Raw genomic sequence first — 109,181 nt, forward strand, 5'->3', positions numbered from 1 at the left:
TGGGAGAGGGTGGTGGTCATGGGGGTAGTCTAGACGGCAGGGGTGCCGGTGCGGCCAGGAAAGCAGGCCGCTGGAGGACGGGCGCTCCAGGTCTCCGGGAGCAAGGGGCGCTTTCCTCCACCGCGCCCCCGCTTGCCCACCCTTGAGACAACTCTGTCAGGACACCCGGGCCTATAATCCAGGGAGGTAACCCATGACGAATGCCACGAACGCCGTGTACTCCCTGATCGTGCGCGCCCTGTCCGGCATCGTGTCCGAACGCGCCGCTGAAACCATGCTGCGCGCGGCCCTGGGCGAGCAGGGCCTGACCCCCGAGGGGGTGAATGCCCAGGACATGCAGCGGGTGCTCTCGGGCCCGCTGCTGGCCCGGGTCAGCAACGTCTTGCCGCCGGCGCGCGCCCGCAGCGAGTTGCGCGGCCTCGCGGCCCGGCTGCAGGCGCAGTACCCCAAGGCTCCCACCCTCTTTCTGGAACCCGCCGCGGCCTGGGAGGACCCGGGCGATCTCAGCGCCGACGACTTCGAGTTCGACGACCCCGAGTACACCTCTGTGCCCACCGAGCGGCGCTACGCGCTGGGCAGCCCGGACGGGCAACAGGCCCTGATTCAGGACCTGGGGCGCATCCAGGGGGTCCAGGGCATTCTGGTGTGCCGCGCCAACGGCGAGGTGTTGCGCGAGAAGGCGCTCTCGGGCGTCGGCAACCTGGGCAGCGTGATCGCCGCCACGGCCATGCTGTTTCAGAAGCGCGCCCTGACCCTGATGTCGGCCGACATGGGCCAGCAGACCGTATGCATGCGGCCCGTGGGGAGCTACTGCGTCGCCGTGGTTGCTGGCCCCGGGGTCAACATCGGGCGGCTGCTGTCTGAGCTGCAGCAGATCCGGGAGGCCGCGTGAAGCGCGTCCCGTCCGCCCTGGTCCTCACGGCGGCCCTGACCGCCAGCCTCGCCGGTGCGCAGGACCTCAGCGCCTACCGGGCCCTGTCAAGCAGCCTGGAAGCGGCTTCGCAGGCGCGCACAAAAAGTGCCGCGCAGGCGCTCACATCCCTCGATCGGGCGGAGAGCGCGTATACCAGACTCGCCCCCACCGTGCAGAACAAGCAGTTGCTGAGCGGCATGCGCGACGCGCTCGACGGGGCCCGGGCTGCCCTGGCGCGCACGCCCGCCGAGTTGCAGGCGCAGGTGCTGCTGGCGCGCGGGCTGATGCGCAAGGCGCTGTACGACCAGACGCTGGCAGAACTCGCGCAGGCCCCGGCCAACGGCCGCGCGCAGCTGGCGTTGCTGGGACAGGAGTTCGGCCTAAAGGGCGCGGCGGCGCAGGCGTTGAGCAGCGACGCGAAGGCCGGACGGCTGGAGCGTGTGGCCTGGCGACTGCAGAAGGCGGCGGCGCAGAAGGTGAGCGCGTCGCTGGGCAGCACCACTCCCAAACGCAGCGCGGCCTCCTACCTCAGCCTCGCGCAAGCCACGAGCTGGTTCACGGTGGTGCAAGACGCCAGCGGTGCGCCGCTGCGGGTGTCGCAGTTCACCAGTGCGCTGCGCCAGCTCGCCTCGGGCGATGTACCGGGGCTTACCGCGTCCCTCAAGACGCTGCGGCAGGGCGCGTCAGCGCTGCAGCGCACGCTGGCCTCGCCGCCCACTGCTGGCAAGCAGACGGGCGGCGGGCCACAGGTGCCGAACCCACGCCCCTCGGCACCCCAGGCGCAAACGCCCAAGCCGCAGCCCACGCCTTCCAGTGCCGCCCAGACCCCAACGGTGCAGACCCGGACGTCGCCCGGGGGAGCTTCGGCTGGAGCGCCCGCGGGCGCAGGCGCCGACGAGGTTTCCGGGGCGGGCAGCGTAGCGGCGGCCTACGCTGCCCTGGGCCGTGCGCTGGCCGCCACCGGGCACGGAGACAACACGGCCGCCCGCACGGAGCTGGAACGGGCCAGCGCGGCGCTGCGGCGCCCTGCAGCCTCCCTCACGGCGGCTCCCGGCTATGACCGGCTCCTGCGGGACGTCACGGCGGCTGCAGGGCGCCGGGGCCTGCGGCCGAGCGACGTACAGGCCCTGATCTCGGGACTCGGCCGGCTGGAGGCGGGCACGACGAGCACGGCCGACGCCCTCTCGGCGGGCGCGGCGCGTGGCTTCGGCGGCGGTGTGCGCGCCCTGCTGTTCTTCGCGCTGGCCCTGCTCGCGGCCCTGCCCCTGTACCTGCTCAACCTGGCCTTCGGGGGCCGCAACACCTACTGGCGCGCCATTTCAGCGGCGCTGGCGTTGCTGCTGCTCCCCACCTTCTTCGAGGGCCTGTTCGGGGGACTCGGCTGGCTGGGCGACCTGACCGGAGTGGGGGGCCTGCGCGCGCTAAGCAACTTCACGCTCTCGCAGGGGGCCTACGGCGTGCCCCTCGGCGCGCTGCTGACGGCGCTGGCCATCGGCCTGGCCACCTACGGCTTCCGGGGACTGTGCGTGCAGTTCGGCCTGCTGGGCGCAGGAACCCCGGCTGCGGCCCAGACCAGCATCCGCACCACCAAGACCAGCACCCGTCCGGGCACGAGCCGCGACTGGGACGAGGAAGTCTGATGAGCAACTCCACTGAGCGTTTCACCGTTTTGACTGCCCGGAGCCGGGGATGACCTCAGGCCCCGGAACTTCCGAACCGCTGCACCGCCTGCCGGTACGGCTGCTGGGCGATATGATCTCGCCGCGCGCGTTGGAGCGCATCCTGCAAGACGGCGCGGGTGCGCGCGGCGTCACCCTGGACACCCTGGACGCCCGGGCGCTTGAAGACATCCTGAAAAAGGAAGTCTTCAAGCGGCTGCAGCTGAGCGTGCCCGCTGCGCTGGCCAAGCGCCGCGTCTCGGACGTGATTTCCGAGCTGTTGACCGCCGCGCCCGCCGCACCTACCCCCAACGCGGGCGGTCAGCAACTCGCCCTGCTGGAAGAGGGGGCCCGGCGCTTTACCCTGTATTTTGACTGGCCCGAAACCCAGCGCCTGCGCGGCGTGCTCGGCGTGGCCCGGCAGCAGGACCAGGCCGGACAGGACATCGCCCCACTGATCCGCGAGGGGCAGGACCTGATCGCGCTGATGGAGCGCCGGCTTCAAGAAGGGCTGGTTATCCAGTCGCAAGACCTGGCCGAATTGCAGGCCGCCTTCCGGCGGGTGCAGGGCATGGGCGGCAAGGACGTGCGGCGCCTGGAGACCCTGATCTCTCAGATCGAGGACGCCCAGAAGCAGGGCATGCTGCTGCCCGCCGAGGTGGACCGCGCCCGCACCATCACCTTCAACCTGCGCCGCACGCTGGAGTCGTCGGTGGTGCAGCCCCTGACCCCCGGCGGCGAGGCCCCGGTCCTGGACCCCGACGCCCAGGCACGCGTGCTGGCGCTGGAACAGGAACATGCCGCGCGGCAACTCGCCGACGTGGGCCGCGAATTCGAGCCGCTGCTGCGCGCCCGGCCGGACCTGGACGCCCAATATCAGGCCTTGAAAGGCCAGCAGGCCGCGGGAACCCTCAAGGCTGAGGCCGTGGCAGGCTGGCGTAAGGACCTGGAACAGATTCGCACGGGGCTGGTGCAGGCGCAGCAGGGCGAACTCAATGCCCTGGAAGCGCGCCTGGCCGCACTGGGAGGCAGTCCGGCCGCTGCCGACGCCCGTGTGGAACTGGACGTCGCCCGCCTGACCCTGACGGGCGGCGGCCTCGCCACCGACGAGCTGCGCGACCTGACGAACACCCTCGCCGCGCTGGAGGCCGGACCGGCCCAGGCCGCGCGGCTGCTGGAGCGCCAGCGCGAACTGACCGAGGTGGAGCGCGCCGCCCGCGACGTGCCCGGCGCGGCGGCGGACCTCGCGCCCCAGCTTGCTGCGGCCCGCGAGGCCCTGCTGCGCGGGGACGACGTGAATGTGGACGCCCTGTGGGCCGTACTCGAACGCCGCATGGGCGAAGCGGCGCAACAGCGCGAGGACTTCGACGCCCGCGCCGATCACGTCATCAGTGAGTACGACACCGTGCGCCACCTGGCCGGCGAAACGATCCGCTCGCTGGGGCGACTTGCCGACGCGCTGCGCGCCCAGCGCCGTCTGGGGCCGATGTCCGTCGAGGCCCGCGAGCGCTACGCCCACACCCTGACCGACGCTGAGGGCCTGCTGGCCGAGGCGAGGGCCGAGTATCAGGCCGCCCAGGAGGTCACGGCCAGCTTCGGCGAGGACGCCCTGAGCGGCCTGCTGGACGTCTTCGACTTTGGGGGCGACGCGGGTGGGGCCGGTGGAGGCCTGTTCGGGGACCTGGGTGGCCCTGAGACGGCCCCCGCCGCTCCATCTGCCCCCGCGTCGCCCAGCGCCGACGTCCCCACCTTCTCCGGCACTGCTCCGGCCCTCACCCTGCCCGACGACACCTGGCTGACCCGGGGAGGCCGCATCACGGCGGGCAGCGCCACGAACATGGCCGCGCAGGAGGTGGCGGGCCTGCTTGACCTCGCCCTGAACATGGGCGTGCGGACCGTGCGGCTCGAAGACGAACGCGGGGCCTGGGCCGCCCGGCAAGACGGCCTGGGCGCGTGGCGGCTGGCCCATGGCCCCAACCTCCAGACCATCGAAGACCGGCTGGGCGGCTGGCTGACGACAGGGGAATTCGGGGGATAGGCTGCGGGGATGAGCGCCGCCTTCCCCCTCCTGCTCCACCAGTCCCGCCTGCTGCACGGTCCCGAAGAGCAGCGCGCGCTGGGCGCCGCCCTGACTGAGGTGCTGCCGCCCGGCGCGGTGCTGTTTCTGGAAGGCGAACTCGGCGCGGGCAAGACCACGCTGACGGGCGGACTGGTGGAGGCCCTGGGCTTCGCAGAACCCGTCACCAGCCCCACCTACGCCCTGATGCACCCCTACCCCACGCCAGCGGGACGCGTGCTGCACGTGGACGCCTACCGTGTGCGCGACGCGGGGGAGCTGTACGAGATGGACCTCGAAGACCTGATCGTGCAGAGCCGGCTGACCGTCATCGAGTGGGGCGAGGGGCTGTACGCGGATTACCCGGACGCGCCCATCCTGTGGCTGGAGCACGTGCCGGGCGAGCCGGACGTGCGGCGGGCAACGCGGGTACGCTGACCGACTTTAAATGTCCTCCCGTCCCCCTGGCGGGGCGCGTCAGAATGCACCCATGAAGACGCTGGTGGTGAATTGCGGATCGAGCAGCATGAAGTTCGCGCTGTTGGACCCGGCCTCAGGTGCTGTGGCCCTCTCTGGACTGGCCGAGCGGCTGGGCGGGGCGGGGGCCTCGGTACGGGTGGACCGGGAGGACGGGCGCGTCACCGTGCCCCTGCCAAACGGCAGTTATCCGGAAGCGTTTGGCGTGCTGCTCGCGGAACTCGACCGCCTGAACGCCCGCGCCGAGGTGCAGGCTGTCGGGCACCGCGTCGTCCACGGCGGGGAGCAATTCAGCGCCGCGTCCCTCCTGAGCCCTGAGGTGCTGAAAGCCATTCAGGCGTGCGTGCCCCTCGCCCCGCTGCACAATCCGGCGAACCTGGAGGGAATCGCGGCGGCGCAGGCGGCCTTCTGTGACGTGCCTCACGTCGCCGTGTTCGACACCGCCTTCCACCAGACCATGCCGGAGGTGGCCTACCGCTACGCCGTGCCCGAGGCGTGGTACAGGGAGCACGGCGTGCGGCGCTACGGCTTTCACGGCACCAGCCACGCGTACGTCGCGGGTGAGGCGGCGCGGGTGCTGGGCCAACCACTGGAGGAACTGAACCTCGTCACCGCCCACTTGGGCAATGGGTGCAGCGTGGCCGCGATAGCGGGAGGCCGCAGCGTGGACACCAGCATGGGTCTGACCCCGCTGGAGGGCCTCGTCATGGGAACCCGCAGCGGCGACGTGGACCCCGGCCTGCACGACTACCTCGCGCGGGAAGCGGGCCTGAGCCTCACCGAATTGACGGCGGCGCTGAACAGGGAAAGCGGGTTGAAAGGGCTGTCGGGCCTGACCAACGACATGCGCGAGTTGGAGGAAGCCGCCGGGCAGGGTCACGCGGGCGCACGCCTCGCGGTGCAGGTCTTTGTCTACCGTCTCGCCAAGCTGATCGCCGGTATGGCCGTGGCGCTGGGGCGGCTGGACGGCCTCGTCTTTACCGGCGGCATCGGTGAGAACAGCGCCGCCGTCCGTTCGGCCACCCTCGCGCGGCTGGCGGTGCTGGGCTTCACGGTAGACGATGGGGCGAACGCAGCGGCGGTGCGCGGGCAGAGCGGCGTGATCTCCGCATCTGGCAGCGTGTCCACACTCGTGGTGAACACGAACGAGGAATGGATGATCGCGCGGGAGACGGCGGAGCTCGTCGCGCGTGGCCTGTAGCGTGACAGGGAAAGAAGCTGGGCCCACTGCACGGCGCTCCACCGGCCACAATCCTCTGAAGGAGAACCCATGAAAACCCTCTTTGTCGCGCCCACCCGCAACGGTGTTGGCCTGTCGAGCACCGCCCTGGGCCTGCTGCGCGCGTTGGAGCGCCGGGGCCTGAAGGTGGCCTTTCTCAAGCCCATCGCCCAGACACACGAGGCGGCCCCCGACGACTCGGTGCATTTCGCCCGCACGCTGGCCCACGCCGTGACGCCCGATCCCATCCCGCTCGCGCACGCCGAGGAGCAGCTCAGCCTCGGCCAGGAAGAGGACCTGATGGAAGGCGTGATTGCCCTGGCGCGGCAGGCGGTCGGCGGCGTGACGGGCGGAGCAGACGTGCTTGTGGCCGAGGGCCTGGCCCTCAACGAGCGCAACACCTACGCGGGCACCCTGAACGCCAGCCTCGCGCGCAACCTGGAAGCGGACGTGGTGCTGGTGTCCAGCCTCGCGGGCGTGACACCCGGGGCGCTCGCCGATGAACTGGAGATTGCGGCGCAGGGCTATCGCCGCAGCGACGGCTCGGGGCTGGCCGGGTACGTGCTGAACTTCGCCCCACGCGAACTGGATTTTGGCGGTCTGCTGGCCGAGCTGCGGGGGCGCAGCCGGGTGCTGGCGAGCGGCGAGTTGCCCCTGCTGGGCGTCGTGGCGCAGACCGAAGCCCTCAGTGCCCCGCGCACCGTGGACGTGGCCCGGCACCTGGGCGCGACGCTGGTGAACGGGGGCGAGGCCACCTTTCGCCGCGTCACGAGCACCGTGATCACCGCCCGCAGCGTGCCCAAGATGGCGGACCTCTTTACCTCAGGCGCACTCGTGGTCACGCCCGGGGACCGCGAGGACGTGGTGATGGCGGCGGCCCTCTCGCACCTCAGCGGGGTGCCGCTCGCGGGGCTGATGTTCACATCGGGCAGCGCCCCCGAACCCGCCATCGAGCGGCTGTGCCGGGCGGCGCTGACCTCCTCGCTGCCCGTGCTGCGGGTGGACACCAATTCGTACAACACGGCCTCGCGCTTATCGCGCATGGACCCCCGCGTGCCGCACGACGACCTCGAACGCATGGAGCGAACGCTGGACTTTATCGCGGACCGCCTGGACACCGTGCCGCTCGGCACCCGCTTGAGCACCCCGCAGCCGGAAGGCGAGCGCCGACTGCCCCCCAGCGCCTTCCGCTACGAGCTGATTCAGCGGGCGCGGGCGGCAAACAAGCGCATCGTGCTGCCCGAGGGCGACGAGCCGCGCACGGTAAAGGCCGCCATCCGCTGTGTCGAAAAGGGCATCGCGCGGCCGCTGCTGCTCGCCCACCCGGACAAGGTGCGGCAGGTGGCCGAAGGCCAGGGCCTCACGCTGCCGCAAGGGCTGGAGGTGCTGGACCCCGAAAGCATTCGTGCCAATTACGTCGCCCCGATGGTGGAACTCCGGAGGAGCAAGGGCCTGACCGCTCCGCAGGCGGAGGCGCAACTCGAAGACACGGTGGTGCTGGGCACAATGATGCTCGCGCTCGGCGAGGTGGACGGGCTGGTGTCGGGGGCCGTCCACACGACCGCCAACACGGTGCGCCCGGCCCTGCAACTCATCAAGACCGCGCCCGGCGCTGCCCTGGTGAGTTCGGTCTTCTTTATGCTGATGCCCGAACAGGTGCTCGTGTACGGCGACGCGGCGATCAATCCCAACCCCGGCGCGGAGGAACTGGCCGACATCGCCATCCAGTCCGCGGACTCCGCGCAGGCCTTTGGGATCACACCCCGGGTGGCGATGCTGAGTTACTCGACGGGCGAGAGCGGCGCGGGCGAAGACGTGGAAAAGGTGAAGGCCGCCACCCAACTCGTCCGCGAACGCCGCCCCGACATTCAGGTGGACGGTCCCCTCCAGTACGACGCCGCGAGCGTCTTGAGCGTGGGCCGCCAGAAGGCGCCGAACAGCCCCGTGGCGGGCCGGGCCACCGTGTTTATCTTCCCGGACCTCAACACGGGCAACACCACCTACAAGGCCGTGCAGCGCGCGGCGGGTGTGGTGGCGATTGGGCCGATGCTCCAGGGACTGCGCAAGCCGGTAAACGACCTCTCGCGGGGAGCGTTGGTGGACGACATCGTGTATACGGTTGCGCTCACGGCAATTCAGGCGGGGCAGGGGCAGGGGGGAGTGTAGACGGAAGTGTTGGGTAGCCCAGCGGAAGAGCGTCCGGGCCCGGACCGGGAGGTCGGCGGTTTGACTCCGCCCCGGACGTGCGGGACGGCCGAGCGTCCAAAACCCGGTGGCCGTCCCTCTTCTGTGGCCTAGGCTTCTGGAATCTGGACGCGGCGGGCCCTGTGTCCTGAGAGCGTCCGGCCGCTCAGTGGAAGGGCCACACTGCTCCAAGGTGCCGGATCAGCGGTTCGGTTCTGCCCTGGACAGCGAGGAGTTGCCCGCCACCCATACCGGCTGGGAAACGTCCCGGCGCGTGCGGCACGCTGCTCTGCGCAATCCCTCGCTGACTGGCAAACGCCCCGAGTTCTGCACCCTGGTGGCCGGTGGCCGAGGTTAACCGGCAGGGGCGCAAGCACGCCCGGCAGCGGGACACGGCGAGGCCACCCGAACCGGGAGCGCGGGACCCCTGCTCCGCTGCGACATGTGCAAGCGGCGGTACGACGCCCCCACGCGGCGCGCCGTGCACTGTGCCGGGTGGGCGGTGCGCTGAATGCCCGTAAGCGCGGGGCCCGGGCTGACCTGCCGGGGCGGGTGACCGTGCGGACCGGCGGACGGCTCAAAATCGGCCACGCCACCCCGCTGAACCTGCCACTCGGCGGCGCCCGGGTGATCGTTACCACCCGGTTTCCAAGCGGCGCCGCGCAGCGGTACAGGGCCGAACCGGCGGTACAGGGCCGAACCGGCGGTACAGGGCCGAACCGGACGCCGGAGAGTGGCAGGGCCGCCTGCCCCTGTATGGCCTGGACCTGCGTGAACTGCGGGCGGCGCAGGCCTTCACGGACCATCTGCACGCCCCCGAGCCGTACCTCGACATCCTGATCAACAACGCGGCGCAGACCACCGCCCGGCCCGAGTTCTACGCCCACCTGCAGCACGGTAAGCGGCTGACCCTTCCCGGCGCTGCGCCCGGTCATCCCCGGAGCGAACACCCCGCCCCCTGCATCTGTTGCGCGAAGGGAGAGCGGCCCCGAATCCCCTCTTTCCTGCGGGGCAGCGCGGCGAACACGGCCAGCAACTGGGCCTGCGCCTGGACAACAGCTGGACAGCCCGGCTGGAGGACGTGGACGTGCGTGAACTGCTTGAGGGGCAGCCCGTGAATACCACGGCGCCCTTCTTGCTGTGCCTGCTTCGCCGCACCGGGAGCGCTTTACCGTCAACGTGAGCGCCGTGGAGGGGCAGTTCGCCCGGCCGGAGAAGCGCGGACACCACCCACACGCCAACATGGCGAAGGCCGCCCTGGACATGCGGATCCTGGGCTGGTCCGCGAGGGCATTTCCATGACCAGCGTGGACACCGGGTGGGCGTCGGTACAGCAGCCGCACCCCGGCGGCGAGCACCTCCATGTGCAGGGCTATCAGCTCCCTCCCGATATGACCGACGCGGCTGCCCGGGTCTATGATCCCATCGTCCGGGGCCTGGCAGGCGACGCACCCTTCGGCGTGAAGAATTACGCGCCCCAACCGTGGTGATTTCCACTTACCGGTACAAATCCGCCCGGCTGGGCGGCAGCGCCACGCTGCGGTCTACCCTCGGCTTGGCGAGGAGGCTCTGGTAGATGGACAGGTGCCCGGCGGCGAAGTAGTACGCGCAGGCCCCCAGGTAGATGCGCCACAACCGGAAACGTTCCTCGCCCAGTGCGGCGAGGGCTTCCTCCCGGTGCGCTTCCAGATTGCGGGACCAGCAGGCGGTGGTCTGCGCGTAGTGCTCGCGCAGATTTTCCACGTCGCGAACCTCGAATTTCGCCTCGGCGCCGTGTTTCAGGGTCTCCCAGATGGGCAGCAGCTCGCCGTCGGGAAAGACGTACTTGCGTGCGAAATTGCCCGATTGCAGCAGGTAGGGAACTTTCGCCTGCTCGATGCCGCCGGAAATGGCGTGGTTGAGCATCAGGCCGCCGGGCTTCAGCGCGTCGTAGGCGGCGCGGAAATAGGTGGGCATGTTGCGGCGCCCCACATGTTCGGCCATGCCGATGGACGCGATCTTGTCGAACTGCCCGTGTCCGCTGCCCAGCACGTCGCGGTAATCGCGCAGCTCCAGGGTAACGAGATGTGAGACGCCCGCCGCCTCCACCCGCTGCCGGGCCTCGTGCAGCTGCGCTTCCGAGAGGGTCACGCCCAGCACCTGCACCCCGTACTGCTGCGCGGCGTAGATGGCGAGTCCACCCCAGCCGGAGCCGATGTCCAGCAGACGCTCGCCGGGCTGAAGGCGCAGCTTGCGGCAGATGTACTCCAGCTTGGCTTCCTGGGCCTCATCCAGCGTCTCGGTGCCTGTGGGGAAGTAGGCGCAGGAATACACCATGCGGCGGTCCAGCCAGAGCTTGTAAAAGTCGTTGGACACGTCGTAGTGGTAGGTGATGGCCTGCCTGTCGCGTTCGCGGCTGTGGACCTCGCCCTCCAGGCGGGCAGTCGTGGGGGGCGGCGTCGGTCCCGCGCCCCGGCGCAGCGTCGCGACGTCTCTCAGCACGCGGGCAGTGGTGGCCGGGGTGAATTGCGCGTCGAAGGCGTCGGGAATACCCGCCACGGTTCCGATGTCGCCCTCAATCTCGAAGTCGCCCCGCAGGTACGCCTCCCCGAAGGCCAGATCGGCGGGCAGGCGCAGCATTCGGCCCAGCGCGTGTTCACTGCGCAAGACCAGCCGGGCAGTGGCCGGCTGTGCGGTGGCGGGCAGCACGGCGCCGTCCCACAGCTCCACGTCGAAGGCCCGCGCGCCGGGCAACACGGCAATCAGCAGGCGCAGGGCCGCCGCACGCAGCTCTTCCGGGGTGGGCGGCGTCTGGGCCACCTGCCGCACAGCGAGGGCGGCAGCGGCGGCTCCGGCGGTCCAGAGGGCGGCGCGAGAACGGCGGAGCGAGGAGGACATGGACCCCAGGATAAGGCGGGGCGGCAAACGGGGACCGCTCCCTTCAGTTCTGGTGATCGGGAAACCCTTCAGGCGGATTTGCTCCCCGAGGCGCGCAGCAGGGAGAAGGTCCGCTCCTGCGCCGCATCCGTTGCCCATCCCCCGAACGCCTCCACCGCCGCCTGCCGCTCCCCCTCAGAGGCCAGCACCCACCACCTGCAGGCCACAGGTAAGGCCCAACTCGCCCCACAGGCGGGCGCGGCGGGCAAAATCGGCGTCTCCACCCCCCGTCACCTCGTGCTGGGCTACGACATTGATCCCGGTCAGGCCCACGTCCCCCAGTCACCCGGCGAGATGATCGGCCACCCCGTTGTTCACGCCCGCGTCCGCCCGCCAGACCAGGGAGCGCTCCCGGAAGTGCGGCATCTCGGGTGGGGGGTTGGGGTGAGTTGGACCCTGAGGTGGTTGTGGCCCAACGGGAAGAGCCGCCCGCCCGGCTTTGGGGCCGCCACGACGCCGAACGCTGCGGTCTCGTCAAGGGCGGCGTACACGTCCCCCTGCCCAAAGGACAGCTTGAGCAGCCTCGCGCGGGTCCGGTGGGCCCCGCCGAGCAGTGCAACGTTTGTGTCCACGCCCTTCACCCCGGCGAAGGGGGCCGCTTCGGCGATTCCGGCGGAGGGCGCGCGGCTCCCCGAGAGCAGATATCAACGCGCGGACTTCTTTTTAACCGAGACCGGCGAGCGAAATGCGCGTGGGGGAGAATGGGGGGCGCCGTGAGGGCTGCCCTTCCACGCGCGGCGCCATTCGGACAACTGCTTTATAACCCTCAGCGGGCCAGACCGACGGTCAGGTTCGCCGCGTAGCCCCCAGCAGGCGTCCCCGTCACGGCGGACAGTTGCGGGGCGTAGCCATCGCGGAACACCATGTCGCGGTCCAGCGACTGTCGGCCCAGGTTGCTCAGGCTCCGACCGTACCCGTTGGTGGCGTACGCCGCCCAGCACGCGCCCTCGGGCAGGGCGAGTTGCGACGTCTGAATCTTGCCCCGCGCGGCCGTTGCCGCCGCCATGGTGGGAAACACCTCGAAGTGGATGTGCGGCCAGCGCCCGTCGTAGCAGCCTGGAAAGACGGTCTTGAAGGTCAGCGTGCCGTCCCCTGCACCCCGCGCAGGTCGTCCTCGCCCACGACGCCCGGGCTGTACATGCTGTACTGGCCGTCGGCCGTGCAGTGCCAGGCGTACACCGCGTATTCGGCGAGGGGCGCACAGCCACCGCTGACATTGACGAGCTTCATCTTCAGGGTGAGGGGTACGCCCTGCGCCCGGTTCCCGGTGCCCAGGCTGGTCCGCAGATTGGAGCGGACGATCCCCGAGCGGGTCAATACGTTCACCGACTGCCCCGAGACCGCCGGCCCGGCCGCCGGGTACGGCCCGGCCGTCTCGGAGGGAATGGCGGGAACGCAGGCGCCGGCCGTTCGGGTGGCCGCGCGAGCCAGGCCGAAGCTGCCGCCCAGCAGGGTGGCGATGCCCGCCGCACCGAGAGAAAGGACCCGGCGGCGGTCCAGCACGGCGCGCGAGAGCATGTTCAGGTCGGCATGGACGCCCAGGCCGTTGAAGTCGTCGGGGTGATCGTGGTCTTCGGCGGGATAGGGCAGGAGGATCGGGCCTTCATTCATGGGCGCACTTCCTGAGAGGTGGGGCCACGCTCCGAGAGACGTGGCCCTTTCCAGATCTGTGCAGCGTGTGCCGCGCGTGGGTTCAGAAGGCGCGAGGAAGATGTTCAGAAGCCGTGCAGGGGTAAGCCTCCACCCGCCTCACTGCCGTCCCGCCCGCCACAGCAGGGCCGCGCCCGCCAGCACAGCGATCAGATCGGGTGCGTAGGCCGCGAGCGCTCCGGGCACCGCGCCGTTCTCGCCCATGACCCGGAAGACGCTCCAGGTGGCGTAATACGCGAAGCTCAGCAGGAGCGCCCACACCAGTCCGAGGTTCTGCCCGCTGCGAAAGGCGAACACGGCCAGGCTGACGACAAAAAAGGCCAGCGCCAGCCCGGCGAGCGGCTCGGCGAATTTGCGGTGCAGGGCCGTGAAGTCGGCTGGCGAGCGCACATGCTGCTGGCGGTAGGCCGACGTGCGCGCCAGCAGGTCCCGCAGCGGCAGGTAGATCGCCTTGAGGCCCGCGTCCTTGCTGTCGAAGCTGGCCTGCACGTCCTGCACGGGCAGCGTGCCTGAAATGAAGGTCAGCACGGTGACGGGACGCCCGTCCTGAAAGGAAACGCGCCTCCCGTCGCGCAACTCCAGCACATTGGAACCGGGCGTCAGTCGGCCACTGCGGGCCGTAATAACCTCGCGCGGGGTCTGCCCGGCCTGCATGGTCACGATCCGCAGCTCGCGCAGCTCACCCCCTGGCAGGGCTGCACCGACGCTGATCGCCCGGTTGAGGGCGTCGCGCAGCACCAGGCCGCCCGACCCGTTCGCGCTGGGCTCGCCGAGGCCGATCACGCGCGGGTTGTCAAGCACGATCTCGCGCTGCACGGTCTGCACCTGCACCTTGGCACGGGTGACAAGCAGTTCGTTGAGGGCGAAGGTGCTCAGCGTGACGCCCGCCGCGAGCAGCAGCACGGGCCGGAACAGCCGGGAAGCGGGCATTCCGCTGGCGAGGGCCGCCTTAATTTCCGAATCGGCGGCCAGGCGCGAGAGCCCCAGCAGGGCCGCGAACATCAGCGCGATGGGCAACGCCTGCGCGAGCGCCTCGGGGATGTTCAGGGCGATCAGCCGCGCGATGAGCAGCGGGTTTGCTCCCTTGGCGAGCAGCGGCGCGATCACGGTTTCGAGCAGCGCCAGGAGCAGCAGCACGATCACCACCGACAGCGCTCCGGCCAGCGGCGGCAAAATCTCGCCCAGAACGTAGCGCTCGAAGCGCTTCAGGGGCAGATTCACCGCAGCCTCCATGCCAGCACGCCCGCCACCGTCAGAAAGGCCAGATTGGGCAGCCACGCCGCGAGGGCTGGGGCCAGCGCCCCCACCCGCGCCAGCGGGGGCAGGCTGATCCACAACACGTAGAAGGTGGCGATAAAGACGACGGTGGCGGCAAAGCTCACCGCGCGGTTGCGCAGCAGCAGGCCGAGTACCCCAGCGGCAAAGGCAAACACGACGGGCGTGAGGGGATCGGCAAGGCGGCGCGTGAGCTCGAAGCGGTCCGCGCGCGTCTCCTCAGGCGTGCCCCGCCCCTCGGCCAGCCGGGCGCGCAGGGCGGGGGTGCTGACGTTCTCGGCCCTGGGCGCGGGCGGCTCCAGCGTGTCGGGCTGGGGGAAGGTCAGCTCCCCGCGTGCGGGATGCGGGTCCTGTCCGGGCCGGGTAATCCAGGCTCCCTGCAGGGTCCAGGTTTTGGCGCGGGGGTCCCAGGTGCCGCTCGGGGCCGTTACCGCCTCGTCACCGCGCTGCACGAGGACACCCTGCAGCTGCGCGCCCCCGCCCCCCGCGTTGTTGATGACCCGCCCAGCGTAAAAGAGGGCTTCACCGGAGGAGAAGGTGTACTCGTCCTGGCTGGGCACCTGCGGCGCGTCCCGGAAGATGCTGTGCCAGACCGGCTCCCAGCTCGCCAGACCCGCTGGAACGACGTATCCGGCGTTCACATAGGCCAGCGCCCCCGCCAGCACGAAGGGCAACGCGAGCGGCCAGACCAGACTCAGGGGCCGCACGCCCGACGCGAAGGTGGCCTTCAGTTCGCTGTCGCCCTGCATCCGCCCCAGGGTCAGGAGAACCGCAAAGGGCACCGCCGCCACCAGGGCCCGGTTGAGCACGGTGGGGGCCTTGCTGCCGAAGACGGCGAGCGCCTGTACCGGTGTGGCGTGATAGTTGAGCAGCGCACCCACCGTGCCGCTGAGAATGTCGAAGAGCTGCAAAATCAGAAACAGGGCGAGCCCCGCCGCGTACCAGCGCAGCACCTCGCGCAGCACGGAGCGGGTCAGGGTGAGTGGCACGCGCGGCATTCTAGCGGGACCATATGAGATATGCGCAGAGGGCAAAAAGCGGAGGGCTCAGGGCGAATCAAGCCCCAGCCCTCCGCGCCTATCACGGCGTCAGCCGCTCTTCTGCCACAGCCCCCGTTCGCGGCGGGCCACGTCCTCGTGGAGCCTCAGGATGGCGGCATTGCCGAACGCGCCCTGTTCCTCGATGGCGCGGGCGGTGGCGGTGTCGAGGTAGGCCATGCGCAGCAGTTCCTCGCTGCGCAGACCGTCGCGGGTCTGCTTCACGCCCCGCTCACGCCGAATGGTGGCCGAGTCGGTGCCCAGGACCGAGCGGTTGCTGATAGAGCCGAGCTGGCCGTACACCTGACCCTCGCCACCGTGGCGGGCGACGGTGCCCATCAGGGTGCGGCGGGCGTCGGTGCTTTCCAGGCGGGCGGCCAGCCAGCGCCGGGCCTCGGGGTCCGCGCTGCGCTCGGCGATCTCGGCGGCGAGGCGCACGTCGCCGGTCAGTGCGCGGGCGAGCAGCGTCTGCGCCCGTTTGCGCCAGCGCCGGGCTTCGGCGGTATTGAGGACGAAGGCCAGCCGCGCAAACTCCGTGGGATGCAGGGTGGCCTCGGGCCCCACACCGAAGTCGCGTTCAGGGCTTGCGAGGTCATGCTCGGCGGCAAAGGCGGCCCAGTCGAAGGAAGCGCCGCCGGCAGGCAGCGGGAGGCCCAGCGCCGCGAGGGCGGTGGTGGCTTGCAGCAGCCCATCGCCACTTGCCGGCAGCCGCTGCGTTCCGAATTGAAGGGTAATAGGCGAGGTCTTCATGCGTATATCTTAGCATAATTTACGCTGAAAACATAATCGCCGGGCCGGAATCGTGGGGTTGTTCGGCGGCCGGGGAGCGCGTGAGGGGGCAGATTTTCACAGGGTTGCCCTGCCCTTTGAGACTTTGGATTGTGCGGGTCCCTCCCGGACAGAGGGTCAGCAACAGGAGTTGACCTTCTGCGATCCGCCGGTCAGACCTTCGGACGGCCATCCTTCCTCCCCTACCACCACACCTCACCCTCGGCCGGGACCCGCAGCCCATCCAGCGGATCGTAGGGCAGGCGCAGCAGCGAACCCGCTCCATTCCACCCGCTCAGGATCGAGAGGGGCACGCCGCCACCTGGAAAGACCGTGCCGCCCACCTGCGCCAGGTTGCGCGCCTGGGGCAGGCTCCAGCCAGGGCGCAGGCTGCCGAGGAGGCCGTGGGGGGCCTGGCCATAGAGGGCTCCCGCCACGCCGGTCCTCGCATAATCTGCGGGACCGAGGGGCCGCCACTCGGTCACGTCCAGCGGAAAGCGCTTTTGCAGGGCGGCGAGCAGTTCCGCGCCGTACATCTCGGGATTCTCCGGCAGCCGGGGAGCGGCGGGCGCGTTGACGAGCAGGAAGGCGCGGTTTCCATCCAGGTGCAGGTACAGGGTGGGATCGCGCGGCAGGCCACCCCGGCGGATATCCCGCCACTCGCGGGCATACTCGGCGGGCCAGAAGATGTGGTGGGCACGGCCCCGGTCTCCCGCGAGGCGCAGTTGCAGGGCAAAGCCGCTGACGCCGCGCCCAGTGCGGTCCGGCGGCAGGCCCAGCCAGCGGCGGGTCAGGGCCTGGTCCGCCCCACTGACCCAGGCGTCGGCGGCGAACGCCCCCCGGTCCGTCTGCGCGCCAATCACGCGTCCCCCGTGGACCATCAGGTGCTCCACCCGCGTGCCGAACTCGAAGCGCACGCCGAGCGTTTCGGCCCGTTCGCGCAGGCGCTCGGCGAGCCCGCCCAGGCCGCCCTCCATATGCCAGACGCCGTAACCCAGTTCCACCCAGGCCACGTTGTGCAGTACGGCGGGCGCGCGGTAGGGATCGGCCCCCAGGTACGTGGCGAAGCGCAGCCAGAAGGGCGTCAGAAAAGGGCCGCTGCGCACGTACCGCCCCAGGCTGGACAGCGGTGCCGCCCGGGCCCCCGCCCGAAGTGCGTACCGGGCGAGGTCCAGTCGTCCCGGCGGCGGACCGAACAGGAAGGTGGGCGCGGCGTCCAGGTACATCTGGCGGGCGGCGTCCAGCAGTTGCCGGTAGCGCCGGGCCTCCCACCTGGAAAGTTGCGCGAGGGTGGAATCCAGGCTGCCGGCCACGTGCAGCGCCTCTGGGGCGAAGGTCCGGCCCGAGAGCGCGTGGTAGGTGGTGGTGGGGCGCGCAGCCTCCAGCTCGGGGAGGGGCAGGTCTATACGCTCGTGCAGTGCCCGGAAAATCTGCGGCAGCGTGACGACCGTGGGGCCGCTCGAAAAGTCGCTGTACCCCAGCGCAGCTTTGCCTCCGGCCCGGTCCAGGGCGTCGAGCACCGTCACGTCCGCCCCCGCCCGGACCAGCCGCAGGGCCGCCGCGAGGCCCGCGAAGCCCGCCCCGATCACGGTCACATGCCGGGGAGAACGGCGGGAAGAAAGCCCCGTCATTGTTCGTAGGCCCGGCCCTTCCACGTCACCCGCCGCCGCATGGCGCGAAGATACACGGGGAGCGTGAGCAGAGGCGTGACCGGGCCGAGCAGTCCCTCGGCCAGATCGGTGGCCGTTCGCCTCCCGGTGAGCAGGTTGACCAGCGAGCGCTCCAGCACCGTCGCGGCCCGCCACACCCACACCCCCGGCCTTCCCCGCGCGGGCAGCAGCCAGGGCAAGGTGTAGGCAGCCAGGTGCCACGAGAACGAGGCGGCCATCAGCATGTGTGAGCGCCCATGGACCGAAAAGGCGTTCTTGCCAAAACCCTCCACCGAGTCGGTGTAACTGCGGTACATCCTCACGCCCACCACATCCCCGCCCAGCGCGAGGGCCAGCCGCCCGCCCCGCGCCTTGAGGCCCTGGGCAAAAGCCACATCCTCCAGAAGCGCCTCACGCACCAGGCTGTGCCCCCCCACCCATTCGTAGGCGGCGCGGTGAAAAGCCATGAGTTGCCCATTTGCCGCCGAGGCGCTGCGCTGCGGCAGACGCAGCAGTGGCGCGGGCAGCAGCGTGAGCAGCACCGCGTCCACCAGCGGGGTCAGCAGCCGCTCGCCGGGCCTGACGTTCTGCTGCCGGGGATAAACGCTGAGCAGGTCCGCGCCCGAGCGCTCCAGCTCGCGCAGCACCGCCCCAAGTGCGCCGGGGTGCCAGCGCACGTCCGCGTCGGTGAAGATCAAGACCTCCCCCCTCGCTGCCTCCGCCAGTTGCTGACAGGCCCAGGGTTTGCCGTGCCAGCCGGGGGGCAGGGGGCGGCCTGCTCTCACCCGCGCCCCCAGGGCGCGCGCCACCTGCGCCGTGCCGTCCGTGCTGGCGTCGTCCAGCACGATCACTTCACCTGCCCCCTGCGCGAGCAGTCCCGGCAACAGGTGGGGAAGATTGTGCGACTCGTTCCGCGCGGGCACGAGCAGGGAAACGCGGGCCGCACCAGCAGGCGTGGGCTGTGCCTCAAGGCGGGGAAACGCGAAGGCATTGACGAGCAGCGACGCCGCCTTGTATCCGAAAAAAGCGGTCAGCAACGCCGAGAGGGCCCACCTCACCTGTCCCCCGACAGCCGCACGAGGAGACGACTGGGCAGGTCCAGCCGCTCCTGATCGCTCTCGCGCCCGCGCAGGATCCGCAGGTAGCCCCCCAGTGGCCGCTCAGGATCGACCGCAGAGAGATCGGCGTCCAGCGCGGCAAGTTCGTGCGCGAGCGCCCCCCGCAGGTCCGCCTCCTCCACAGGCGGGCCGAAGCGCACATACGCCTCTGGAAACTGCCGTCCCCGCAGGACCACCCGCAGCGCGACAGGCACGAGGGGCACCCCCGACGCCCTCGCCACCCAGGCCGCGCCGGGTTGCAGCGGGGCCACGCGACCAGGCGGCTGGAGCGTACCCTCGGGAAAAATGACCACCCAGGCCCCCGCTTCTGCCGCACGCGCGGCGGGCCGGACCTCGCCCGCACCAAGCGCCCCCAAGCGCCGCAGGAAGGGAAAGCGCGAGAGTTGGCGTGCGGTCATGGTGACGCGAAAATCCGCGCCCACCACCCATGCCAGTTCGCGCAGCACGTACCCGTCCCACCACGAACCGTGGTTGGGGGCCAGGACCGCGCCGCCCGGCGGCCACGTGCCCCGCACCCACACGCCCCCCAGATGCTTCCGCAAGCTGCCGCGAATGCTGGCGCGGACGAGGGCCGCCACCGGGTCCGGGCGGCTCACGCCCGCCTCCCCACCGCGCGGGCCAGCAGGAATGCTGCGAGCATCGCCCCCAGGGTCACGGCGGCTTGCGCATACCGCCCGACGAGGACGAGGCCACCGGGTAGGAAGAACATTTCGACAGGGTACAGGGCGGCGAAGGTGAGGCGGGAGAGGTTGGGCTGAGGAGCAGATCCAATCAGAACGGCTTCTGCCCCCGGCGAGCGAACGTAGGCGGCCCGTTCCTGCACAGGAAAGTCCCACACCCGCCGCCTCAATCCAAACAGCGCCGGAGCGAGGCCCGCGAACGCCCAGCTTAACCCCGCCCCCACCGCCCACCAACCGAGGAAATTCGGCACTGGCGCACCCGCCCAGAGTGGTGCGGCGTCGCGCCACGTCCAGTAGCCCTGGGTGGTCATCAGCGGCTCGAGCCCCACATCCCACGCCACGAGGAGCAGCCCAGCCAGCCACGCCCGCCCCTGGGCCACAACGGTGGCCGCCAGCGTCAGGGCGAACCACCCCAGCGGCACGATCAAGGGAACACCGAAGACCGTTGGGGCCGGAGCCCCCTCGTAGGAATACGCTCCGAAGGGAAAGCCCGTGCGGCTGCCCAGCACCTCCACGCCCAGGCCAACGCCGAACGCGAGCGCCGCCATGACGAGCGCCCGCTGAGGTCCCGCGCCTTCCCAGAGGTAGGCGAGGGCGGACAAAAACAGCGCTCCTGTACCCAACAGCGCGAGCAGCGAAAAGCCCGCCGGCCATAGTGGAACGGGGATTTTCAGTACGGCGTACAGCACGGCCAGCCACATCCAGGGCCGCATCTGCCGAGTCAGCGTCTCCGTCCGTTCTCCCAGGGTCCGGCGAAGCCCTCCCCGCTTTGCATCGCCCGCCAACGCCAGCACGAGGGACAGGGGCAGGCCGAGGGCAATCAGCATCCAGCCGGTAGGCACGCCCCGCAACACGAGCAACGCACCCAGGAAAGCGAGGCCGAGGGCAGCGGAGGCCAGCCCGAGGCGGCGGAGGTTGGGGGGGAAGGGGGATTCTTGAGGGGCCATGCCCGTTTACCCCTCTCTCCTGCAGAGCTCCGCGAGTCCCAACCTCTGCTCCGCCGCTCTGCAGCCCCCCCACAGGCGAGGAGGAGCCAAAAGCCCGTGCTTTTCTAAATGCTGGAGCCGATGACCAGTGCCCACCCATCCACTTCGAGAACTCCCCAGACGGGCCGTTCGGGCCGCCAGGCACGAGGCCTTCCAACCGGGAGGGCCGCCGAAGCCGGAACACGGTTGAGCAGAGCAACGCCAGAAACCCCCGTAAACCTCCTTGCCCAATGAACGCGCGGAGCTGCGGAGCAGGGGAGCTGAGGGGAACGGGGCCACCAGGACGAGGGCTCCCCTCACAACGACAACCCACCCCAGCGCGTCAAGTCCCGAATCAGCACCCGCGCGGCATTCCGCCCCGACGCCCCCATGATCCCGCCCCCCGGATGCGTACTCGCCCCCGTGAGATACAAGCCCTTCACCCCCGGCCAACGGTACGAACTCGCCCCAAGCCAGGGGCGGAACGCGAACATCTGATCGAAGCTCATCTCCAGGTGCATGACGTTGCCCCTGGGCAGGCCCAAATTTGCCTCCAGCCACGCGGGCGTCTGCACCAGCTCGCCCACGATGGTGTCCCGCGTCCCCGGCGCGTAATGCTCGAAGGCACGCAGGATGTTCTCCCTCGCCTCGGCGGTCCGCGTCTCCCAGTTGCCCGAGGCCAGCTCGTAGGGGTAATACTGCGCCCACAGCCACAGCGCTTCACCGCCCGGCGGAGCGAGGCTGTCGTCCACGGCAGAGAAGCTCATGGCGATCAACGGGGGATCGGTGGTCGGTTCCCCGGCCAGATATTCGCCATACGCCTTGTGCAGCTGCCGCTCACTCTTGATCAGCAATCCCAACCCCACCCGGCTGTCCGGCTCGGTATGCTGGCGGTAACGCACTTTTCCGCTCAGCGCGAGGCGCAGCACCATGCCGAAGCCGTTGCCCACGCGCACGCTCTTTGCGCCCTCGGGGACGTATTCCTCCGGCAACGCTCCGGCGGTGGTCAGCACGTGCGTGCCCGAAACGACGGCGCGGGCGGTGTACGTCTCCCCGCTCTCCAACTCCACACCCTGTGCCCGGCCCCCCTTCACCAGAATTTGCTTGACCGGCGCGCTCACGAACACCTCGCCGCCACCGGCCTCCACGGCGCGGCGCAGGGCGCGGGTCAGGCCACCGCTGCCCCCCTTGGGCCGGGCGACGCCGCCCTCGTGATAGAGGGGGTGCCACAGCAGGAAAGGAGCGCTGAGGGGGTCCGAAGGTGGCGGTCCACTCTGCGCGGCCATCCAGGTCAGGGGCGCACGGACCCGCTCCTCGCTGAAGTATTCGCGGGCCACGTCGCCGTAGGGCCGCAGGATGCGCGGCAGCTGCGCCTGCCAGTCGCGTCCGCCCCCGCTGCGGGCCATCATCTTGCCCATCTCCAGCGGACCAGGAGCTGAGTTGAACAGGTCCGCCACCGACCGGGCAAAGGGGGTCCAGTCCTCCAGAAAACGGTGGTACGCCTCGCCCTGCCCGGGGAAGAGGGCTTCCAGCTCGCGAATAGTGCGCCCCGCGTCCCGGTGAACAAACCAGGGCGTTTCCCCATCCGAAGCGTGGAACATGGGATCCACCTCGAGGTAATGCAGGCCGTGGCGGGTCAGTTCCAGCTCACGCACCACGGGCGTCATGCGGATCAGGATGTGGGCGCTGCCGCCGTAGTCGAAGCGGTAACCAGGCACCAGTTCTTCCGTGCTGACTGCCCCGCCGACGATGTGGCGGCGCTCGAATACACCCACCTTCAGCCCCGCCTTTGCAGCGTAGGCTGCCGTCACGAGGGCGTTGTGCCCCGCGCCCATCACCAACACGTCGAAGTCCGGCATCCGGTCCGCATCCTGCCACGGTGAGGCCGGGCAAACGGTCAGCGATGGTCCAGGTTTTTCTGGAGACTTCCTATGCTTTTGAGTTTTTGTTGTAGAAGTTTACCGATTTGAAGCATAGGTACAAAGGCCCCAAAGCAGGTGTCAACGTGCGGACTTCTTTTTGACCGAGCCCGGCAAGCGAAATGCGCGTGGGGGAGAATGGGGGGCGCCGTGAGGGCTGCCCTTCCCCTCACGGCGCCATTCGGACAACTGCTCTGGGACGCCCCAGGCCTTTTTTCCGCTGTACAACCCCCTGCCGGTGCTATGGGCGGAACGGGGGTGAGCCGTCAGAACCTGGCCGCCGTGGGGACCCATGACCAGACCATCCGGTTTCTGGAACGGGGCGAGTACCATCCCAGCCTGGCGGAGCACGGCGCCGGGCCTGATCCTCGGCCATGGACTGTTCGTCCTGGCGGTGGTACAGGGGTACGCCCTCCCTGCCTCCGTTGCCGTCACCCTGCAACTGGCCGCCATCCTGCTCTCGCTCGCCAGCGTTGCGCGCCTGCTGGACGGACGGCCCGGCCTATGCCGCATGGACCTTGAGCGCGAACTGGACGAACGGGAAAGGCAGCAAGTCGCCCAAGCCCACCTCCTCGCGTACCGGATTCTCGTGTCCCGTACCCCACAACGGCGAAGGTTGGATGGACGTGCCCACCGGCGCCTTCCTGATCGGCCTCACCCTGCCCACGGCAGTCCTGGCCTGGACGCTGCCTGGGGACCCGGCATAACGCCGCCCTTTCCCCATCCCGCCTGCCTGGTTTTCCCCGGCCCCGCTGGCCACCCGCCGCACCGTGCTGGCCACCTCTGGCGGCGAGGCGCTCGTCTTGCCCGTGAACCTGCTGTTTGCCCTGGTGGGCGTGCCGGAAGGGGGGTGGGTCGGCCGGGCCGGGTATGCGGCTGATCGTGCTGGGGCCATGCCCCTGATGAAGCCCAGCCGTCTCGGCCGGCCCGAGGGCCGGAACCGCGAGATGGACGAGCGGCAGTGGCAGCAGCGCTCGCAGGCGCATCTCCGGGCACTGGGCGTGGTCTGGGCTGCCTCGACCTGCTGATGGCGAACGGGCAGCACCTGCCAGTGCCCACGCGACACTGCGCCTGGCTGACGCTCTGGCTGGGACCGGTGGCGTCTCTCCCCGCGCTGCCCACCGCGGTCCTGACCTGGACAGCGCCGAAGGCCCACAGACTGGACGACTGACGTTCGCAGAGGTGGTGGCAGACAGAGCGCCGTGACGCCCCGGGGGGGTAGGCTGGGTTCATGTTCGGACGCCGCGTGCCCCCCCATATCGTACTTGCCCTCAGTCTGCTGCTGGCCGTCGTGTGCGCCGTTCCCGCCGTCCGGTACGGCCTGGCCGGAAGCTGGCTGCCCGCCCTGCTGTGGGGTGCGGTGGCCGTGTGGTTCGCCGTGGACGCGGTGCGTGCGTACAGATGGCAGCGGAAGAAGTAGCCCTCTACACCAGGCGGCGCACCCAGAAGCGCATTACCTTGGGGGTCTCCTCCGCCTCGCCCACGTCGGCCCAGCGCAGCGTGGTGTGAAGGTCGGGTCGCTCCACGTAACCGCGGGAGCGCCAGAAGCCGTGCAGGGACCGGAAGCCAAACGGCAGATTGGGAGGAGCCTGGGGCCGCTGCACGGCGCAAAACGCGGTGAGCGACAGGCCCAGCCGGGCTGCGTGCGCCTCGCGCTCATCGAAGAAACGGTGGCCCAGCCCCTGACCCCGGTAGGCGGGTAGCAGGACGCTCTCGCCCAGATAGAGTACCCGCGCCGGATCGAACTCGGAGGCCAGGAAGGGCGCCTGAAGCTCCGCCGTCTCGGAGACCAGCGGCAGGGCCGTACTCGCGCCGACCACGTGCCCGCCGTCGTGGGCCAGCACCGCGAGTGCGCCCGGAGCCCGCAGGTAAGTGTCCAGGTAGCGTTCCTCGTACTCGGCGCTGCCCTCGTACAGGTATGGAAAGTCGCGGAACACCGCCATGCGGAGCCGGGCAATGTCTGGCAGGGCCGCACTGAGTTCGTCTCCCGTTACTGCAGCAACGCTGGGGCTCAAGCGCCCTCTTCCGGAACGTGATCCCCCCGCACCTGCCGGCTCCACTCCGCGAGGTTGTAGTAGTTGGTCACGCGGGCAATGCGGCCCTCCCGGATTTCAAAAAAGGCGCCGACGGGCAGGGCGTACCGCTGGCCATGCGCTTCGGGGAGACCGGGATCGGTGCTCAGGTACTCCCCGTGAATGGTGAATTCGGCGGCGGCGCGGGTGCTGTCCCCATTGACCATGACCGCGAGGTCCTCCACCCGCTCGCGGTAGTGCGCGTCCATCCGGGTAAGGAAGGCGCGAAAGGCCTCTACCCCCACCTCACGGCCACCCTCGTTGATGTCGTGACGCACGTCTGGGGTCAGCAGGGCGAGCATGCCTTGCGCATCGCCCGCATTGAAGGCGGCGTAATACTGCTCGACCAGGCGGAGGGCGCCGCTCTGCGAAGTGGGAAGGGTCATGTGGGCAGTCTAGAACAGGGGATGCACCGCCTCCGTCCCTGCTGATCCACCGCCCCTTTGACCTCTAGCATACAGACACAGCCTTTTTTGCTTGTAAAACGAACATGGGAAATTCTGCCTTTAAACGATAAACTTTCCCTCTTTTGTAAACAGCGGAAAAGCAGTGAATGTCCAGAGCGCCTGTCGTCTCCCCCGTTCTGCAGATGTGGAATTTATTACGCATCTCCTATTTTTCTTGCGTGCTGGCGGGCACGGCCGTCCTTACACACTCCGGAAGTCTGGTATGGTTTGGGGTGACAATCTCATTTGTCTCCCCACGTTCCGTGCTTTGAAGCGGAGCGTTCCCAATGGAGGACTCTGCCCTCATGAAACAAGTGCGCTACATCATTACCCGGCCCTGCCTGCAAGAAGGCAGCCTGAGCCTGCTGAAATACCTTGACTCGACCTTTCCCGAGAGTGGCCCAGCCACGCTGGTGGACGACCGAGGCCGCGAATACGCCGTGGAGGTGGACCGCGCTGCCCGCCGTGTGTGGGGGCTGCGCGCCCTGTACCACGAGGGCAACCTCGGCGTAAACGACGTGCTGCTGCTCACACCCCAGGGCGAGGGCCGTTACGCGGTCGAAACGGTGGTCAAGCCCCACGCGTCCCCACTGCCCGGCTCCTCCAGTGGCCTGGACCGTCAGCCGGAAGCCCGGCGGGTGGTGATCAACGCCACGCCCCACGTGCGCGAGGTGCGCATGGAGCAGGTTCGTCCCCAACCCACCCGTGAACAGCCGCACCGCGAAACACCGCCCGCTCGGGAGAATATTCCCGCCGAGCCCTCGGTCACGGTTCGGTTGGCGGCCGCTCCCGAAGCGGGGACCGAGGCGCGCACCCAGGCGCAGGCCACAGCAAATCTGGGCACCACCGCTCCGGCCCAGGCGGGTGCCTCCACGGCCCCCGTCGCCACCCGGCACGATCCCCGCCCCGCGCCCCGCGCCGCCGCGCCCCTGCCCACAGGCGTGAATGAGCAGCTCACCGAACTCGCTCGGCTGACCGGCTACCGCCTGACCACGCCCGCACCGGGGATCGTGCGGCTGGCGGCCGAACTGGGCACCCACGGCTACACCGTGCAGCTCGCCCTGTCTGCCGACGCCCTACGCGAGCCCGCATGGCGCGAGGGGGCCAACTACCGCCTGCTGGTCCTCCCCGAGTCCGAGCGGCCCCAGGGCGTACCCCGCCTGACCCGCGAGGCGCTGGGCGCACTGATCGAACATGCCCGCCTCGCGCCGCTGTCGCCGCTGGACCTGCACGGCTACTGGAAGGCTGGGAATCTGGACCTGGAATCGGCGGCCAGCATCTCCGAACTGGTTGGCGCACACCTCGCGCAGCGCGGGGCCTTTTCGTTCGTGCTGCTCACGCTGGCGGCGCACCCGGCCCACAGCGTGATCACGGTCTCGCGCCTCGCCGAGCGGCTGGGCAGTGGCGTGAACCTCGCCGAACTCCAGACCATCCTCGACACCTTGACGCGCACGCCCTTCCTGGCCCTCACGCCGCTGCCCGGTGGCCAGTACCTGCTGCGCGCCGACGTGCGTGACCTGCTGGCCGATCTGGCCGAGTACGCCGAGGGCGTGCGCCGCCGGGTACGGACCTCGGGCGAGACCGTGGGCGCGCGGGTCTGAGCCCCATCAAACGCAGCACAAGCGCCTGAGGTCTGGGAGGACCAACTTCAGGCGTCCTCGGCCAATCGTCACATCCGCTCGTCGTCTCCACCCGTGCCAAAGGTTGTGCCCGCGCTGGGACCGTCGCTCGACTGACCGGGCGGATCGGGAACGCCCGTGCCCGCCGCGCCGCCCAGGTCACCGTTTGCCACGGGCGTGTCGTTCATGCCGCTTTCCGAGTCGTCGGCGTAGCCCGAGCGCTCGGCCATGTCGTTTCCAGCGTCTTTGGGTAGGCCGCTCTGGGAAGCATTGCGGGGACCGTCTGAAGTCATAGCGCCTCCTGGCAAAAGGGGGAAAGGAACGCTGAATGCGGGAAGGCTCCCCAGGTTCAGCGCTCCGCCCTGCTGGCTTTAGCGGTTCTCGCCGCTCTGCTCGGCGGTGGTCGTCGTGGTGCTCTCCGCGTGTGGGCTGTCCACGCTGCTGCCCAGCGAGCCCGCCGGGGTGTCGCTGCTGCTGGCGTAGCCCACGCTGCCGCTGCGGTCCACCGTGCCGCCCGCACCGGGGGTGCCCGTCTGCTCGGCGCGGTTGGTCTGCGTGAAGCTGGAGGAGACGCTGCTCTGCCCCAGCTGACCCTGACCCTGACCCTGACCCTGCACGCGCAGCTGGTTGTGGACGTCGCGTACGCCGCGAATGCCTTCGAGGCAGTCTTCCGCGCGGCGCTTCTGCTGACGGTCCGTCACGGTGCCCATCAGCGTCACCTCGCCGCCCTGCACCTGCACCTCGATGTTGCTCGCGTCGAGGTAGTGGTCGTCTTCGAGCGCGTCGCTCACCATTTCCCGGACGCGATCATCGCTGCGCTGGTAGCCCTTGGGTCCCTTGCCCCGGTGGCTGCCGGTGCTGAAATCAGACTGGCCACTCTGCTGCCCGTACCCCCGCTGCCCGTAACTCTGGCCCTGGCCAAAGGAACTGCCCGTGCCGCTCATCTCGCCGAACTGGCCTTCTTGCTGCGGTGGGCCACCCTGATACTGCTGGCCCTGGTACTGGCCGTCCATCTGGCCTGCGCTGTACTGCCCCTGACCGCCACCCATGCCCTGCTTACGGACGGTATAGACCTGGGTGTTTCCCTGCTGACCGTAGGGTTGCCCGTATTGCTGGCTGTAGCTGCCCTGACCCGGTACGCTCTGCCCCGACATGTCCGGGCCCTGGCCGTAGCCCTGGCCCTGCAGCTGGAACTGTCCGCCCGAGTCGTTCTGAAAACCAGCCTGATACCCGTGGCTCTGACCCTGGTGGTTTTGCGGGTACCCCCGAACGCCCTGACCCATCTGGTCCCCGCCTGAATAGCCCTGACCCCGATAGCCCTGACTCTGGCCGTAGCCCTGGCCGCCCTGAGCGCTGCCCTGGGTCATGCGGTCCTGCCCGTAGGACTGGCCGGACTGCCCGTAAGGGGGATCTCCGTAGCGGTCATTGCCGCTAAAGCTGCTCTGACGGTCATCCTTGGGGCCGCTGTAGCCCTGCGTGCCGTAGCCTGAGCGCACGGAGCGGTCATCGCGGTCGATTCCTCCCCGGCCCATGTCTCCCCGGTCAAAAGAGCCGCGCTGCGCGTCGTCGCGGCCATATTGCCCCTCCTGCGTGCCCCGGTCGTCGTATCTGTCGTCGCGGCGGTCATCACGGTAACGGGTCATGGACTCCTCCTCGTGAATGGGGGTGGGCGTGGTCACCCGGAGCGGACCCTCCGCTCCAGTTCTGCCTCCCCACATGCGGTTGCTCCCCATTCATACCCGCCCTGCCACCCAGTTCTGATGACAGGGGTGTCAAGGTCAAGGGGCACGAACGCTCATCCAGCTGCTCATGAACGCCGGGGGAGGGGCGGCGGAACTGTGCCCCTCCCGGGAACATGGGCAGTGTGTCAGCAGACCGTCTTGGCGGCAGGAGGCGGGGGTATGCTGGAGGGCGCTATGACGCAGCAGTCACAGACCATCATGTCCGGCGGGAACGCGGCCTTTATCGAGGGGCTGTATGAGGCGTACCTGGCGGACCCCGCAAGCGTAGACCCCCAGTGGCGCGCGTACTTCGACGAGTTGCGCGGCGGGGCGCAGGAGACGCCGCACTCCGCCGTGCAGGAGGCCTTCTACCAACTTGGCACCCAGCGCCGGGGCAGCGTCACCGTTCCCGTTCCCCGGGGCGTGAGCGGCGCGCAGCAGGCCGCTGGGGCCCTGATCACTGCCTTCCGCGTGTACGGGCACATCAGCGCCCACATGAACCCACTCAAGATGCGTGGCCTGCCCGTGGTGCCCGAGCTGACGCCCGAGTATTACGGACTGTCGGCGGCGGACCTCCAGGAGTACGTGGAGGACAGCACCTTCAAGGGGCCGCTGCGCGACGTGATCGACGAACTCCAGCAGACCTACTGTGGATCCATCGGCTTCGAGTTCAACTACCTGCCCGCCGTGGAGCGCCAGTGGTTCCAGGAGCGGGTGGAGCCCACCCGGGGCCGGGGCGACTACACGCCGGAGGAACGCCGCCGCCTGATGAAGAAGCTCAACGCCGCTGAGGGCCTGGAGCGCTACCTGCACGTCAAATATGTGGGCCAGAAACGCTTCTCGCTGGAAGGCAGCGAGAGTTTTATTCCGCTCGTGGACCGAATCATTCAGCAGGCCGGAACGTACGGCGTGAAGGAAACGGTCATCGGCATGGCCCACCGCGGCCGCCTCAACGTGCTCGTCAATATCTTCGGCAAGAAGCCCAGCGACCTCTTTGCCGAGTTCGAGGGCAAGAAGAAGCTGAGCGACGACCCCGATATTGCGGGTGACGTGAAGTACCACATGGGCTACTCCAGCGACGTGCGCACGCCCGGCGGCGCGATGCACCTTGCGCTCGCCTTCAACCCCAGCCACCTCGAGATCGTGTCGCCTGTGGTTCACGGCTCGGTGCGCGCCCGTCAGGACCGCCGCGGCGACACCGAGCGTAAGCAGGTGCTCCCCATCACCGTTCACGGCGACGCCGCCGTCAGTGGGCAGGGCGTGGTCATGGAGACGCTGAACCTCTCGCGCCTGCGCGGCTTTGCCACAGGCGGGGCGGTGCGAATCGTCATCAACAACCAGATCGGCTTTACCATCTCCGACCCGCGGGACACCCGAAGCAGCCGCTACTGCACCGACGTGGCGAAGATCGCCAACGCGCCCGTGCTGCACGTCAACGGTGACGATCCCGAAGCGGTGGCCTTTGCGGGCGACCTCGCGCTGGCGTACCGTCAGACCTTCGGCAAGGACGTGTTTATCGACCTGATCTCGTTCCGCCGCCACGGCCACAACGAGGCCGACGACCCCACCATGACCCAGCCCATCATGTACCGCGAGATCAAGGCCCACCCCGGCACCCGCGCCCTGTACGCGAAGGCGCTGGAGGACGCGGGGGTGCTGCAAGCGGGCGAGGGCGACGGGCTCGTTGAGCGCTACCGCGACCTGCTGGACGCGGGCAACGCGGTGGTGGAAGAGATCGAGAACGTGGAGCAGAGCAAGCTGGCCGCCGACTGGAGCGAGTACCGCGCCACCCACTGGACCGACGACACGCCCACCGCTGTGCCCGCCGTGAGGCTCACCGAGCTGGGCCTGAAGCTTACCGAACTCCCCGAGGGCTTCCAGCCCCACCGTGGCGTAAACCGCGTGCTGGAGGCCAGACGCGCCATGAGCCGGGGGGAGCAGCCGCTGGACTGGGGCATGGGCGAGATGCTCGCCTACGCGACGCTGCTGACCGAGGGGTACAACGTGCGCCTCGACGGCCAGGACTCCGGGCGCGGCACCTTCGTCCACCGCCACGCCGTACTGCACGACCAAAGCGCGCAGGACCCCATGGACGAGGAATACCTCAGCCTCGCGCACCTTTCGCCGGAGCAAGGCCAGGTGGAGATCATCGATTCCACGCTGTCCGAGGAGGCCGTGCTGGCCTTCGAGTACGGGTACTCCACCTCGGAACCCAAGGCGCTCGTGGCCTGGGAAGCGCAGTTCGGTGACTTCGCCAACGGCGCGCAGGCGGTGGTGGACCAGTTCCTCAGCGCGGGCGAGAGCAAGTGGCAGCGTCTCTCGGGGCTGACCATGCTGCTCCCCCACGGCTATGAGGGCGCGGGGCCCGAGCACTCCTCGGCCCGCATTGAGCGCTACTTGCAATTGTGCGCGCAGAAGAACATGCAGGTGGTGGTGCCCAGCTCCGCCGCGCAGATCTTCCACCTGCTGCGCCGCCAGGTGCTGCGGCCCTACCGCAAGCCGCTGATCGTGGCGACGCCCAAGAGCCTGCTGCGCCACAAGCTCGCCATGAGCCCGCTGTCCGAGCTGGCCGAGGGCCGCTTCTGGGAGGTCATCGGCGACGACACCGTGCAGCAGGCCCGCCGCGTGGTCATCAGTTCCGGCAAGCTGCACTGGGAACTGTTCGAGGCCCGCGCCGCCGATGCCGAGGGGTACGCGGGCACGGCGCTGATTCGCCTGGAGCAGCTCTACCCCTTTCCTGGCGAGGCCCTGGCCGCGGAACTGGCCAAACACCCCGGCGCGCAGGTGGTCTGGGCGCAGGAAGAACCGGAGAACCAGGGCGCGTGGCTGATGATCTGGGAGGACCTGGAAAAGGTGCTTGCTCCCGGCCAGACCCTGATCAGCGCCTGCCGCCCCCGGTCCGCCAGCACCGCCGCCGGATACGCCAGCGTCCACGCTGCCGAGCAGGCGCGCGTGATCGCCGCCGCCCTTGGTGAGAAGGTCAGCCGCAAGGTGGTGGAGGCCGAGGTGCGCAAGACGGCGGAGACGGGGGCGCAGAGCTGAGGCCCTCATCTGCGCTTGGTGGCCCCCTCACCCAGAAGCGCAGCGCCCTTCTCCCCGCGTGGGAGAGGGGCGTTTTTCTTCCCTCGCACAGCTGCGCAGCACAGAGGGCCTGGCGAAGGCAGGGACGAGGGGGCCACCCCACGCGCGCTATTCCCTGCCAAACAACCTCCGCCCTTCCCAGAGGGGCCCCGGGCATCCTCCGGCTCCTTTTCCCATATTCCGCGCCGCCCCGCGGGACGTTGGGACGTTCCCCGGTCAGTCACACCGCGCCGGGGGTATAAAGGGAGGCGTTATGGCCGACATCAAGGTTCCCGTATTTTCCGAGTCCGTGAGTGAGGGCACGCTCCTGACCTGGCACAAGAAGCCCGGCGACGCCGTCAAGCGCGGCGAGGTGCTGGCCGAGATCGAAACCGACAAGGTGGTCCTCGAAGTCACCGCGCAGCAAGACGGCGTGCTGACCGCCATCGCCAAGAACGAGGGTGACACCGTGCTCAGCGAGGAAGTGCTGGGCACTGTGGGCGACGCGGGCAGCGCTCCTGCGGCCACGCCTGCGCCAGCGGCAGAGGAGGCGAGCGCAGCGGCGCAGCCCGCCCAGCTTCCCCAAACCTCCGCAGGCAACGAGGCCACCCGCCGCGACGACCTCTCTCCCGCTGTGCGCAAGATCGTGGCCGAGCAGGGACTGGACCCGGCGCGGATTCCCGCCAGCGGCCCGCGCGGCAACATCACCAAGGCCGACGCCGTGGCCGCCGCGCAGGGCGGCCTGACGTACCAGGGCCCGCAGGACGCGGCGGCTCCGGTTGGGGTGCAGGGGGCAGCGGGAGGCCAGCAACCAGCGGCCAGTATCCCTGCGCAGGCTCCCGCCGTGCAGGTCCCGCAGGGCGCGCGGCCCGAGCAGCGCGTGCCCATGACGCGCATCCGGCAGCGCATCTCGGAGCGGCTCAAGGAGGTGCAGAACACGGCGGCGCTGCTGACCACCTTCAACGAGGTGAACATGAAGCCCGCGATGGACCTGCGCAAGAAGTACCAGGACCAGTTCGTGGCGAAGCACGGGGTCAAGCTCGGCTTTATGAGCCTGTTTGTGCGGGCGGCCACCGAAGCGCTGAAGGCGTTCCCGGTGGTCAACGCCAGCGTCGAGGGCAAGGACATCATCTACCACGGCTACTACGACGTCGGCATTGCGGTCGCGTCGGACCGGGGCCTGGTGGTGCCCATCCTGCGCGACACGGACCAGATGAGCCTCGCGGGCATCGAGAAGGAGATCGCAGGCTTTGCCCAGAAGGCCAAGGGCGGCAAGCTGACGCTGGAGGACATGAGCGGGGGCACCTTCTCCATCACGAACGGCGGCACCTTCGGCTCCATGATGAGCACGCCCATCATCAATGCGCCGCAGAGCGCCATTCTGGGGATGCACAACATCATCGAGCGCCCCATCGCCCAAAATGGGCAGGTGGTGATTGCCCCAATGATGTATCTCGCGCTGAGCTACGACCACCGCATCATTGACGGCAAGGAAGCGGTGCAGTTTCTGGTGACCATCAAGAACCTGCTGGAAGATCCGGCGCGGATTCTCTTGGAGCTCTAAGAGCATGTGTCAACGTGCGGACTTCTTTTTGACCGGGCCCAGCGAGCGAAATGCGCATGGGGAGAATGGCGCCGTGAGGGCTGCCCTTCCACGCGAGACGCCATTCGGACACATGCGCTGAGAGCGACCGGCTTTGAGACGTCGGCGGTCCGCTTCCCTGCGGGGGGGTGGCCGCTTCTCTTTGCGTTGAGGACAGGCCCTGGCAACCTTTTGACGCCCGGTTGACGCCCCGGCTCCTCAGGTGGATACACGGCGAGGCGCCCCCGCCTGCCTTCGGCAGCGTCAAGTCAGCCAGTCACCCGGTTTGCCCTGGGCCGGGGCGGAGCCGCTTTGCCCGTTCCGGCCAGGTCAGCGCCAAGGGGCCCGCCATGAAAGAGGTGTCTTCTGTCCGCCCTCGCCTGCACCGTCCTCCTGACCCGGACCCTGCTCGGCGGGGCGCAGGCGCAGGACCGCACCATCTTTCAGATCAGCACGCGGCAGCTTCAGCAACGCCAGCTTCAGACCATCACCATTCGCGACCTGCACTTCTCGCGCCTCACGCTGGAACCGGCGCTGTTTACCCAGATGCTGAAGTCCCCCAACATCATCCCGCTCAATCTGGATGAACTGCCCGCATTCAGGCGCAGGAAGCGGCGGTGCGCGCAGGGCTGGACGTGACGGCGCGCCTGAGACAGGCCCCGGACCTGCGGGCAGACGTGGCGCGCATGACCTTGAAGCTTCCCGAAGGCTTGACCGTTCCCGCCACCATTCGCCTGCGTGATGGCCGCACGCAGGAGCTCACGCTGCTGGGCCGCCTCGCCGTACTGCGCTCCTTCGGCCTGACCGAGGCGACGGTGGTGTCGGGCCTGGGGCAGCTGGCTGCGCGCCGCTCCAGCCCCCGCGCAACCCAAGCCCTCACAGCCCGGGCAGGAACTCGGCGACGGCTTCAACAGGAACCCCGCTGATGGTGCCTGCCGCTTCACGCCCACCAACCCGCTGTTCGCGCAGATGAAAGGTGGGAACCTCGGCACCATCACGTCCATCAAGAACCAGGGGGCGCGGGGGACCTGCATGGCGTTCGGGTTTGTCTCGGCGCCCGAACGCCAGATCATGGGCGGATCAAGGCGCCCTTCAACCTCTCCGAGCAGTACGCCTACTACTGGCTGCGCGGCGACGGCGGCGTGCTGGGCGACGGCGCGGGCTGAGGCGATTACGACGACGCGATTGCGCGCAAGCGTATGATTCCCACCGAGGTCCGCTGGCGCTACAACCCCCCGTACGGGCGTCAGGCGCTGCCGGGAGGCAAGCAGCCCGTTACGCAGAAAAACTCCTGCGCGAGCGACACGAACCAGGCGTGCAGCGACACCACCGCGCAGGCGCAGCCGGTGTGCCAGGGCAGCACGAACAACTGTGCCTGGAAGCCCGAGTGGGAAATTCAGGACAACGCCGCCTTCAACTTCCGTCCCACGGCAGCCCAGGAGGTGTGGTTCGCCCCTGGGAAGGCGCCCTTCTCCACCGCGGAGGCGCAGCGGGCCTTTCGCCGCCTCACGTTGCGGGCGATGCTCAACCGGGGCGACCAGCTGATCCTGGGTTTTGGGGTGGACGCGGCTTTCGACAGCATTGGCACGGCGGGTACCCCCAACATGGGCCTGGTCGGTCAGAACTACCGGGGCGGACACGCCGTTCACCTGATCGGCCACGTGAACACCGGCAACGTGACCCTCGATGGCGTGAAATACGCGGAGCAGAATCAGGGACCGCTGACCTTATCCCACCGCCGTGTGGATCGTGAAGAACCCGTGGGGCTGCGGCTTCGGCGACGGGGGCTACGCCTACCTGCCCGACGCCTTTCTGGACCAGGAGGCGAACGGCATTTATACCCTGCCCAACGGCGCGGTGGATTCAGACATGGCAAACTTCTGAAGCCCGCGAACAGCGCGGCCCCCTTCGATGTGGCGACGTACGTCAGTCCAAGCTGGTCTCTTCCCGAAACGGGCGTCGGCAGAGACACGCCGACTGGGCATCGGCTCCAAATCACGCTCGGTCCGGCAAAGCCAAACTTCGCGGCCTGCTGGCGCACCGAACGCTCCGCTCGCCCGGCCCACGCGCGGCGCCGCGCGTGGGCCGGGGTGCGGCTCTACCCTCCCGGAAGCCCCCGTCTCCAAGGGACTGGCCCAGCATTTTGAGGCGGAGGAACGGAGCGGGCCGCCACCCTACGCGCCGATTGGGTACGATCTGGAGCCGCTGTGTCGGCGGGGCGGGCGCTGGCCGAACTGGGCGCCCCGGGCTACAGCCACGCCGACCGGTTGTTCGGCTCGGCAGCAGCCGGGCCTGCCCCGTGGGGCGGGCTACGCACTGGGGTGCGAACTGGTGCGGCGCTTTCGGCAACGGAAGGGGAGCGGCGCCCTAGAGGGTCAACGTGCGGACTTCTTTTTGACCGAGCCCAGCGAGCGAAATGCGCATGGGGGAGAATGGCGCCGTGAAGGGTGCCCTTCCACGCGCGGCGCCATTTGGACAGCTGCCCTAACCCACGCGGACGCCCTCCCTGAAGCCTTCCGCGAGGGCCAAAACGGTCAGATTTCCTGAAGTGGCCGCTCGGCCAACCACTCCGGCACCTCCTCGGGCGCGTAGGTGTCGAAGTGCAGCCGGCTCAGGGACACCAGCCGATAACCCTGCAGGGGACCCTCTTCCGCCCGCCGGTCCACGATGCAGGCGATGGCGACGCACCTGCCGCCCAGCGCTTCCACCGCGCGGACGGCCTTCAAGACGCTGCCGCCAGTGGTAAGCACGTCCTCGACGGCAACGAAGGTTTCACCGGGCGTAACGGTAAAGGCCTCGCGGACCTTCATCCCGCCCTGGCCGTCTTTCTCAGCGAAAATCGCCCGGGTGCCGTAGTGACGCGCGGCCTCGTAGGCCAGCACGACGCCGCCCATTGCGGGGCCGACGAGGGTCTGCGCCTCGATGCCCTCCCCGCGCAGCTTCTGCGCAATGGCCCGGCCGACCTGCTCAGTGAGCCGTGGGTATTGCAGCACGGTGGTGGATTGCAGGAATTTGGGTGAGTGGCGGCCCGAGGCAAGCAGAAAATGCCCCTCGTGGTACGCGCCTGCTTCCCGGTACAGCGCCAGAACGTCCATGCGGGGAGTATCGCATTCGCGCGGCGCGCGGTGCATCATGCTTTATGGACCCCGCCGATGCCCACCCCTTTCCCCCTGCCCACGCCCTGCGCTCCCGACGTCTCCTGCTCGGGATCCCCCTCACGGTCCTTGCCCAGGAAGCGGGCCTCGCGCCGCAGGTTCTGGACGCCGTGGAGCGCGGCGATTACGATCCCCGCAGCCTTCACACCCTCGCGCGCCGCGTCCTGGCCCGGGTGCTGGACCTCGATCTGTAGGCCTGCCGGCGAGGCCCGGAAGTTTTTCTGGTCGCCAGCCGCCAGCGGCCACCGGCGCTCACCGGGAGGCACGCCATGAACCAGGCCTACGTGGACGCGAGCTGGCACGAACGTCCCGACGGCTCCGGCGTGGGCGGCTGGGGCCTGGTGCTGCTGCTGCCGGGCGAGCTGCCCACGCGCTACCAGGGTCAGCTCGATGCCCCCGACAACAACGCCGCCGAGCTGCGCGCCGTGCTGGAAGCGGTGCGCCACGCCCCGGTGGGCGAGCCCCTGACCGTCTACACCGACAACGAGGCCGTGATCGCCTCGGTGGGCCGGGGCCGGGGACCGCACCTGCTGGCAGACCTCGCGCGGGAGGCGCTGGACGAGACGCAGGCGCGGGAGGTTGCCTTGCGGGTGGAGTACGTGCCCCGCACCCGGCGGCATATGCTTTCCGCCCACGAACTCGCCAACGACGCCCGGCGGGGCCTGAATACGCCAGCCACAGCGGGACCCCACGCCGACGTGCTGATCGAGCAGCGGCCCGCCGTGCCCGAGGCCCGCGTCAGCCTGCGCCGTCACGGCGAGCGCGTCACAGCCCTGGTCAACCTCGATCCCCTATCAGACGTGCCGCCGAGTGCTCAGGCCCTGCTCGCCGCCGTCACCCTGGCGCGCGCCGGCGAGGTGCTGCTCGTGCGCCGCGCGAGCAAGATCGCCCAGGCGCTGTGGCAACGGCCCGAGCGTGCCCTGCTGCCCGCCGCCCACGCCCAGTTGGCTCAGGCCCGGCAGGCGGCGGACGGACTGGGCGTACAGGTGCAATTTCAACAGACGCCGTGAGGGGAGAAGAGGGAGGGCCCGGACAGGGTGGGTTTTCCAGCGACCTCAGCCCCCAGCCCTCGCCTCCACTTCCGTTCCCTGCCCCGGTTCCAGCACGCGGATCTCCACGTCCCAGGCCTCGCCCTCACGCAAGAAATCGCTGGGGTCGCCCGTCAGGATGGGAAAGGTGCCGTAGTGCATGGGAATGGCCACCCTTGGCCGCAGGAGTTCCAGGCAGCGGGCGGCCTCCTGCGGCCCCATGGTGAAGTGATCGCCGATGGGCAGCAGGGCCACGTCCAGCTCCCGGTCCCCAATCAGACGCATGTCAGAAAAGAGGCAGGTGTCGCCCGCATGATACAGCCGCACGCCGCCCATCTCGATGACGAGGCCGGTGGGCATCCCGCCATACGTGCCGTCGGGAAAGGAGGACGAGTGCCAGGCGGGCGTAAAGGTGACGCTGCCCCACTCTGCGCGCACCGTACCGCCAATGTTCGCACCGATGGCGTTCACGGCCCCGTTCTTCGCCGCGTAGCTGCCGATTTCCACCGTACCGACGATGGGCACCCCCGCTCGCCCGAAGTCCAGCGCATTGCCCCAGTGGTCCCCGTGGGCGTGGCTCATCAGCACGGCGCTGACGTTCCACCCCAACGCCTCCTCCACCGTGGCGGCGGCCTTGGGGTTGCCCGTGAGGAAGGGGTCAATCAGGACGCGGTGCCCGCCACTTTCCAGCAAAAAGGCGCTGTGGCCCAGGAAGCGAATTTGCATAAACGCAGTGTAGGGGCGCGGACTGGGGGACGCTCCTGAGCTTTTTCTCATCCTTCTGATGGAGGTCTTCGCTGCGCCCCGGCCCGTATAGTAGGCGGGTGCCGCCCCTGAATTCTCGCGGCGGGAAGGAGTGCCGCCCCCCGTGTCTTTGCTGTCCACCCTGCTGAACGGATGGGAAGCGCGCGACGTGCTGGACGTGCTGCTCGTCGCCTTCCTGATCTATCAGGGCTACCTGTTGGTGGTGGGCACGCGGGCCGTGAACGTGCTGCGAGGCATTCTGGTGTTCGCCGGGGTATGGGCGGCGGCGGAGGTCATGAACCTCACCACCCTCAGTTACCTGCTTGGAAGGGTGGGCACGGTGGGGCTCTTCGCGCTGGTGGTGCTGTTTCAGCCCGAGTTGCGCGCAGCGCTGGAACGGGTGGGCCGCCCCCGTGGCCGGGATCTGGGGGCAAGTGGCGCGGCGCTCCAAGACCTCGCGCGCGCGATGGAGCGCCTGGCCGAGCGCAAGACGGGGGCGCTGATCGCCATCGAACGCCGTACCCCGCTGGGCGAGTACGCGGCGACGGGGGTGTCGCTCGACGCCCGGGTCAGCGCACCCTTTCTGGAGGCGCTCTTCGCCCGCAACGCGCCGCTGCACGACGGTGGCGTGATCCTGCAGGGCTCACGGGTGGTGGCCGCCGGATGCCTGTTTCCGCTGCAGCCGGGTGACGGCACCTACCGCCGCTACGGCACGCGCCACCGCGCGGCCATCGGTTTGTCGGAGCTGACCGACGCCGTGGTGCTGGTGGTCAGCGAGGAGCGGGGCAGCATGCGCATCGCGCTGGCCGGGCGACTGGGCCCAGACCTCAACGGTTCGGAACTGCGCGAGCAGCTGCGCTCCCTGGTGTATGACCACGCAGACCTTCAGCCTGCCCGCCGCGTTCCGGCTTCCCCACCCGCGGAGCCCGAGGGGCGCCCGGTTGCAGGCGCGGAACCCCCGGAAAGGGGCAGCGCGTGAGGTCCGTACCCGACGGTCTGATTCGCTGGAGCCGCCCCCGTTACGTCTGGCGGCGGCTGCTCCACAATCTGCCTGCCAAGCTGCTCGCCCTGGGAGCAGCGCTGGTGCTGTGGTCCGTGGCGACGACGGACCGGCGGGCGAAGGTGGAGCAGAGTTACGACGTGCCCGTCACCGTCAGCGACACGACAGGGGGGCGTGGGGTGGGTACGCGTGAGGTGCGCGACCTTACGCCCGCCACCGTGCGCGTGACCCTGCTGGGCGGCCCGGAGCGGCTGCGCGAGCTGCGCGGCGAGAACATTGAGGCGGTGGTGGACGTGACGGGCGTACCCGAGACGAGTTTTACCCGGCCCGTGACCGTTCAGGCCCCCACCGGCACGACGCTGCGCAGCGTCAAGCCTGAGCGGGTGCAGGGCTTTGTGGACTCGGTGCTGACGAGCAGCCTGCCCGTGGTGGTCAGCGTGGCCTCCCCCGCGGGTGACAGCCTGCCGCGTTACGAGCTCACCCCCACCGAGGCGTCGGTCCGGGGACCGGGACGTCTGGTAACGGGGGTGGCCCGGGTGGTGGCCAGTCCGGTGACGCTGGAGCCCGGTGAGGAGCGGGAAGTCCTGCTGATTCCCCTGGACGAGACGGGCCGCCCGGTGGAGGGGGTAACCCTGACGCCCTCGGCCGTCCGGGTCCGCCGCCTCGACGCGGGCACCCTGCCGGTGGCCGAGCTCCCCGTCGTCCTGACCCCCCCACCGGTAACGCTGCGGGTCACGGCGGCGCGCCTCACACCCGCGCGGGTCCGCGTCGTCGCTCCGCCGGAGGTGCTCACGCGGTTGCGGGAGGTGCGGGGCACCGCCGCTTACCATGAGGGCACCTACACTGCGCCAGTGACCCTGAGGCTCGCGGCGGGCGCCCAGGCGCTCGAGCCCGTACGGGTGGAGCTGACCGTCGTGCGGCAGGTGACCCCGGCCCCCCAGGCCCCGTGAGCGGCCCTTTCATCGCCTTGGCGCGCGTCTCCTTGGGAAGACACCGCCAGTTTCTGAAGCCCCGCTCAAGGTGCGCCGGTCAGGATGGCGCGCCTTGAGCGGGGGTATAGTAAACGTCATGGTGTGGCGCATGACCCACATAGTCCAATGATTGCCGAGCGCCCCGATCTGCGGCACCCCCTGGCCGACCTTGCCGACTGGGATGAGCGCGTGCGGCTGATGGTGCGGCCCCGCCGCTACGATCATGTGCTGCGCGTGGCAGACCTCGCGTGCCGCATCGCACGCGCGGCCGGGATCGACGAGGCCCGGGCCTACGCGGCTGGGCTGCTGCACGACATTGCCCGGGACCTGCCCGATACCGAACTGCTGCGCCTCGCGCCGCCCGAGTGCGCCATCGACCTCGCGCATCCCCTCGCCCTGCACGGGCGCGCAGCCCGCACATTGCTGGAGCGCTGGGGCTACGCGGACCCGGTCGTCCTCGAAGCTGTGGAGGACCACACCACTGGCCCGCGCGGCGGTAACCCGGTCTCGGCCTGCGTGTACGTGGCCGACGTCTCCGAGCCCGGCCGAGGCGTGAACGAGGACATCCGCGAACTTGCGCTCTGCGACCTGGAAGCGGCCCTGAGCCGCGCCATCGTCTCCAAGGTCACCTACCTGCAGGGGCGGGGCATCCGGGTACATCCCCGCACGCTGCGGTCCTACCACGCGCTGCCCTGCGTCGGGCAGGACGGCTCCGTGCCGGACGCGCCCCGGCTGCCCCAGCCCGACCGTCACCCCGCGCCATGACCCGCCCCCCTGCGCCTCCCCGACTCGATTTCTCCTTTCCTTCGCCGCGCCCACGCTCGCGGCTCAGGGCCCTGCAGGCGTTTGGCCTGAGCCTGGCCGCCCTCACGCTGGGCGGCTTCGCCGTTATGAGTTCGCCAGGGAGCGCAGCGGCCTCGGGCCTGAGTGCCGACGGCCTACCCCGCTTCACGCTGCTGCTCGCCGGGCGCGACATCGTGTACTGCTACTACCGCACGCCCTGCCGCGATCAGGACCAGCGCACGGGGCTGCTGCAAACGCCCAACACCGACACCCTGATGGTGGTGAAGGTGGACGGCACCCGGGTCAGCGTCCTGAATATTCCGCGCGACACCAACGTCGGTCCCTACGACCCGCGCCAGACCAAGGCCTCGCAGAAGGTCAACAGCCGGTACTGGTCTCAGGGTCCCGAGGGCCTGGCGGACGCGGTGGAAACGATCACGGGCGAGCACGTGGACGCCTACGTGATCGTGCGGACCGACTACGTGGAGCGGGTGATCGACGCGCTTGGCGGGTTGGACGTGACCGTGCCGGAGGGCGGGATCGAGTGGGTGGACCGGGCAGCGGGGGTGAACCTCAAGTTGAACCCAGGGCCGCACCACCTCGCGGGCAAGGAGGCCGTGCTGTTTTTGCGCGTGCGCAAGGGCTTTGGGGACGACTACGGACGCATCGACCACCAGAAGCAGGCGCTGACGCAGCTCGCGGGGCGGCTCAAATCCGCGCAGGGTCTGGCGGCCCTGCCCACCATCCTGGGCGGCGTAGGCAACGGCGTCGAGACGAACCTGGACCCGAATCTCTTGACCACCCTCGCGCCGCAGCTGGGCAAGCTCCGGCTCAGCTTCGCCACCCTGCCGACCACCACCATTCCGGGCACCTTCAACCTCGCCGCAGATAGAGACGCCCTCGCGCGCCTCTGGGGCCCTCCTGGGGGAGCTTCTGCCGGTGGCGCGCGGCCACCGGCAGAAGTCCCCGATGAGAATCCCACGCGTGTGAAGGTCAAGATCGTGGACGCGAGCGGCGCGAATCTGGGGCAGGCCCTGGCCCGCGCCCTGGCGGTGTTGGGCTATGCTCACGTGCGCGTTGAGGCCGTGCCCGCCAGCGCCGAGGCCAGCCAGGTGCTGACTGGAGAGGACGCGGGGGCAGCCACAGCGCTGGCCGACGTGCTGGGCCTGCCCCGCCTGCAAGGTGAACGTTTCCCGGTGGAGGCGGGCGAGGTGGGTATTCTGCTGGGCATGGACGCCCGGCAGAGCCTGGCTGCCCTGGCCCCTGCTGCCGCCGCCCCTTCCACCCGAACGGAGACCCCATGACCCAGAGTAACGATCCCCACTTTCCCCAGATTCAGCAGCAACTGCGCGCCATCGTGGACGCGGCCCGCGAGCGCCGCGCCGAGGACGTGGTGGTGCTCGACCTCACCGACGTCTCCTCCACCCTCGAATACTTCGTGATCTGCACCGCCACCGCCGGCCTGCAGCTCAACGCCGTGCAGGAAAACATCCGCGAGAAAGCCCAGGAGGCCGGGCTCCCCCGCCCAAGCGTCGAGGGCCCCAGCGAACGCTGGCTGCTGCTGGCGTTTGGCGGCAGCGTCGTGGTCCACATCATGACCAAAGACGCCCGCGAGTACTACGACCTTGAAGGCCTGTGGAGCGACGCCCGCGTGCTGAGCTTTCCCGACACCCACTCCACCCAGACGGCGGACAGAACAGTGTGAGGCGGCTTTCAGCCACCCACTTTTTCTGCCGACGTCTGAAAGCGCACCGCTTCCCCTGACACTCGCCTGACGTGTGGGCCGACAATAAAACGTGATGAGCCATGTCGTCGTGATCGAGGATGAGGGCACCGTCCGGGAGGTGGTGCGCTTTCACCTGGAGCGGGCTGGGCTGCGGGTCAGTGCGTTCGAGACGGCCCACGCCGCCAGCGAAGCGGTGGGCCGGGCCGACGCCCTGGTGCTGGACTGGATGCTGCCGGGCGAGAGTGGCCTCGGGTACCTGCGCCGACTGCGCGCGGACCCCGAGCTGCGCCGCCTGCCGGTGCTGATGTTGACCGCCCGCGCCGCCGAGGCCGAACGGGTGGAGGGCCTGGAAAGCGGGGCGGACGATTACCTGACCAAACCCTTCAGCGCCGCTGAACTCGTGGCGCGGGTGCGCGCGCTGCTGCGCCGCTCTCTGCCCGACGCGCCGCAGCACCTCGGAAACGGGCCGCTGAACATCGACCTCAGCGCGGCCGACGCGCGGCTCTCGGGCGCGAGGCTCAACCTCACCCGGCGTGAATTTGATCTGCTGGCCTTTCTGACGCAGAACGTGGGCCGGGTCTATTCGCGTACAGAGCTGCTCGACCGGGTATGGGGCGCGGACTTCCTGGGCGGCGAGCGCACGGTGGACCAGCACGTCACGCAGCTGCGGGCGCATCTGGACGACGACCCTGCGCGCCCCCGTTTTCTGGAGACGGTGCGCGGCAAAGGCTACCGGATGCGTCCCTGGGCGGAGGCAGGATGATGGAGGCCCTGCCCCTGACGCAGCCCTTGTCCGACGCCTGGATGGACGCCCTGCCTCAGGCGGTCTTGCTGTTTCGCGGCGGCGCGGGCCGCACGGAGGCCCCCACCGTCACGCGGGTCAACGCGGCGGCCGTGCGCCTGTGGGGCGTTACGCAAGACCGCGCCGCCGGACGTCCCCTGCTGGAAGTGGTGCGGCGGCACACCCTGGAAGCCCTGACCGAGCGCGGCGGCGAGCTGGAGCTGGAGGTGGGTGGGCGAACCCTGCGCTGCACCGCCACCCGCGCCGAACCCGGTCCCTCCGGTTCGGAGGCCGAGGGCGCGCTGATCGTGGAGGACATCACCGAGCACCGCCGCCGGGAAGCCGAACTGCGGGAGGCCACGGCGGTGCTCTCGCACGAGTTCCGCACACCCGTGACTGGCCTGCGCGGTGTGCTGGAGGCACTGGAATACGACATGCCCCCGGACCTCGCGCAGAATTTCGTGCGGCAGGGGCTGCAGGAAGTCGAGCGCCTCGCCCGGCTTGTGGAAGACCTCGCCGTGGGATTTCGGCCCACCCGCGCCCGCACGCTGGCCCTGGCCGAGGCCTTTGCCCGCGCCGAGCGCCTGCTGCGCCCCGAACTGAGTGCGCGCCAGACCACCCTGACCTTCGGCGCGGACCACCTCGTGCGGGCAGACCCCGACAAGTTGCTGCAGGTGCTGCTCAACCTCGTGGAAAACGCCCTAAAATACGGCCCGCCCGGCCACAGCGTCGAGGTCCAGACCAGCGTGCGCGGCACCTGGGTGGAGGTGGCTGTGCTGGACGAGGGCCCACCCCTGGAAGACGCGGGCAGCCTCTTCCGGGCCCACACGCGGGGACAGGGTGCGACGGGTCAGGGCAGCGGCATGGGCCTGTATATCGTCCGCAGCATCGTGCAGGGCTGGGGCGGTCAGGCCTGGGCCGAGCGCCAGGGCGAGCGCAATGCCTTTTGCTTCACGTTACCGGGCGGTGTGGGCATCGGCTGAGTCGTACCGGCAGAAAACCGACACACGGCGCGCCGCCCCGGATGTTTTCCTGGGGCGGCGCGCCGTGTGTCGGTTCTGCGCGGGCGTTTAGCGGCGGGGGCCGTCGGTGGGGCCGCCGAGGTGAACTTCGGTGCGCGGCTCGGGAGCGCGGCGACCCGTCAGGCCCAGCAGGCCCAGCAGACCCAGCAGGCCCCAGGGAAAGCCCTGGCGCTCGTTGCCGGGGACGCCGTCACTCTCGCTGGGCGTGGTAACCGCGTCGTTTGCCGTCGTGCCGCTGGTCGTATCGGTGGTCGTCGTGGTGTCGGTGGTCGCAGCGTCGGTGGTGCCAGCGTCGGTGGTTCCCGCCGCGTCCGTCGTGCTCGTGTCCGTGGTGCTCGTGGACGTGGAGGTGTCGTCAGTCTGGGCGGTGGCCGTCACGGGCGCGGCCACGAGGGCCAGGGCGAGCAGCAGTTTCTTGGCGTGGGTCATGGGGGTTCTCCTGAAGCGTCGGGGGAGGTACGCGCCGCCCTGGGGCGGCGCGTACCCGGGGCGTTACTTGTCGTTGCGGCGCAGCTCGTCGTCCGTGAGGGCGGCGTCGCCCGTCACGCGGACTTCGCCGGTCTGGTTCACGTCCAGCACCTCGCGGCCCACCGTCTCGGTGACGGTCTGCTGCTCGGTCACGGCGCGCTTGCCGATCTCGACCTCCTCGGTCACGAAGGCCTGCTTCTGCACGTCCACGCGCTCGGCCTCCAGCTCCACCCGTACCGTCTCGCTGCCGCTGCTCAGGGACACGTCGCCGTCCACCGGGCGGGCGTCGGTGACGGCGTGGCGCTCGATGACGATCTCTTCACGCTGCACGGGCACATTCACGGTCTCGGTGTGGGTCTCCACGTGCTTGCCGATCTGCACCTGGCCGGCGAGGTAACGCTCCTTGTTCACCGAAAGGCGCTCTTCAAGCAGACGCAGGCGCTCGGGCGTCTTGAACATGCGGTCAGCGGTGTCCTCGTCGCGGTAGTCGTAGCGCGCCTGGGTACCGGTATCCGCCACCGTACTCGCGGTGCCCACGCCGGTTCCCTGCAACACGCGCTCGCCATCCCCAGCAGACGCCTCACCGCGCAGGACGCGCTCGTCGCTGCTCTGGACGTCAAAGGTGTAGTCCTCGTCGTGGCTGTAGCGGTGCAGGCCTGCGAGCTGACCGCTCGTCAGCTCGTCGAAATAAACGCTGTCGTCCTCCAGGCGTACCAGGCCGATGGGCACGATGTAGGCCCCCTCGGTGCTGCCGCCATCCGTGTCGACAAGCAGGTAGCGGATCTTGCCCTGATCGTCGTCGACGAGGACGTCGCGCACCGTGCCAATACGCTGGCCACCCCCAATGTATGCCGTGGACCCCACAGGGTTGTAGGTCCCCTGGAAGTCGTCGGTGTGCCTGCTGGAAATCTCGGACAGTCTATGTAGGTGTGACATATGCGCTCCTTTGGTCCGCGGGTCGCGGCTTTTGTTTCGTCCGCCATTGTGATCTTTTGTTGCTGTCTTCCCCTAAGAACTCTGCCAACTTTTGATAAAGCCAAACTCGGCACAATATGAACTAAAGATTGAATAAATGTCACAGCAGAAGTTGATTGGAGGCAAGGTCGAGCGGCAACCTGCACGTGAGCTGACGTTCCCCTGACCCTCATCCCCAGCGGAGATGCTACGTTCGTCCCTGGAGACCCCATGCGCGAAGCCCTCGAAACCGATCTGCGTGCCGTTCTGAACGGTGCCCTGAATATGCTGGGCACAGTGGAGCAGATGCTCCCCATTGCGGGCGACGTCCTGCTGCACGGACGCGCCGAGCGTTTGCCGGAGATCCGGGCGATGGACCGCGAGGTGGACGCGCAGGAAGCCCAAATCGAGGCCGAGTGCCTGCGGATCATCGCGCTGCATCAGCCCGTCGCGCGGGACCTGCGCTTGATTGCGTTGATTCTCAAGAGCCTCAGCGACATTGAGCGCATGGGCGACTACGCTGTGCACGTGGCCGAAGACGGCTCTGAACTCGCGCAGCAACCCGCTCTGAAGCGCTACGTCAGCCTGACCCGGATGCTGGAACGCCTGGGCGAGATGAGTCAGAACCTGCGCACCGCCATTGCCGACCGCGACGTGACCCGCGCCGAGGCCACCTTGCAGATGGACGATGAGGTGGACGACCTGTACGAGCAGATTCAGCGCGAGCTGGTCACCTACATGCTCGAAGACCCGCGCAACATCTCCAAGGCCCTGATGCTGATGCGGGTGGGCCGCAGCCTGGAGCGCATCGGCGACCACATGGAAAACGTTGCCGAGCGCGTACGCTACTGGGTCACCGGCCAGCGCGAGGGGTAGGCCCAGCTCCCTCCACAGCGGCTTATGCTGCGGGGCAAGGAGGCCCACGTCCATGTCCCGAATTCCCTTTCTGCTCCCCACGGCCTTGGCCCTTACGGGAACGCTGGCCCTGTCTGGCCTGATGGGCCTCGCCTCGGCCCGGCAGGACAAGGCCCCGCCCATCAAGACCACCGCCCACACCTGCGGCAAATACACCGTGAAGCTCTCCGAAAACGGCTTCGACGATCCGCCGGACAAGATCAGCCTGGTCCAGGGAGGCCGCGCGGCGATCACGTTGACCGACACCTCGGTGGAGTTCCAGGGTTGCCGTGACCTGACGGGCGACGGCGTGCCCGAAGTGATCCTCGCGCAGTTCAGTGGCGGTGCGCACTGCTGCTTTGTCCATTCCGTGTATTCGCTGACCGCGCCGCCCCGCCTGCTGCTGCGGGCCAACAGCGCCCATACCGAGGAACTCGGAACCGCGCAGCTGGACGCCCGGGGACCACTGGAGCTGATCGGCAACGACTGGAGATTTGCCTACGCCTACGGCCTGAGCTTTGCGGAAAGCCCGGCGCTACCCCTGGTGTACGCCTACCGGGGCGGGCGCTATGTGGACGACACCCTGCGTTTTCCCCAATTCGTGCTGGGCAGCACCACGCGCGGCGGGGAGGAGGACGAACCCTCGGGCGGCACGTACCTGGCGGAATACGGCACGCTGCTGCTGCTGGGCAAGGCGGCCGAGGCAGACCGCTACCTGCGCTCCATTCCGGCCGAGTACCGCCGCTGGTTGGAAAACTACGCGCCTGATATCCGGCAGGACCTGAGCAGTGCGGGAATGGAAGACTGGGCGCTCCGCGCGGCAGTTCCCGAAAACGGCGCCGCCTACGGGATCGGCGGGGCCTTCAGCGCGCCGGGGCAGCGGGAGTACCTCACGCTCGTGCGCGAGGGGAGCACCGGGGCCGCCCTGCGCCTCTTCCGCTCCCAGGGCGAGAAGATCGTGGGCAGCGCCGCGCTTGCCACCTTTGCTGGAGCGTTTCCCCCCCAGAGTGCAGACGGCTGGAACTGGAACGTATTGCCCCGCTTTACCGTGCGCCGGGCCAGTGGCCGTGACGACGCCGTGCTGGAGGACCGTTCGTCCGGGAGCACCCGCTACCTCACCTACCGGATGGGGCAGGGCCGTGCGGCTCGGCTGGACAACGACCCCCTCGCCGTGGCGGCTGGCCTGTTGGGGGACCTGAGCACCGTGGCGGGGCGCGTGGCGGCCCAGTACAAGAAGGTGCCCCGCAACGCCGAGCAGCGCGCCGAGGGGGTGCGCCGCATCGACGCCGCCGTCGCCCGCGCCCAGCCCTGGATGAAACTCAGCGCCGCGCCCCCGAACCTGCGCAAGCTGGGCAATTTCAGTGTGTACGCGGTGGAGGTCAGCCGCGAGGACGCGAACACGGCCCTGGTCGCCGGAACGGTGGACCTGGGCCTGACCACCGCGAAGCAGGCGTACGAATACATCGACGCCACCCGACAGACCTTTGCCATCTTTCTCGAAAAGCGTGGGGGGCGCTGGACAGTGACGAAGTGGCAGCTCACGCCCCGCCAGGGCGAGGTGCCAAACGGCTGGAAGGAGTGAAGGGCCAGGCTTCCGGTCCCCGTTGCGCAGGACACAGCGCAGCCCCTCGACCTCCGCTGCCAGCGCCACCTCTTCACTCCCCCTCCACCGCGTCCTCGGCCCACAGCGCCCGCATCTCCTCGCTCGTCTCGAGCAACTTGCCCAGCGTCCCCTCGCCCGTCACACGCCCGTCCTCGAGCAGGATGATTCGGTCTGCGCGGGTGAGGGCGGCGCGGCGGTGCGACACCACGAGGCAGGTGGCGTCGGTCTCGGTAAAGAGGCCGTCCCACAGCAGGGCTTCCGTGCGGGCGTCCAGGGCGCTGGAGACGTCGTCGAACACCAGCAGATCGGCGTCGCGCGCCAGCATCCGCGCCACCGCCGTACGTTGGACCTGTCCCCCGGAGAGCTTGACCCCGCGTGCGCCCACCGGCGTGTCCAGCCCGTTCGAGAGCTGCGCGAGGTCTGGCTCCAGCACCGCGAGGCGCACGGCGCGCGCGAGGCGATCTGGCTCGCTGCCGCTCAGCACGTTCTCGCGCAGGGAGTCGGAAAAGAGGTTGGGCAGCTGGGCGGTGTACGCGGCGCGCGGCGGCACCAGGAAGGTGGCGGGGTCCGCGACCTCCTCGCCGTTCCAGAAGGTGCGGCCCCCGTGCCCTCCCTCGCCCTCTGCGGGCATCAGGCCCAGCAGGGCGCGCAGCAGGGTGGTCTTGCCGCTGCCGATGCGCCCGGTCACCACCACGAACTCGCCCCGGCGCAGGGCGAAGCTCACGTCGGTCACGCCCGCACCACCGGGATGGTGGGCGGTCAGGCCCTCCACGCGCAGCTCTTCCAGGGGCCGGGGATCCGGGGCCGACGAGTTCGCAGGCGGCTCCCCGTGCAGGTAGATGGGATGGTGGGCCACGGCGGTGCCCGCCGGGGCGTCTTGCAGCAACCGCTCCATGCGGTCATAGCTCACGCCGGTGCGGCGGTGTCGGGCGATGGCGTCACCGAAAAAACCCATCGAGCCGGTCAGGCGGGGCAGCAGGCCGATAAACAGCACGAAGTCGGCCACGTCCATTGACCCGCCGCGCACCTTGTTCGCGCCCAGCAGCAAGACCAGGCCCACAGCGAGGTTCACCATGTTGGTGTTCACGCCCCGAATCAGTTCGGTGAGCAGCACGTCGCGCAGGGCAGCGTGACGGCGCGTCTCGCCCAGGGCCTTCAGGTGCGCCACCATCTGCCCCTCGCGTGCGGCGAGCTTGACCGCGCTGACGGCCCCGAATGTCTCGCCGATAAAGTCGGTCACGCGGGCGGTGGCCTCGCGCATGCGGCGGCGGTAGCTGCGGATGGTGGGCGAGAGCCGGCGCACAAACACCACCATCAGCAGCAGTGGCGCGCACACCAGCCCTGTGATGAGGGGGTCCACCCGGGCCATCATCGCCACAGCCAGCAGGCAGTACAGCAGGAAGCCTGCCCCGTCCACCCAGACCTCGGTGTAGCCGGCCACATCCTCCACATCGTCGCGGAAGCGGCTGACCGCCTCGGCGGGCGTGTCAGGCAACCGGCGCGAGCCAGCCGCGGTAAGCAGGTAGCCCAGCAGGTTGCGCCTCACCAGCGCGTCCAGGGTGTACCACAGCTCAATCCAGGCGCGGAACGCTCCGTAGAAGATGCCGAAACGGCTGATCCGCACGAAGGCGAACCAGCCCACCGACACCCACGCGGCAGCGATCAGCGGGTCGACGGGCTGGCCCAGCGTCCGCAGCCCGTCCGCGTCCTCCAACCGCCGGAACACGCCGCTGACCGCCAGGGTAAGCAGGGCGGGTGAGGCGTGGACCATCCCCCACATCAGCAGGTTGAAGGCAAACAGCCCTGGGTTGTAGACGAAGAGCCGCTTCGAGAGGGCGAAGGTCCGCTCCTGCGGGGGAGGAGCGGCGTCGGTGAGGGCTGGGGTGGTCATGGGTGGCTCCGCATGGGCAAAGGGGAAAACGGACGGTGGGCAGACAAGAACGCGCTCAAGCCAGCACTTCCTCGGCATACTTCTCGCCCGCGCGCAGCAGTTCGGCATAGTGGCTGCGTGCGTCGCGCGCGAGCGCGGCGCGCGGGCCGTCTTCGAGGACCTGGCCGTCTCCCAGCACCAGGATGCGGTCCGCACGGGCCACCGTATCGAGGCGGTGGGCGATCACGATGGCGGTGCGTCCAGTCAGCAGGCGGGTCATCGCCTGGGTGAGCTGGGCCTCGGTCGCGGGGTCCAGGCGACTGCTGGGTTCGTCGAGAATCACCACGGCGGGGTCCCTCAGCAGCACGCGGGCAAAGGCGAGCAGCTGTGCCTGCCCCGCGCTCAGGCTCCCGGCGAGCAGCGGTGTCCGCACCCCGCCTTCGAGGCGCGAGAGCCACAGCCCCAGGCCGACTTCCTCCAGCGCGGCCTCCACCTGGGCGTCGCTGACCGATTCGTCGAAAAAGGAGAGGTTGTCGCGTACGCTGGCCTGAAACAGCTGCACGTCCTGGGTCACCACCGCCACGCGGGCGCGCAGGCTCTCCAGCCGCACCTCGCGGATGTCCACACCGCCCAGCGTGACCCTTCCGCCAGTCACGTCGTACAAACGGGACACCAGCCGCGTCAGCGTGGTCTTGCCGCTGCCGGTGCGGCCCAGTAGGCCGAGCGTCTGCCCGGCGGGCAGGTGAAAGGACACGCCGTGCAGCACGCTCCGCACCGTGGGGTCCTGGGGCGCGTAGCTGAAATCCACTCCCTCGAAGCGCAGGTCCAGCGGTCCGCCGGGCAGGGGGCGCGTTCCTTCCCGCAGGTCCGTTTGCAGCGTCAGCAGGTCACCGATGCGGCCCAGGCTGGCCCCGGCCTTCTGCAACTCCTGCAGCTGCTGGGTCAACTGATCGATGGGTTCTTCCACCATGTTCATGTACTGGTACAGCAAGAAGGCGGTGCCCAGCGTGATGGTGCCTGCCGCATACAGCCCCACCGCCGCGCCCAGAATACCCACGTACCCGGCGGCGAACAGGGCCATCGAGAGCTGCCACACCACGCTTCTGCGCCGCCAGGAAAAGGTGGCCCGGTTAAAAAAAGCGCGCTGCACCCGCAAGAAGCCGCGCAGGTGATGCTCTCCGGCCCCCAGCGAGCGCACGTCGTCCAGACCCGCGAGGCGCTCCTCGATGTACCCGAACATCTGCGCGCTGCTCTCGCGCTCCAGCCGGGTGGGCTCAACGCCGCCCTTGCGAACGCGGTTCATGGCGTACAGGGTCACGGCCACGAACAGGGTGATGCCCACGCCCACGCGCCAGTCGGTCAGGTAGAACATGACCACCGCGCCCGTCAACAAAAGGGCCGCCCCAAACACCCGAACGGCGAACTGCGAGAAGAAGTTGCTGAGGGCCGTGACGTCGCCGTCAATGCGCTCGATCATCTCGCCGGGCGTGCGCTCCTTGTGTTCGCGCATGTCCAGCGAGAGCATGTGTTCCATCAGGTCCGCGCGCAGCCGGTTGGTGGCGGTCCAGCCCACCCGCGCGCCCACGTAGGTGGCTCCGGCCGTCATCAGCTGCACCAGCAGCGCGAGGCCGATATACAGCACGGCCAACTGCGCGAGCAGCCCCACGTCGGCCCCGCCGCCCAGCTTGGCCTGGTCCACGAAACGCCGCAGCAGTTGCGGCAGCACCAGGTTCAGGCCCGTGCCGCCCAGCAGCAGCGCGGCGAGGGTCAGCACCTGCCATTTCAGCGGACCGAGGTAGGTCCGCAGCACGGCCACCGATCTAGAACGCGGCGGGGACGCGGGGAAGGGAGGAGGGGAAGAGGCCTGCGGCATCCTTTCAAGTTAGGCGAAGGGGGGCCAGCGCCGCATCGGCCGAGTGGCGCAGTGGAAGGGGAAAGCGGAATGGCGGCCGCCTCATCTGATGCCGACCCTTACGCGCAGCCCGTCTCTGTCCCCTCCCCACCGGTTTTCCCGCCGATCCGCCACGCCCTCCTTCGCCGGCCTGCTGCGCAGACTGCTGGCAGGAGCGGGCTTCACGCTGATCGGCACGGGGATGTGGCATCTGGTGTGGGCGGCGGCCACGCTGCTGGTCTGGGAACTGGCCCTGCCCGTCGCGGCTGGGCCGGTGGGGCTGCTCGCGCCTCTGCCCGCCACCGCGGGCGTGGTGTGGCGTTTCGCCGCCGTCTACCGCCAGCAGGAAGCTCAGCGCTTCCTGCCGCCGCGCGATACGGCGGTCAAGGTCACCGTGTGGGTGGGGCACTTCTTCCTGGTTTTTTTCGTGGGTATCCTGGCGGCGGTGCTGATTCCCAACCTGCTGGGGACGCGAAACCGGGCGCTGCGGATCCCGGAACAGTCCATCAGCCGCAACACGGTGACGCCGAGGGTGGAGGGCGTGGAAGCACCTTGAAGAGCGGTTCATGCTCGGCGGCAGTGATGTCCCTGGCGAAAGGCGGCAGGACCCGGCTCAAGTCCTGCGGCGTGGACCGCACCGATTCCGAGTCCCCCTGCGTGATCCTCACCTCCGGGCATATGGTCACCCTGCCCGGAGGCCCCCGCTCCAGAAGGGCCGTCAGCGCCAGAAGTTCATCGCCATCTGGTACAGATTGAACTGCCGCTCGGGCGCCCGCTGAATAAGGAGGTGGGCCACTTCGAGGGTGTGCCTGCGCCCGAACCCATCGGTGAAAAACGCTTCGCCTTCCACCTGTTGAAACGTCCAGCCCGCTCTACCGTGGGGCCCCGCGTGTTCCCGCCGAGCACCAGTCGGCGGACATCCCTGAAGGTCACGCTCCACCCCGAGCGCCCAGACTCCGCCAGCTGCGGCGCGGCCTCCCTGCCACAGGCGGGGCAACGCCGCCGCATTCCCAGGCGGCGACGGCTCCCCAAAGCGCGCGCCACAGTGCGGGTGCGCCACGGTACCGGGCTGGGCATGGGATTCGGTCAAGGCCGCGTGTTTTGCCCTGCTGGGCGCTGCAGGACCGCGCGAATCTGCTTGTCACCTCATCCAGCACGCTTCGGGGCGGGTTTGTCCACTTGCATCTTCAGGCGGTCATCGTTGCGCCTGAGAAACGCGTGCAGGTGGGGGTAAAGCGCGTCCTGCCCGGCCACTTCACCGTTTGCCGTCCACCGGTTGAAACCTTCGGAAGCGGGCCCGCTGGCCCAAAGCATTTGTCCGAATTCCGCCGTGAGTGGAAGGGCGCCCCTCACGGCTCCATTCTCATTCAAGTTCGCTCGCCCTGCTCGCTCAAAAAGAAGTCCCCGTCTTTGACACATGCTCTAAAGCGCCTGGGCCACCCGCTGCCCCAGCTGTGCGGGTGTGCCCGCCTCCTGGAGCGCGCGACGCTTCGGAATCACCAGGGCGTGCCCAGGGTGACAGGGGTCAATGGTGAGAAAGGCGGGGCACAGCTCCGTTTCCGCGATTTGGCTGCCCTCCACATCCCCTGCGGCAATGGCGCAGAAGGTGCACGCCTTCATCCCAGCTCCGCGAGCTTGCCCAACACCGCCCCTGGCCTCACCGTGTAGTCGCCCGTCTTGGCCTCGGTGTGCTCGAAGCGCACCACGCCCGCCTTGTCAATCAGGAACACGGCCCGCCCGCTGATCCCCCGGTCATCGATGGCAACGCCGTACTGCCGGGCCACGTTCAGATTCATGTCGGCCAGCAGCGGCACCTCGATGCCGTACTCGGCGGCCCAGGCCTTGTGGGTATAGAGGCTGTCGCGGTTAACGCCCAGCACCACGGCCCCGGCCTCGGCGAAATCGTCCTGCCGCCCGGAATACTCGGGCAGTTGCATGGAGCACACCGGGCTGAAATCCAGCGGATAAAAGACGAGCACCACGTGGTTGTGCCCCCGGTAACTGCTCAGCGTCACGGGATCGCCGCCCGTCGAAGGCAGGGTGAAGTCGGGCGCGGGCTGACCGAGCAGGCTCATGGCCCTGAGTTTAGCGGCTCAAGCAGTCCCAGTCGGAACGGCGGAATAGACCCCACAGCCGGCCCTCTGCGCTGGGGAAGGAGGAGCCAGGAAAAGGCGTACCTGCGTACAGGCGCGACCGGAACGGCGTGGGAAGCTGGCCCAGCGAAAACTGTGGGCTTTCATAGCTTTACACCGCGTCCCAATTCACCCGTTCGTCGGGGGGGCGGCACTAGGCTGAAGGCCTATCGTCCCCACCGTCTGTACCCCCTCAGGACGACGAAGGAGAGAACCCCCCATGGCCGACATTTTGCCCCCCAATATGCTCAACGAGCGCCCGCAGACCCCCGCCGGGCTGCTCAGCAACCGCGAAAAAGACCGTCTGATCGAAAGGGGCTTTCTGGGCCTGTACCGCTGGTACACCGCACGCAGCCAGGAAACCCGCAACTGGAACCCGGACCGCAGCTTCGACTGGCGCAGCCTGAGCAAGGATCTGCCGTCCGAGATCGTCACGGTGCTGCAGGGCTTTTTTGCCGTCGAGCAGTACGCGCCGGACTTCACGAGCAGCCTGATCACCCTCGTGCGCCGTTCGCACGGCCGAAGCCATTTCCAGATGCGCTGGGGAAGCGAGGAGGAAAAGCACGCCGACGCCTGGGAAAACGCGGTGCTGTTCAGCGAGCAGCGCAGCCCGGAGTGGATCGCCGAGTACAAGGAGCGCCTCAAGTCCCAGACCTGGGAACTGCCCTTTCCCGACGCCATCCACAACCTCGTGTACACCGTGTTTCAGGAGCGCGCCACCCAGCTCAACTACCTGAACATGATGAAAATTGCCCAGGGCAAGAGCGAGAAGCCGCACCTCCAGGGCTTTTCTGACCCTGTGCTGGCGAAGGTGGCCCAGACCATCGCTGTGGACGAAGCCGCCCACTACAACTTCTTCCTCGAAGGCGTGCGGATGTACCTGTACTACTACCCCGAGCGCACCTTGAACGCGATCAAGAACGTGATCGGACAGTTCTCCATGCCCGCGTCCATGCTTGTGCCCGACTGGGACCAGTTCTTCGAGGTGGTCTACCGCGCCGGCATCTATGGTCCGCGCGAATTCCAACGCGACGTGCTGCAGGTGGCCTTCCGCAACATGGGCATTGAGAGCCGCAAGGCGCTGGAAGAAGGCATCAAGAAGACCCGCGAGGTGCCAGACTTCGAGGGCGGCAACTTCAAGACCACCGCCATCTTCGAGACCTTTGACTACGGCCAGATCGAGGGCGACGTGCGGCGCCTGCACACCAAGATTCAAGACTACGAACGTGAAATTGGCTTTGACATGGTGGATCCCACCGAGTTTATCGAGAACCCGGAAGTGCCCAAGACGGACGGGCAAGCGGCGGACGATTGAGGGAAAGCGCCTGGCCGCCAGACTTGAACTTTTGGAAAGGGGAAGCCTTTACGGGGGCTTCCTTCTTCTTACCCACGGCTGACCGTCCTCCCCTACCCTGACCTCCGGTGCCCGCCCTGGAGGTCTTTCTTCGCCTGAGCCGTTTCGGCGGTCCAGCGGCGCACCTGGGGACTTCGGGCCGAGTTGGTAGAGCGGCGCAGGCGGCTGGCTCAGGCCGCTTACGCCGATCCAGTGGCTCCCACACCGTTTCTGCCCCGCCTGCCTGCTCGCCAGGCGGGGCGCGGCCTGGAGCTGTTGCGCGCTGGCCGGGCTTCACGCTGCCCAGTACGGGCATCATGGCCGCCTTCGCGCTGGGTGTGACGCGCCTTTGCGAAATGAACGGCAGTGGCGGGCGGGGGTGCAGGTGGCGGCGCTGACCCGGTGTGCCCTGATCGGCAGGCGGTTTCTGCACCTGGAGACCGGGGGTGCGCAACAGCCGCCTGCCGTTCCCCCGCCGCGCCCGGCGGGGGCCGCCCTGCTGCTGGGCAGTGACGGGGCCCTTCTGGAAGTCACCTTCCGGGCCGGGGCGCGGGTCTTCGGCGGTGGACACGTGGTGCTGCCCCTGCTGGAAACGGGATCTGCGACGCGCTTCCTGACGCGCGAGACGTTTGCGGCAGGGTACGGAGCGGCCAACGCCGTGCCGGGGCCACTGTTGACCTTCTCCACCCAGCTGGGGACGGCACAACCGGCCTTGCCCGCCTGCCAGGCCGCCGCATCACCCTGGGCGTGTCTCTGCCCGGTGCGCCCGCTGATGGTGGGGCGCTGCCCTTCGGGACGGGTCTGTCCGCGCGTCCCACCTTTCGCTCGGCGCTCGCGGGGCTGAATGCGGGCGTGGTGGGGTTGCTGCCGGCCACGCTGTACGGTCTCCGTTTGCTTCAGGCATTCGCGGCGCTGACGGCAGGGCGACTTCCGGCTTGGGCCGTGGTGGCGGGATGTGCGGTGGCGGGTGGCCTGATGCGTTGGCTCCCGGAAGGCCAGAGGCTAACCGCCAACAGCCGGAGACTCTGCTCCCTCCAGCCCGTAAATCTCCAGAAACCGCCGTGCCCGGGCCTCCAGCGTCGGCAACGGCGCAACCTCACCGCACACCCAGTCAGGCTGGTAACTGCGGCATACACCAGGGCGGGCGGCGTAGACGGTGCACAGGCAACCGTCGCCGAGATGGACGCAGGGCACCCCCAGGGGCTTTTGCAGGGCGTGGATGTCGGGCGCCGTACAGCACGCGCCGCACGCCGTACACGCACGCACCAGCGGCGAGCGGGGCGCGAAGTCGGGGGGCGCGGCGAAAAGGTCCACGGTCCTACAGGCTAGCGCTCCCGCGCTTTCCGGAGTGCTCGCGCTTTCCCTACCGAAACGCCCGCGCCGCCTCAATAAAGGCGTCGTTCTCGGCGGGGCTGCCCACCGCCACGCGCAGGCAGCCTCCGAGCATCGGCAACTTGTCCTGACGGCGGACCACAATCCCACATGAGCGCAGGTGCCGGTAAGCGGCGTCGGCGTCGGGCGTACGCAGCAGGTAGAAGTTGGCCTGACTGGGCAGCGCGGTCCAGACCGGGTGCCCTTGCAAGGCGGCGTAGACGCGTTCACGTTCCCGGCGCACCTCCGCCGCGCGCTCGGCCACGTAACCGGGATGTTCCAGCGCGACTTCCAGCGCGACTTGGGCCAGCACACCGACGTTAAAGGCCGACACCAGTTTGCGCAGGTGGGCGGCCAGTCGGGGGCTGCTCAGCGCGTAGCCCAGCCGCACGCCCGCCAGGCCCCACGCCTTGGAGAAGGTCCGCAGGCTCAGGCGGTTCTCGCCCGCGCGCACGAGGTCGCGGTAATCCGTGCCGCTGTACTGGTGGTACGCCTCGTCCAGCACCACCACCCAGCCGTCGGCAGCCTCCACAACTTCACGTACGGCGGCTTCGGCGTCCAGAAAGCCCGTTGGCGCGTGGGGCTGGGTGATGTACAGCACGCCGGGGGGGTTGGCGCGCAGCGCCGCCTTCAGTCCTTCTACGGGCAGCGAGAAGTCTGTATTCAGGGGCACCTCCACCAGGTTCGCGCCCAGCAATTGCGCCTCCAGGGTATAGACGCTGAAGGTGGGCCGCACGGTCAGGACCGTCTGCCCGATGCCGCCCAACTCGGTCAGAATCTTGATCAGCACATTGCTGCCCGGCGTGATCACCACGCCCGCCTCGTCCCAGTCCTCGAAGGCCGCCACCCGCGCCCGCAATCCCTCCGCGTGCAGGTCTGGATAGCGGTTCCAGAGCTGGCCAACCATGCGGTCTGCCGCCAGGGCTTTCAGCTCCGCCGGGAAATCGTAGGCGCTCTCGTTCTGATCGAGCTTGATGGGCGCGTCGATGGGCGTGAACGGGTAGGCGGGCACGGCCTGAACGGCGGGCCGCACGCCGGGCAGGTCCGGGATGGCCGGAGAGGCAGAAGCGGGCTGGGAGGTCATGGTCTCCGTTCTACCGCACGGCCCCCTCCCTTTGTGTAGGCCCTTTGCTCGCGTCGTCCACTCCAGACAAACGGCCAGGCAAATGCCACGAAATGCACCCAGCCTAACGGGCGTTCGCTCGGGGGCGTGCTACGCTGCCTTCACGCCCCACCATGACGGACTCCACGCCCCCCGCCTCCCCCACCCCCGAGCCCGCCGCCCGTACCCGGCGCGATCAGATCCGGGACGTGGCGGGCCGCCTGTTTTCCGAACGCGGCTACCACGCCACCAGCATGCGGGACCTGGCCGGAGAGCTCGGGATGCAGGGCGGCAGCCTCTATGCGCACATCAGCAGCAAGGAAGACCTGCTCGTGGAGATCGTGCAGACGGCGGCGGGGCAGTTCGACGCGGCCCTGCTGACCCTCCGGGCCGATCCCCTGCCCGCCGACCAGAAGCTGCGTGAAGCGATGGAGCGCCATATCCGCGTGGTGGCGGACAACATGGAGAGCGCCACCGTCTTCTTCCACGAGTGGAAGCACCTCTCGCCCGCCGCCTACGCCCGCGTGACCGACTGGCGCGACACCATCGATGCCTTTTACCGGGACCTCGTACGGCAGGGGATCGAGGAAGGCACCTTTCGCCCGGATCTCGACGTGAAGATGAGCGCCAACTTGATCCTGTCGGCCGTCAACTGGGCTTACACGTGGTACCGCCCCGGCGGCCGCCTGACCCCCCGGGATGTGGCAGAGCGCTATGCCCAGATGCTGCTCGCCGGGATGCGCACCCCCGCGCAGGAGGCGTCGTGAGCCACCCCACCGTCACCGTTCGTATCCGCGACGCGCTGCGCTACGCCCAGGGCCGCGCCGAGAAACTGGGCCGCACCCAGCAGCTCGAACTGGGCGAGAACCTGTTTCTCCGCATCGGGCCGGGGGGGCGCAAGTTTTTGCTGTTTTGCCTAGACGGCGAACCCGAGCCCAGCGCCGCCCGCGCGGTGGCCGAGGCGTTGGGCCTGCGTGAACCCCAGTACGGCTGGCACCAGGGCGAGACGCTGCGTTCGCTGACGGTGGTGGAGGCGGGGGCTGAGGGTGAAGTCCCAGCACTTCCCCCCACACCTGATCAACCTTGAATCTTCCTTGAGCTTGCGCTGAACCGCACGGGCCGCGGGGCAGGTACGGTGACGCGTGTGAAAAAAGCTCTCCCTCTGCTGGCCGCGCCCCTTGCCCTCGCCGCCTGCTCGACGCTCGGCCTGCCCAACGGAGACGTGACGGGCAGCATCTCCGGCACCGCACCCGCAGGCGGCGACGTGCGCCTGGCCCTGCTGGGCCGCACGGGCGGCGGCTTCGAGAACAACGCGGTGGATCAGGTGGATGTGGGCACCTTCAACCCGCAAAAGCGCGTGTACGCGATCTCGCTGCCCGCGGCTCCGCGCGCGGGTGCCTACGAGGTCACCGCTTATGTGGACAGCAACGGCAACAAGGCCTACGACGCCGGTGAACCCCGAACCACGTATCAAAACCGCTTCCTGATCTACTCGAACAGCGACCTGGGCCTGTTCGGCTTTAACGTCAAGCAGGGGTGGAACCGCGTGGAGGGCAGCGCAGTAAGCCAGGGACGGCCCTTTAGCGGCTTTGACCTGAGGTGGTAGGCACCCAGGCAAAGGGGAGCGGCCCACCCGGAGCCGCTCCCCTTTGCGCTACTGAACATTATGCGACGGGATTTGCACCCTCGAAGGTGGTTTTGAAGTTCTGAAGATCGTCGGCGATCTGCTGGCTGGGCTCCTCGCCGAACAGCTTGGCGACGGCCGCGCCGAGCGCTCCGGCGGGGGGACGGTACGACAGCGCCACGTGAATGCGGGTGCCGCCACCCGGCAGACTCTCGAACTGCACGCTGCCCGCGTTGTCCACCGTCGCGCCGGGAAGGGAGTGCCAGCCGATGCGTTCGCCGGGCTTGTCGTTCACTATCTCGGCTTCCCACTCCACGTGGGTGCCCAGCGGGGCCTTCGCCACCCAGCGGCTGCGGCGCTCGTCCAGCACGGTTACGCTCTCGAGGTGACTCATGATGCGGGGCAGGTTTTCAAGTTGACGCCAGTAGGCGTACACCTGCTGCGCCGGGCGGTCGATCACGATGCTGTGCTCGACAAAGATGGGCTTGGCCGCGTTCGCCGTGCCGTTCAGGCCCGCCGCTGCCATCACCGGGTCGTTGCCCGTGGCCGCGCGGTAGGCGAGGTACCCGCCGACAGCGGCCATGCTCAGGCCCAGGAAGCCGCGGCGGCGCAGGCCCAGCAGCAGCAGGGCACCGCCCGCCGCGCCGCCAATCATGCGGCTCTGGTCCATGCTCTTGCCCTCTTCCTTGCTGTTCTCGATGTTCATATTCGGTCCCATGGTCGTTCCTCCGTTGCGGGCAGTGTAGGGGCGGGGCCAAAGAGGCCACGTGAATCCTTCCCCAACCTACATTTAAAGAGGCGGCCAGGAAAAGGGCGTCGCGCGAAGGATGGAGGAAGCGTTAGCTCCCCGTGCGGTCGCCGTTGCGGTCGTTGCCGCTCGCGCCGATGATGTCGGCGTCTTCTGTATCGCCCGTGGGGCGGACCATGCCGCTGTTGTCGCTCTGGCGCGCGGGGTCCGGCATTGCGCCCGTCTCGGTGCCCTGACCGTGGATGGTCTGCATGGCGGCCCGGTCCACTGCCGTCTGCGGCCCCGTTGCCAGGTTGGAATCGAGATTCGTGTTGGCATCGGGAGATTCGGGCGTCGCGCCCATATAGCTCGCTCCACCCGCTGGGGTTTTGCCGGACGGGTTGTCTCTGGAATCGTCGTTCATGGAGAAACCTCCTGTACTGGGTGGCGCTGGACCGGATACAAACTTCGGTGTCTTCCATCCTTCCCCGCTCCGCTGACCGCGCGGATGTGTCGCCCTTGATGCCCTCCTTATGGAGGGGCAGGCGCTAGGCTGATACCCATGGCTCCGGTTGCCCTCTTCCACGCCCTTCTCCGGCAGGCCCCATGACTTCCCAGGCTCCCCAGGTGGGTCGCCTCGATCCCCTCTCGCTGGGAGCAATTCTCGTGACCATCGTGTTCTGGGCATCGGCCTTTGCGGGCATCCGGGCGGGGCTGGACGCCTTCTCGCCGGGACACCTCACGCTGTACCGCTTTCTGGTGGCGGCGGTGGCGCTGGGAATCTACGCGCTGGTGGCGCGAATTCCACTGCCCTCTGGAGCGGACCTGGGCCGCATCGGGCTCCTCAGTTTTTCCGGCATCACGCTCTACCACCTCTTCCTGAACTACGGCGAGGTCAGCGTGCCTGCCGGAACAGCCAGCCTGATCATCGCGGCCGGCCCCGTCATTACAGCGCTGCTCGCCACGCGCTTCGGCGGCGAGCGGCTCAATGCGCTGGGATGGCTGGGCACGCTCGTCAGCCTGGGGGGCGTCGCCCTGATTGTGCTGGGGCGGGGTGAGAGCGTGGACTTCACGCGCGGAGCGCTGCTGATCCTGGCCGCCGCGCTGTTTACCAGCCTGTACTTCGTGTTTCAGCGGCCCTTGCTGGGGAGGATGAACCCGCTGCACTTTACGGTGTGGAGCTTGATGCTGGGCACGGTACCCATGCTGGCCTTTCTGCCCGGCTTCGGCAGTGAACTGGCGCGCGCACCCCTGTCTGCGCACCTCGCCGTGATCTACATCGGGCTGTTTCCGGCAGCGCTGGCATACCTGACCTGGACCTTCGCCCTGGCGCGCGTGGGCGCGGGCACAGCCACGTCCTTTCTGTACGTCTCGCCGGTGTTCGCCATCCTGATCGCCTGGGGCTGGCTGCACGAGCTGCCCACGGCCCTCTCGGTCATCGGGGGGGCGATTGCGATTGCGGGGGTGGTGCTGGTCAACACCCGCGGAAGGCCCAAGGGATGAGCCAGGCAGCGCTGAGAGAGGACGTGCAGGAGGTGCGGGTGGACGTGGCCGTGCGCCTCTCCGGCGTCACGGTGCGCCTGGGACGTCAGACTGTGCTGAAGGACCTGAACCTCACCGTGCCGCACGGCGAATTCCTGGCAGTGATCGGCCCCTCGGGCGAAGGCAAGAGCACGCTTCTGCGGGTGCTGGCCGGACTGCTGCGCCCCGCAGAAGGAACGGTGGCGGTGGCCTCGCCCCCAGCGCTGATGTTTCAAGATGACCGGCTGCTGCCCTGGCGCACGGCGCTGAGAAACGTGGAGTTGCCGCGTGACCTGGGGACCGGGGGCACGCTCGCTCCCCGCGAGGCGCTGCACCTGGTGGGCATGGACGCCTACTGCGGCTATTTCCCCGCGCAGCTCTCGGGGGGGATGCGGGCGAGGGTGGCGCTGGCCCGCGCGCTGGCGCAGAGCAACGACGTGCTGCTGCTGGACGAACCCTTCGCGGCGCTCGACGCCCTGGTGCGCGAGCGCTTCAACGCCGAGCTACGCCACCTGCACGAGAAGACGGGCCGCACCACCATCCTCGTCACCCACTCCATCCGGGAGGCCGCAACGCTGGCCGACCGGGTGGCCGTGCTACGCGGGGGGCGAATTCTGGCCGTGCTCGATACCCGCGAGAAGACCCAAGCGCCCCCCGCCAGCCCCATCGAAACGCAGCTCCGCTCACTGCTGGGCGCGGGGGACAGCACCCGGATCCAGGTGGACCCGCCCGCCCAACCCTCGCGCGGCTGGCTCGCGCCCACGGCCGCCCTGCTCGCCGGGCTGCTGTTGTGGGAAGTTGTGGCGCGGGCGCTTCATCAGCCGTTCATCCTGCCCAGCCCGACGCAGGTGTGGGCGGCCTTGCTCAAGACGCCCAGCGAGTTCGCGGGCTTCGCGCGCGTCACGGTGGCTGTCACGCTGCTCGGCGGGCTGCTCGGCTCTCTGGCGGGGGTGCTGATCGGCTATCCGCTGGGCAAATCGCGGCCCCTGGAGCGCTTTCTGAGCCCCTTCGTGGTGGCGTCGCAGAGTACGCCCATCGTGGTGCTGGTGCCCATCCTGACCGCATGGTTCGGCTTCGGGGCGCTGCCCGCCGTGCTGGTCAGCGCCCTGAGTGCGCTGTACCCGCTGATGGTGTCCACCATTGTCGGGGTACGCGAGGTGCGGGCCACCGATCACGAACTGTTTTCCACCCTGCACGCCACCCCCTGGCAGCGCCTGACCCGGCTGGAACTGCCCTCGGCCCTCCCCGTCATGCTGGGTGGGCTGCGGCTGTCGCTATCGCTGGCGCTGATCGGCGCAGTGGTGTGGGAAACGGTGACCAACCAGACCAAGGGGCTCGGTTACGCGCTCAACCAGGCCCGCACCTACTACGACATGCCCCGCCAGTTCGCAGCCATCGTGCTGCTGGTGCTCCTGGGGGTGGCGCTGTACCTGATCGTGACCACGCTGGAACGACGGGCATTACGGAGGCGGGGAAGGTAGGAGGGGTTTGTCGCTTTCCCTGCGGACAGCGCCCCCACACCACTTACCCTGATGGTCATGAATAGACCCGTCGTATGTGTGGGCGCACTCGTGTGGGGACCGGACGGCCGGGTGCTGCTCGTCCGAACGACGAAGTGGCGCGGGTTGTGGGGGGTGCCCGGCGGCAAGGTGGACTGGGGTGAAACCCTGGAGCAGGCGGCGGTCCGCGAATTCCGTGAGGAAACGGGCCTGAGGTTGCGAGACGTCAGGTACGCCCAGACGCAGGAAGCGGTGCTGAGCGAGGAGTTCCACAAGCCCGCCCACATGCTGCTGGTGGACTTCTTCGCGCGGACCGACGACACGGCCATCACGCCCAACGGGGAGATCGAGACGTGGGCCTGGAGTTCGCTGGAAGAAACGGAAGCTTACCCGCTGAACACCTATACCAAGACCTTGGTGGACCTGGCCCGGAGACGCGGATGAGCGGGAATCAGAGGGGCACGGCCCTCGTCACCGGGGCAGCCCGCGGCATTGGGCGGGCGCTGGCCGTCGCCCTGGCGGGTGAGGGGTACGCGGTGGCCGTTCATTACCGGGGCAGCGAGGAGGACGCGCGGGAAACGGCGAGGCAATGCCAGGCCCACGGCGTCCTCGCCACCACCTTACAGGCCGACGTAACGGAGCCCGGGCAGGCCCGGCAACTCGTCCACACCGCCCACACCGCCTTTCCTGACCTTCCCCTCGCCGTGCTGCTCAACAACGTGGGCAACTACGTCCACAAGCCCCTGCTCGAAACCACTGACGCCGAGTGGACGGAGATGCTGTCGAGCAACCTCACCGCCACCTTCGCCACCTGTCAGGAGGCCGCGCCCCTGATGCGGGAGGCGGGCTTCGGGCGCATCGTGAATCTGGGATACGCGGGCGCAAGGCACCAGGTGGCCCGCCCTGGCATCGTGCCCTACGCGATTGCCAAGGCAGGCGTGCTGCACCTCACGCACGCGTTGGGCAAAGTGCTATCGGGCACGGGCGTCAGCGTGAACGTCGTCTCGCCCGGCGTGATCGAAACGTCAGTCAGCCAGCCCCTGCGCGAAATCCCTGCTGGACGCGTCGGCACCGTGGCCGAACTCGTGGACGCTGCCCTGTATTTCGTGCGGGCCAGCGACTACGTAACCGGGCAGGAGCTGGAAGTGGCGGGAGGCTGGAACTTATAGGTCGCCAGTGGCCAGTCGGCAGCAAGGGGGCTTGATCCTGGTCGCTGGCTGCCGGCGACTTCCCTACCTGACCGCCTTTACCTGCAAGTCCAGCACCGCCCGCGCCGCGCGGGGCAGTTCGTGCGTCTGGTCCGTGATGTAGAGCAGGCGGCCATTGGAGTCGGTCACGCGGGCCATGACCGCGTAGGTCCGCCTGGCGCTGATACGCGAGGGGCTGAACTGGATCTGGTAGGGCGTGGAGAGGCGCGAGGCGGGGAAACTTACGGTCAGCAGGGCCTTGCTGGGCGCGTCCATCACGGTCACGTCCTCCAGGGTGAGGATGACCTTGCTGCCCGCAGGCAGGCGCACGTCGCGGGGCGCGCGGATCCGACCGGCCACCACGCGCCAGCCTTTCGGCGCATCCATCATGGTGCTGCTCGTCGCCGAAGTCGTCGTGGTGGTGGTGACCGTCCCCGAGGACATGCTGCTCCCCATCTGGGAACTGGGCTTGGTGATGCGGATGCCCTGGGCGAGTGCCGGAGTTGCCAGCAGGGTGACCGTGAGCAGCAGCGTGAGTCGTTTCATACGGTTCACGCTAGGGGTCCGGGCGGGTCAGGTACGAGGGGCGACGGTGAGGACTTCCTTTACCTTCAGCCGTCTGCGTTCAGCCATATACAGAAGGCGTGCCCATTTTTTCGGACTCGACCATGCTCTAATCGGACCATGCCTGCCGCCTCTCCTCTTCCCCCTCTCGCCGATCATGCCGAGGGCCTCGCATGGCTGAGCCGTGATCCTGCGCTGGGAGCCATGCTCGCTCCGCTTCCGGCCCTGCCCGTACTGACGCCGGCGCCAGACCCCTTTGGGACGCTGGTGCGGAGCGTGGTGGGACAGCAGCTCTCGGTGAAGGCGGCGGCGAGCATCCATACCCGGCTCTGCACAGCGCTGGGAGGCGTCTCCGCCGAAACGCTGCGCGGAGCAGTCCCCGAGAACCTGCGCGCCCAGGGCCTGTCGTGGGCCAAGGTCCGCACCGTGCAGGCCCTCGCGGACGCGGCACTCTCGGGAGCGGTGGACTTCGAACAGCTGTCGGCCCTGCCTGACGAGGAAGTCATTGCGGCCCTCACGCCGCTCCCCGGCATCGGGCGCTGGACGGTGGAGATGTTCCTGCTGTTCGGCCTCGCGCGGCCAGACGTGTTCAGCTTCGGGGATCTGGTGCTCCGGCAGGGGGTGGAGCGGCTCTACCCGGAGGCCACCACCCGCGCGGCGCAGGAGGCTGTGGTGGCAGCATGGTCCCCGTACCGTTCGCTGGCTTCCCGCGCCTTCTGGTTCGAGGTGGCGCTGCGGCGGGCGGCAGCGAAGGGAGGCGGAGAAGTGTCGCCGCTGGAGCCGGTGTAGGACAGGAAGTGTCGCCGCCCACGCGCCCTCCACCCCGGCTTCGCCAGGCCCCCTCCCTTGTGAGAGAGGCCCACAACGTCTTCACCCCCTTCCCCTTACAGGACGCGTAGGGGTGCCGAGCAGTGGGAGGATGGATACACCCCGAGGGGACCGGAACGGCCCGAAGAGGGCGCGGCTCCCGGTGGCGGAAGACCCACCGGGTCCAGATCAAATCCCAGCGATCAGACGCTAAACCATTCGGCGGTTTTTACTCCTCCAGATACCGCTTGAGCACGTCCAGCCGCACCACGATGGGCGTGCGGGCGCGGGTGATTGCGCCTTCCTGCTTGAGCTTGCCCAGCGAGTGGCTGACCGTCTCGCGGGTGGCCCCCACCATGCGGGCGATGTCTTCCTGGCTGAGCTTGAGGGCCAGTTCCACCCCCTGGGCATGGGGCCGCCCAAACTCACGGGCGAGGCGGTAGAGCAAACTTGCCACACGCTCGGGGGCGCTGTAGGCGCTGACCGTGGCGGTCCACGACTGCGCCTCGAACAACCGGGCGGCCATCAGGCGAATCAGCTTCATGGCGAGGTGCGGCTTGGTGTTCAGCAGTTTTTGGAGTTCGTTGCGGGGCAGCACGATCAGGGTGGTGCGTTCCAGCGCCTCGGCCTGTGTGGGGCGGCGCTCCTCGGGTTGCAACAGCAGTTCGCCAAAGGTGTCGTGCTGGCCCACCACCCCCAGGATGGCTTCCTTGCCGTTGGGAAAGAGCTTGCTGATCTTGACCAGGCCGCTGCGAACGAAGTACAGGGCGTCCGCCGGATCGTCCATGCGGTAGATCACCTCGCCCGGCGCGTAGGAACGGTAGGGCGTGGTGGCGGCCACCTGTTCCAGCTCGGCCAGTTCAAGGTCCGCGAACAGCTCGGTACGCTTGAGGTGCCAGACCAGGCTCGGATAATTCATGGTTGTGCCCAGAATACCCGCAACTCGCCCCGCCTCCAAACAGCCCCCTTCCGCACGGCCCCACGAGGGTGAGACAGCCCACGTGACATTCGCGGGAAAAAGTTTTAGACTCAGTACAACCAAACGTGCTGGGGTGCCTTGCTGTGCCGAGTGACGGTTCGAGAAGAAAGCCCCCGCCCCCCCAGGAGGAGAAGGTCTATGCCCCAGTACAAAGCCCCGCTGCGCGACATCAAATTCCTTATGCACGAGCTGCTTCAGGCTCCACAGCAGCTCGCTGCCATGCCCTTTTACGCCGAGAACGAGACAGGCGACGCCGAGCTGATGAACCAGGTGCTCGACGAGGCTGCCCGCTTCGTGGAGGGCGAACTCGTGCCCCTCAACCGCGTGGGTGACGAGGAGGGCTGCACCCGCCATGAAGACGGCAGCGTGACCACCCCCACCGGCTTCAAGGCCGCGTACAAGAAGTACCGTGACGCCGGGTGGCCCGCGTTGGACGCTGATCCCGCGTATGGCGGCCAGGGGATGCCCCACCTCGTGAGCAACGTCCTCGTGGAGATGATGTGTTCGGCCAACGTGGCGTGGTCCATGTACCCGGGTCTGTCGCACGGCGCGTACTCGGCGCTCCATGCAGTGGGCAGCCAGGAGCTGAAAGACACCTACCTGCCCAGACTCGTCAGCGGGGAGTGGACCGGCACCATGTGCCTCACCGAGCCGCACGCGGGCACGGACCTCGGCATCATCCGGACCAAGGCTGCGGACAACGGCGACGGCACCTACGCGATTACCGGCAACAAGATTTTCATCAGCGCCGGTGAGCACGACATGGCCGACAATATCCTGCACCTCGTCCTCGCCCGGCTGGAGGGCAGCCCCCAGGGAACGAAGGGGATTTCACTGTTCCTGGTGCCCAAGTTCCTGGTGAACCCCGACGGCTCGCTGGGCGAGCGCAACGGTGTGGTGTGCGGCTCCATCGAGCACAAGATGGGCATTCACGGCAACGCCACCGCCGTGCTGAACTTCGATTCGGCCAAGGGCTACCTCGTCGGCGAGATCAACAAGGGCATGAACCACATGTTCATCATGATGAACGCCGCGCGTCTGGGCACCGGCCTCCAGGGCCTCGGCCTCGGGGAAGTGGCGTACCAGAACGCACTCGCCTACGCGAAAGACCGCCTGCAGATGCGCCACGAGCCCCGCGTGAGCCCCACCGAAGTGGCCGATCCCATCATCGTCCACCCCGACGTGCGCCGCATGCTGCTGACGGGCAAGGCGTACACCGAGGCGGGCCGCGCGATGGCGATGTGGCTGGCGCTGAGCATCGACGCCGAGCACCACCACCCCGACGAGGCCAAGCGCAAGGAGGCCGCCGATCTGGTGGCGCTGCTCACGCCGATCGCCAAGGCGTTCATGACCGACAACGGCTTTAACACGGCGGTATTGGGGCAGCAGGTCTTTGGCGGGCACGGCTACATCCGCGAGTGGGGCATGGAGCAGTTCGTGCGCGACGCCCGTATCGGCCAGATCTACGAGGGCACCAACGGCATCCAGGCGCTGGACCTGCTGGGCCGCAAGGTGCTGATGGACGGTGGCAAAAAGCTCCAGAAGCTGGCCTCAACGCTTCAGGAGTTCGTGGAGGAGAACGCCGAGAACGAAGACATTGCCCCCTACCTCGACCAGCTCGGCAAGGCCGCCAACCAACTCGGCACGCTGACGATGGTGATCGGTCAGAAGGCCATGCAGGGCGCGGAAGGCGCGGACGAGGTGAACGCTGCCGCCGTGGACTACCTGCGCTACTTCGGCCACGTGGTCTACGGTTACCTGTGGGCGCGAATGGCAAAGATCGCGCACGAGAAGATCAGCGCCGGGCAGGACCGCGACGGCTTCTACCTGGGCAAGGTGCAGACCGCGAAGTTCTACTTCACCAAGCTGTTCCCCGAGACCAAGATGCTCGCCGCCACCATCAAGGCGGGCAACGAGCCGGTGGCCGTGGATGACCGCGCGGTGTTCGGGCTAGAAGGGCAACTCGTCGGCGCGTAAGCCAGAGACTTCTCCAGAAGAGCGCTTCCCAGAACGGGAAGCGCTCTTCTCGTTGCTCTCGCCCAACCGTTTCCCCGTCTGCACGGCCACGCTCAGCAACGTCACCCCGCGCAGGACGGCGTTGTTCATCCGGTTGCGGGCCTCCCGCTGGCCGACGTTGGGGCGGGGGGGGAGGTTGCCGCGTCCAGCGTCCATTGGCATGGACTTGAACCGGATGGAGGTGATGGGGGCTGGCACGGTCCCGCTCCCCACCCCAACGTGAAAGGTGCCTCCTGTCTTGGAGGCGCGGCTGCGGCGCGCGTCTACTTGTACAGCGGCCAGCCATTCCCCTTGAAATCCGCCTCACGCCATTTGGGGTGGTTGCCTTCGGTTTCCTGCAGCGCGGTGAGCAAGGTCACCGCGCACCCCTGGTGTTTCAGGAGTTGCTGGCACTTTTCGGGCAACGTGACCGGGGCGCCAGGATGCGCTGCGCGGCGGAGGTGTCTGCCGCCCGGCCAAACTGCGGGTAGACCAGCCGTGTGGGGCGGTACAAGGCGTTCATCCGGTTTGCCGCAACGTTCAGGGGCAACAGCGCGAGCTTCCTGGGAACCCAGCGTCTTCAGTCGGCGGGTTGGCCAATCACGGCGAGCGCCGAATCGGGCCCGGAAAAGGGCAGGACCTCGGCGTTCACGGCCGCCTTGGCCCTCAGCGTCTGAGCGGTGACGATACTGCGCTCCCAGGGCGCTCACCGCCCAACTCGGTAAAGGCGCGGACACCCTTCGTCTTGCCCAGGAGCGTCTTCTGGGGCACCCGCGCCACGGCGTGAATCCCGTTGAAATTCAGCGGCAACAGGGCCCGCACGTTCTCGACGCGGGGGTCCCGGTTAATCCGCTGCCGCCCCCTGAACACGCCGAGTTGCACGAAGGCCAGCGACACTTGGTTGTTCAGCAGTTCCAGGCGCTCGGTGCTGCCCGAAGTCTGACGCTGCAGCCATGGGGACGGGGTGCAGGCCCAGCCCAGGTCCACCGCGGAGGCGGTGGAGCCGTTCGGACCCGCCGCCACCTTTATGCGGCCGGGGGCGGCGGAGAGAAGCGGTCAGAAGCGCGCAAGGGCGGTGAAATGGACTTTTCTGCCGAATTGCCCGTTCGTGCCGGCTCCCTCGCGCCGTTTCCGTGGGGGTGCCTGGAATCAACGGAGGAGGCGGGTGTCAGCCGTTTGTCTGCCCGTGGCCCAAATTGGACCGCCCTGATCAGGAGAAGGCCAGCATTACTCCTCACGGCCCAGCAAGGAGTTGACGCGCCGCCCGATGCCCCGGAAGTCTCCTCCACCTCTCCCCCGGGCACGCCTTGGAAAGCGGGCAGGGCGGCAGTGCAGGGTTGGCCGTCTTCGCGGCTGCCCTCGCTGGCGGCCCCGGTCACAGCGCCGAGAGGGCGCGCACGGGCCGGGCATACCGCTCCGGTCCCAGGCGCAGGGCCGCGGCTCCGAGGTGGGTGGGCCAGCACCCACCGGGTATCGGCCAGGCGCGACAGGCTTCTGAGCGGTTCCAAAGCTGTGCGCGTCTTCCTCGCCTGCGGGCATGCGGCTCCACGAACGTCCGTAGGCGTGCAGGAAGGCCGCCGGCAGGTCCCGCATGTCCGCTGGTGCCGTTCCCCCCGCTGTCGCCGGGCGGCAACAGGTCCGAGGGCACCCGAAACTGCCGTGCGGCAAGCTGGTCGAACGCTTTGTCCCCTCGCGCCCAGACTCAAACAGCAGGCGTCCAGCGCGGTCAACTTGCGGGCGCGGTGATACGCACGGGGTTGGGAACCGTGCCCAGCCACGGGGACGCGCGTGTGGGCGAGCGCGGCGTGAGAAGCTGGCCGAGAAAGCCGTGGTGTCGCCGCAGGGCGCGGGCCTGATCAGCGGCGGTGATTCGGAGGGCGTCCTGCTGGGTCGGGGCCAGGCCCCCAGCGTGGCACAGCCCATTCCAGCGGCATAGGCTGAGGCCTGAAACCGCCGCCTTACGCGTTCCTGGCTGGGCACCTGGCAACCCCATGACGTTCGGAGGCGTATAAGGAGATATGAGCAAACCCGTGCGTCAGGAAACGGTGTTGGACACCCGCCCCGCTGCCGCGCCCATCACGCCCGCGCGGGTGGCGCTGTACACCGGGGGAGCTGTGGTGGCGCTCGCTGCGCTGGCGGGCGCAGCGGTGGCCGTGGCGGGCGTGGCCTTTACCACCGTGACCATTGCGGCGCTGATTGTGGCCGTGATGGCCGTGATCTTCCTGATGCCCGCCCTGCTGCTGGCCCTGAACGCGGCCCGGGTTCGGGGCAAGGAGGCGGTGGCCCGCGCCATGCCCCTCGAAACCCTGATTGTGCAGCGCGGCCAGTTCGAAAACCTCATCGCCGCCAAGGGCCGCCAGCTGGCCGAGGCAAACGGGCACCTCGCGGACTTTGCGCGGTTGATCGACACCAACCGCGCCGAGATGGACGCCGCCGACACCGCCCGCTGGGAGAACGACCTGCAGGTTAGCCGCGACGCCTTCGCCCGCGCGCAGACGCACCTCGACGATCTGCGCGCAGACCTGAAGGAGTTTGACCGCCAGATTAAGAAGGCCCGCATCGATACCCAGCTTGCGCAGGCCAAGGGCAACGTCGCCTCGGCGCTGCAGCAGGCCAACCTCAGCGCCGAAGACCGTCACGTGACCGAGAGTGCCCTGTCCGAGATCGCCCGCCGGGCGGGACGCAATGCCGAACTGCTCGATCAGGCCCTCGCGTCCGGTGAGCGCTCGTCCAGACCGGGTGGCAGTGGCGGCATGGGAGGCGGCCTGTGACCCGCGCCCGCCTGCTGGGGGGACTGCTGGCCCTGATCTTGCTGGTGTGCGGCGCCGTGATCTTCCTCGATCAGCGGGGGGCATTCGGTGACCGGGACGCGGCCAGCGTCAGCACGCCGGCCCTGCAGGGCGATCCTCCGCCCGCATCCACCTCCTCGGTCGACGGCTACGGTGACCTGAAATAACCCCCCTCCCCCTTTCCTTCCCGGAGGCTCCATGAAGCGCATTCTGACCACGGCTCTCCTCCTGCTTCCCGGCGCGGCGCAGGCCGCGAACGCCAGCCTCAACGTCGCCACGGGCAGCCCCACGGGCACCTACAGCGCCATGTTCAAGAACATCGGTGCGGTCTGTACCCAGAGCGCGTACCTGCGCGAACGCGGCACGAGTGGCTCCCTGGAAAACATCGACCTGCTGCTCGACAACCAGGTATCGCTGGCCTTCGTGCAGAGCGACGTCCTCAAGGCCCGCCAGCAGATCGACAAGGACCCACGCGTGGAGAACATCCGCGCGCTGCTGCCCCTGCACAGCGAGGAACTGCACCTCTTCGCCCGCCCACCCGTGGTCAAGAAGAACATCCTGGGCAAGACCACCGTGACAGGCGTGCAGAATTTTGCGGACCTGAAGGGCAAGCGGGTGGGCGCGTGGGGCGGCAGCCTGATCACGGCGCGGGTGGTCGGCGCGATGACGGGCGTGCCGTACAGGATCGTGAATTTCAAGGACCAGCCCTCGGCCTTAAACGCGCTGATGGGCGGACAGGTGGACGCCGTACTGGCCGTGGTGGGGCAACCCGCCGCCTGGGTCAAGAACCTGGGCAACGGGGTCAATCTCGTCCCCGTGCCCATGAATGACCGACTGGCCGCCATCTACTCTCCGGCAAAGCTCTTTTACCCCAACCTCAGTGCCCAGAGCGTGCCCACCATCGCCGTGCAGAGCGTCCTCGCCACCCGCGACTTCAAGACTCCGGACAAGAAAAAGCTGCTGCTGGACTACCAGAAATGCGCCATGAGCAAACTCGTCAACCTGCAGGAAGACGAGGGCATGCACCCCAAATGGCAGGACGTGACGTTCAGGACGTGGCCCTGGCCCCAGTACAAGTAGGGCCTGCCCAACCGCCGGAGGGGCAAACCTGTTGCTCTCCTGGTCGCTGTCCAGATGAGGGGGAGGGCCGCTCTGCCTGCAGAGTCCCACTTTTCCCACTCGAAAGGGGCCTTTAGCGTTTCTCCACCCGGTGACAATTGGCGTACCCCCCGTTTCGCGCCCCCTGCTAGATTGACAGCCGGAGAAGACCAGCCATGCCCACCTACGTGTACAAGAACCTTCAGACCGGCGAAACGTACGAGATCAAGCAGAGCATGCGTGACGAACCCCTCACGCAGCATCCCGAGACGGGCGCGGCCATCAAGCGCGTTCTCTCGCAACCCGGCATCGCCTTTCGCGGCAGCGGCTTTTATGTGACCGATTCGCGCCCCAGGGAGAAGAGCGGCGGCAGCGAGGGCGGGGGCGGGGGCGGCGGGGAGTGATCTCGGGGGCGCGCGTTCTGGGCGCTGGCCTGCTGACCGCGGGGGCGCTGACCGGCGCGTACATCACCGGGCGGGTCACGGCGGGGCGCGCGCTCGTCACGCCCGACGAGGTGAACACGGTGGAGGTGGCGCAAAAGGTGCTGCCCGCCGTGGTGCGGGTGGACGTGCGGCTGCGCAAGGAAGCGCTGAATCCCGGCGACGAGCCGGTGGACACGGGCAGCGGTTTCTTTTACAAGAAGAACCTGATCGTCACGAACTACCACGTCATTCAGGACCAGGAATCCATCAGCGTGACCCTGTACAACGGGCGGCGCGTGACGGCCCAGATCGAGGGCGCGGACCCAGGCATCGACATCGCGGTGCTCAAGGTGACGGGCGTGACGGCCCCGCGCACGCTGGCCTTTGGGCGAAGCAGCACCCTGCTGCCGGGGCAGAAACTGCTGACGGTGGGCACGCCGCTAAAAATTCAGAACTTCGTGAACACGGGGGTGTTCGGCGTGGCCGCCAGCCCACGCGATATTCCCCGCACAGACGGTTTGGGGCAGGAGATCGGGCAGTACATCGCCACGAGCGTCAACATTCAGCAGGGCAACAGCGGCGGCCCGGTCCTGGACTCGCGCGGGGCCGTGGTTGGCGTGGCGGACGCCAATGCGGCCCCCAACAGCTTCGTGCCCGGCGTGATCGGGCTGGCCGTGCCGGGGGACCTGGTGCGCCAGAGCCTCGACGACCTGGAAAAGATCGGCGTGCCCCAGCGCGGCACCCTGGGCGTGACGCTGGTGGACCTCGAAACGCTGGACCCCGCCCTGCGCCAGCTCGCGGGCCTGAGCAGCTCCGAGGGCGTGCTCGTGGACGAGGTGGCTGCGGGATCGGCGGGCGAGCGCGCGGGCCTGCGCGGTTCGCTGCGCAACAGTCGGGGCCAGCTTCTCGCGCCGCTGGGTGACATCATCGTGGCTGTGGACGGCGTACGCGTCCGAAACGCCTTCGACGTGACCCGCATCGTAGCGGCCAAACGCTCGGGCCAGAAGGTGGCCCTGCGGCTGTGGCGGGGCAAGAAGGCCGTGGACCTGAAGGTGACGCTGCCTCAGCGCCGGTTGTAGTGGGTCGCCAGCAGGACGCGAAAAGCGGGAGCGCCCGCCGAAGCGCCCTACTTTTGCTGCTCACTGGCAGCTGGCCGCTGGCCGCCCTATCATCTCAGGCGCTATGTACCTCGTCGTCGAAGGCCCCATCGGGGTGGGAAAAACGAGCCTCGCCCGGCGGCTGGCCACGCGCTCAGGAGCCGAGCTGAATCTCGAAGTGGTGGAGGAAAATCCCTTCCTGGCGCACTTTTACGCAGCACCCGAGACGTATGCCTTTCAGGTGCAGGTGTTCTTCCTGCTCTCGCGTTTCAAGCAGCTCTCCGCGCTCGCGCAGCCGGGGCTGTGGAGCGGGCACGTGGTCAGCGATTACCTCTTCGACAAGGACTTCATCTTCGCGGCGATGAATCTCAAGGACGCCGAATTCGCGCTGTACGAAGACCTGTACGCCCACCTCTCGCCCCGGCTGCCCACGCCGGATCTGGTGGTGTACCTGCGCGCGGATACCGATTTGCTGCTCTCCCGCATCGAAAAGCGGGGCCGCCCCTTCGAGCAGGATATGCAGGGCGCCTACCTGCAGGAACTGACGCACCGCTACGACGAATACTTCCGCACCTACCCGGGCCGCCTCCTCACCGTGGACGCCAGCCACTACGACTTCGTGGAGAGCGAGACCGACGAGCAGGCGCTGCTGGACCGGATCTATGGGGAGTTGCAGGCGCAAGGGGCAGCGGTATGAGGGCGGGCTTCGGGCGGGTGGCGGTCGGGGCTCAGCGGCGGCCTCCGCTCACCTTCCCAGGGGAAGCGGGGCGCTGATGTACCTCGCCGTCTCCGGCAACATCGGCAGTGGGAAGAGCACGCTGACGCGGATGCTCTCGGACCGGTATGGACTGCGGCCTGTGTACGAGCCCTACGCCGACAACCCGTACCTGGAAGACTTTTACCGGGACATGCGGCGGTATTCCTTTCACTCGCAGGTGTACTTCCTGTCGCGGCGGCTGGAGCAGCACCTCAACCTGGTGACGGGCGCTCGGTACGTCATTCAGGACCGTACAGTCTTCGAGGACGCGAACATCTTCGCGCGCAACCTGTTCGAGAGCGGGCAGATGGAGACGCGCGACTGGGAGACGTACCGGGGGTTGTATGAGGGCGTGCTTCCAGCCCTGCGGGTGCCGGACCTGCTGCTGCACATCGACGCCTCGCTGCCCACCTTGAGGGGGCGCATCGCCCAGCGGGGCCGCGCCTACGAGCAGGACATTCCCGAAGCGTACCTCGGTGGGCTAAACCGGCTGTACGACGCCTGGATCGGAGCCTTTGATGCATGCCCCGTGGTGCGCGTGCCCGGCGACGCGCTGGACTTCGTGCAGGACCCGGGGGCCTTTCAGTGGGTGTGTGACCGGGTGCAGGCCTACGGGTTCGGGCTGCCGCTGCTGCGGTAGGGTTTGGAGGGTGGGCGTAGACATCGCCCTCACTGTGGAGCGCCGCTGTCAAGGCGGGACGTGAGAACGGAAGAGTGGGTGCCGAACACCCCGGATAATCACCTTCGGTTCGGTGAGCGGAGATTGCCCACGGCCCCTTCAACAGCCTTCTGTCCACAGCCGGTGGCCAACGCGCGACGCCGGAAACCCGATCACACGTGAGCATGAAAAAAGCGGCCACCCCACCGGCAGCCGCCCCATCTATAATCCTGCTTTTTTACGCGTTGAGCGCTTCGACGTTGATCTGCTGGGCCACCTGGGTCAGCTTCTCGTCGGTCAGCTTCTCTTCCTCGAGGGTCTGCTCCAGCAGTTGCACGGCGTCCTGGTCACCCAGCAGCTGCGCGTAGGTGCGTGCGGTGCCGTAGCCCGCGATTTCGTAGTGCTCGATGGCCTGCTGGGCCGCGATCAGGCCAGCCTCCAGCACCTCGGGGGAGGCGTTTTCCTGCAACAGCTTCTGGGCTTCTTCCACAAGGCCCTTCATGCCCTCGCAGGTCACGCCGCCGGGCTGCTCACCCAGCTTCTGGAAAATCTGCTCCAGGCGCTCAATCTGCCCCTCGGTCTGCTGAATGTGCAGCGTGATGCCCTGCTTGAGCTCAGGCGTCTGAACCGCCGTGACGCTCTGTTGCATGGCCTGGAGGGCCTGCTGCTCGGCGCTGTAGATGTCCTTGAGCTTGTGGATGTACAGGTCTTGCAGATCTTGCATTTGCATCGGCATATTCATTTCACCTCGCCCGGCATTCTGACTGTGGACTGACCATGACTTCTGGCAACAGACCCAAGAAGATGAAGGCGCGACTTTGAGTGTGGCTTTGGCCAGACGCCATCCAACCCTCCGCCTGCCCGGGGGGTCAGGAAGAAAGCGGCTGCTAGTCTCGGGCCATGCGACTGCCCGCCCTCGCTGCTGCCCTTCACGTGCCCGCCCCCGCCCTGCCCGAGGTGGAGGTGAGCGGCGTAACCCACAACGCCGCCTGGGTGGAACCCGGCTCCGTCTTCGTGGCGATTCGTGGGGCGCGGTTCGACGGGCACACCTTTCTGCCGGAGGTGGCAGCGAAGGGAGCCGTGGCCGCGCTGGGCGAGGGTCTGCCGGAGGGCACGGCTTCTCCACTGCCCTATCTGACGGTGCCGAACGCGCGCGCAGCCCTGGCCGACGCGTCGGCCGAGCTGGAAGGCCATCCCAGCCGGGCCCTGAAGGTGGTGGGCGTGACGGGCACGGACGGCAAGACGACGACAAGCTGGCTGACGCGGCACCTGCTCCGCGAGTCGGGCCTCCAGACCGGGCTGCTGAGCACCGTGGGCTACGAGTTACCGGACGGCGAGTTGCGGCACTTTCCCGCCCACTTCACCACACCCGAGGCCCCGCAGGTTCAGCAGACCCTCCGCGCGATGGTGGAAGCGGGCGGGCAGGCCGTGGTGCTGGAGGCGAGCAGCCACGCGCTGGCGCTGGAACGGGTGCGTGGGGTGGCGTGGGACGTGGCGGTGTGGACGCACCTCACGCGCGAACACCTGGATTTTCACGGCACGGTGGAGAACTACTTCGCGGAAAAGCGCAAACTGGTGGAGCGAGCGCCTTTCGCTGTGCTCAACGCCGATGACCCATGGGCCGAACGCCTGACGGGCATCGCTGCCGAGGAAACCACCTACTCCATCGACGGCCACGCCGCCGACTGGCAGGCAGGTGCAATTGAGGAACGGGCGACAGGCCTGCACTTCCGCGTTTTCTCGCCCCTGGGCGACTTTGCGGCACACCTGCCCATGATTGGACGCTTCAACGTGGCGAACGCACTCGCAGCGATGGCGGCGGCGGCGCGACTGGGAGCTGCGGCGCAGGCGCTGGTGGGTGGCCTGGCCTCTTTCCGGGGCGTGCCGGGGCGGATGGAACTGGTGCCCGGTGACGAAAAGGACCCGCGTGTGATCGTGGACTTCGCGCACACGCCGCCGAGCTTGGAAAAGGCGCTCGCCACCCTGCGGACCACCACTGCCGGACGCCTGTGGGTGCTGATCGGTTCTGCGGGCGGCCTGCGGGATCCGGGCAAGCGCGCGCCGCTGGGCGAGGTGGCGACGCGGCTGGCAGACCACGCGGTCTTTACGGAGGAAGACCACCGCGACACACCGCTGGACGACATCCTGCGCGAGATGGAGCGGAGCGTGCGGGAGGCGGGGCGCGGCAACTTCACGCGCCTCGGAGACCGGCGGGAAGCGATTCGGTACGTGATTGGAGCCGCCCAACCCGGTGACACGGTGCTGCTGGCGGGCAAGGGCGCGGAAGACACCCTCGAACGCGGCGCCGAGGTCCTGCCCTGGAACGAGGTGGAGGAAGCGCGGGCGGCGCTGGCGGCAAGGACGTGAGTCGGGCGGCAGCTCACCCCGCCCGCCAGCCCGAAGGTCCGCGGGCGGGGTGAGCTGCTGCTCGGAGAGGCCGGGCCCCTGCACCGTGAGGGAGAGACCTTTCACGCCTGGGTGCAGGGCCCGCCGCCACACGCCCCACCGCGTCACCGTGGACCTGAAGGCGGGGCGCGTCTGCTGTTTTTGTCCAGACGAACACAACGCCATTTGCAAGCACGCCTGGGCCACGCTGCTCCCCATAGGGTGGAACTCCGCGCCTTCTTTGCGGATGCTCCGCCTCCACGCCGCCGCCCACCGCTGAAGGACTGGGCCGAAGGCGACGGGAAGCGTCTGCTTGACTGCCCGGAACAGCTGCACCCGGAAGAGGTGGAGGAATGGGCGCAGACGCGAATCGGCGCGAAGGCCGGGAGCAGAAGCAAAAAGGCGTTTGATCGTCGGGCCCCCCAGGGTGACATCCCCCACACTTTCAGTGTGTAATGCCTCTATGTCCCTACGCCTCCCGGCCCTGACCCTGCTGCTGACCCTGGCGAGTTCTGCGGGCGCGGCTTCCACCTACCGCCTCCCCGTCAACCTCACGACGGTAAAAAATCCGGGGATGCTGAAGGGCGACAAGGACGCGGAGTTGCCCGCCCTGAACCCCTCGCAACGCGCGGCGCTGTCCCGGCAGGGCTTTGTGATCGCTCCAGCCGACTGGCGGCAGTTCGACGCAGTGTACGAGGCCACCCGCTACGCCGAACAGCCCGTGTTCGTGACCACGGATTCGGTGCTGCACATCTACCACCTGGTGTTTGACAAACTGCTGCGTGATCTGGAGCGCGAGTCGCTGGCTCCGGCGGCGCGGCGGATGACCACGCTGCTTGTGGCCGATGCCCGCAAGCAGTTCCAATCTCTGAAGGGCACGCCCCTGGAGGCCGACGCCCGCCGCGCCCTGGCCTACCTCGCCGCAGCGCAGAAGCTGGCCGATCCTGCCGCCACCGTGCCCACCGAAGTCGCGCCGCTGGTCAACGCCGAGTTGAAGCTGATTGACGCGCACAGTGGGCTGAGCGCTTCGCCCATCTTCGCGGACAGCAAGATGATCGAGGATTATTCCCAGTACGTGCCGCGCGGGCACTACACCCGTTCGGAGGCCTTGAAGCGCTACTTCCGCTCCATGATGTGGCTGGGCCACATGAACCTGCGGGTGCAGGAGCCTGCGGAAGCGCGGACGGCGGCCCTCGTGACCCGGGTGCTGACGGGCAATGCCGAGGCGCAAAAACTCTGGGCCCGGGTGTATGACCCCACGGTGCTGCTCGTGGGCGCGAGCGACGACCTGAATTACCGGCAGTTCGCGTCGGTGCTCAAGAGCGTCACGGGGGGCGATATCCGCAAACTGGGGCAGGCGGCGACGCTGAACGCCTTTCAGGGCGCGCTCGCCAAGCTGCCGCCGCCCCACGTGAACAGCGTTTTCACGGTAGCGAAGCCTGGCGAGGGCGTGGACGCGCGCCAGCGCGAGACGCTGGGCTTCCGGTTGATGGGGCAGCGCTTCACGTTGGACGGGGCGGCCTTTCAGCAACTGATCTACCGCGAGGTGGGCGCCGAGCAGTCCCCCCGCACCCTGCCCCGTGGTCTGGACCTCTTCGCGGCGATGGGCAGCGGCGCGGCCCTCTCCGAATTGCGAAAGCTGGGCGAGGCGAGATACGCGAACTACGAGGCGCAGATGAAAAAGACGCGCGGTCAGTTCACGGCCCTGAAGCCCACCGACTGGAACGCCAACCTCTACAGCGGCTGGCTGTACGTCCTGCAAGCCTTTGCCCAGCCCGAAGCGCGCGACGCCCGCTACCCGGCCTTTATGCGCACACCCGCCTGGACCCGCAAGGAGTTGCTGACCGGCCTGGGCTCCTGGACCGAACTGCGGCACGACACCATCTTGTACGCCAAGCAGGTCATGGCGGAGATGGGCGCGGGCGAGGAACCGGAACACCCGCGCGGCTACGTGGAACCGAACACGCAGGTGTGGTCCCGCCTGCTCACGCTGGAGGCCCTGACGCGCAAGGTGCTGAAAGACCAGAAGATTCTGTCCGGGCGCACGGCGAACAACCTGGACGAACTGCGCGACATGCTGACCTTCCTGCAGTCAGCCACAGGGCGAGAACTGGCGGGCAAGGCGCTGACGCGCGACGAGTATGACCGCCTTCACTTCTACGGCGGCTGGCTGGAGCAGATGAAGCTTGCCAGCACCGATCCGCAGGACACGGAGGACGGAGGCACGCCCACCTTCGACGAGCCGCCCTACGCGGGCGTGGTGGCCGACGTGGCGACGGACGGCGGCGGGGGCCGCGTGCTGGAGGAGGGCACGGGCACGATTCACGAGCTGTACGCCGTCGTACCCGACGGCAGAGGCGGCATCCAGATCGCCCGCGGCGGTGTGTACTCGCAGTACGAATTCACCGTGTCCCTCTCCGGCCGCCTGACCGACGAGGTGTGGCGCACGCGGCTGAAGGCGGGGCAGCTGCCCCCCATGCATCCGTGGCTGCGCGGCATCGTCGTGAAGTGAGGGCGGGGCCGGCCGTCTTCCTCGCGCTGGTCCTCACGTCCGGTGGGCGGGAGCCTGGAACGCTGACCCTCGCCTTCGCCGGCGACGTAAGCGTGGCGCGGGGCGTGGCAAGTCAAAACGCCGGACACTGGGAAACGGCCCTGTCCGGCGTGAGCGACGCCCTGCGCGCAGACGTGACCTACGGCAATCTCGAATCTCCACTGACCGTCGCGCCGTACCGAGCGAAGGGGATCGACCTCCGGGCTTCCCCCTCTGGCGTGGCGGCGCTGGCCCCCTTTGCATTGATGGGGGTGGAGAACAACCATGCCCAAGACGGTGGGGAGGCGGGACGGGTGGAAACGCGGGGGACGTTGCGGCGGGCGGGCATTCTCCCCGTGACGCGAGCATTGACCGTGACCCAGGTGAAGGGCATTTCCGTCGCGTGGATCGCTTTTTTTAACGATGGGCATACCCCACCGCCCCTCGCGGCCATCCGTGAAGGAGCGCGGCGGGCCCGCGTCGTCGTGGGCGTTCACTGGGGCGCGGAGTATGGGCCGGTCACGGACCGGCAGCGCCTGCTCGCCCGGCAACTCGCAGCGGCAGGCGCAACGCTCATCGTGGGCAGTGGGCCGCACGTGCTTCAGGGCACGGAGCGAATCGGCACCACGCTGGTGCTCTACAGCTTGGGCAACCTGCTGCTGGACCAGCCGTATCCCCTGGCCCGTCTGGGCGCGGTGGTCCGGGTGACGGTGGAGGAAGACGGAATTCACGCCTGCGCCGTCCCCACGCGCTACCGGGCCGGACGGGTGACCCCCGCTCCGGGGAAGGAACGGGCCAAAGCCCTCGCCCGGCTCGGTTTGCCCGCCTGCACGGAGGCGAGATGAGGCGGGTCTACCTCGCCCTCCTGCTTGCCGGAGTCGCCCTTGCGGGAGGTGCGGAAGGCGGATGGCGCAGTGTCGAGCCGGGAGGCACCCTCACGCCCACCGGAGCCCTGCGTCCACCCCTGGCGTGTCCACGCCTGCAGCTGCCCGCGACCTGGGCTGTGCGCTCCTCGGTCTATGCCGACGTGACGGGCGACGGTCAGCCCGAGTGCGTGCTGGCGCTGTGGCGGCCCTGGCGCGACTGGCCCATCCGGCGGTGGTCCGCCGCCAAGTCCCCCATCACTGCCAACCACGACGTGGGTGGGGACAGCGCCCATGTGGCTGTCCTCAAACCGGGGCCGGGCGGGATGTACCGGAAAGTGTGGATCGGCAGCGCCCTCTTTCGGCCCGTGACCGCCCTGACGGTGCTTCCAGACCATCGCCTCGTGGCGCTGGAAGGCACGTACCGGGCCGGACGCTTCGCTCCTGCCGCCGCCCTGAGCGAATGGACGTGGACAGGCTTCGGGTTTCGGTTGGAACGCCGCGTGACCCTGAAAGCACGGGAAGTGACCGTGGACTCCGCCGGAAGGCCTGCCGTGCGCTGACCCTGCGTGCGCCACCTGGCCGATGCCCCGGCGCCCCTTCAAGCGCGAGAGTCGGGAAAAGAAGGCAAAGGGAGGGCGAGAGGCGGCATTCGGCAGATCCCGAAGGTGACCGGCAAGACACGAAACGTGAATTCTCAGTTTGGGGGAATGCCCCCGGCTGAACACCGCGCCACATGGGGCGCAGGCAGGCTAAAGACATGAACGGAAAACAGATCACGAAGCTGGGCTTCGAGAAGAAGGCAATCGCCCTGGCCCTGACGGCGGCGACGGCACGCGAACGTGCGGGGCTGGGCCGTGACGACATTTTGAGCGAGCTGTACGCCGTCAAGGACAATCCGGAGGCGTACCTCTCGGGCGGAGTCTACGCGGACCTCGCGCGGGAACTGGCCGCGCAGAACGCCAAGAACCGCGCGCGCCAGGGTGAGGCCCTGCGCCCCACCCCCCTGCCCTACCGCATCTGGGGAGAGGACCTGATCGAACCCGGGGCCACAGCGCAAATGGACGTGGCGATGCGCCTCCCCATCAGCCGCACAGGCGCGCTGATGCCCGACGCACACGTCGGTTACGGCCTGCCCATCGGCGGCGTGCTGGCGACGGAAGACGCCGTGATTCCCTACGGCGTGGGCGTGGACATCGGCTGCTCGATGATGCTCAGCGTGCTGCCCCTCGCGGCGAACGGGCTGAGCACCGACGAGGCCCGCGCCCTGCTGCTCAAGCACACGCGCTTCGGCGCGGGCGTGAGCTTCGAGAAGAACGTACGCGGCGACCACGAGGTGCTGCACGAGGAAACCTGGCGCGAACAGTCCATCCTGCGCCACCTCTATGACAAGGCCGCCGAGCAGATCGGCACGTCGGGCAGTGGCAACCACTTTGTCGAGTTCGGAACCTTCTCGCTGGGGCAGGCCGACCTGGACCTGGAAGCGGGCGAATACCTGGCGGTGCTGTCGCACAGCGGCTCGCGCGGCTTCGGGGCGCAGGTGGCGAACCACTACACCAAAACGGCGCAGGACCTGCATCCCAACCTCGATCCTGCTGCGCGCAAGCTCGCCTGGCTGCCCCTGGACACCGAGGCCGGGCAAGGCTACTGGCAAGCGATGAACTTGGCGGGCCGCTACGCGCTGGCGAACCACGACCTGATCCACGCCCGGCTGGCCCGTGCGCTGGGCGTCAAGCCGCTGGTGCAGGTCAGCAACAGCCACAACCTCGCCTGGAAACAGCTGGTGGGCGGTGAGGAGCGCATCGTTCACCGCAAGGGAGCCACCCCCGCCGAGGCCGGGCAACTCGGCCTGATTCCGGGCAGCATGGCGGACCCCGGCTTCGTGGTGCGGGGGCGGGGCAATGCCGAAGCCTTGGCGAGCGCGAGCCACGGCGCGGGTCGACAGCTGGGGCGCAAGGCGGCGGCCAACACCCTCGCCAAGCGCGACGTGCAGGCGTACCTGAGGGAGCGTGGGATTACCCTGATCGGCGGCGGGATCGACGAGGCCCCGCAGGCGTACAAGCGCATCGAGCAGGTTATCGCCCGCCAGAGCGACCTCGTGGACGTGGTGGGGCAGTTCACGCCGCGCGTGGTGCGGATGGACACGGGCAGCGAGGACGTGTAGCAGCGGTCCACCGCCAGCAAAGGAACGTCCGGCCTGGGGAGACCTGGGGCGGACCCCTTCCGTTTGGGCTACGGGGCTCCCTCCAAAGGCGGACGACGCGCCCACAACCTCCCCGGTACGGTGCTGCCATGACCGAACGAGACTCCGCCGCTCCCGCACAGGTCACGCCCCCCGTTGTTCCCGCACCGCGGCCGCCCAGCCTTCCGCGCCCGCCGCTGGCCGCCACGCCGCTGCTGGTGGCCGCCGGGCTGGCCCTCGCGGCACACGGGCTGACGGTGGGCACCGGGGGCAGGTTCGGACTGAACGTGACCCTGTGGGTGGGACTGTTTGTCGGCGCGGCGCTGACGCTGGCGGGGCGCAAGGGCGCGGTGGTGTCGCGGGAGGGGGCGACGCTGCTGGCCCTGGCGCTGGCCTTTGCCCTGACGTTTGCCCTCTGGGACCTGCCGCCACTGTTTCTGTTGATCAACGTGCTGGCGCTGCTGCTCGCGCTGGTGCTGGGAGCGGCGGGCCTGCGCTTTCCGGGGATGGGCACGGCCAGCGTGGGCAGACTCATCGGCGTGGCCTCCACGGGTGGGTTGCGCTTCGGGTACGGCCCACTCGCGCTGCTGGAACGCTTTCCGTGGGCGAGGCTGAAGGTTCGGGAAGGCAGGGGCGCGGGCCGCGCCGGCGTGGGCCTGCTGCTGACCGCGCCCGTGCTGCTGGTGTTCGGCGGGCTGCTGGCGGGAGCGGACGCTGGATTTGCCCGGCTGGCGTCACACCTGTTCGACTGGCGGCTGGACGGTTTCGCCGAGACGGTCTTCAAGCTGCTGGGCTGGGGAACCTTTGCGGGCGGCCTGGTATACCCGGCCCTGATGGCGCTGCGGCCCACGCTCTTTCCCGCCCAGACCCAGGCTTCGTGGCAGCGGCTGGGGCTGATCGAGGTGGGGGTGCCGCTGGGGTCGCTCGGGGTGCTGTTCGTGGTCTTTCTGGGCACGCAGCTTCCGTATTTCCTGAGCGGAACCTCGCTGCCGGAGGGCTTGACCTTCGCCGATTATGTGCGCCGGGGCTTTACAGAACTGCTGAACGTGGCCCTCCTGACGCTCGCGCTGCTGCTGGGCGCGCACGGGGTCACGCGCGAGGCCGAGCGCACCCGGTCCGGCTACCGCGCGCTCAACCTCGCGGTGCTGGGACCGCTGGCCCTGATTCTGCTGAGCGCAGCCAACCGCTGGCGGCTGTATACCCTGGCCTACGGCCTGAGTGAAATCCGCGTGCTGGGCGCGGCCTTTCTGATCTGGCTGGTGCTGGCGCTGGGGTGGCTGGCGTGGGGGCTGTGGCGCGGAGACCTGCAGCGCTTCGCGTATCCGGCGCTGGTGGCGGGATTTACGGTCTTGCTGGCAACCACGGCGCTGAGTCCCGGTGCCGTGATCGCCCGCGTCAACGTGAACCGACAGACCGCCGCCGTGACCAACGACCTGCGCCGCACGCCCCAGCAGGCAAACGTGGACGAGTTGCTGCGTCTGGGCGCAGACGCCGTACCCGTGGTGCTGGGCCATCTGGAGACGTTGACGCGCGGGTGTGGTTTTGCCGAGCACTGCGGGAATGACCGGGAGACGGTCCTGCGCCGCCTGGAGGATGCGTATCGGGGCGCGCGCGACCTGCGGGTGTGGAACGCGAGCTATGCGCGGGCGCGGACGATGACGCGGACGCTTTCCCGCTGAATCCGCTGCCCGCGCCGTATCCTGCCCCCATGACCTCCTCCTCCCCCATTCAGAAGATGCGCGGAGCCCTCCAGGCCACCTCGCTTGATGGCTGGCTGATGTACGACTTTCAGGGCCTCAATCCCCACGCCCGCACCGTGCTGGCGCTGCCCGCCGGAGCGCACCTCACCCGGAGGTTCTTCGTGTGGGTGCCGCGTGAAGGCGGGGCCGCGCTGCTTCACAACCACATTGAGGGCGGCACCTGGGCCACCTTGACGGCGGGCTGGGACGTGGAGCGCCGGCCCTTCGGTTCCCATGCCGAGCTGGACGCCGCGCTGCGCGAGGTGGTGGCGGGCAAGACGGTGGCGATGGAGTACAGCCCCCAGGGTGCCGTGCCCTACATCAGCCGGGTGGATGCTGGAACGCTGGAGCGGGTGCGGGCGGCGGGTGCGGCAGACGTGGTGAGCAGCGCGGATCTCCTCCAGTCCTTCCTCGCGTGGACAGACGAGGACCTGGCCGCCCACCGCCGGGCCGCCGACGTGCTGATGCGCGCCAAGGACGGCGCGTTCCGCCTGATCCACGAACGGCTGAAAACTGGGGAAGCCGTCACCGAGTTGGACGCACAGGCCGTGATCGAGCGGGCCATCCAGGAGGCGGGCATGACGAGCGGCCACCCCGTCAACGTGAGCTTCGGGGCGAATGCCGCCGATCCCCACTACCAGCCGGAGGGCGAGAAGAACGCGGCGCTCCGCCCCGGTGAGTGCGTGCTGATCGACCTGTGGGCGCAGGAGGAGGGCCGCCCCTTCGCAGACGTGACCTGGGTAGGCCACGCGGGCCAGCCTTCCGCCGAGTACCTGGAGGCGTGGGAGGCGGTGCGCGGAGCGAGAGACGCCGCCTTGGTGCGCCTTCAGGAGCGGCACGCCGCCGAGGGCTGGGGCCACCTGCAAGGCTGGGAACTCGACCGCGCTGCCCGGGACGCGATGGGACCGGACTGGGGAGCTTTTTTCGTCCACCGGACGGGGCACGATCTCGGCGTGCAGATACACGGTTCGGGCGCAAACCTCGACGACTACGAGACGCGCGACACCCGTACCCTCACGCCGGGGCTGGCCGTGACTGTAGAGCCCGGCACCTACCCGCGAGAGAAGGGCTTCGGCATCCGCACCGAGGTGGACGTGTTTCTGTCTCCCGGGGGTCCGCAGGTCACCACCGACGTGCAGCGCAGGCCCTTCATTCTGGGCGAGGGCAAGTGGGAAGACGTGCGGGCAGCGGCGCTGGACTGATGGCCGCCAGCTGAAAGCTCCCATTAAGATTGCCTGAAGTCCACACCCCGCTAATCTGTGGGCATGGCGAACCTCGGCTCCTCCACCATCATGTTGACCGGAGCGGGCGGCGCGCTCGCCACCGCCATTGCCCAGGAACTGGAGGACGCCGGCGCGCAGCTCGTCCTTGTCGGACGAGGCGAGGCGCTGGCAAAGGCCGCCTACCGCGGCCCCGCTGCGGAGGTGCTGGACCTTGACCTCAGCGACCCCTCCAGCGTGGACGCGCTGCGCAAAGTGAAGGTGGACGCCCTCGTCCACACGGCGGGCGGCTTTGCGATGGGCGACGCCCACAAGGCGACCACCGACGACTTGCGCGCGATGTTCGACACGAACATGCTGACCCTCTTTCACGCCGTACAGGGCGTCTTGCCCCACATGCTGCGGCAAAAGGACGGCATGATCATCGGCGTGAGCGCCGGTCAGGCCGCCCGCATGAGTGGGCCGAAAGCGGCGCTCTACACCGCCAGCAAGGCTGCCGTCGCCGCCTACGTCCTCAGCCTGCACGACGAACTCAAGGGCCGGGGCGTGCGCGGTTGCGTGCTGTACCCGATGGGGGCCATCGACACGCCCAAAAACCGCGAGGCGGGCATGGACTGGGACGACCTGATCGATCCGCGCGGCCTTGCCAAGAGCGTCGGCCACGCCCTGACCCGGCCGGACCGGGCGCACGTGACGGAACTCAAAATCTATCCGGACAGCTGAGGGCAGCGGGCAAAGGGCCTTTAGCCTTCTGCCGCGCGCAGCAGCGCCCCCAGTCCGCCTGCGTACCCGTCGTCCAGTCGTGGCCACGTGGGCGGAAAGGGCTGCGTACGCGTCACATCGTTGGGCACCACCACCACGCGCATTCCGGCAGCCACCGCAGCTGTGGCTCCGTTCAGGCTGTCTTCCACGGCCACACATTCCCCCGTCCCGAGACCCAGGCGCTCGGCGGCCAGCACATACAGTTCGGGATCGGGCTTGACCCGGCGCACGTCGTCCCGCGTCACCATCACCTCGAACAGTTCGGCCAGGCCGTGCTGCTCCATCCAGCGCGTGACCCAGGCGCGGTCACTGCTCGTGGCAAGGGCAAGGCGCAGTCCAGCGCGGCGCACAGCTTCCAGCACCTCCCGCACCCCGGGGCGCAGGTCCTGCCCGGCTATGTCGGAAACGATGCGTTCGTGTAGCGCAGACCTGACCGCCTCCCGGTCTGCCCGCACGTGGTCCGGCAAGCCCGCCCAGGGATCGAAGGCGTCCCAGGTGCCGATTCCGCGCTGCCAGTCAGCGAGGCCCAGTTCGCGGCCATGCTCACGGTAAAGCTGCTGCCAGTGGTGAAACTCACGGGTCTCGGTGTCGAGAATTGTGCCGTCGAAGTCGAAGACCACGGCGCGCAGGGGCCGTGCATCGGGCATTGGAGGGCGGGCGACCATGCTGGCAGTCTAGGGGGCCAGGTGTGGGGCGGGCGTCAGGCAGATGTTCACGTGTACTTTCGGTGGACGTTTCGCCCCCAGCTTTGCCGCTAGGCTGCCTCCATGGCCGACTGGATACAGCACCTGATGAACAGCATGGGGTACCTGGGCATCGTGCTGCTGATGGTCCTGGAAAACCTCTTTCCACCCATTCCCAGCGAGTTGATTATGCCGTCGGCGGGCTTCGCGGCGTCGCGGGGCAAGCTCAACCTCGCCCTGGTGATCGCCTCGGGCACCCTGGGCAGCGTGCTCGGTACCCTGCCCCTGTATTACATCGGGCGCGCCTTCGGGGAAAAACGGGTGATCGGCTGGGCCGACAAGTACGGCAAGTGGCTGACCCTGAGCGGCAAGGACGTGAAGTACGCCGACGACTGGTTCGACGAGCACGGCAGTAAGGCCGTGTTGTTCGGCCGCCTGATCCCGGGCGTCCGCAGCCTGCTCAGCCTCCCCGCGGGCATGAGCGAGATGCCCCTGCCCAAGTTCCTGCTCTACAGCGCGCTGGGCTCGGGCCTCTGGACGGCGGCCCTGGCTGGAGCGGGCTACCTGCTGGGCGAGCACTACGACCGGGTGGAGCAGTACCTCGGCCCCATCTCCAAGGTCGTCCTCGTGGGACTGGTCGCGGCCGCCGTGTGGTTCTTCCTCAAGCGCAAGCGGGGGCACACGGAGAGCTAGGGTTCCCGGTACGCTCTGCGTAACACCGCCGAATCTGCGCTGCAGCCGGAGCACAGGCAGGCGCACAATGGCGCAATGCCGGACCTGTCCGCGTCCCCCCTGGAGGCCGAAACCTCCGAACCTGATTCAGCCCCACGCCGCGGGTTGACGACGGAAGAGGCCCGAGTTCTGGAAGCCGTTCAGGAGAAGGGTTCGCCGCCAGGAGGGACAATGCGGTCTCTTTTCAAGGACCTTTGCGGCCGCCAGCTGCTTGCGGGCCGCCCGGGAACCGCCCTCTGGCCCTTTTTGGGTCAGTACGAATTGACGTTGGAAGGCGTGATCGCGCTCAACACGTGGCGAGAACAGCACCGTGGCGCAACGCAGGCAACGCGTGTCAAGAAGAGTGCGGGGAATTCCCCGCACTCAATACACGGTCCAGGAGCGCCGCGAATCTTCATCTTCGTCTGCACCGCCCTTCTCCTGCTGATCTGGCAAGGCTGGCCCGTTCTGGTTGGCCTGGCCCTGCTCGCCGTCATCATCTCGCTTCAACCTAAGCGGCCTTTCGGGCCGGCCAGCTCCACTCCTCCAGCTACGCCTCCAACCAGGGCCGTCCCGGTTCCTGCCCCGCTCCCCCCCCAACTCATCTCCCTCCTCGCCCAAATCGACGCCATCTCCCTTCCTGAGGAAGCCATTGCGTCACGGCAGGGTTACGGGTTGCGGCAACTGCCCCACCGGGCGCGGGAAGCCGTGGAGATGCTGGGCACCATTCCCCCCGGCACCCGCCCGCACACCGAGGCGCAGGGCGAGGTAGAAACCCAGCTGCGTCTTATCCTGGCCCGGCTGAGTGAAGCCCAGGAGGAACAGGCGAGGCAGTCCCTGGACCGCTTGCGCGAACTGCGCCGCGTGCTGGAGGAAGAGGAGGGGAGAACGCACCACTGACGTGGCGCTGACCTCGCCCAGACGGGCGGTGGCCCGGCCTGTTCGGGTACGCTAGCCTGATTCCATGAGCGACGCGCCCCTCAACCCCGAGCATCCCAACTGGGTAAGCCTCGCGCCGGGTGGGGCGCAGCCCTGGAAGACCCTCTCGTCGCGCGTCCTCGTGGACGGCTTCCGGGTGGTGCTCGAAGACCGGGTGCAGACGCCCTCCGGCGGGGAAGCGGTGTACCAGTACCGGCCGCGCGGTCCTCGCGCCGTCTTCGTGCTGCCGGTCACGGTGGCGGGCGAGGCCGTGCTGATCCGCCAGTACCGATACCCCCTGCGGGCCACGGTTTGGGAAGTGGTGGCGGGCGGCGTGGAGCGGGGCGAGGACCTGCACGCCGCCGCCACCCGCGAACTGGCCGAGGAGGTGGGCGGCGTGGCCGCCGAGTGGCTGCCCCTGCCCGGTTTCTACCCGCAGCCGAGCATCAGCGGGGTGGTGTTTTACCCCCTGCTCGCCCTTGGCGTGACCCTGGGCGACACGGCCCACGAGGACAGCGAGGTCATTGAGCGGGTGGTGCTGCCCCTGCGCGAGGCCTACCGGATGCTGGAGACGGGCGAGATCGCCGACGGCGCGAGCAGCCTGACGCTGTGGCACGCCCGGCGCTTTCTCGTGGAGCGCGGCCTGCTGTGACTCCGCCTGCCGGTCTTCCCGCTCCTTTCACCACCCTCGCGGCCCCGCACCGCTTTAACGCCGTGGTGGAGGACAGCGAGTTTCTGGCCTTTGCCGAGCGCGCCGACTCTCCCGAGGAGGCGCTGACCGTGCTCTCGGCCCTGCGCGAACGCTACCCGGACGCCACCCACCACTGCTGGGCGTACCGCATCGGGGCCGCTTACCGTTTCAGCGATGACGGCGAACCGGGGGGCACGGCGGGGGCACCTATCCTGCGGGCCACCGATGGGCAGGGCGTGGATCACGTCACGGTGGTGGTGGTGCGCTACTACGGCGGCGTGAAGCTGGGTACAGGGGGGTTGGTGCGGGCGTATGGGGGCACGGCAGCGGAATGCCTCCGCACCGCGCCGCGCCTGGAGGTGCGGCCCCGGCAGACCCTCACCGTCGCTGTGCCCTTCGAGCACCTCAGCGCCCTGTATCACCTGCTGGCGACCTTCGGAGCGGAACGGGGCGGAGAGGAATACACGGCCCTGGGCGTCAAGTTGCCCGTGGAGCTTTACCCGGAGGACGTGGAAGGGTTTTCGGAAGCGCTGAGGAATGCGACGCGCGGAGCGGCAGAGGTAGAGGTAGAGGGCGGAGCTTCCGCCCACAGCGCCTAAACTTCTCTCCATGACCTCTCCTCTCCCCTACCGAGTTGGCTACGGCGAGGACGCGCACCGTTTGGGTGAGGGCCGTGCCCTGATTCTCGGCGGTGTGCCCATTCCCCACGCCGAGCGCGGCGCGGTGGCCCACAGCGACGGTGACGCCGTGCTCCACGCGGTGGCCGACGCGCTGCTCTCGGGCCTTGCCCTGGGTGATATCGGGCAGTATTTCCCCGACACCGCCGCTGAGAACGCGGGGCTGGACTCGGCCCGGATTCTGGCCCACACCCTCGGGCTGGTCCGCGAGTGGCAGTACGCGCCCGTGAACGTCGCCCTGGTGGTCACGCTGGACCGGCCCAAGCTTGGGGCGCTGCGCAGCGACATCGCCCGCAGCCTGTCTGCCCTCCTGAATCTCCCCGAGACGGAGGTGGGTTTGAGCTTCAAGACCTCTGAGGGCCTCGCGCCCGATCACGTACAGGTACGGGCCACTGTACTGCTCGCACGGGTGGAAGGGTGAGCGGACCTTTCCCCCTGCTGCACGTCGTGCTGTTCGAGCCGGAGAAGGCAGGCAACGTGGGCAACGTCGCGCGCACCTGCTCGGTACTGGGGGCCGAGCTGCACCTGATTCGCCCCTTCGGCTTCCACCTGCATGACCGCGAGTTTCGCCGCGCGGTCATGGACTACATGGAGGGCGTGCGGCTTCACGAGCACGTCAGCTGGACGGCCTTTCAGGAGGGCCTGCCCGGAGAAGCGCGCGTCTGGGCCTTTTCCACCCACGCCACCAAGGTCCATACCCGCGCGGGCTTCCGGCGAGGTGATTACCTGCTGTTCGGGCCCGAGTCGCGCGGCCTCCCCGTCTGGCTGCGTGAGGGCCTGCCCACGCTCAAGTTGCCCCAGCCTGGCGGGGGCCGCAGCCTGAATCTGGCAGTGGCGGCGGGTATTGCAACCTTCGAGGCGGGGCGGCAGATCGAGGGGTGGTGAGGGGAGGTGCTCAGCGCTCAAGGGTAGGCCATCTGCTTCACTCCGATATTTCTCAAATCAGCTTATAGAGGATTTGTCCGAATGGCGCCGTACGTGGAGGGGCACCCTCACGGCGCCATTCTTCCCCATGCGAATTTAAGTCCGCTCGCCGGACTCGGTCAAAAAGAGGACTTCTTTTTGACAACTGCTCCTATCGGAGAGATATCGGAATGAAAACAGGGCCGACCCTACCGCTCCAGACCCGGACGAACCAGCGGGCTGCTGGAGTCTGATACGGAGTAATAATGATTCTCACCCATATGGTTATGAGAGTCATATCTATTTATGTCTTCCCAGACGTGATCTATATCCCCACCATATATAGTCATATATAGGAATCAATTTGGTTTCGTATGATACGGGCTCCGCCTGTCTGGTGAACAGACCGGGGGACCGCCGGTTTGCCAACTCCACACCCGCAACCCGTTTCTCTCCTTCCCGCTCTGCTCGGATTGAATTACCCCGCGAACGATTCAATCCAGGCCGGTATGAACAGCCTGCTCACGAACGTCGGGCGGGACCTGCGGCTGGCACACGGAGCGAATGATGAGGATTCCGGTTCAGCAGTGATGAAATACAAGCGGAGCGAGCAGGAAAAACGGTGGCGAAGAGGCGTGGAAGCACCGGAGCGGAGGAAATGTAATAGCTTATCCGGAAACTGTATGACAGGGGGGCAGCCGCCCAGGCGAGCGCCCGGCTGGCAACGCTGCGGGCGGCACTGGAAATTTACGCGGCCAGCCGCTTCCTCGCCCGCAACCAGCGGGCCTGGCCTCAGGAGACGCGGCCATGCGTGCAGACCTGAATGCCCGCGCTGCCGTCTTCCGCGCCCTGCTGCATTCGGCGCGGCCGACACTGTTGCGGCTGATCTGGACGGCGCCGCCGCCCGGGGAAGCGCTGGCGCGGCTACTAAACATCGCGCCCGCCGCGGTCCTCACCTCGCGCCGCTCACCGAGGCGGGGATGACCACCGTGCGGGCAGCGGGGCATCCCCGCCTGGGGCCGTGACCCTGGCGGAGCGCGCCACGCTGTTCGGGCCGGGCCCACGCCGAGCGCGAGGTCAACGGGGCGCTGGCCGAGACGGGGACTGCTCCACCCTGCGCCGCGAACTGCCGGGCCTGCTGGCGCGCGAGGGGGCGCGTACTGGCGCGTGACCGAACCCGAAACGGGACCACCCACCCTAGAGTGAGGGCCATGACCACCACGACAACGCAGACGTTTGAAGACCGGCTCGCCCGCTACGCCGAACTGCTCGTCCGCACGGGCGTCAACCTGCCGCAGGGGGGCAAGGTACACATCAATGCACCGCTGGAGGCCGCGCCCCTCGTGCGGCTGGTGGCGCGGGCCGCCTACCGGGCGGGAGCGCTCGACGTACGCGCGAATTACAGTGATCCCCACCTCAACCTGGCCCTGTACGAGGACGGTGCGGACAACGCCGTGGATTTTCTCCCCGAGTGGTTCGCGGAGGAAAGCGAACACCTGTTGGAGGACGGCTACGCCTTTATCGCCATCGTGGGTGAGGACCCATCGCTGCTGGCGGGCGTCAACCCAGACCGGGTGGCCCAACGCTCGAAGCTCACCTCTCAGGCGATGCGGAAGGTCAACGAGGCCATTGGCGGCATGCACGTCAACTGGACCGTCGCCGCCATGAGCACCCCTGCGTGGGCACGCCGGGTCTATCCAGAACTGCCCGAGGAAGAAGCCGTCGCGCGGCTGTGGAACGATATTTTTGCCGTCACGCGCGCCGACACGCCCGATCCAGTGGCGGCGTGGACCGAACATCTGGACCGCCTGGAACGCCTGACCGCCTTTTTGAACGGGCGGCAGTACGCGGCCATTCACCTCAGGAGCGAACTGGGGACAGACCTGACCGTGGGCCTGGCCGACGGTCACATCTGGCTGGGCGGCGCAGAGACGGCGAAGAACGGCATTCGCGGTGTGCCCAACCTGCCTACCGACGAGGTGTTCACTGCGCCTCACCGCGGGCGCGTGAATGGGGTGGCCGTCGCCAGCAAGCCGCTGAGTGCGCGCGGGCAACTCATCACCGGTATCCGCGTGCGCTTTGAGAACGGCCGGGCGGTGGAGATCAACGCCGAGGGAGGCGAGGCCACGCTGCGGCAACTGATCGGCACCGACGAGGGCGCGGCCCACCTCGGTGAGATCGCCCTCGTGCCCGCCTCCGCCCCGGTGGCGCAGACCGGAACCCTCTTCCTGAACACCCTGTTCGACGAGAACGCCGCCTCGCACATCGCCTTGGGCCGCTGCTACCCCACCAACGTGGAGGGCGGCGAGGACGAGCAGGGGCTGAAGGCAGCGGGCGGCAACGACAGCCTGATCCACGTGGACTGGATGATTGGCACGCCACAGACAGACGTGGACGGCATCCGCGCAGACGGCACGTGCGAGCCGCTGATGCGGGCGGGGGCGTGGGTGGTGGAGTAAAAGCGCCAGGGCCAGCCGTCAGAAAAACAGAAGGGTATCTCCGCATCCTGGCGACTGGACGCTGGCGAGTGGTGACTCGTTACAATGCCCCCATGACCACCGACCAGTACAACGCCGAAGGCTTCACCCCCTCCCCCGAACTCGCCAGCGAGCGCAAGACCGCCTTCGCGCAGGAGCCCGAACTCGGCGAGGGCATCGATCCCGGCAAGAGCTACCGCGCTGTGCTGGAGACGAGCAAGGGCCGCATCGTCGTTGAGCTGTTCGCCGACGCGGCCCCCGTGACCGTGAACTCGTTCGCGTACCTGCTGCGTCACCACTACTACGACGGCATCAAGTTCCACCGCGTCATCGACGGCTTCATGGCCCAAACGGGCGATCCCAGCGGCACCGGCGCGGGGGGCCCCGGCTACACCTTCGAGGACGAGTTCGTGGACAACCCCCACCGCCACAGCGGCAAGGGCGTGCTGAGCATGGCCAACCGCGGCCCCGCCACCAACGGCTCGCAGTTTTTCATCACCTTCACCGCCACCCCCCACCTCGACGGACGGCACACCGTGTTCGGCCGCGTGGTGGAGGGCCTGGACGTGCTGGACCGCCTGACCCGCATCCAGCCGGGCATGCCCGGCACGCCCGACGTGATCGAGCGGGGGTACCTCGTGGAAAAAGCAGAAGGCTAAAGGTAGAGCGCAGAGGGTGACAGAAGGCGGAGCCGCAAGCCTCCGCCTTTTTCTTTTGGCTCTCTGCACTCTGCTTACTCTGTGGGAATGCCGTGAGAACAGCGCGCTAGACTGCGGGGTATGGACAACCGCACGAACCTCGACGACTACCTGGCGGGGCTGGGCATTTCGGGCGCGGATGATGTGGAGACACCGCCGCCCGCGCCCGAGGTTGCGGCCTTTCCAGCCTCTGTTGCCGAAGCCGTGCCCGAGGAGCCGAGCGCGGTCCTCGAACGCTTCTTGCAGGGCCTGATCACCCGCATCGACCCCACGCTGACCGTGCAGGTGCGCGAGGGTGAGGACGCCCTGGAAGCCGAGATCGGCGGCGAGAACGCTTCTCGCCTCGCGGGACGCGACGGGCGCACGCTGGGGGCCATCGAAGTGCTGGCCTACACCGTCCTTGCCAAGCAGGCGGGGCGCAGCGACCTGCGGGTGCGGGTGGACGTGGGCGGCTTCCGCAGGCGGCAGGCCGATACCCTCACCCGGCTGGCCGAGCGGCTGGCCCTGCAGGTCGCCAAGAGCGGTGAGGCGCACGAACTCCAGCCCATGCCCCCCGCCGAGCGGCGCGTGCTGCACATTGCCCTGAAGGAGCATCCCGACGTGACCACCGAGTCGGTGGGCGAGGGCGCGGCCCGGCGCTTGATTATCAAGCCGCGCCACGCCTAACCTCGCGTCTTGCCAGCGTCCCGAACCGTTCGCGCGTGGCTGCAGGAGGCCACGCGCCTTTTGCGTGGGGCGGGCCTCCCCTCGCCCGAGGCCGACGCGCGGGCGCTGGTGGAGCATGCCCTGAACCTCAGCCGCTCCGCCCTGCTGACCCGCGCGGGCGACGTGGTGCCCGGCGCCGACGCCGCCCGCCTCGCCGAACTTCTGCACCGCCGGGCCGGACGCGAACCCCTCCAGCATCTGCTCGGCGAGGTGGAATGGGGCGGCGTGCGCCTGAGAAGCGACCCGCGCGCCCTGGTGCCCCGCCCGGAGACGGAATGGCTGCTCCACCTCGCGCTGGAGGGCCTGCAGGAGGTGGTGGCCCCCCGCGTGCTGGACGTGGGAACGGGAACAGGAGCCCTGGCGCTCGGCCTCACGCACGCTCGCCCAGATGCCACCATCAGCGCCACGGATCTCAGCCCCGAGGCGCTGAGCCTCGCCCGGGAGAATGCCGAGCGGAACGGCCTGGACGTGACCTTCGTGGAGGGCCACCTGCTCGCGGGCCTGTCTGGGCCCTTTGACCTCATCGTCAGCAATCCACCCTATCTTCCAGACGCAGACCGTGAAGCGGCCGATCCCGAGGTGCGCTTTGACCCGGACCTTGCCCTCTACGCCGGGCCGGACGGACTGGACGTGGCACGCCCCCTGGCGGCGGAAGCGGCGGGCGCCCTCGCACTGGGCGGTCTGCTGCTGCTGGAACTCGACCCACGCAACGCGTCCACGTTTGCCGCCGAACTCCGGATAAGCGGCTGGGAGACCGAAGTGCGGCGGGACCTGACTGGGCGCGAACGCTTTGTGTGGGCACGGCGGGGAGCCTGAAAGCCCTGGTGTGCCTACTCCGGTAACAACAGTTGGTGCGGGCAACGTTTGGAGCACTTTTACACTGAGGTTCATGACTCCCCTCGCCGCGTCTCTCCGGGGTGTGTACCGGGCCTACCCGCAACCCTTCTGGGTGCTGTGGGTGGGCACGCTGATCAACCGGATCGGCGAGTTTGTGGTGCCACTGCTGGGCTTTTACCTCACGTCCGAGCGACATATGGGAATTTCCGAGGTCAGCCTGATCCTGAGCATGCTCGGCGTGGGCCGCTTTGTGGCCGAGGCGCTCAGCGGGCCGGTGAGTGACCGTCTGGGCAGCACCCCCACCATGATGCTCGCGCTGGGCGGGGGCGCGGCAGTGTTGCTGGCGCTGCCCGCCGCGCCTGGCTTCGGGGGCCTCCTGCTGGGCGCACTCGCCTTTTCGCTGCTGACAGCGATGTACAAGCCTGCCGCGAGCAGCGCGGTGGCGGCGATGACCACGGGAGGGCAACGCACCCGCGCCTACAACCTGCTGTACTGGGCAGTCAATGTGGGAACGTCCGTCGCGCCCGCGCTCGGCGGCTGGCTGTCGGGCTTCTCGTTCCGGCTGCTGTTCTGGCTCGACGCCGCCACGATGGCCGCCTACGCCCTGCTGCTCGGCCTGTTTGGAGCGCGGAATGTTCGGCCTGGGCGTAAGTCGGGAAGGGGGCCTTCCCTGCTGCCCCGGGACGCCTTGCTGTGGCGATTCTGCCTCGCGTCGTTGCTGTTCGCGCTGACATACCACAGTTACCGGATGCTGGCGCTCGTGTTCGTTCAGCAGGGCTTGACCGCCGTGCAATACGGGCAGGCCCTCTCGGTCAACGGGCTGCTGGTGGTGGGACTGGGCCTGCCACTGGGGCACGTCACCTCACGCAGCGACCATCCCCGCTGGCAGGTCTGGGGCGCGGCGCTGCTGGGCGCAGGCTTCCTGATCCACGCCTTTGCGCATACCTTCGCCCTGCACGTCCTGGCCGTTTGCATTTGGTCCCTGGGCGAGATCGTCAGCTACAGCATCGGCAAGAGCATCACGGCCGAACTGGCCTGCCCGGAACTGCGCGCCACCTACATCGGGCTGGTCGGCAGCATGTCGGGACTGGCGACGCTGCTCGCGCCCCTGCTGGGAGGCTTTCTGCTCGCCCGGTACGGCAACGCCCCCCTGTGGCTGACCGTGGCGGGGCTGGCCTTCGCGGCGGCGCTGGTGTTCTGGCGCCTGGAGGGGGCGCTTGAACAGCGGCGGGGGGAGAACGAGCAGCGCGCTGCTCTCAGCGCGCCGAGGACCTGATCAGGATTCGGGTTCACCAGTTATTCCATCACTGATGAACCCCAGCGGAGCGAGCAGGAAAAACGGTGACACAGCGGTGCGGAACCACCGAAGCGGAGGGGATGGAACGGATGATCCGGAAACGGTATGCGCGGCTGGCCGCTGGAAACCCGCCGCTCCCCTACCGCGTCTTCGGTACCAGCACCAGCGCCTGCACTTCCTTGACCAGGGCCAGTTCGCGCAGCCGCTCGGCATCCAGGTCGCCCGACTTCGCCAGGGCCTCGGCCTTCTTGCGGTCCACGGACGCCACTTCCAGCGCCGCCGCGTCGCCGAACACGTCCCGGAAGCGGTCCAGGGGGTACTCCACCCGGCGCGAGACCTTCAGCTCGGCGCGGTAGAGCTCCGTTTCGGGCCGCGCCCCGGTCTGAAGGGCGGCCTTGATCTGGGCGGCCAGCTCGTCGCGTTCCAGCTCCAGGCCCTGCAACGTGTCGCGCAGGGTGGCGTAGCGCTCCAGCAGTTCCTCCAGGGTGGGGTCTGTCATAGACCGACGATACCGACTTCCCGCCGGGGGCGGGTAGCATGGAGGGCGTGAGTCAGCCCCCTTTTGATCCCGCCGAACTGGAGCAGCGCATTCTGGACGCCATCCGCCGGGGCGCGAGCATGGAGGACATTGCCGGACTGCGTCCCGCGCGCATGGCCTCGCCGGAAGACGCGATTGGGGCCCTCAAGGAGGGCAACACCCGCTTCTTCTCGGGCCGCGCCACCCGCCCCGAGGCCGACGCCAACCAGCGCCGCGCCCAGATCATGACCCAGACGCCCTTTGCCGCCGTGCTGGCGTGCAGCGACAGCCGCGTGCCCGTGGAGATCGTGTTTGATCAGGGCCTGGGGGACCTCTTCGTGGTGCGGGTGGCGGGCAACGTCGTCGGCGAGTCGGGCCTGGGCACCCTGGAATACGCCACTGAACACCTCAACGTGCGGCTGATCGTGGTGATGGGCCACGAGGGCTGCGGAGCGGTGGCCGCCGCCCTGATGAGCGAGGCCGAGGTGGGCCGCGAGCCCGAGAACCTGCGCCGCCTGATCGCCCGTATCCAGCCCAGCGTGCGGGACCTGCCTCCCATCCGTGACAAGAAGGCCCGGATGCGCGAGGCGGTACTGAATAACGTGCGCCACCAGGTGGCCCTCCTGCGCGAGCAGCCCGTTATCCAGGCGGCCGAGGCCCGGGGCCAGATCCGCGTGATCGGCGCCTACTACGAGATCGGCTCAGGCGCGGTGGACTTCCTGACCGAGGAGGAAGACCTGCGTCCCTGAGCTCCAGGACGCGCCGGAGCGGGTACAGTGGCCGCCATGACGCCACCTCCCATCCCGGTCCTGCGGGGCGAGCGCGTGATGCTCGCGCGGCTGCGCCGCGAGGACATTCCGGAACTCGCCCGCCTCTTCCAGAACCTGGAGCTGACCACGTACCTGAGCGGCCACGGAGCCTCCTACAGCCTGGAAGACGAGCAGGCGTATTTCGAGGCCGTCAGCCGCAACTCACCCACCCAGATCACTTTCGGCATCTACGAGCGCGAGGCCGGGCGGTTGATTGGAGGCATAGACCTGCGCGACATCAACCACCGCCACGGCACGGCGGAACTCGGCGTCTCGATCCACGATCCCGAATGCTGGAGCGGCGGCCTCGGCAAGGAGGCCGTCCGGCTGATGGTGACCTACGGCGTGTTTCACCTGGGCCTGCACAACATTTTCCTGAAGGTCTTCGCCTTCAACACCCGGGGCATCCGCGCCTACGAGAAGGTGGGCTTCTCCGAGATCGGGCGGCGCACGGGCGCGGTTCGGCTGGGGTCCGAGCGCTTCGACACGGTGCTGATGGAGATCACGGCGGACCGGGTGGACACGTCCGGGCTGCGGGCGCAGATCCGCCTCCTGGGGACGGCCCAGTAGGCGGCCCACGCTAGAATGCCTTCCATCACGCGCTCCCGGCCAGAGGGCCGCAGTGGGCGCGTCCGCCCACGTCCGTCAGAACGGGGCCAAAGTACACCGAAGGAGACACTGAAAATGGCCGGTCACAGCAAATGGTCCCAGATCAAGCGCAAGAAGGGTGCCAACGACAAAAAGAGAAGCGCGATGTACTCCAAGCATATTCGCGCCATTCAGGCCGCTGTGCGCTCCGGCGGCAGTGGGGACCCCGCGGGGAATCTGGGCCTGAAAAACGCCATCGCGGCGGCCAAGGCCGATACGGTGCCGGTGGACAACATCGACAACGCCATCAAGCGCGCGGTGGGCGCGGCGGAGGGGGCGGCCGAGTACAAGGAAGTCACCTACGAGGGCTACGGCCCCGGCGGCACCGCCATCTTTATCGAGACGCTGACCGACAACGTGAACCGCACGGTGGCCGATATCCGCGCCGTGTTCAACAAGCGCGGTGGCTCGCTGGGCACCAACGGCAGCGTGGCCTGGCAGTTCGAGAAAAAAGGCGTGATCCTGCTGCCTGACGCCTCTGAAGCCGCACAGGAAGCGGCCATCGAACACGGCGCCGAGGACTTTCAAGAATCGGAGGACGGCCTGGAAATCAGCACCGCTCCCAATGACCTGTACGCCGTGCAAGACGGCCTCTCGGCGGCGGGCTTCAAGGCCGAGAGCGGGCAGATCACCATGATTCCCACCAACACGGTGGCGGTGAGCGGCGACGACGTTCGCAAACTGCTGACGCTGATCGACGCGCTGGAAGACCTGGACGATGTGCAGAACGTCTACTCCAACGCGGAGTTGCCGGAGGACGTGGAGGCCTGACGGCGCCGAGGGCAGAGCGCAGAAGGCCGGGACACGCGCCCGGTCTTTTTTGTCGCCTGTTGAGACGGTCCGGCAGATTCCCGCAAGATCCCGGGACGTATGCTGGCGGTGTTTCCCCGACCTTTCCACCCTTCTCCACAGGAGCCACCATGTACAGGACTGCCCTCGCCCCACGGCTGCTGGCCCTGCTCGTCACCTGTTCGTCTTCGGGGTCCGGTCCGCGCCCAGGCGGCCGCAGGGCGGAGGTTCCGGGAGAAGCAGCGGTGGGGCGTCCTCCTCCCGCCCGCCCTTTCCCGGTGCGGAGGGCTTCGGTGCGGCGGCTACGGACCGGGAAGGCGCGCGATCTACGTGACCAACCTGAACGCTTCCGGCCCCGGTTCGTTGCAAGACGCCTTGGATCAGACTGGGCCGCGCAGGACTTTGTTCAAGGTGAGCGGCGCCACCGCTGGAACCCCCTCCCTCTCTCGGCCGGACGTGACCATCGCCGGGCGGCGTGATCCTGCGCGGGCTCAACACCGAGGGTGACAACGTCTGCGGGGATGAGGGCTGCCCGCCGGAGCCACCGACGACGGTCTGCGCCTGCGCTGGGCGAGGGTTGGCCCCACCGACCACGTGTCGGTGGGCAACGCCGAGGACGAGGCGATTCAGATTTCCTTTTCCAGCGACGTCACCGCGCAGCGCTTCATGCTGGCCGAGACCCCGTGCGCGCCCGGTTACACCAACCTGGAGGTCCATCTTCAGAACTTTTCGGAGGCGCGGGTCGCCGGGAGGTTGGCCCTCTGCCGCCGAGCTTTGGCAGGTTGCGGCGGCTCCAGCGCCCTACAGTACCAGCGCCCGCGCGTTGCCGCCCAGCCGGTCCCACAGCGTAAAGGCCGCGCGGGCACCAGGGCGGATGACGCCCTCGTCGTCCCATCCGGCGGCGAGGGCGGGGCCCCGGGTATGGGCGTGCAGCACGTCCATCTCCGTGAGGGCTTCAGCCGCGGCAACGCGCTCGCCCGCGTCGTCCACCCGCGTCATGGCCGCCGCGAAGTTGGCGCGGTACTCGGGCGGCGCGACGGGCGCGTCGGACCCGAAGGCGAGGACGGCCCCCGCCGCCTTCAGCGAGCGGAAGGCGTAACTCGTGGTGGTGAGGTGGGGCATCAACTCCCGGATCATGGGACCGTCGGCCTGGAGGTGGATGGGCTGCACACTGGCGGTCAGGCCGCGAAAGCGGGGAAGGTCCTGGGGGCGCAGGTGCTGGGCATGTTCCACGCGCAGGCGCACGCCTTTCTCCTTGGCAAGGGGGCGCAGGGCATCGTACACATCCAGTACCTCCGTATTGGCCCGGTCCCCGATGGCGTGGGTAACGGGCGTGAGGCCGAGACGCAGGGCCTGCTCACCGCGCTCGCGGATGAGTTCGGGCGGGTCCAGCGGAATGCCCGTGCCGCTGCCGTCGGCAAAGCCCGGGGCGTGGAGCCAGGCAGTGCGGCTGCCCAGCGCTCCATCGGCGAAGAACTTCACGCCACCCCACTGAAAGAGGCCGCCTGGATTGAGGCTCAGGCCCAGTTCACGGGCGTGGCCCAGGCGCCCGTGGGGCAAGGTGGCCCAGACGCGCAGCGGCAACTCGCCCTGGGCCGCCAGCGTTTGCAGGGCGCGGGGCGCTTCCGGAGACTCGAAGGCCATCGTGTGGGCGCTGACGTAGCCCCGCGCGGCGAGGTCATTGGCGCCTGCGCGTGCCGCCGCGAGGTACTCGGCCTCGGTGGGCACGGGCAGGGCGCGGGCCAGGAGGTCCGTGGCATTTTCCAGCAGGGTGCCCAGGGGCCGCACGACGCGGCCGCCCTCGGGGTCCGGGGTGGTGCCGCTCACCCCAGCCAGTCGCAGCGCGAGTGAGTTGGCCCAGCTCATGTGGAGGTCCCGAGAGTAGAGCAAAACGGGGTGGTGTGGGCTGACCTCATCCAGTAGGGCGGCGGTGGGGTAGTCCGTCAGGCCCAGTTCGGACAGCAGGAAGCCGCCGCCGCGAATCCACGTTCCGCGCGGCGTGTTCAGCGCCCGCTGGCCCACCCGCGCCTGCACCTCCGACACGCTGCGCGCCCCGTGCAGGTTCAGCTGAGACAGCGAGAAGCCGTAGGAGACGAGGTGAATGTGCGCCTCGCTGAGCCCCGGTGTGAGCAGCAGATCGCGGTGATCTTGCACCTCGGCGCGGGGAGCGAGGGCGGCCACCTCTTCCCGCGTGCCCACGGCCAGCACCCGTCCACCGCCCACCAGCACAGCCTCAGCTTGGGGACGTGCATCGTCGAGCGTCAGGGTCCGGGCGTAAATGACCGTGGGGGGAACAGGTGGGGAAAACGTCATGCCTCCCAGGGTAAAGGAGTGGGGAGAACGTGGGTTGCGCCCGCCTCCTTCTCAACGGCCTGTTAGAATTCAGTCATGCCGCGCATCCTGGTGGTGGATGACGACGCCGCCATCCTCAAACTGATCAGCGTGATCCTCACCCGGGCCGGGCACGAGGTTCGCACCAGCAGCCATCCCGTTGAGGCGCTGGACCTCCTCAAGGTCTTCACGCCCGATCTGGTCATCAGCGACGTGGTGATGCCCTACATGACGGGCCTCGAATTTCTGGAACAGGTCCGCGCCCACGACAAGCTGGGGGCCATGCCCTTCGTGCTGCTCTCCAGCCACGCCGAGCGCACCGATGTGCGGCGCGGCATGAACCTGGGGGCCGACGACTACCTGCCCAAACCCTTCACGCCGCAAGACCTGCGGGAAGTGATCGATGCCCGACTGCGCCGCGCGGGCCTGACCCTGCAAAGCGAGAGCGGCATGTCCGCCCGTGGCCTGGGCACCGCGCAGGTGGTGTGGCAGGGCGTGCCGGTGTCTTGGGTGTCGCGCAAGGCGCTGGAGCTGTTTTTCTATCTGCTGGAGCACAACGAGGTCACGTCCTGGGAAGCTGCCGAGGCGCTGTGGCCCGAGAAAGACGAGGCCCGCGCGAGCAGCCTCTTTCACACCACCCTGCACCGTCTGCGCCGCAGCCTGAGCAACGAGGCCGTGGTCAGCACCAACCGGCGCTACGCCCTCGCGGAGAACCTGCGTCCCGAGTACGACGTGCAGCGCTTTGAACTGCTGGCAGCCCAGGCCGAACAGGGCGCGCTGGGCCTGGAAGAACTGCGCGAGCTGACCGGCATGTACGGCCACTTTCTGCCTGGCGTGGACAGTCCCTGGGTGGACGACGTGCGCGCCCGCCTGGAGCAAAAGCAGCTCAGCGTACTGGGCCTCGCCGCCCAGGCGGCCACTGCCGCGGGCCGTCCCAAAGACGCCTCCCAGTTTCACCAGCGCGCCCTGGTCATCGACCCCATGAGCGAGACCGACTGGAGGGGCCTGACCAGCGCCCTGGAGACGCTGGGAGACGCGAGGGCGAAGCTGGCGGCGCAGCGCGAAGCGTGGTGGGCAACAGATTTGAATTAACAGGGAGCATTTCCCCTCTCCCCCGGAGGAACCCATAGCGCTGCGAAGCAGCGAGGAGGTGAGTGGTCCAGCCCGTGGGGAAACGCCCCCACCTCCTCCTCCGCGAAATTCACCAGCGCCCGCTGACACATCAAGCGCGCAGTGCCCGAGCCAGCTTGCCCCATGTTCACCGCTCCGCTCGCCTCGAAGGCGGCCTCGACGGGTGGAAGGTTCCGTCGTCGAGTTCGTCAAGCGTGATCCACTGGCGCTCGCCGCTCATGGGGATGGGTGCGGCCTGGGAAACCGTGCCCCGCTTTCCGGCCCGCACTTCCGCGAGGTGCAGGCTGGTGTTCTTCTCGTTGCCCAGCAGCACCCGGGCGTCCAGTCCGTACAGGTGGGCCAGGGGTGGGCCTTCAGCGAGAAGGGGAGTTCATGGTTCGCCGTTCCCTGCGGCGCGCGCGTTTGCCCCACGCCGCGAAGGGCGAATGCGGGTGACCGCTCCGGAGCACGTCCGGCCCGGTGCGAAAGGCCCCGGGCACCGCACCCACTTCCCCGCGTGGGCGTGCGGGCGGTGCGGGCGGGATCGAAGGCGGGCGTGGCAGATGGTGGGCTGCGAGCCCGCCGGGGCCGTGAGGCCCGTGCTATGGACGGGCGTGACTTCTGGCGTCAACACGTCTTCTGTACGCTTGAATCACGGCCACCGCTCCCCCATTCACCCGCCCCAGGGCGCGGAAATCAGCGGCGTGGCTTTCCCGGGTGCGCGGCGTGGGCGTGCGGGCGGTAGTCTCGGGCTTCGGGCTTCCCTTCTCAGGGTAGGGGCCCAACCCCACAGCCGCATGCGCCAAGTGGCACACATCCAAGCGTGGAAAGGGCAGATTCTCGCCCCTGGCCGCGCTGATAGACTCATCCGCATGACCGGGCCGCTGACCACCGCCGATATCAGGGAAAAGTACCTGTCGTTCTTTGAGAGTAAGGGGCACCTGCGCCTGCCCAGCCACTCGCTGATCGCCCCCGATCCCACCACGCTGTTTACCGTGGCGGGCATGCAGCCCTTCAAGGCGCAATTTATGGGTGCGCCCGCCCGGTTCTCCGGCCACGGTGAGAACAAGCGCGTCACCACCGCGCAAAAGTGCCTCCGCGTGGGCGATATCGAGAACGTGGGCCGCACCCTGCGCCACTGCTCACTGCTGGAGATGCTGGGCAACTTCTCCTTCGGGGACTACTTCAAGCGCGAGGCGCTGACCTGGGCCTGGGAATTTCTGACCGGTCCGGAATGGATGGGCCTGGACCCCTCCAAGCTCTACGCCACCATCTACGAGGATGACGAGGAAGCCTTCACGATCTGGACCAAGGAAATCGGGCTGCCCGAGAGCCACATCCTGCGTTTCGGTGCCGACGAGAACTTCTGGCCCGCTGATGCGCCCGCCAAGGGCCCCAACGGTCCGTGCGGTCCCTGCTCCGAGATTTTCTATGACCGGGGCCCCAAGTACGGCCTGGATACCTGGGCCGACTACGCCGAGACGCGCGAATCGGCGCGCTTCCTCGAAATCTGGAACAACGTCTTTCCCCAGTACGACCGTCAGGATCCGCAGCCTGATGGAACGCCCGTCCTGGCCGATCTGCCCTTCAAGAACATCGACACCGGCATGGGGCTGGAGCGCATCGCCACCGTTGTGCAGGACGTGTACGACTTTTACTCCAACGACGTGTTCGCACCCATCATCGCCCGCATCGCGGAACTGAGCGGCAAGCCCTACGAGGGCGTACAGAGCCTGTCGCACCGGGTGGTGGCCGAGCATATCCGCAGCGTTTCAATGACGCTGACGGACGGGGTGGCGTTCAGTCCAAATGGACGCGGCTCGGTCCTGCGAAAGATCATGCGCCGCGCCTCCCGCCACGCCTACCTGCTGGGCCTGCGCGAGCCGACGCTTTATAAACTCGTGCCCCTCGTCGTGGAGCGCATGGGCGGGGCGTATCCCGAACTGGCGCAGGAAGAGGCGCGCGTCACGGCGGCCATCCGGACGGAGGAAGAAGGCTTTCTCAGAACGCTGGAAAGCGGCATCCAACGCATCGGCAACATGCTCAACGGTCTGGAACGCGGCGCGGTCCTCTCCGGACAGAACGCTTTTCTCCTCTACGACACCTACGGCTTTCCCCTGGACCTGACCAAAGAAATTGCCGAGGAATACGGCGTCAGCGTGGACGAGGCCGCGTACGCCGAGAGCCTGGAAAAGGCGCAGGAAATCGCCCGCGCGGGCAGCAAATACGGCAAATCCGAACTGTTCGGCGGCAACCAGGAAGCGCTCGAAGGGCTGCCCGCCACGCAGTTTGTCGGTTATGACGAGCTGATCGCCGAGGGCGAGGTGCTGGCCCTCATCGGCGCGGGCGAACGGCTGGCGCATCTGCCGGCTGGCAGCGAGGCCACCGTGGTCTTGTCACGCACGCCCTTCTACGCAGAGGGGGGCGGCGAGGTGGGCGACACGGGCGCACTGGAATGGGACAGCGCCAATGGAGAGAGGGGACGCGGCCAGGTGCGCGACACCCGCAAGACCCCGGTGGGTGTGTTCCTGCACGACGTGCAGGTAGAGGAAGGCGAACTGAAGCCCGGCGACACGGTGCGCAGCGTCGTCTCGCGCGAGCGGCAGGCCATCCAGCGCCACCACACGGCCACCCACCTCCTGCACGCGGCCCTGCGCGCGGTGCTGGGGGCCGGGGTGCGGCAGGCGGGATCCCTGGTTGCCGCCGAGAGATTGCGCTTCGACTTCTCGCACGGCGCGGCGATGACGCTGGACGAGATTGCCCAGGTGGAGCGTCTGGTAAACCGCTGGGTGACCGCCAACTTCCCCGTGACCTGGCGCGAAATGCCCATTGAGGAGGCGAAGGCGGCCGGAGCCACTGCCCTCTTCGGTGAGAAGTACGGCGATACCGTGCGCGTGGTACGCGTGGAAGGCAGCGTGCCCTTCGGTGATACCACCGTCGCGAGCATGGAGCTTTGCGGGGGAACGCACGTTCGCCACACCGGTGACATCGGCGCGTTCGTGATCGTGGCCGACGAGAACGTGGCCGCCGGAGTGCGCCGCATTGAGGCCCTGGCGGGCGAGGCGGCGACGGCCTGGGTGCGCGAGCGTCTGCAAAGTGCAGCGCGCGTGGCGGGCCTACTCAACACCAGCGCCGAGGGCCTGGAAGCGCGGGTGTCCGGCCTCCAAGCCCAGCTCAGGGCGGCTCAGCAAGAAACCGCCCAGGTCCGCCGTCAGCTGGCCGAGGCGCAGATGGGCGGCGGGGGCAGCGCGCAGCAAGTCCGCGAACTGGGCGGGTTCAGGGTGGCGGCGCTCAAACTCTCGGGCATCGAGGGCAACGAGCTGCGCGGCGCAGCCGACAAGCTGCTGGATCAGTCGGGCGCGGACCTCGCCGTGATCGCCTCGGACAAGGGCCTCGTGGTCAAGGCCACCAAAGACGCCGTGGGCCGGGGCGCGCACGCGGGACAGCTTGCGGGCAAGCTCGCGGCGGCGGCGGGCGGCAAGGGCGGCGGCAGACCCGATATGGCGCAGGCGGGGATTCAGAATCCGGAAGCGGCGCTGGGGGCGCTGGATACAGCGTTCTGATCTCAGGACGAGGGGAAGGCTGGGGGCGAACGCCCCCAGCCTTCCCTTTATTCCACCCCCAACGCCGCCCGTTGCGCCTTTGTCAGCCCCTTCACGACGAGGGTGTGGCTCTCCCGAAGCAGTTCGGTAGCCAGCCCCTTCGGCAATGTGCCGTCCAGCCGCAGCGTGACCCAGTGACGCTTGTTGAGGTGGTGGCCGGGGGTAATGGCTCCGTGGGCCGCACGCAACTCCTCGCCGTACTCGGGGCGGACCTTCACGCTGAGGGCCACGGGATCGCCCTGCAGGTCCGTCAGGGCATACATCTTGCCGCCCACCTTGAACACGAGGGTGGCGGCGCCGAAGGGAAAGGTTTCCTGCGAGCCGGTCAGTTCGGCGCAGAGGGCCCGCACGTCGGCGATGAAGCGCATGCGCGCAGTATGGCGCGGGTCAGGAACCGGTGGGAGCGCGGCCCTGTACGGCGGCGAGGTCCCCGTTGGCCTGCACCGCCGCACTGTCCTGGCCGTGCGCCGAGAGCATGGCCTCCACCTGTCCGGCCCCCAGACCCTGACCCGAAGGCAACGGCGTGGGTGGAATCTCCCGCTCGGCGAAGTCGGTGGGGGCTGGGCCCTGGGCGGCGGACATGGTATCCGGAGCGAATTCCCGAGTTCGTACATTCGGGATGGGATTGATGGGCAGGGCGCCGCCTTTGGGATCGGTGGGCATACCCCAGCGTGCTCCCGAGCTGTCATGAAAGTCTGACGGTCCCCTCAAGGCTTCGTGATGAACTGACGCGTATGCGCGCCCTCCTGCCCCTGCTGCTGCCGCCTCTGCTGCTCGGCGCGGCCCCCACCACAGACGAGACGCTGAGGGTGGCGGTGCTGAGCGACTTCAACGGTTCCTACGGCAACACCACCTATCCGGCGGCCCTGAGCCACAGCGTGGGCCAGATCGTGGAAGACTGGAAGCCCGACGCCGTGCTGTCGGCGGGGGACCTGATTGCCGGGCAGAAGGCCCGCTTGACGGACGCGCAGGTGCAGGCGATGTGGGCGGCCTTTGACCGGGAGGTCCACGCGCCGCTGCGAAGGGCTGGACTGCCTTTCGGCTTCACCCTGGGGAACCACGACGCCTCACTGGCGCGGGACCGCCGGGAGGCGGCGGCCTACTGGAGGGCCCACCCGCCCGCCCTCACCTTTCTGGACCGCTCCGCCTTTCCCTTCCGCTTCAGCTTCCTGCTCAGGGCGTCGGGCCGGAGCCTCTTTGTGGCCTCGCTGGACGCGAGCAGCCCGGATCTGAGCGCAGATCAGCGCGGGTGGCTGGCCGCCCAGCTCGCTGCGCCCCAGGCGAAAGCGGCAGGCGCACGCATCGTCCTCGGCCACCTTCCTCTCGCCGGGATCAGCCGCGAGAAGAACAGACCCGGCGAAGTGATTCGCGGCGCTGTCCCCCTGCGCGAGGTAATGGAGCGGGGGCGAGTGCTGGCATACATCAGCGGCCACCAGGCGGCCTACTACCCGGGGCGACTGGGCCGGCTGAACGTCTTTGCCTCCGGAGGCATCGGCGGGCGTGATTACGTGGGATACCCAGGGACAGCCCGCTCCACCCTCAGCCTACTGACCTTCGATCT

120 protein-coding genes (2 of these 120 running past the window's edge) are annotated in these 109,181 nt (G+C 68.5%); 77 read left to right on the forward strand and 43 right to left on the reverse strand.

What is annotated here, in order from left to right; all coding sequences use genetic code 11:
• Nucleotides 1-20, reverse strand: partial view of a glycine C-acetyltransferase gene (locus B9A95_RS27690; RefSeq protein ID WP_084050460.1) — the beginning only. 1,171 nt of this gene lie to the left of the window's left edge; the window shows 20 of its 1,191 coding nt (coding positions 1-20); the start codon lies at nt 18-20; its stop codon lies off the left edge, out of view.
• A gap of 173 nt (nt 21-193) precedes the next feature.
• Here B9A95_RS27690 and B9A95_RS27695 point away from each other — a divergent pair, with 173 nt between their 5' ends.
• From B9A95_RS27695 to B9A95_RS27730, 10 genes are all read left to right on the forward strand, one after another.
• Complete coding sequence (locus B9A95_RS27695) at nt 194-892, forward strand: roadblock/LC7 domain-containing protein (protein WP_084050463.1); 699 nt, start codon at nt 194-196, stop codon at nt 890-892.
• Nucleotides 889-2,553, forward strand: coding sequence for a hypothetical protein (locus B9A95_RS27700; RefSeq protein WP_084050464.1), 1,665 nt, complete (start codon nt 889-891; stop codon nt 2,551-2,553). The genes B9A95_RS27695 and B9A95_RS27700 overlap by 4 nt, the downstream gene beginning before the upstream one ends.
• Before the next feature lie 49 nt (nt 2,554-2,602).
• The gene (locus B9A95_RS27705) at nt 2,603-4,609 is read left to right on the forward strand and encodes a coiled-coil domain-containing protein (RefSeq protein ID WP_084050466.1); all 2,007 of its coding nucleotides are present in this window, start codon (nt 2,603-2,605) and stop codon (nt 4,607-4,609) included.
• Nucleotides 4,610-4,618: 9 nt separating this feature from the next.
• A complete protein-coding gene (gene tsaE, locus B9A95_RS27710) occupies nt 4,619-5,065 on the forward strand; it encodes a tRNA (adenosine(37)-N6)-threonylcarbamoyltransferase complex ATPase subunit type 1 TsaE (RefSeq protein ID WP_084050468.1) in 447 nt (148 codons plus the stop codon).
• Nucleotides 5,066-5,117: 52 nt separating this feature from the next.
• Complete coding sequence (locus B9A95_RS27715) at nt 5,118-6,305, forward strand: acetate kinase (RefSeq protein ID WP_084050470.1); 1,188 nt, start codon at nt 5,118-5,120, stop codon at nt 6,303-6,305.
• Between the two features lie 69 nt (nt 6,306-6,374).
• Nucleotides 6,375-8,489, forward strand: coding sequence for a phosphate acetyltransferase (gene pta, locus B9A95_RS27720; RefSeq protein WP_084050472.1), 2,115 nt, complete (start codon nt 6,375-6,377; stop codon nt 8,487-8,489).
• A gap of 211 nt (nt 8,490-8,700) precedes the next feature.
• Nucleotides 8,701-8,865, forward strand: coding sequence for a hypothetical protein (locus tag B9A95_RS34240; protein WP_170928789.1), 165 nt, complete (start codon nt 8,701-8,703; stop codon nt 8,863-8,865).
• Nucleotides 8,866-9,474: 609 nt separating this feature from the next.
• A complete protein-coding gene (locus tag B9A95_RS27725) occupies nt 9,475-9,690 on the forward strand; it encodes a hypothetical protein (RefSeq protein ID WP_084050474.1) in 216 nt (71 codons plus the stop codon).
• Entirely contained in the window at nt 9,687-9,809 is a 123-nt protein-coding gene (locus B9A95_RS36440; RefSeq protein ID WP_281255898.1) for a hypothetical protein, read from the forward strand. Before B9A95_RS27725 ends, B9A95_RS36440 begins: the two co-directional genes overlap by 4 nt.
• A complete protein-coding gene (locus B9A95_RS27730; protein ID WP_084050475.1) occupies nt 9,806-9,997 on the forward strand; it encodes a hypothetical protein in 192 nt (63 codons plus the stop codon). The genes B9A95_RS36440 and B9A95_RS27730 overlap by 4 nt, the downstream gene beginning before the upstream one ends.
• A gap of 7 nt (nt 9,998-10,004) precedes the next feature.
• Here the strand turns inward: B9A95_RS27730 and B9A95_RS27735 are convergent, their stop codons facing one another.
• On the reverse strand, nt 10,005-11,384 hold the full coding sequence (locus B9A95_RS27735) for an SAM-dependent methyltransferase (RefSeq protein WP_084050477.1): 1,380 nt from the start codon (nt 11,382-11,384) through the stop codon (nt 10,005-10,007).
• A 78-nt stretch (nt 11,385-11,462) separates the two neighbouring features.
• Between B9A95_RS27735 and B9A95_RS32765 the strand changes: the two genes are divergently transcribed.
• Nucleotides 11,463-12,140: a hypothetical protein gene (locus B9A95_RS32765; protein WP_139807007.1), complete on the forward strand. Its 678-nt coding sequence runs from the start codon at nt 11,463-11,465 to the stop codon at nt 12,138-12,140.
• Nucleotides 12,141-12,189: 49 nt separating this feature from the next.
• Here B9A95_RS32765 and B9A95_RS35835 read toward each other — a convergent pair whose 3' ends face one another.
• The 10 genes from B9A95_RS35835 to B9A95_RS27785 form a co-directional block, all read right to left on the reverse strand.
• Nucleotides 12,190-12,441, reverse strand: coding sequence for a peptidase associated/transthyretin-like domain-containing protein (locus B9A95_RS35835; protein ID WP_245808522.1), 252 nt, complete (start codon nt 12,439-12,441; stop codon nt 12,190-12,192).
• Nucleotides 12,442-12,500: 59 nt separating this feature from the next.
• On the reverse strand, nt 12,501-13,034 hold the full coding sequence (locus B9A95_RS35840) for a peptidase associated/transthyretin-like domain-containing protein (protein ID WP_245808523.1): 534 nt from the start codon (nt 13,032-13,034) through the stop codon (nt 12,501-12,503).
• A gap of 138 nt (nt 13,035-13,172) precedes the next feature.
• Complete coding sequence (locus B9A95_RS27750) at nt 13,173-14,282, reverse strand: LptF/LptG family permease (protein WP_084051023.1); 1,110 nt, start codon at nt 14,280-14,282, stop codon at nt 13,173-13,175.
• A gap of 8 nt (nt 14,283-14,290) precedes the next feature.
• Complete coding sequence (locus tag B9A95_RS27755; protein ID WP_084050481.1) at nt 14,291-15,346, reverse strand: LptF/LptG family permease; 1,056 nt, start codon at nt 15,344-15,346, stop codon at nt 14,291-14,293.
• Between the two features lie 90 nt (nt 15,347-15,436).
• A complete protein-coding gene (gene ddrC / locus B9A95_RS27760; protein WP_084050483.1) occupies nt 15,437-16,135 on the reverse strand; it encodes a DNA damage response protein DdrC in 699 nt (232 codons plus the stop codon).
• Between the two features lie 221 nt (nt 16,136-16,356).
• Entirely contained in the window at nt 16,357-17,784 is a 1,428-nt protein-coding gene (locus tag B9A95_RS27765) for a phytoene desaturase family protein (RefSeq protein WP_084050485.1), read from the reverse strand.
• Complete coding sequence (locus B9A95_RS27770; RefSeq protein WP_084050486.1) at nt 17,781-18,860, reverse strand: glycosyltransferase family 2 protein; 1,080 nt, start codon at nt 18,858-18,860, stop codon at nt 17,781-17,783. Before B9A95_RS27770 ends, B9A95_RS27765 begins: the two co-directional genes overlap by 4 nt.
• Entirely contained in the window at nt 18,857-19,516 is a 660-nt protein-coding gene (locus B9A95_RS27775; protein WP_084050488.1) for a lysophospholipid acyltransferase family protein, read from the reverse strand. Before B9A95_RS27775 ends, B9A95_RS27770 begins: the two co-directional genes overlap by 4 nt.
• Complete coding sequence (locus tag B9A95_RS27780; RefSeq protein ID WP_084050490.1) at nt 19,513-20,547, reverse strand: carotenoid biosynthesis protein; 1,035 nt, start codon at nt 20,545-20,547, stop codon at nt 19,513-19,515. Before B9A95_RS27780 ends, B9A95_RS27775 begins: the two co-directional genes overlap by 4 nt.
• Before the next feature lie 335 nt (nt 20,548-20,882).
• Nucleotides 20,883-22,424, reverse strand: a complete 1,542-nt coding sequence (locus tag B9A95_RS27785) for a phytoene desaturase family protein (RefSeq protein ID WP_084050492.1) — start codon at nt 22,422-22,424, stop codon at nt 20,883-20,885.
• A 578-nt stretch (nt 22,425-23,002) separates the two neighbouring features.
• Between B9A95_RS27785 and B9A95_RS32775 the strand changes: the two genes are divergently transcribed.
• The 3 genes from B9A95_RS32775 (at nt 23,003) to B9A95_RS27795 (ending at nt 23,904) form a co-directional block, all read left to right on the forward strand.
• Nucleotides 23,003-23,191, forward strand: a complete 189-nt coding sequence (locus B9A95_RS32775; RefSeq protein ID WP_139807009.1) for a hypothetical protein — start codon at nt 23,003-23,005, stop codon at nt 23,189-23,191.
• A 63-nt stretch (nt 23,192-23,254) separates the two neighbouring features.
• Entirely contained in the window at nt 23,255-23,512 is a 258-nt protein-coding gene (locus B9A95_RS27790) for a hypothetical protein (protein ID WP_084050494.1), read from the forward strand.
• A gap of 203 nt (nt 23,513-23,715) precedes the next feature.
• On the forward strand, nt 23,716-23,904 hold the full coding sequence (locus B9A95_RS27795) for a hypothetical protein (RefSeq protein WP_084050496.1): 189 nt from the start codon (nt 23,716-23,718) through the stop codon (nt 23,902-23,904).
• Nucleotides 23,905-23,908: 4 nt separating this feature from the next.
• Here B9A95_RS27795 and B9A95_RS27800 read toward each other — a convergent pair whose 3' ends face one another.
• Together B9A95_RS27800 and B9A95_RS27805 are read right to left on the reverse strand one after the other, a co-directional pair.
• A complete protein-coding gene (locus B9A95_RS27800; RefSeq protein WP_084050497.1) occupies nt 23,909-24,499 on the reverse strand; it encodes a GNAT family N-acetyltransferase in 591 nt (196 codons plus the stop codon).
• The gene (locus B9A95_RS27805; RefSeq protein WP_084050499.1) at nt 24,496-24,942 is read right to left on the reverse strand and encodes a ketosteroid isomerase-related protein; all 447 of its coding nucleotides are present in this window, start codon (nt 24,940-24,942) and stop codon (nt 24,496-24,498) included. The genes B9A95_RS27800 and B9A95_RS27805 overlap by 4 nt, the downstream gene beginning before the upstream one ends.
• 365 nt (nt 24,943-25,307) lie before the next feature.
• Here B9A95_RS27805 and B9A95_RS27810 point away from each other — a divergent pair, with 365 nt between their 5' ends.
• Complete coding sequence (locus B9A95_RS27810) at nt 25,308-26,603, forward strand: hypothetical protein (protein ID WP_245808524.1); 1,296 nt, start codon at nt 25,308-25,310, stop codon at nt 26,601-26,603.
• Nucleotides 26,604-26,671: 68 nt separating this feature from the next.
• On the opposite strand, the gene B9A95_RS27815 is transcribed toward B9A95_RS27810, so the two are convergent.
• Both B9A95_RS27815 and B9A95_RS32780 read right to left on the reverse strand, forming a co-directional pair.
• A complete protein-coding gene (locus B9A95_RS27815) occupies nt 26,672-26,914 on the reverse strand; it encodes a hypothetical protein (RefSeq protein ID WP_084050503.1) in 243 nt (80 codons plus the stop codon).
• Between the two features lie 78 nt (nt 26,915-26,992).
• Nucleotides 26,993-28,264, reverse strand: a complete 1,272-nt coding sequence (locus B9A95_RS32780) for a BON domain-containing protein (protein WP_245808525.1) — start codon at nt 28,262-28,264, stop codon at nt 26,993-26,995.
• A 258-nt stretch (nt 28,265-28,522) separates the two neighbouring features.
• Here B9A95_RS32780 and B9A95_RS27825 point away from each other — a divergent pair, with 258 nt between their 5' ends.
• The 4 genes from B9A95_RS27825 to B9A95_RS27840 all read left to right on the forward strand — a co-directional run bounded on the left by B9A95_RS27825 (nt 28,523) and on the right by B9A95_RS27840 (nt 35,131).
• Nucleotides 28,523-31,384 (forward strand): 2-oxoglutarate dehydrogenase E1 component, encoded by a 2,862-nt coding sequence (locus tag B9A95_RS27825; RefSeq protein ID WP_425429971.1) that lies wholly within the window; start codon nt 28,523-28,525, stop codon nt 31,382-31,384.
• A gap of 292 nt (nt 31,385-31,676) precedes the next feature.
• A complete protein-coding gene (odhB, locus tag B9A95_RS27830) occupies nt 31,677-32,966 on the forward strand; it encodes a 2-oxoglutarate dehydrogenase complex dihydrolipoyllysine-residue succinyltransferase (protein WP_084050505.1) in 1,290 nt (429 codons plus the stop codon).
• Between the two features lie 635 nt (nt 32,967-33,601).
• Nucleotides 33,602-33,910: a hypothetical protein gene (locus B9A95_RS27835; protein WP_084050507.1), complete on the forward strand. Its 309-nt coding sequence runs from the start codon at nt 33,602-33,604 to the stop codon at nt 33,908-33,910.
• A 273-nt stretch (nt 33,911-34,183) separates the two neighbouring features.
• A complete protein-coding gene (locus B9A95_RS27840; protein WP_084050509.1) occupies nt 34,184-35,131 on the forward strand; it encodes a hypothetical protein in 948 nt (315 codons plus the stop codon).
• A gap of 387 nt (nt 35,132-35,518) precedes the next feature.
• Here the strand turns inward: B9A95_RS27840 and pyrE are convergent, their stop codons facing one another.
• Nucleotides 35,519-36,079 carry an orotate phosphoribosyltransferase gene (gene pyrE / locus B9A95_RS27845; protein WP_084050511.1) on the reverse strand — a complete coding sequence of 187 codons (561 nt, stop codon included), beginning with the start codon at nt 36,077-36,079 and terminating at the stop codon, nt 35,519-35,521.
• A 44-nt stretch (nt 36,080-36,123) separates the two neighbouring features.
• Between pyrE and B9A95_RS27850 the strand changes: the two genes are divergently transcribed.
• On the forward strand, nt 36,124-36,333 hold the full coding sequence (locus tag B9A95_RS27850; RefSeq protein WP_084050513.1) for a helix-turn-helix domain-containing protein: 210 nt from the start codon (nt 36,124-36,126) through the stop codon (nt 36,331-36,333).
• A gap of 75 nt (nt 36,334-36,408) precedes the next feature.
• Nucleotides 36,409-37,149, forward strand: coding sequence for a ribonuclease HI (locus B9A95_RS27855; RefSeq protein WP_084050515.1), 741 nt, complete (start codon nt 36,409-36,411; stop codon nt 37,147-37,149).
• Between the two features lie 45 nt (nt 37,150-37,194).
• On the opposite strand, the gene B9A95_RS27860 is transcribed toward B9A95_RS27855, so the two are convergent.
• Nucleotides 37,195-37,893: a metal-dependent hydrolase gene (locus tag B9A95_RS27860; protein ID WP_084050517.1), complete on the reverse strand. Its 699-nt coding sequence runs from the start codon at nt 37,891-37,893 to the stop codon at nt 37,195-37,197.
• A gap of 151 nt (nt 37,894-38,044) precedes the next feature.
• On the opposite strand from B9A95_RS27860, the gene cdaA reads away from it, so the two are divergent.
• From cdaA to B9A95_RS27895, 7 genes are all read left to right on the forward strand, one after another.
• A complete protein-coding gene (gene cdaA, locus B9A95_RS27865) occupies nt 38,045-38,890 on the forward strand; it encodes a diadenylate cyclase CdaA (RefSeq protein WP_245808562.1) in 846 nt (281 codons plus the stop codon).
• Nucleotides 38,887-39,861, forward strand: a complete 975-nt coding sequence (locus B9A95_RS27870; protein ID WP_139807011.1) for a CdaR family protein — start codon at nt 38,887-38,889, stop codon at nt 39,859-39,861. Before cdaA ends, B9A95_RS27870 begins: the two co-directional genes overlap by 4 nt.
• A gap of 147 nt (nt 39,862-40,008) precedes the next feature.
• Nucleotides 40,009-40,647, forward strand: coding sequence for a bis(5'-nucleosyl)-tetraphosphatase (symmetrical) YqeK (yqeK, locus tag B9A95_RS27875; protein ID WP_084050519.1), 639 nt, complete (start codon nt 40,009-40,011; stop codon nt 40,645-40,647).
• Complete coding sequence (locus B9A95_RS27880; protein WP_084050521.1) at nt 40,644-41,969, forward strand: LCP family protein; 1,326 nt, start codon at nt 40,644-40,646, stop codon at nt 41,967-41,969. Before yqeK ends, B9A95_RS27880 begins: the two co-directional genes overlap by 4 nt.
• The gene (rsfS, locus tag B9A95_RS27885; RefSeq protein WP_084050523.1) at nt 41,966-42,370 is read left to right on the forward strand and encodes a ribosome silencing factor; all 405 of its coding nucleotides are present in this window, start codon (nt 41,966-41,968) and stop codon (nt 42,368-42,370) included. Before B9A95_RS27880 ends, rsfS begins: the two co-directional genes overlap by 4 nt.
• Nucleotides 42,371-42,464: 94 nt before the next feature.
• Complete coding sequence (locus tag B9A95_RS27890) at nt 42,465-43,154, forward strand: winged helix-turn-helix domain-containing protein (protein ID WP_084050525.1); 690 nt, start codon at nt 42,465-42,467, stop codon at nt 43,152-43,154.
• Nucleotides 43,151-44,155, forward strand: coding sequence for a PAS domain-containing sensor histidine kinase (locus B9A95_RS27895; protein ID WP_139807012.1), 1,005 nt, complete (start codon nt 43,151-43,153; stop codon nt 44,153-44,155). Before B9A95_RS27890 ends, B9A95_RS27895 begins: the two co-directional genes overlap by 4 nt.
• Nucleotides 44,156-44,242: 87 nt before the next feature.
• Here B9A95_RS27895 and B9A95_RS27900 read toward each other — a convergent pair whose 3' ends face one another.
• Both B9A95_RS27900 and B9A95_RS27905 read right to left on the reverse strand, forming a co-directional pair.
• Complete coding sequence (locus tag B9A95_RS27900; RefSeq protein ID WP_084050529.1) at nt 44,243-44,623, reverse strand: hypothetical protein; 381 nt, start codon at nt 44,621-44,623, stop codon at nt 44,243-44,245.
• Between the two features lie 63 nt (nt 44,624-44,686).
• On the reverse strand, nt 44,687-45,598 hold the full coding sequence (locus tag B9A95_RS27905) for a PRC and DUF2382 domain-containing protein (RefSeq protein ID WP_084050531.1): 912 nt from the start codon (nt 45,596-45,598) through the stop codon (nt 44,687-44,689).
• 249 nt (nt 45,599-45,847) lie between these two features.
• Here B9A95_RS27905 and phoU point away from each other — a divergent pair, with 249 nt between their 5' ends.
• Together phoU and B9A95_RS27915 are read left to right on the forward strand one after the other, a co-directional pair.
• On the forward strand, nt 45,848-46,492 hold the full coding sequence (gene phoU / locus B9A95_RS27910; protein ID WP_084050533.1) for a phosphate signaling complex protein PhoU: 645 nt from the start codon (nt 45,848-45,850) through the stop codon (nt 46,490-46,492).
• 52 nt (nt 46,493-46,544) lie between these two features.
• Complete coding sequence (locus tag B9A95_RS27915; RefSeq protein ID WP_084050535.1) at nt 46,545-48,092, forward strand: hypothetical protein; 1,548 nt, start codon at nt 46,545-46,547, stop codon at nt 48,090-48,092.
• Nucleotides 48,093-48,165: 73 nt separating this feature from the next.
• On the opposite strand, the gene B9A95_RS27920 is transcribed toward B9A95_RS27915, so the two are convergent.
• Together B9A95_RS27920 and B9A95_RS27925 are read right to left on the reverse strand one after the other, a co-directional pair.
• Nucleotides 48,166-50,004 carry an ATP-binding cassette domain-containing protein gene (locus B9A95_RS27920; protein WP_084050537.1) on the reverse strand — a complete coding sequence of 613 codons (1,839 nt, stop codon included), beginning with the start codon at nt 50,002-50,004 and terminating at the stop codon, nt 48,166-48,168.
• Nucleotides 50,005-50,059: 55 nt separating this feature from the next.
• The gene (locus tag B9A95_RS27925) at nt 50,060-51,856 is read right to left on the reverse strand and encodes an ABC transporter ATP-binding protein (protein ID WP_084050539.1); all 1,797 of its coding nucleotides are present in this window, start codon (nt 51,854-51,856) and stop codon (nt 50,060-50,062) included.
• An 88-nt stretch (nt 51,857-51,944) separates the two neighbouring features.
• Between B9A95_RS27925 and B9A95_RS27930 the strand changes: the two genes are divergently transcribed.
• On the forward strand, nt 51,945-52,430 hold the full coding sequence (locus tag B9A95_RS27930) for a hypothetical protein (protein WP_084050541.1): 486 nt from the start codon (nt 51,945-51,947) through the stop codon (nt 52,428-52,430).
• Between the two features lie 162 nt (nt 52,431-52,592).
• On the opposite strand, the gene B9A95_RS32785 is transcribed toward B9A95_RS27930, so the two are convergent.
• The 3 genes from B9A95_RS32785 to B9A95_RS27945 form a co-directional block, all read right to left on the reverse strand.
• A complete protein-coding gene (locus B9A95_RS32785; RefSeq protein WP_139807013.1) occupies nt 52,593-52,964 on the reverse strand; it encodes a hypothetical protein in 372 nt (123 codons plus the stop codon).
• A 332-nt stretch (nt 52,965-53,296) separates the two neighbouring features.
• Nucleotides 53,297-53,494, reverse strand: a complete 198-nt coding sequence (locus B9A95_RS27940; RefSeq protein ID WP_084050545.1) for an HIT family protein — start codon at nt 53,492-53,494, stop codon at nt 53,297-53,299.
• Entirely contained in the window at nt 53,491-53,949 is a 459-nt protein-coding gene (locus tag B9A95_RS27945; RefSeq protein ID WP_084050547.1) for a peroxiredoxin, read from the reverse strand. The genes B9A95_RS27940 and B9A95_RS27945 overlap by 4 nt, the downstream gene beginning before the upstream one ends.
• 277 nt (nt 53,950-54,226) lie before the next feature.
• Between B9A95_RS27945 and B9A95_RS27950 the strand changes: the two genes are divergently transcribed.
• Together B9A95_RS27950 and B9A95_RS35845 are read left to right on the forward strand one after the other, a co-directional pair.
• The gene (locus B9A95_RS27950) at nt 54,227-55,321 is read left to right on the forward strand and encodes an acyl-ACP desaturase (RefSeq protein WP_084050549.1); all 1,095 of its coding nucleotides are present in this window, start codon (nt 54,227-54,229) and stop codon (nt 55,319-55,321) included.
• Nucleotides 55,322-55,688: 367 nt separating this feature from the next.
• Entirely contained in the window at nt 55,689-56,183 is a 495-nt protein-coding gene (locus B9A95_RS35845) for a chromate transporter (RefSeq protein WP_245808526.1), read from the forward strand.
• A 158-nt stretch (nt 56,184-56,341) separates the two neighbouring features.
• On the opposite strand, the gene B9A95_RS27960 is transcribed toward B9A95_RS35845, so the two are convergent.
• Both B9A95_RS27960 and B9A95_RS27965 read right to left on the reverse strand, forming a co-directional pair.
• Nucleotides 56,342-56,653, reverse strand: a complete 312-nt coding sequence (locus B9A95_RS27960) for a YkgJ family cysteine cluster protein (protein ID WP_084050553.1) — start codon at nt 56,651-56,653, stop codon at nt 56,342-56,344.
• Nucleotides 56,654-56,702: 49 nt separating this feature from the next.
• Entirely contained in the window at nt 56,703-57,794 is a 1,092-nt protein-coding gene (locus tag B9A95_RS27965; protein WP_084050555.1) for a pyridoxal phosphate-dependent aminotransferase, read from the reverse strand.
• 152 nt (nt 57,795-57,946) lie between these two features.
• On the opposite strand from B9A95_RS27965, the gene B9A95_RS27970 reads away from it, so the two are divergent.
• From B9A95_RS27970 to B9A95_RS27980, 3 genes are read left to right on the forward strand one after another with little or no spacing between them, the layout of a single operon-like run.
• Nucleotides 57,947-58,579 carry a TetR/AcrR family transcriptional regulator gene (locus tag B9A95_RS27970; protein ID WP_084050557.1) on the forward strand — a complete coding sequence of 211 codons (633 nt, stop codon included), beginning with the start codon at nt 57,947-57,949 and terminating at the stop codon, nt 58,577-58,579.
• The gene (locus tag B9A95_RS27975) at nt 58,576-58,899 is read left to right on the forward strand and encodes a hypothetical protein (RefSeq protein ID WP_084050559.1); all 324 of its coding nucleotides are present in this window, start codon (nt 58,576-58,578) and stop codon (nt 58,897-58,899) included. The genes B9A95_RS27970 and B9A95_RS27975 overlap by 4 nt, the downstream gene beginning before the upstream one ends.
• Before the next feature lie 57 nt (nt 58,900-58,956).
• On the forward strand, nt 58,957-59,418 hold the full coding sequence (locus B9A95_RS27980; RefSeq protein ID WP_084051028.1) for a hypothetical protein: 462 nt from the start codon (nt 58,957-58,959) through the stop codon (nt 59,416-59,418).
• A 58-nt stretch (nt 59,419-59,476) separates the two neighbouring features.
• On the opposite strand, the gene B9A95_RS27985 is transcribed toward B9A95_RS27980, so the two are convergent.
• Entirely contained in the window at nt 59,477-60,154 is a 678-nt protein-coding gene (locus B9A95_RS27985; protein WP_084050561.1) for an SRPBCC family protein, read from the reverse strand.
• Between the two features lie 121 nt (nt 60,155-60,275).
• A complete protein-coding gene (locus tag B9A95_RS27990) occupies nt 60,276-60,587 on the reverse strand; it encodes a hypothetical protein (protein ID WP_084050563.1) in 312 nt (103 codons plus the stop codon).
• 182 nt (nt 60,588-60,769) lie between these two features.
• Here B9A95_RS27990 and B9A95_RS27995 point away from each other — a divergent pair, with 182 nt between their 5' ends.
• The 4 genes from B9A95_RS27995 to tmpR are packed head-to-tail and all read left to right on the forward strand — an operon-like array spanning nt 60,770 to nt 64,352.
• Entirely contained in the window at nt 60,770-61,666 is an 897-nt protein-coding gene (locus B9A95_RS27995; protein WP_084050565.1) for a DMT family transporter, read from the forward strand.
• Complete coding sequence (locus tag B9A95_RS28000) at nt 61,663-63,165, forward strand: ABC transporter permease subunit (protein WP_084050567.1); 1,503 nt, start codon at nt 61,663-61,665, stop codon at nt 63,163-63,165. The genes B9A95_RS27995 and B9A95_RS28000 overlap by 4 nt, the downstream gene beginning before the upstream one ends.
• A gap of 57 nt (nt 63,166-63,222) precedes the next feature.
• The gene (locus B9A95_RS28005; protein ID WP_139807014.1) at nt 63,223-63,627 is read left to right on the forward strand and encodes an NUDIX domain-containing protein; all 405 of its coding nucleotides are present in this window, start codon (nt 63,223-63,225) and stop codon (nt 63,625-63,627) included.
• On the forward strand, nt 63,624-64,352 hold the full coding sequence (tmpR, locus tag B9A95_RS28010; protein ID WP_084050571.1) for a bifunctional dihydropteridine reductase/dihydrofolate reductase TmpR: 729 nt from the start codon (nt 63,624-63,626) through the stop codon (nt 64,350-64,352). Before B9A95_RS28005 ends, tmpR begins: the two co-directional genes overlap by 4 nt.
• A 63-nt stretch (nt 64,353-64,415) precedes the next feature.
• On the opposite strand, the gene B9A95_RS28015 is transcribed toward tmpR, so the two are convergent.
• Nucleotides 64,416-64,916: a YbaY family lipoprotein gene (locus tag B9A95_RS28015; protein ID WP_084050573.1), complete on the reverse strand. Its 501-nt coding sequence runs from the start codon at nt 64,914-64,916 to the stop codon at nt 64,416-64,418.
• A 138-nt stretch (nt 64,917-65,054) separates the two neighbouring features.
• Here B9A95_RS28015 and B9A95_RS28020 point away from each other — a divergent pair, with 138 nt between their 5' ends.
• The gene (locus tag B9A95_RS28020; RefSeq protein WP_084050575.1) at nt 65,055-65,723 is read left to right on the forward strand and encodes a DNA-3-methyladenine glycosylase family protein; all 669 of its coding nucleotides are present in this window, start codon (nt 65,055-65,057) and stop codon (nt 65,721-65,723) included.
• Between the two features lie 247 nt (nt 65,724-65,970).
• Here the strand turns inward: B9A95_RS28020 and B9A95_RS28025 are convergent, their stop codons facing one another.
• Nucleotides 65,971-66,660, reverse strand: a complete 690-nt coding sequence (locus B9A95_RS28025; RefSeq protein ID WP_084050577.1) for a Crp/Fnr family transcriptional regulator — start codon at nt 66,658-66,660, stop codon at nt 65,971-65,973.
• Between the two features lie 198 nt (nt 66,661-66,858).
• On the opposite strand from B9A95_RS28025, the gene B9A95_RS28030 reads away from it, so the two are divergent.
• A complete protein-coding gene (locus B9A95_RS28030; RefSeq protein WP_084050579.1) occupies nt 66,859-68,697 on the forward strand; it encodes an acyl-CoA dehydrogenase C-terminal domain-containing protein in 1,839 nt (612 codons plus the stop codon).
• Here the strand turns inward: B9A95_RS28030 and B9A95_RS28035 are convergent.
• From B9A95_RS28035 to B9A95_RS32795, 4 genes are all read right to left on the reverse strand, one after another.
• Nucleotides 68,671-68,934, reverse strand: a complete 264-nt coding sequence (locus B9A95_RS28035; protein WP_084050581.1) for a hypothetical protein — start codon at nt 68,932-68,934, stop codon at nt 68,671-68,673. The two genes, B9A95_RS28030 and B9A95_RS28035, sit on opposite strands and share 27 nt — an antisense overlap.
• Before the next feature lie 178 nt (nt 68,935-69,112).
• Nucleotides 69,113-69,265, reverse strand: a complete 153-nt coding sequence (locus tag B9A95_RS34245; RefSeq protein WP_170928790.1) for a hypothetical protein — start codon at nt 69,263-69,265, stop codon at nt 69,113-69,115.
• 116 nt (nt 69,266-69,381) lie between these two features.
• A complete protein-coding gene (locus B9A95_RS28040) occupies nt 69,382-69,738 on the reverse strand; it encodes a TAXI family TRAP transporter solute-binding subunit (RefSeq protein WP_084050583.1) in 357 nt (118 codons plus the stop codon).
• 703 nt (nt 69,739-70,441) lie between these two features.
• A complete protein-coding gene (locus B9A95_RS32795; RefSeq protein WP_139807015.1) occupies nt 70,442-70,708 on the reverse strand; it encodes a hypothetical protein in 267 nt (88 codons plus the stop codon).
• A gap of 25 nt (nt 70,709-70,733) precedes the next feature.
• Here B9A95_RS32795 and B9A95_RS28045 point away from each other — a divergent pair, with 25 nt between their 5' ends.
• The 7 genes from B9A95_RS28045 to B9A95_RS28075 all read left to right on the forward strand — a co-directional run bounded on the left by B9A95_RS28045 (nt 70,734) and on the right by B9A95_RS28075 (nt 75,518).
• The gene (locus B9A95_RS28045) at nt 70,734-71,486 is read left to right on the forward strand and encodes a hypothetical protein (protein WP_084050585.1); all 753 of its coding nucleotides are present in this window, start codon (nt 70,734-70,736) and stop codon (nt 71,484-71,486) included.
• Nucleotides 71,483-71,671, forward strand: coding sequence for a hypothetical protein (locus B9A95_RS28050; protein WP_084050587.1), 189 nt, complete (start codon nt 71,483-71,485; stop codon nt 71,669-71,671). Before B9A95_RS28045 ends, B9A95_RS28050 begins: the two co-directional genes overlap by 4 nt.
• Nucleotides 71,672-71,702: 31 nt before the next feature.
• Nucleotides 71,703-72,584, forward strand: a complete 882-nt coding sequence (locus B9A95_RS28055; RefSeq protein ID WP_084050589.1) for a TAXI family TRAP transporter solute-binding subunit — start codon at nt 71,703-71,705, stop codon at nt 72,582-72,584.
• Nucleotides 72,585-72,778: 194 nt separating this feature from the next.
• Nucleotides 72,779-73,006, forward strand: a complete 228-nt coding sequence (locus B9A95_RS28060) for an FmdB family zinc ribbon protein (RefSeq protein WP_084050591.1) — start codon at nt 72,779-72,781, stop codon at nt 73,004-73,006.
• Nucleotides 73,006-74,103: a S1C family serine protease gene (locus B9A95_RS28065; RefSeq protein ID WP_084051029.1), complete on the forward strand. Its 1,098-nt coding sequence runs from the start codon at nt 73,006-73,008 to the stop codon at nt 74,101-74,103. The genes B9A95_RS28060 and B9A95_RS28065 overlap by 1 nt, the downstream gene beginning before the upstream one ends.
• 103 nt (nt 74,104-74,206) lie before the next feature.
• Complete coding sequence (locus B9A95_RS28070; protein WP_084050593.1) at nt 74,207-74,818, forward strand: deoxynucleoside kinase; 612 nt, start codon at nt 74,207-74,209, stop codon at nt 74,816-74,818.
• A gap of 76 nt (nt 74,819-74,894) precedes the next feature.
• Nucleotides 74,895-75,518, forward strand: a complete 624-nt coding sequence (locus tag B9A95_RS28075; protein WP_084050595.1) for a deoxynucleoside kinase — start codon at nt 74,895-74,897, stop codon at nt 75,516-75,518.
• A 256-nt stretch (nt 75,519-75,774) separates the two neighbouring features.
• Here B9A95_RS28075 and B9A95_RS28080 read toward each other — a convergent pair whose 3' ends face one another.
• Nucleotides 75,775-76,266 (reverse strand): YciE/YciF ferroxidase family protein, encoded by a 492-nt coding sequence (locus B9A95_RS28080; protein ID WP_245808563.1) that lies wholly within the window; start codon nt 76,264-76,266, stop codon nt 75,775-75,777.
• 170 nt (nt 76,267-76,436) lie between these two features.
• Here B9A95_RS28080 and B9A95_RS28085 point away from each other — a divergent pair, with 170 nt between their 5' ends.
• From B9A95_RS28085 to B9A95_RS28125, 9 genes are all read left to right on the forward strand, one after another.
• Nucleotides 76,437-77,903 (forward strand): UDP-N-acetylmuramoyl-L-alanyl-D-glutamate--2,6-diaminopimelate ligase, encoded by a 1,467-nt coding sequence (locus B9A95_RS28085; RefSeq protein WP_084050599.1) that lies wholly within the window; start codon nt 76,437-76,439, stop codon nt 77,901-77,903.
• A 204-nt stretch (nt 77,904-78,107) separates the two neighbouring features.
• Nucleotides 78,108-78,377: a hypothetical protein gene (locus tag B9A95_RS28090; RefSeq protein ID WP_139807016.1), complete on the forward strand. Its 270-nt coding sequence runs from the start codon at nt 78,108-78,110 to the stop codon at nt 78,375-78,377.
• A gap of 7 nt (nt 78,378-78,384) precedes the next feature.
• Nucleotides 78,385-80,433, forward strand: coding sequence for a DUF3160 domain-containing protein (locus tag B9A95_RS28095; RefSeq protein ID WP_084050603.1), 2,049 nt, complete (start codon nt 78,385-78,387; stop codon nt 80,431-80,433).
• On the forward strand, nt 80,430-81,296 hold the full coding sequence (locus B9A95_RS28100; protein WP_084051030.1) for a CapA family protein: 867 nt from the start codon (nt 80,430-80,432) through the stop codon (nt 81,294-81,296). Before B9A95_RS28095 ends, B9A95_RS28100 begins: the two co-directional genes overlap by 4 nt.
• A complete protein-coding gene (locus B9A95_RS28105) occupies nt 81,293-81,877 on the forward strand; it encodes a hypothetical protein (RefSeq protein ID WP_084050605.1) in 585 nt (194 codons plus the stop codon). Before B9A95_RS28100 ends, B9A95_RS28105 begins: the two co-directional genes overlap by 4 nt.
• Nucleotides 81,878-82,074: 197 nt before the next feature.
• On the forward strand, nt 82,075-83,478 hold the full coding sequence (locus B9A95_RS28110; RefSeq protein WP_084050607.1) for an RtcB family protein: 1,404 nt from the start codon (nt 82,075-82,077) through the stop codon (nt 83,476-83,478).
• Between the two features lie 128 nt (nt 83,479-83,606).
• Nucleotides 83,607-85,175: a DUF4153 domain-containing protein gene (locus B9A95_RS28115; RefSeq protein WP_084050609.1), complete on the forward strand. Its 1,569-nt coding sequence runs from the start codon at nt 83,607-83,609 to the stop codon at nt 85,173-85,175.
• 29 nt (nt 85,176-85,204) lie between these two features.
• Nucleotides 85,205-86,437: a M24 family metallopeptidase gene (locus tag B9A95_RS28120; protein ID WP_245808528.1), complete on the forward strand. Its 1,233-nt coding sequence runs from the start codon at nt 85,205-85,207 to the stop codon at nt 86,435-86,437.
• Between the two features lie 63 nt (nt 86,438-86,500).
• Nucleotides 86,501-87,178, forward strand: a complete 678-nt coding sequence (locus tag B9A95_RS28125) for an SDR family oxidoreductase (protein ID WP_084050611.1) — start codon at nt 86,501-86,503, stop codon at nt 87,176-87,178.
• A 20-nt stretch (nt 87,179-87,198) separates the two neighbouring features.
• Here B9A95_RS28125 and B9A95_RS28130 read toward each other — a convergent pair whose 3' ends face one another.
• A complete protein-coding gene (locus tag B9A95_RS28130; protein ID WP_084050613.1) occupies nt 87,199-87,882 on the reverse strand; it encodes an HAD family hydrolase in 684 nt (227 codons plus the stop codon).
• 102 nt (nt 87,883-87,984) lie between these two features.
• On the opposite strand from B9A95_RS28130, the gene B9A95_RS28135 reads away from it, so the two are divergent.
• From B9A95_RS28135 to B9A95_RS28185, 13 genes are all read left to right on the forward strand, one after another.
• Nucleotides 87,985-88,593, forward strand: coding sequence for a DedA family protein (locus tag B9A95_RS28135; protein WP_084050615.1), 609 nt, complete (start codon nt 87,985-87,987; stop codon nt 88,591-88,593).
• A 210-nt stretch (nt 88,594-88,803) separates the two neighbouring features.
• The gene (locus B9A95_RS28140) at nt 88,804-89,511 is read left to right on the forward strand and encodes a hypothetical protein (RefSeq protein ID WP_084050616.1); all 708 of its coding nucleotides are present in this window, start codon (nt 88,804-88,806) and stop codon (nt 89,509-89,511) included.
• Nucleotides 89,512-89,575: 64 nt separating this feature from the next.
• Nucleotides 89,576-90,181 carry an NUDIX domain-containing protein gene (locus tag B9A95_RS28145; protein ID WP_084050617.1) on the forward strand — a complete coding sequence of 202 codons (606 nt, stop codon included), beginning with the start codon at nt 89,576-89,578 and terminating at the stop codon, nt 90,179-90,181.
• Nucleotides 90,178-90,819, forward strand: a complete 642-nt coding sequence (locus B9A95_RS28150) for an IMPACT family protein (RefSeq protein WP_084050618.1) — start codon at nt 90,178-90,180, stop codon at nt 90,817-90,819. Before B9A95_RS28145 ends, B9A95_RS28150 begins: the two co-directional genes overlap by 4 nt.
• Nucleotides 90,820-90,829: 10 nt before the next feature.
• Nucleotides 90,830-91,318 carry a 2-C-methyl-D-erythritol 2,4-cyclodiphosphate synthase gene (gene ispF / locus B9A95_RS28155; RefSeq protein WP_084050619.1) on the forward strand — a complete coding sequence of 163 codons (489 nt, stop codon included), beginning with the start codon at nt 90,830-90,832 and terminating at the stop codon, nt 91,316-91,318.
• Nucleotides 91,315-91,782, forward strand: coding sequence for a tRNA (cytidine(34)-2'-O)-methyltransferase (locus tag B9A95_RS28160; RefSeq protein ID WP_084050620.1), 468 nt, complete (start codon nt 91,315-91,317; stop codon nt 91,780-91,782). The genes ispF and B9A95_RS28160 overlap by 4 nt, the downstream gene beginning before the upstream one ends.
• Before the next feature lie 825 nt (nt 91,783-92,607).
• On the forward strand, nt 92,608-92,784 hold the full coding sequence (locus B9A95_RS34250; protein ID WP_170928791.1) for a hypothetical protein: 177 nt from the start codon (nt 92,608-92,610) through the stop codon (nt 92,782-92,784).
• 37 nt (nt 92,785-92,821) lie between these two features.
• Nucleotides 92,822-92,971: a hypothetical protein gene (locus B9A95_RS34255; RefSeq protein ID WP_170928792.1), complete on the forward strand. Its 150-nt coding sequence runs from the start codon at nt 92,822-92,824 to the stop codon at nt 92,969-92,971.
• A 40-nt stretch (nt 92,972-93,011) separates the two neighbouring features.
• The gene (locus tag B9A95_RS28165) at nt 93,012-94,259 is read left to right on the forward strand and encodes an aminopeptidase (RefSeq protein ID WP_084050621.1); all 1,248 of its coding nucleotides are present in this window, start codon (nt 93,012-93,014) and stop codon (nt 94,257-94,259) included.
• Nucleotides 94,260-94,351: 92 nt separating this feature from the next.
• Nucleotides 94,352-94,936 (forward strand): peptidylprolyl isomerase, encoded by a 585-nt coding sequence (locus B9A95_RS28170; RefSeq protein WP_084050622.1) that lies wholly within the window; start codon nt 94,352-94,354, stop codon nt 94,934-94,936.
• A gap of 120 nt (nt 94,937-95,056) precedes the next feature.
• A complete protein-coding gene (locus B9A95_RS28175) occupies nt 95,057-95,641 on the forward strand; it encodes a Jag family protein (protein ID WP_084050623.1) in 585 nt (194 codons plus the stop codon).
• Between the two features lie 9 nt (nt 95,642-95,650).
• On the forward strand, nt 95,651-96,496 hold the full coding sequence (gene prmC, locus B9A95_RS28180; RefSeq protein WP_084050624.1) for a peptide chain release factor N(5)-glutamine methyltransferase: 846 nt from the start codon (nt 95,651-95,653) through the stop codon (nt 96,494-96,496).
• Nucleotides 96,497-96,569: 73 nt separating this feature from the next.
• Nucleotides 96,570-97,793: an MFS transporter gene (locus B9A95_RS28185; protein WP_084050625.1), complete on the forward strand. Its 1,224-nt coding sequence runs from the start codon at nt 96,570-96,572 to the stop codon at nt 97,791-97,793.
• A 160-nt stretch (nt 97,794-97,953) separates the two neighbouring features.
• Here B9A95_RS28185 and B9A95_RS28190 read toward each other — a convergent pair whose 3' ends face one another.
• Complete coding sequence (locus B9A95_RS28190) at nt 97,954-98,313, reverse strand: hypothetical protein (protein ID WP_084050626.1); 360 nt, start codon at nt 98,311-98,313, stop codon at nt 97,954-97,956.
• Between the two features lie 38 nt (nt 98,314-98,351).
• On the opposite strand from B9A95_RS28190, the gene B9A95_RS28195 reads away from it, so the two are divergent.
• The 3 genes from B9A95_RS28195 to B9A95_RS28205 all read left to right on the forward strand — a co-directional run bounded on the left by B9A95_RS28195 (nt 98,352) and on the right by B9A95_RS28205 (nt 100,559).
• On the forward strand, nt 98,352-99,080 hold the full coding sequence (locus B9A95_RS28195) for a carbonic anhydrase (protein WP_084050628.1): 729 nt from the start codon (nt 98,352-98,354) through the stop codon (nt 99,078-99,080).
• Between the two features lie 36 nt (nt 99,081-99,116).
• A complete protein-coding gene (locus tag B9A95_RS28200) occupies nt 99,117-99,710 on the forward strand; it encodes a GNAT family N-acetyltransferase (protein WP_084050630.1) in 594 nt (197 codons plus the stop codon).
• A gap of 114 nt (nt 99,711-99,824) precedes the next feature.
• Complete coding sequence (locus tag B9A95_RS28205; protein WP_084050632.1) at nt 99,825-100,559, forward strand: YebC/PmpR family DNA-binding transcriptional regulator; 735 nt, start codon at nt 99,825-99,827, stop codon at nt 100,557-100,559.
• 819 nt (nt 100,560-101,378) lie between these two features.
• Here B9A95_RS28205 and B9A95_RS28210 read toward each other — a convergent pair.
• Nucleotides 101,379-102,890 carry an amidohydrolase gene (locus tag B9A95_RS28210; protein ID WP_084050634.1) on the reverse strand — a complete coding sequence of 504 codons (1,512 nt, stop codon included), beginning with the start codon at nt 102,888-102,890 and terminating at the stop codon, nt 101,379-101,381.
• A 75-nt stretch (nt 102,891-102,965) separates the two neighbouring features.
• Between B9A95_RS28210 and B9A95_RS28215 the strand changes: the two genes are divergently transcribed.
• Complete coding sequence (locus B9A95_RS28215; RefSeq protein WP_084050636.1) at nt 102,966-104,000, forward strand: AfsR/SARP family transcriptional regulator; 1,035 nt, start codon at nt 102,966-102,968, stop codon at nt 103,998-104,000.
• A gap of 166 nt (nt 104,001-104,166) precedes the next feature.
• On the opposite strand, the gene B9A95_RS28220 is transcribed toward B9A95_RS28215, so the two are convergent.
• Both B9A95_RS28220 and B9A95_RS37330 read right to left on the reverse strand, forming a co-directional pair.
• Nucleotides 104,167-104,352, reverse strand: a complete 186-nt coding sequence (locus tag B9A95_RS28220) for a hypothetical protein (RefSeq protein WP_084050638.1) — start codon at nt 104,350-104,352, stop codon at nt 104,167-104,169.
• 40 nt (nt 104,353-104,392) lie between these two features.
• Nucleotides 104,393-104,527, reverse strand: coding sequence for an AAC(3) family N-acetyltransferase (locus tag B9A95_RS37330; protein WP_425429972.1), 135 nt, complete (start codon nt 104,525-104,527; stop codon nt 104,393-104,395).
• 363 nt (nt 104,528-104,890) lie between these two features.
• On the opposite strand from B9A95_RS37330, the gene alaS reads away from it, so the two are divergent.
• Nucleotides 104,891-107,581 (forward strand): alanine--tRNA ligase, encoded by a 2,691-nt coding sequence (alaS, locus tag B9A95_RS28230; RefSeq protein ID WP_084050642.1) that lies wholly within the window; start codon nt 104,891-104,893, stop codon nt 107,579-107,581.
• A gap of 47 nt (nt 107,582-107,628) precedes the next feature.
• On the opposite strand, the gene B9A95_RS28235 is transcribed toward alaS, so the two are convergent.
• Together B9A95_RS28235 and B9A95_RS28240 are read right to left on the reverse strand one after the other, a co-directional pair.
• Complete coding sequence (locus B9A95_RS28235) at nt 107,629-107,988, reverse strand: MmcQ/YjbR family DNA-binding protein (protein WP_084050644.1); 360 nt, start codon at nt 107,986-107,988, stop codon at nt 107,629-107,631.
• Nucleotides 107,989-108,007: 19 nt separating this feature from the next.
• On the reverse strand, nt 108,008-108,283 hold the full coding sequence (locus tag B9A95_RS28240; protein WP_084050646.1) for a hypothetical protein: 276 nt from the start codon (nt 108,281-108,283) through the stop codon (nt 108,008-108,010).
• Nucleotides 108,284-108,354: 71 nt separating this feature from the next.
• On the opposite strand from B9A95_RS28240, the gene B9A95_RS28245 reads away from it, so the two are divergent.
• Nucleotides 108,355-109,181, forward strand: the 5' portion of a protein-coding gene (locus tag B9A95_RS28245; protein WP_084050648.1) for a metallophosphoesterase family protein. Its footprint extends 127 nt past the window's final position; only the first 827 of its 954 coding nucleotides appear in the window; it begins with the start codon at nt 108,355-108,357; its stop codon lies off the right edge, out of view.

This window comes from Deinococcus hopiensis KR-140, from assembly GCF_900176165.1.
Taxonomy (GTDB): domain Bacteria; phylum Deinococcota; class Deinococci; order Deinococcales; family Deinococcaceae; genus Deinococcus; species Deinococcus hopiensis.

Coding starts and splice junctions, on each gene's coding strand:
- B9A95_RS27695 (WP_084050463.1), top strand. CDS start 194: ATGACGAATGCCACGAACGCCGTGTACTCCCTGATCGTGCGCGCCCTG.
- B9A95_RS27705 (WP_084050466.1), top strand. CDS start 2,603: ATGACCTCAGGCCCCGGAACTTCCGAACCGCTGCACCGCCTGCCGGTA.
- tsaE (WP_084050468.1), top strand. CDS start 4,619: ATGAGCGCCGCCTTCCCCCTCCTGCTCCACCAGTCCCGCCTGCTGCAC.
- B9A95_RS27715 (WP_084050470.1), top strand. CDS start 5,118: ATGAAGACGCTGGTGGTGAATTGCGGATCGAGCAGCATGAAGTTCGCG.
- pta (WP_084050472.1), top strand. CDS start 6,375: ATGAAAACCCTCTTTGTCGCGCCCACCCGCAACGGTGTTGGCCTGTCG.
- B9A95_RS27730 (WP_084050475.1), top strand. CDS start 9,806: ATGACCAGCGTGGACACCGGGTGGGCGTCGGTACAGCAGCCGCACCCC.
- B9A95_RS27735 (WP_084050477.1), bottom strand. CDS start 11,384: ATGTCCTCCTCGCTCCGCCGTTCTCGCGCCGCCCTCTGGACCGCCGGA.
- B9A95_RS35840 (WP_245808523.1), bottom strand. CDS start 13,034: ATGAATGAAGGCCCGATCCTCCTGCCCTATCCCGCCGAAGACCACGAT.
- B9A95_RS27755 (WP_084050481.1), bottom strand. CDS start 15,346: ATGCCGCGCGTGCCACTCACCCTGACCCGCTCCGTGCTGCGCGAGGTG.
- ddrC (WP_084050483.1), bottom strand. CDS start 16,135: ATGAAGACCTCGCCTATTACCCTTCAATTCGGAACGCAGCGGCTGCCG.
- B9A95_RS27765 (WP_084050485.1), bottom strand. CDS start 17,784: ATGACGGGGCTTTCTTCCCGCCGTTCTCCCCGGCATGTGACCGTGATC.
- B9A95_RS27780 (WP_084050490.1), bottom strand. CDS start 20,547: ATGGCCCCTCAAGAATCCCCCTTCCCCCCCAACCTCCGCCGCCTCGGG.
- B9A95_RS27785 (WP_084050492.1), bottom strand. CDS start 22,424: ATGCCGGACTTCGACGTGTTGGTGATGGGCGCGGGGCACAACGCCCTC.
- B9A95_RS27795 (WP_084050496.1), top strand. CDS start 23,716: ATGTTCGGACGCCGCGTGCCCCCCCATATCGTACTTGCCCTCAGTCTG.
- B9A95_RS27805 (WP_084050499.1), bottom strand. CDS start 24,942: ATGACCCTTCCCACTTCGCAGAGCGGCGCCCTCCGCCTGGTCGAGCAG.
- B9A95_RS27810 (WP_245808524.1), top strand. CDS start 25,308: ATGAAACAAGTGCGCTACATCATTACCCGGCCCTGCCTGCAAGAAGGC.
- B9A95_RS27815 (WP_084050503.1), bottom strand. CDS start 26,914: ATGACTTCAGACGGTCCCCGCAATGCTTCCCAGAGCGGCCTACCCAAA.
- B9A95_RS32780 (WP_245808525.1), bottom strand. CDS start 28,264: ATGACCCGTTACCGTGATGACCGCCGCGACGACAGATACGACGACCGG.
- B9A95_RS27825 (WP_425429971.1), top strand. CDS start 28,523: ATGCTGGAGGGCGCTATGACGCAGCAGTCACAGACCATCATGTCCGGC.
- odhB (WP_084050505.1), top strand. CDS start 31,677: ATGGCCGACATCAAGGTTCCCGTATTTTCCGAGTCCGTGAGTGAGGGC.
- B9A95_RS27840 (WP_084050509.1), top strand. CDS start 34,184: ATGATTCCCACCGAGGTCCGCTGGCGCTACAACCCCCCGTACGGGCGT.
- pyrE (WP_084050511.1), bottom strand. CDS start 36,079: ATGGACGTTCTGGCGCTGTACCGGGAAGCAGGCGCGTACCACGAGGGG.
- B9A95_RS27850 (WP_084050513.1), top strand. CDS start 36,124: ATGGACCCCGCCGATGCCCACCCCTTTCCCCCTGCCCACGCCCTGCGC.
- B9A95_RS27855 (WP_084050515.1), top strand. CDS start 36,409: ATGAACCAGGCCTACGTGGACGCGAGCTGGCACGAACGTCCCGACGGC.
- B9A95_RS27860 (WP_084050517.1), bottom strand. CDS start 37,893: ATGCAAATTCGCTTCCTGGGCCACAGCGCCTTTTTGCTGGAAAGTGGC.
- yqeK (WP_084050519.1), top strand. CDS start 40,009: ATGATTGCCGAGCGCCCCGATCTGCGGCACCCCCTGGCCGACCTTGCC.
- B9A95_RS27880 (WP_084050521.1), top strand. CDS start 40,644: ATGACCCGCCCCCCTGCGCCTCCCCGACTCGATTTCTCCTTTCCTTCG.
- rsfS (WP_084050523.1), top strand. CDS start 41,966: ATGACCCAGAGTAACGATCCCCACTTTCCCCAGATTCAGCAGCAACTG.
- B9A95_RS27890 (WP_084050525.1), top strand. CDS start 42,465: ATGAGCCATGTCGTCGTGATCGAGGATGAGGGCACCGTCCGGGAGGTG.
- B9A95_RS27895 (WP_139807012.1), top strand. CDS start 43,151: ATGATGGAGGCCCTGCCCCTGACGCAGCCCTTGTCCGACGCCTGGATG.
- B9A95_RS27900 (WP_084050529.1), bottom strand. CDS start 44,623: ATGACCCACGCCAAGAAACTGCTGCTCGCCCTGGCCCTCGTGGCCGCG.
- B9A95_RS27905 (WP_084050531.1), bottom strand. CDS start 45,598: ATGTCACACCTACATAGACTGTCCGAGATTTCCAGCAGGCACACCGAC.
- phoU (WP_084050533.1), top strand. CDS start 45,848: ATGCGCGAAGCCCTCGAAACCGATCTGCGTGCCGTTCTGAACGGTGCC.
- B9A95_RS27915 (WP_084050535.1), top strand. CDS start 46,545: ATGTCCCGAATTCCCTTTCTGCTCCCCACGGCCTTGGCCCTTACGGGA.
- B9A95_RS27920 (WP_084050537.1), bottom strand. CDS start 50,004: ATGACCACCCCAGCCCTCACCGACGCCGCTCCTCCCCCGCAGGAGCGG.
- B9A95_RS27925 (WP_084050539.1), bottom strand. CDS start 51,856: ATGCCGCAGGCCTCTTCCCCTCCTCCCTTCCCCGCGTCCCCGCCGCGT.
- B9A95_RS27930 (WP_084050541.1), top strand. CDS start 51,945: ATGCCGACCCTTACGCGCAGCCCGTCTCTGTCCCCTCCCCACCGGTTT.
- B9A95_RS27940 (WP_084050545.1), bottom strand. CDS start 53,494: ATGAAGGCGTGCACCTTCTGCGCCATTGCCGCAGGGGATGTGGAGGGC.
- B9A95_RS27945 (WP_084050547.1), bottom strand. CDS start 53,949: ATGAGCCTGCTCGGTCAGCCCGCGCCCGACTTCACCCTGCCTTCGACG.
- B9A95_RS27950 (WP_084050549.1), top strand. CDS start 54,227: ATGGCCGACATTTTGCCCCCCAATATGCTCAACGAGCGCCCGCAGACC.
- B9A95_RS27965 (WP_084050555.1), bottom strand. CDS start 57,794: ATGACCTCCCAGCCCGCTTCTGCCTCTCCGGCCATCCCGGACCTGCCC.
- B9A95_RS27970 (WP_084050557.1), top strand. CDS start 57,947: ATGACGGACTCCACGCCCCCCGCCTCCCCCACCCCCGAGCCCGCCGCC.
- B9A95_RS27985 (WP_084050561.1), bottom strand. CDS start 60,154: ATGGGACCGAATATGAACATCGAGAACAGCAAGGAAGAGGGCAAGAGC.
- B9A95_RS27990 (WP_084050563.1), bottom strand. CDS start 60,587: ATGAACGACGATTCCAGAGACAACCCGTCCGGCAAAACCCCAGCGGGT.
- B9A95_RS27995 (WP_084050565.1), top strand. CDS start 60,770: ATGACTTCCCAGGCTCCCCAGGTGGGTCGCCTCGATCCCCTCTCGCTG.
- B9A95_RS28000 (WP_084050567.1), top strand. CDS start 61,663: ATGAGCCAGGCAGCGCTGAGAGAGGACGTGCAGGAGGTGCGGGTGGAC.
- B9A95_RS28005 (WP_139807014.1), top strand. CDS start 63,223: ATGAATAGACCCGTCGTATGTGTGGGCGCACTCGTGTGGGGACCGGAC.
- tmpR (WP_084050571.1), top strand. CDS start 63,624: ATGAGCGGGAATCAGAGGGGCACGGCCCTCGTCACCGGGGCAGCCCGC.
- B9A95_RS28015 (WP_084050573.1), bottom strand. CDS start 64,916: ATGAAACGACTCACGCTGCTGCTCACGGTCACCCTGCTGGCAACTCCG.
- B9A95_RS28020 (WP_084050575.1), top strand. CDS start 65,055: ATGCCTGCCGCCTCTCCTCTTCCCCCTCTCGCCGATCATGCCGAGGGC.
- B9A95_RS28025 (WP_084050577.1), bottom strand. CDS start 66,660: ATGAATTATCCGAGCCTGGTCTGGCACCTCAAGCGTACCGAGCTGTTC.
- B9A95_RS28030 (WP_084050579.1), top strand. CDS start 66,859: ATGCCCCAGTACAAAGCCCCGCTGCGCGACATCAAATTCCTTATGCAC.
- B9A95_RS32795 (WP_139807015.1), bottom strand. CDS start 70,708: ATGGGGTTGCCAGGTGCCCAGCCAGGAACGCGTAAGGCGGCGGTTTCA.
- B9A95_RS28045 (WP_084050585.1), top strand. CDS start 70,734: ATGAGCAAACCCGTGCGTCAGGAAACGGTGTTGGACACCCGCCCCGCT.
- B9A95_RS28055 (WP_084050589.1), top strand. CDS start 71,703: ATGAAGCGCATTCTGACCACGGCTCTCCTCCTGCTTCCCGGCGCGGCG.
- B9A95_RS28060 (WP_084050591.1), top strand. CDS start 72,779: ATGCCCACCTACGTGTACAAGAACCTTCAGACCGGCGAAACGTACGAG.
- B9A95_RS28070 (WP_084050593.1), top strand. CDS start 74,207: ATGTACCTCGTCGTCGAAGGCCCCATCGGGGTGGGAAAAACGAGCCTC.
- B9A95_RS28075 (WP_084050595.1), top strand. CDS start 74,895: ATGTACCTCGCCGTCTCCGGCAACATCGGCAGTGGGAAGAGCACGCTG.
- B9A95_RS28080 (WP_245808563.1), bottom strand. CDS start 76,266: ATGCAAATGCAAGATCTGCAAGACCTGTACATCCACAAGCTCAAGGAC.
- B9A95_RS28085 (WP_084050599.1), top strand. CDS start 76,437: ATGCGACTGCCCGCCCTCGCTGCTGCCCTTCACGTGCCCGCCCCCGCC.
- B9A95_RS28095 (WP_084050603.1), top strand. CDS start 78,385: ATGTCCCTACGCCTCCCGGCCCTGACCCTGCTGCTGACCCTGGCGAGT.
- B9A95_RS28105 (WP_084050605.1), top strand. CDS start 81,293: ATGAGGCGGGTCTACCTCGCCCTCCTGCTTGCCGGAGTCGCCCTTGCG.
- B9A95_RS28110 (WP_084050607.1), top strand. CDS start 82,075: ATGAACGGAAAACAGATCACGAAGCTGGGCTTCGAGAAGAAGGCAATC.
- B9A95_RS28115 (WP_084050609.1), top strand. CDS start 83,607: ATGACCGAACGAGACTCCGCCGCTCCCGCACAGGTCACGCCCCCCGTT.
- B9A95_RS28120 (WP_245808528.1), top strand. CDS start 85,205: ATGACCTCCTCCTCCCCCATTCAGAAGATGCGCGGAGCCCTCCAGGCC.
- B9A95_RS28125 (WP_084050611.1), top strand. CDS start 86,501: ATGGCGAACCTCGGCTCCTCCACCATCATGTTGACCGGAGCGGGCGGC.
- B9A95_RS28130 (WP_084050613.1), bottom strand. CDS start 87,882: ATGGTCGCCCGCCCTCCAATGCCCGATGCACGGCCCCTGCGCGCCGTG.
- B9A95_RS28135 (WP_084050615.1), top strand. CDS start 87,985: ATGGCCGACTGGATACAGCACCTGATGAACAGCATGGGGTACCTGGGC.
- B9A95_RS28140 (WP_084050616.1), top strand. CDS start 88,804: ATGCGGTCTCTTTTCAAGGACCTTTGCGGCCGCCAGCTGCTTGCGGGC.
- B9A95_RS28145 (WP_084050617.1), top strand. CDS start 89,576: ATGAGCGACGCGCCCCTCAACCCCGAGCATCCCAACTGGGTAAGCCTC.
- ispF (WP_084050619.1), top strand. CDS start 90,830: ATGACCTCTCCTCTCCCCTACCGAGTTGGCTACGGCGAGGACGCGCAC.
- B9A95_RS34250 (WP_170928791.1), top strand. CDS start 92,608: ATGCGTGCAGACCTGAATGCCCGCGCTGCCGTCTTCCGCGCCCTGCTG.
- B9A95_RS28165 (WP_084050621.1), top strand. CDS start 93,012: ATGACCACCACGACAACGCAGACGTTTGAAGACCGGCTCGCCCGCTAC.
- B9A95_RS28170 (WP_084050622.1), top strand. CDS start 94,352: ATGACCACCGACCAGTACAACGCCGAAGGCTTCACCCCCTCCCCCGAA.
- B9A95_RS28175 (WP_084050623.1), top strand. CDS start 95,057: ATGGACAACCGCACGAACCTCGACGACTACCTGGCGGGGCTGGGCATT.
- B9A95_RS28185 (WP_084050625.1), top strand. CDS start 96,570: ATGACTCCCCTCGCCGCGTCTCTCCGGGGTGTGTACCGGGCCTACCCG.
- B9A95_RS28190 (WP_084050626.1), bottom strand. CDS start 98,313: ATGACAGACCCCACCCTGGAGGAACTGCTGGAGCGCTACGCCACCCTG.
- B9A95_RS28195 (WP_084050628.1), top strand. CDS start 98,352: ATGGAGGGCGTGAGTCAGCCCCCTTTTGATCCCGCCGAACTGGAGCAG.
- B9A95_RS28200 (WP_084050630.1), top strand. CDS start 99,117: ATGACGCCACCTCCCATCCCGGTCCTGCGGGGCGAGCGCGTGATGCTC.
- B9A95_RS28205 (WP_084050632.1), top strand. CDS start 99,825: ATGGCCGGTCACAGCAAATGGTCCCAGATCAAGCGCAAGAAGGGTGCC.
- B9A95_RS28210 (WP_084050634.1), bottom strand. CDS start 102,890: ATGACGTTTTCCCCACCTGTTCCCCCCACGGTCATTTACGCCCGGACC.
- B9A95_RS28215 (WP_084050636.1), top strand. CDS start 102,966: ATGCCGCGCATCCTGGTGGTGGATGACGACGCCGCCATCCTCAAACTG.
- alaS (WP_084050642.1), top strand. CDS start 104,891: ATGACCGGGCCGCTGACCACCGCCGATATCAGGGAAAAGTACCTGTCG.
- B9A95_RS28235 (WP_084050644.1), bottom strand. CDS start 107,988: ATGCGCTTCATCGCCGACGTGCGGGCCCTCTGCGCCGAACTGACCGGC.
- B9A95_RS28240 (WP_084050646.1), bottom strand. CDS start 108,283: ATGCCCACCGATCCCAAAGGCGGCGCCCTGCCCATCAATCCCATCCCG.